This is a genomic window from Streptomyces sp. NPDC020192 (genome assembly GCF_044388685.1).
GTDB lineage: Bacteria > Actinomycetota > Actinomycetes > Streptomycetales > Streptomycetaceae > Streptomyces.
The window spans coordinates 1-115,343 of record NZ_JBIRXG010000003.1 but is presented as its reverse complement, the minus strand read 5'-3'; the positions used below and the strand labels follow the sequence as shown (position 1 = coordinate 115,343).

Annotated in this window: 91 protein-coding genes, 1 tRNA gene, 1 rRNA gene, 1 other RNA gene and 2 pseudogenes; 43 read left to right on the top strand and 53 right to left on the bottom strand. The window is 71.2% G+C overall.

The genetic code is table 11. The features are described from left to right. The first annotated feature begins 20 nt into the window (after positions 1-20). A complete protein-coding gene (locus tag ACH47Z_RS07540) occupies positions 21-434 on the top strand; it encodes an SsgA family sporulation/cell division regulator (RefSeq protein WP_399071577.1) in 414 nt (137 codons plus the stop codon). Positions 435-476: 42 nt separating this feature from the next. Here ACH47Z_RS07540 and ACH47Z_RS07535 read toward each other — a convergent pair whose 3' ends face one another. Then, positions 477-1,892, bottom strand: a complete 1,416-nt coding sequence (locus ACH47Z_RS07535; RefSeq protein WP_399071575.1) for an FAD-binding oxidoreductase — start codon at positions 1,890-1,892, stop codon at positions 477-479. Between the two features lie 92 nt (positions 1,893-1,984). Here ACH47Z_RS07535 and ACH47Z_RS07530 point away from each other — a divergent pair, with 92 nt between their 5' ends. Beyond that, on the top strand, positions 1,985-3,436 hold the full coding sequence (locus ACH47Z_RS07530; protein WP_399071573.1) for a tetratricopeptide repeat protein: 1,452 nt from the start codon (positions 1,985-1,987) through the stop codon (positions 3,434-3,436). Between the two features lie 3 nt (positions 3,437-3,439). Here ACH47Z_RS07530 and hppD read toward each other — a convergent pair whose 3' ends face one another. Then, a complete protein-coding gene (gene hppD, locus ACH47Z_RS07525; protein ID WP_399071571.1) occupies positions 3,440-4,585 on the bottom strand; it encodes a 4-hydroxyphenylpyruvate dioxygenase in 1,146 nt (381 codons plus the stop codon). Positions 4,586-4,707: 122 nt separating this feature from the next. On the opposite strand from hppD, the gene ACH47Z_RS07520 reads away from it, so the two are divergent. Beyond that, positions 4,708-5,187: an Lrp/AsnC family transcriptional regulator gene (locus tag ACH47Z_RS07520; RefSeq protein WP_399071569.1), complete on the top strand. Its 480-nt coding sequence runs from the start codon at positions 4,708-4,710 to the stop codon at positions 5,185-5,187. Positions 5,188-5,241: 54 nt separating this feature from the next. Here ACH47Z_RS07520 and ACH47Z_RS07515 read toward each other — a convergent pair whose 3' ends face one another. The 6 genes from ACH47Z_RS07515 to ACH47Z_RS07490 form a co-directional block, all read right to left on the bottom strand. Then, positions 5,242-6,033 carry a S16 family serine protease gene (locus ACH47Z_RS07515; protein WP_399071567.1) on the bottom strand — a complete coding sequence of 264 codons (792 nt, stop codon included), beginning with the start codon at positions 6,031-6,033 and terminating at the stop codon, positions 5,242-5,244. Positions 6,034-6,100: 67 nt separating this feature from the next. Next, on the bottom strand, positions 6,101-6,742 hold the full coding sequence (locus tag ACH47Z_RS07510; RefSeq protein WP_399071565.1) for an IclR family transcriptional regulator: 642 nt from the start codon (positions 6,740-6,742) through the stop codon (positions 6,101-6,103). Positions 6,743-7,099: 357 nt separating this feature from the next. Continuing rightward, positions 7,100-8,899, bottom strand: coding sequence for a DEAD/DEAH box helicase (locus ACH47Z_RS07505; RefSeq protein WP_399071563.1), 1,800 nt, complete (start codon positions 8,897-8,899; stop codon positions 7,100-7,102). 117 nt (positions 8,900-9,016) lie between these two features. Further along, complete coding sequence (locus ACH47Z_RS07500; RefSeq protein ID WP_399071561.1) at positions 9,017-9,385, bottom strand: type II toxin-antitoxin system death-on-curing family toxin; 369 nt, start codon at positions 9,383-9,385, stop codon at positions 9,017-9,019. Next, entirely contained in the window at positions 9,385-9,582 is a 198-nt protein-coding gene (locus ACH47Z_RS07495; RefSeq protein ID WP_399071559.1) for a hypothetical protein, read from the bottom strand. The genes ACH47Z_RS07500 and ACH47Z_RS07495 overlap by 1 nt, the downstream gene beginning before the upstream one ends. 12 nt (positions 9,583-9,594) lie before the next feature. Beyond that, complete coding sequence (locus ACH47Z_RS07490) at positions 9,595-11,067, bottom strand: MFS transporter (protein WP_399071557.1); 1,473 nt, start codon at positions 11,065-11,067, stop codon at positions 9,595-9,597. 175 nt (positions 11,068-11,242) lie between these two features. Here ACH47Z_RS07490 and ACH47Z_RS07485 point away from each other — a divergent pair. Beyond that, positions 11,243-11,314 (top strand) — tRNA-Cys (locus tag ACH47Z_RS07485). A 218-nt stretch (positions 11,315-11,532) separates the two neighbouring features. Here the strand turns inward: ACH47Z_RS07485 and ACH47Z_RS07480 are convergent. The 8 genes and pseudogenes from ACH47Z_RS07480 to ACH47Z_RS07445 form a co-directional block, all read right to left on the bottom strand. Then, positions 11,533-12,693 (bottom strand): SUKH-4 family immunity protein, encoded by a 1,161-nt coding sequence (locus tag ACH47Z_RS07480; protein WP_399071554.1) that lies wholly within the window; start codon positions 12,691-12,693, stop codon positions 11,533-11,535. Between the two features lie 150 nt (positions 12,694-12,843). Further along, positions 12,844-13,202, bottom strand: a pseudogene (locus ACH47Z_RS07475) (phosphotransferase); the annotation flags it as partial. A 46-nt stretch (positions 13,203-13,248) separates the two neighbouring features. After that, the gene (locus tag ACH47Z_RS07470; protein WP_399071552.1) at positions 13,249-15,558 is read right to left on the bottom strand and encodes a xanthine dehydrogenase family protein molybdopterin-binding subunit; all 2,310 of its coding nucleotides are present in this window, start codon (positions 15,556-15,558) and stop codon (positions 13,249-13,251) included. Next, on the bottom strand, positions 15,555-17,351 hold the full coding sequence (locus tag ACH47Z_RS07465) for a 2Fe-2S iron-sulfur cluster-binding protein (RefSeq protein WP_399071549.1): 1,797 nt from the start codon (positions 17,349-17,351) through the stop codon (positions 15,555-15,557). Before ACH47Z_RS07465 ends, ACH47Z_RS07470 begins: the two co-directional genes overlap by 4 nt. Next, entirely contained in the window at positions 17,348-18,241 is an 894-nt protein-coding gene (locus ACH47Z_RS07460) for an FAD binding domain-containing protein (RefSeq protein WP_399071547.1), read from the bottom strand. Before ACH47Z_RS07460 ends, ACH47Z_RS07465 begins: the two co-directional genes overlap by 4 nt. Before the next feature lie 277 nt (positions 18,242-18,518). Further along, positions 18,519-20,222 (bottom strand): beta-N-acetylhexosaminidase, encoded by a 1,704-nt coding sequence (locus ACH47Z_RS07455; protein ID WP_399071545.1) that lies wholly within the window; start codon positions 20,220-20,222, stop codon positions 18,519-18,521. 189 nt (positions 20,223-20,411) lie between these two features. Further along, a complete protein-coding gene (locus tag ACH47Z_RS07450; protein WP_399071543.1) occupies positions 20,412-20,711 on the bottom strand; it encodes a DUF3039 domain-containing protein in 300 nt (99 codons plus the stop codon). 29 nt (positions 20,712-20,740) lie between these two features. Beyond that, positions 20,741-21,313: a YqgE/AlgH family protein gene (locus ACH47Z_RS07445; protein ID WP_399071541.1), complete on the bottom strand. Its 573-nt coding sequence runs from the start codon at positions 21,311-21,313 to the stop codon at positions 20,741-20,743. Between the two features lie 279 nt (positions 21,314-21,592). Here ACH47Z_RS07445 and murA point away from each other — a divergent pair, with 279 nt between their 5' ends. Then, positions 21,593-22,933: a UDP-N-acetylglucosamine 1-carboxyvinyltransferase gene (gene murA / locus ACH47Z_RS07440; RefSeq protein WP_399071539.1), complete on the top strand. Its 1,341-nt coding sequence runs from the start codon at positions 21,593-21,595 to the stop codon at positions 22,931-22,933. A gap of 112 nt (positions 22,934-23,045) precedes the next feature. Here the strand turns inward: murA and ACH47Z_RS07435 are convergent, their stop codons facing one another. From ACH47Z_RS07435 to ACH47Z_RS07405, 7 genes are all read right to left on the bottom strand, one after another. Then, positions 23,046-23,327: an HU family DNA-binding protein gene (locus ACH47Z_RS07435; protein WP_225096192.1), complete on the bottom strand. Its 282-nt coding sequence runs from the start codon at positions 23,325-23,327 to the stop codon at positions 23,046-23,048. Between the two features lie 360 nt (positions 23,328-23,687). Beyond that, positions 23,688-25,103: an NAD-dependent malic enzyme gene (locus ACH47Z_RS07430; protein ID WP_399071537.1), complete on the bottom strand. Its 1,416-nt coding sequence runs from the start codon at positions 25,101-25,103 to the stop codon at positions 23,688-23,690. 375 nt (positions 25,104-25,478) lie between these two features. Next, the gene (locus ACH47Z_RS07425; protein ID WP_399071535.1) at positions 25,479-27,827 is read right to left on the bottom strand and encodes a HelD family protein; all 2,349 of its coding nucleotides are present in this window, start codon (positions 27,825-27,827) and stop codon (positions 25,479-25,481) included. Positions 27,828-27,971: 144 nt separating this feature from the next. After that, the gene (locus tag ACH47Z_RS07420) at positions 27,972-28,754 is read right to left on the bottom strand and encodes an anti-sigma factor family protein (protein ID WP_399071532.1); all 783 of its coding nucleotides are present in this window, start codon (positions 28,752-28,754) and stop codon (positions 27,972-27,974) included. A 50-nt stretch (positions 28,755-28,804) separates the two neighbouring features. Next, entirely contained in the window at positions 28,805-29,392 is a 588-nt protein-coding gene (locus ACH47Z_RS07415) for a sigma-70 family RNA polymerase sigma factor (RefSeq protein WP_079173430.1), read from the bottom strand. 228 nt (positions 29,393-29,620) lie between these two features. After that, the gene (locus ACH47Z_RS07410; protein WP_399071530.1) at positions 29,621-30,184 is read right to left on the bottom strand and encodes a CGNR zinc finger domain-containing protein; all 564 of its coding nucleotides are present in this window, start codon (positions 30,182-30,184) and stop codon (positions 29,621-29,623) included. 89 nt (positions 30,185-30,273) lie between these two features. Continuing rightward, positions 30,274-31,017, bottom strand: a complete 744-nt coding sequence (locus tag ACH47Z_RS07405; protein WP_399071528.1) for an SAM-dependent methyltransferase — start codon at positions 31,015-31,017, stop codon at positions 30,274-30,276. An 89-nt stretch (positions 31,018-31,106) separates the two neighbouring features. Here ACH47Z_RS07405 and ACH47Z_RS07400 point away from each other — a divergent pair, with 89 nt between their 5' ends. The 7 genes from ACH47Z_RS07400 (at position 31,107) to ACH47Z_RS07370 (ending at position 37,023) form a co-directional block, all read left to right on the top strand. Then, on the top strand, positions 31,107-32,495 hold the full coding sequence (locus tag ACH47Z_RS07400) for a S1 family peptidase (RefSeq protein WP_399071526.1): 1,389 nt from the start codon (positions 31,107-31,109) through the stop codon (positions 32,493-32,495). 72 nt (positions 32,496-32,567) lie between these two features. Beyond that, complete coding sequence (locus tag ACH47Z_RS07395) at positions 32,568-33,308, top strand: hypothetical protein (protein WP_399071524.1); 741 nt, start codon at positions 32,568-32,570, stop codon at positions 33,306-33,308. Positions 33,309-33,401: 93 nt separating this feature from the next. Continuing rightward, on the top strand, positions 33,402-33,905 hold the full coding sequence (locus ACH47Z_RS07390) for a hypothetical protein (RefSeq protein ID WP_399071522.1): 504 nt from the start codon (positions 33,402-33,404) through the stop codon (positions 33,903-33,905). Positions 33,906-34,972: 1,067 nt separating this feature from the next. Then, positions 34,973-35,407: an SRPBCC domain-containing protein gene (locus ACH47Z_RS07385; RefSeq protein WP_399071520.1), complete on the top strand. Its 435-nt coding sequence runs from the start codon at positions 34,973-34,975 to the stop codon at positions 35,405-35,407. After that, positions 35,394-35,744: an ArsR/SmtB family transcription factor gene (locus ACH47Z_RS07380; protein WP_399071518.1), complete on the top strand. Its 351-nt coding sequence runs from the start codon at positions 35,394-35,396 to the stop codon at positions 35,742-35,744. Before ACH47Z_RS07385 ends, ACH47Z_RS07380 begins: the two co-directional genes overlap by 14 nt. Positions 35,745-35,788: 44 nt before the next feature. After that, positions 35,789-36,334: a DUF2182 domain-containing protein gene (locus ACH47Z_RS07375; RefSeq protein WP_399071516.1), complete on the top strand. Its 546-nt coding sequence runs from the start codon at positions 35,789-35,791 to the stop codon at positions 36,332-36,334. Continuing rightward, positions 36,247-37,023 (top strand): DUF899 domain-containing protein, encoded by a 777-nt coding sequence (locus tag ACH47Z_RS07370; protein ID WP_399072306.1) that lies wholly within the window; start codon positions 36,247-36,249, stop codon positions 37,021-37,023. Before ACH47Z_RS07375 ends, ACH47Z_RS07370 begins: the two co-directional genes overlap by 88 nt. Positions 37,024-37,050: 27 nt before the next feature. On the opposite strand, the gene ACH47Z_RS07365 is transcribed toward ACH47Z_RS07370, so the two are convergent. The 4 genes from ACH47Z_RS07365 to ACH47Z_RS07350 all read right to left on the bottom strand — a co-directional run bounded on the left by ACH47Z_RS07365 (position 37,051) and on the right by ACH47Z_RS07350 (position 42,186). Next, the gene (locus ACH47Z_RS07365; protein ID WP_399071513.1) at positions 37,051-38,202 is read right to left on the bottom strand and encodes a uroporphyrinogen-III synthase; all 1,152 of its coding nucleotides are present in this window, start codon (positions 38,200-38,202) and stop codon (positions 37,051-37,053) included. 108 nt (positions 38,203-38,310) lie between these two features. Then, on the bottom strand, positions 38,311-39,681 hold the full coding sequence (locus ACH47Z_RS07360) for a nitrate/nitrite transporter (RefSeq protein WP_399071511.1): 1,371 nt from the start codon (positions 39,679-39,681) through the stop codon (positions 38,311-38,313). 169 nt (positions 39,682-39,850) lie between these two features. Beyond that, positions 39,851-40,540: a response regulator gene (locus ACH47Z_RS07355; protein WP_399071508.1), complete on the bottom strand. Its 690-nt coding sequence runs from the start codon at positions 40,538-40,540 to the stop codon at positions 39,851-39,853. After that, on the bottom strand, positions 40,537-42,186 hold the full coding sequence (locus tag ACH47Z_RS07350) for an ATP-binding protein (protein ID WP_399071506.1): 1,650 nt from the start codon (positions 42,184-42,186) through the stop codon (positions 40,537-40,539). The genes ACH47Z_RS07355 and ACH47Z_RS07350 overlap by 4 nt, the downstream gene beginning before the upstream one ends. Before the next feature lie 280 nt (positions 42,187-42,466). Here ACH47Z_RS07350 and ACH47Z_RS07345 point away from each other — a divergent pair, with 280 nt between their 5' ends. From ACH47Z_RS07345 to ACH47Z_RS07335, 3 genes are all read left to right on the top strand, one after another. Next, positions 42,467-43,342, top strand: a complete 876-nt coding sequence (locus ACH47Z_RS07345; protein ID WP_399071504.1) for an ABC transporter ATP-binding protein — start codon at positions 42,467-42,469, stop codon at positions 43,340-43,342. Further along, positions 43,339-44,217: an ABC transporter permease gene (locus ACH47Z_RS07340; protein ID WP_399071502.1), complete on the top strand. Its 879-nt coding sequence runs from the start codon at positions 43,339-43,341 to the stop codon at positions 44,215-44,217. The genes ACH47Z_RS07345 and ACH47Z_RS07340 overlap by 4 nt, the downstream gene beginning before the upstream one ends. 72 nt (positions 44,218-44,289) lie before the next feature. Then, complete coding sequence (locus tag ACH47Z_RS07335) at positions 44,290-45,366, top strand: ABC transporter substrate-binding protein (RefSeq protein ID WP_399071499.1); 1,077 nt, start codon at positions 44,290-44,292, stop codon at positions 45,364-45,366. A gap of 70 nt (positions 45,367-45,436) precedes the next feature. Here ACH47Z_RS07335 and ACH47Z_RS07330 read toward each other — a convergent pair whose 3' ends face one another. Next, positions 45,437-45,868, bottom strand: a complete 432-nt coding sequence (locus ACH47Z_RS07330; protein ID WP_399071497.1) for a hypothetical protein — start codon at positions 45,866-45,868, stop codon at positions 45,437-45,439. Positions 45,869-45,972: 104 nt separating this feature from the next. Continuing rightward, positions 45,973-46,938, bottom strand: coding sequence for a LysR family transcriptional regulator (locus ACH47Z_RS07325; RefSeq protein ID WP_399071495.1), 966 nt, complete (start codon positions 46,936-46,938; stop codon positions 45,973-45,975). A gap of 84 nt (positions 46,939-47,022) precedes the next feature. Here ACH47Z_RS07325 and ACH47Z_RS07320 point away from each other — a divergent pair, with 84 nt between their 5' ends. The 4 genes from ACH47Z_RS07320 to ACH47Z_RS07305 all read left to right on the top strand — a co-directional run bounded on the left by ACH47Z_RS07320 (position 47,023) and on the right by ACH47Z_RS07305 (position 51,319). Continuing rightward, positions 47,023-48,240, top strand: coding sequence for an MFS transporter (locus tag ACH47Z_RS07320; protein ID WP_399071493.1), 1,218 nt, complete (start codon positions 47,023-47,025; stop codon positions 48,238-48,240). Positions 48,241-48,321: 81 nt separating this feature from the next. Then, entirely contained in the window at positions 48,322-49,617 is a 1,296-nt protein-coding gene (locus tag ACH47Z_RS07315) for an ABC transporter substrate-binding protein (protein WP_399071491.1), read from the top strand. Further along, positions 49,614-50,501: a carbohydrate ABC transporter permease gene (locus ACH47Z_RS07310; protein WP_399071489.1), complete on the top strand. Its 888-nt coding sequence runs from the start codon at positions 49,614-49,616 to the stop codon at positions 50,499-50,501. The genes ACH47Z_RS07315 and ACH47Z_RS07310 overlap by 4 nt, the downstream gene beginning before the upstream one ends. Then, complete coding sequence (locus tag ACH47Z_RS07305) at positions 50,498-51,319, top strand: carbohydrate ABC transporter permease (RefSeq protein ID WP_399071486.1); 822 nt, start codon at positions 50,498-50,500, stop codon at positions 51,317-51,319. The genes ACH47Z_RS07310 and ACH47Z_RS07305 overlap by 4 nt, the downstream gene beginning before the upstream one ends. Before the next feature lie 97 nt (positions 51,320-51,416). Here the strand turns inward: ACH47Z_RS07305 and ssrA are convergent. The 5 genes from ssrA to ftsE form a co-directional block, all read right to left on the bottom strand. Further along, positions 51,417-51,785, bottom strand: a transfer-messenger RNA (tmRNA) gene (gene ssrA, locus ACH47Z_RS07300). A 109-nt stretch (positions 51,786-51,894) separates the two neighbouring features. Further along, the gene (gene smpB, locus ACH47Z_RS07295) at positions 51,895-52,374 is read right to left on the bottom strand and encodes an SsrA-binding protein SmpB (RefSeq protein WP_399071484.1); all 480 of its coding nucleotides are present in this window, start codon (positions 52,372-52,374) and stop codon (positions 51,895-51,897) included. Between the two features lie 57 nt (positions 52,375-52,431). Continuing rightward, positions 52,432-53,619 carry a S41 family peptidase gene (locus tag ACH47Z_RS07290; protein WP_399071482.1) on the bottom strand — a complete coding sequence of 396 codons (1,188 nt, stop codon included), beginning with the start codon at positions 53,617-53,619 and terminating at the stop codon, positions 52,432-52,434. Positions 53,620-53,686: 67 nt separating this feature from the next. Then, the gene (gene ftsX / locus ACH47Z_RS07285; protein WP_399071480.1) at positions 53,687-54,604 is read right to left on the bottom strand and encodes a permease-like cell division protein FtsX; all 918 of its coding nucleotides are present in this window, start codon (positions 54,602-54,604) and stop codon (positions 53,687-53,689) included. A gap of 34 nt (positions 54,605-54,638) precedes the next feature. After that, positions 54,639-55,328 carry a cell division ATP-binding protein FtsE gene (gene ftsE / locus ACH47Z_RS07280; RefSeq protein ID WP_399071478.1) on the bottom strand — a complete coding sequence of 230 codons (690 nt, stop codon included), beginning with the start codon at positions 55,326-55,328 and terminating at the stop codon, positions 54,639-54,641. 257 nt (positions 55,329-55,585) lie between these two features. Between ftsE and ACH47Z_RS07275 the strand changes: the two genes are divergently transcribed. Beyond that, on the top strand, positions 55,586-55,777 hold the full coding sequence (locus ACH47Z_RS07275; protein ID WP_399071476.1) for a hypothetical protein: 192 nt from the start codon (positions 55,586-55,588) through the stop codon (positions 55,775-55,777). Between the two features lie 103 nt (positions 55,778-55,880). On the opposite strand, the gene ACH47Z_RS07270 is transcribed toward ACH47Z_RS07275, so the two are convergent. The 4 genes from ACH47Z_RS07270 to ACH47Z_RS07255 form a co-directional block, all read right to left on the bottom strand. After that, a complete protein-coding gene (locus tag ACH47Z_RS07270) occupies positions 55,881-56,834 on the bottom strand; it encodes a hypothetical protein (protein ID WP_399071474.1) in 954 nt (317 codons plus the stop codon). Positions 56,835-57,133: 299 nt separating this feature from the next. Beyond that, positions 57,134-58,240: a peptide chain release factor 2 gene (prfB, locus tag ACH47Z_RS07265; RefSeq protein WP_399071471.1), complete on the bottom strand. Its 1,107-nt coding sequence runs from the start codon at positions 58,238-58,240 to the stop codon at positions 57,134-57,136. A gap of 876 nt (positions 58,241-59,116) precedes the next feature. Beyond that, positions 59,117-60,340: a serine/threonine-protein kinase gene (locus tag ACH47Z_RS07260; protein WP_399071469.1), complete on the bottom strand. Its 1,224-nt coding sequence runs from the start codon at positions 60,338-60,340 to the stop codon at positions 59,117-59,119. Between the two features lie 145 nt (positions 60,341-60,485). Then, positions 60,486-62,174 carry a serine/threonine-protein kinase gene (locus tag ACH47Z_RS07255; RefSeq protein ID WP_399071467.1) on the bottom strand — a complete coding sequence of 563 codons (1,689 nt, stop codon included), beginning with the start codon at positions 62,172-62,174 and terminating at the stop codon, positions 60,486-60,488. A gap of 348 nt (positions 62,175-62,522) precedes the next feature. On the opposite strand from ACH47Z_RS07255, the gene ACH47Z_RS07250 reads away from it, so the two are divergent. The 5 genes and pseudogenes from ACH47Z_RS07250 to ACH47Z_RS07230 all read left to right on the top strand — a co-directional run. Then, a complete protein-coding gene (locus ACH47Z_RS07250) occupies positions 62,523-66,266 on the top strand; it encodes an FHA domain-containing protein (RefSeq protein WP_399071465.1) in 3,744 nt (1,247 codons plus the stop codon). Positions 66,267-66,464: 198 nt separating this feature from the next. Beyond that, positions 66,465-67,850 carry an ABC transporter substrate-binding protein gene (locus ACH47Z_RS07245; RefSeq protein ID WP_399071463.1) on the top strand — a complete coding sequence of 462 codons (1,386 nt, stop codon included), beginning with the start codon at positions 66,465-66,467 and terminating at the stop codon, positions 67,848-67,850. Positions 67,851-67,929: 79 nt separating this feature from the next. Then, positions 67,930-69,216 (top strand): carbohydrate ABC transporter permease, encoded by a 1,287-nt coding sequence (locus ACH47Z_RS07240; protein ID WP_399071461.1) that lies wholly within the window; start codon positions 67,930-67,932, stop codon positions 69,214-69,216. Beyond that, complete coding sequence (locus tag ACH47Z_RS07235) at positions 69,213-70,121, top strand: carbohydrate ABC transporter permease (protein WP_399071459.1); 909 nt, start codon at positions 69,213-69,215, stop codon at positions 70,119-70,121. The genes ACH47Z_RS07240 and ACH47Z_RS07235 overlap by 4 nt, the downstream gene beginning before the upstream one ends. 145 nt (positions 70,122-70,266) lie before the next feature. Continuing rightward, positions 70,267-72,465 (top strand): annotated as a pseudogene (locus ACH47Z_RS07230) (CDP-glycerol glycerophosphotransferase family protein); the annotation flags it as partial. A gap of 24 nt (positions 72,466-72,489) precedes the next feature. On the opposite strand, the gene ACH47Z_RS07225 reads toward ACH47Z_RS07230, so the two are convergent. Then, entirely contained in the window at positions 72,490-72,903 is a 414-nt protein-coding gene (locus ACH47Z_RS07225; RefSeq protein ID WP_351025311.1) for an organic hydroperoxide resistance protein, read from the bottom strand. 98 nt (positions 72,904-73,001) lie between these two features. Here ACH47Z_RS07225 and ACH47Z_RS07220 point away from each other — a divergent pair, with 98 nt between their 5' ends. From ACH47Z_RS07220 to ACH47Z_RS07200, 5 genes are all read left to right on the top strand, one after another. Beyond that, complete coding sequence (locus ACH47Z_RS07220) at positions 73,002-73,517, top strand: MarR family winged helix-turn-helix transcriptional regulator (RefSeq protein ID WP_399072304.1); 516 nt, start codon at positions 73,002-73,004, stop codon at positions 73,515-73,517. A gap of 93 nt (positions 73,518-73,610) precedes the next feature. Beyond that, the gene (locus ACH47Z_RS07215; RefSeq protein WP_399071457.1) at positions 73,611-74,888 is read left to right on the top strand and encodes a glycosyltransferase 87 family protein; all 1,278 of its coding nucleotides are present in this window, start codon (positions 73,611-73,613) and stop codon (positions 74,886-74,888) included. Positions 74,889-74,935: 47 nt separating this feature from the next. Beyond that, complete coding sequence (locus ACH47Z_RS07210; protein WP_399071455.1) at positions 74,936-76,633, top strand: glycosyltransferase family 2 protein; 1,698 nt, start codon at positions 74,936-74,938, stop codon at positions 76,631-76,633. 101 nt (positions 76,634-76,734) lie between these two features. Next, positions 76,735-77,715 (top strand): UDP-glucose 4-epimerase GalE, encoded by a 981-nt coding sequence (galE, locus tag ACH47Z_RS07205; protein ID WP_399071453.1) that lies wholly within the window; start codon positions 76,735-76,737, stop codon positions 77,713-77,715. 10 nt (positions 77,716-77,725) lie between these two features. Further along, positions 77,726-78,676, top strand: a complete 951-nt coding sequence (locus tag ACH47Z_RS07200; protein ID WP_399071451.1) for an ADP-ribosylglycohydrolase family protein — start codon at positions 77,726-77,728, stop codon at positions 78,674-78,676. Here ACH47Z_RS07200 and ACH47Z_RS07195 read toward each other — a convergent pair. After that, a complete protein-coding gene (locus tag ACH47Z_RS07195; protein WP_399071449.1) occupies positions 78,648-79,274 on the bottom strand; it encodes a TetR/AcrR family transcriptional regulator in 627 nt (208 codons plus the stop codon). The two genes, ACH47Z_RS07200 and ACH47Z_RS07195, sit on opposite strands and share 29 nt — an antisense overlap. 214 nt (positions 79,275-79,488) lie before the next feature. Between ACH47Z_RS07195 and ACH47Z_RS07190 the strand changes: the two genes are divergently transcribed. From ACH47Z_RS07190 to ACH47Z_RS07175, 4 genes are all read left to right on the top strand, one after another. Continuing rightward, a complete protein-coding gene (locus ACH47Z_RS07190) occupies positions 79,489-80,400 on the top strand; it encodes an ABC transporter permease (RefSeq protein ID WP_399071447.1) in 912 nt (303 codons plus the stop codon). A 61-nt stretch (positions 80,401-80,461) separates the two neighbouring features. Continuing rightward, on the top strand, positions 80,462-81,286 hold the full coding sequence (locus ACH47Z_RS07185) for an ABC transporter ATP-binding protein (protein ID WP_399072302.1): 825 nt from the start codon (positions 80,462-80,464) through the stop codon (positions 81,284-81,286). Between the two features lie 226 nt (positions 81,287-81,512). Beyond that, on the top strand, positions 81,513-83,729 hold the full coding sequence (locus ACH47Z_RS07180) for a CDP-glycerol glycerophosphotransferase family protein (RefSeq protein WP_399071445.1): 2,217 nt from the start codon (positions 81,513-81,515) through the stop codon (positions 83,727-83,729). After that, positions 83,726-85,414 (top strand): glycosyltransferase family 2 protein, encoded by a 1,689-nt coding sequence (locus ACH47Z_RS07175; protein ID WP_399071443.1) that lies wholly within the window; start codon positions 83,726-83,728, stop codon positions 85,412-85,414. Before ACH47Z_RS07180 ends, ACH47Z_RS07175 begins: the two co-directional genes overlap by 4 nt. A gap of 76 nt (positions 85,415-85,490) precedes the next feature. Here the strand turns inward: ACH47Z_RS07175 and ACH47Z_RS07170 are convergent, their stop codons facing one another. Further along, positions 85,491-87,017 carry a hypothetical protein gene (locus tag ACH47Z_RS07170; RefSeq protein WP_399071441.1) on the bottom strand — a complete coding sequence of 509 codons (1,527 nt, stop codon included), beginning with the start codon at positions 87,015-87,017 and terminating at the stop codon, positions 85,491-85,493. A 116-nt stretch (positions 87,018-87,133) separates the two neighbouring features. Further along, complete coding sequence (locus ACH47Z_RS07165; protein ID WP_399071439.1) at positions 87,134-92,068, bottom strand: NAD-glutamate dehydrogenase; 4,935 nt, start codon at positions 92,066-92,068, stop codon at positions 87,134-87,136. Positions 92,069-92,655: 587 nt separating this feature from the next. Between ACH47Z_RS07165 and ACH47Z_RS07160 the strand changes: the two genes are divergently transcribed. Continuing rightward, positions 92,656-93,222: a DJ-1/PfpI family protein gene (locus tag ACH47Z_RS07160; protein ID WP_399071437.1), complete on the top strand. Its 567-nt coding sequence runs from the start codon at positions 92,656-92,658 to the stop codon at positions 93,220-93,222. A 99-nt stretch (positions 93,223-93,321) separates the two neighbouring features. Here ACH47Z_RS07160 and ACH47Z_RS07155 read toward each other — a convergent pair whose 3' ends face one another. After that, positions 93,322-93,990, bottom strand: a complete 669-nt coding sequence (locus tag ACH47Z_RS07155) for an HAD family hydrolase (protein ID WP_399071435.1) — start codon at positions 93,988-93,990, stop codon at positions 93,322-93,324. A gap of 59 nt (positions 93,991-94,049) precedes the next feature. Beyond that, positions 94,050-94,565 (bottom strand): DUF6912 family protein, encoded by a 516-nt coding sequence (locus ACH47Z_RS07150; protein WP_399071433.1) that lies wholly within the window; start codon positions 94,563-94,565, stop codon positions 94,050-94,052. Positions 94,566-94,855: 290 nt separating this feature from the next. Here ACH47Z_RS07150 and ACH47Z_RS07145 point away from each other — a divergent pair, with 290 nt between their 5' ends. Beyond that, positions 94,856-95,371, top strand: a complete 516-nt coding sequence (locus tag ACH47Z_RS07145; protein ID WP_399071432.1) for an Rv3235 family protein — start codon at positions 94,856-94,858, stop codon at positions 95,369-95,371. A gap of 76 nt (positions 95,372-95,447) precedes the next feature. Here the strand turns inward: ACH47Z_RS07145 and secA are convergent, their stop codons facing one another. Beyond that, positions 95,448-98,261, bottom strand: a complete 2,814-nt coding sequence (gene secA, locus ACH47Z_RS07140; protein WP_399071430.1) for a preprotein translocase subunit SecA — start codon at positions 98,259-98,261, stop codon at positions 95,448-95,450. A 252-nt stretch (positions 98,262-98,513) separates the two neighbouring features. On the opposite strand from secA, the gene ACH47Z_RS07135 reads away from it, so the two are divergent. Both ACH47Z_RS07135 and ACH47Z_RS07130 read left to right on the top strand, forming a co-directional pair. Next, positions 98,514-99,083, top strand: coding sequence for a GNAT family N-acetyltransferase (locus tag ACH47Z_RS07135; protein WP_399071428.1), 570 nt, complete (start codon positions 98,514-98,516; stop codon positions 99,081-99,083). Between the two features lie 63 nt (positions 99,084-99,146). Then, positions 99,147-100,322, top strand: a complete 1,176-nt coding sequence (locus tag ACH47Z_RS07130) for a winged helix-turn-helix domain-containing protein (protein ID WP_399071426.1) — start codon at positions 99,147-99,149, stop codon at positions 100,320-100,322. Positions 100,323-100,347: 25 nt separating this feature from the next. Here ACH47Z_RS07130 and ACH47Z_RS07125 read toward each other — a convergent pair whose 3' ends face one another. From ACH47Z_RS07125 to mtnA, 7 genes are all read right to left on the bottom strand, one after another. Continuing rightward, complete coding sequence (locus ACH47Z_RS07125; RefSeq protein ID WP_399071424.1) at positions 100,348-101,094, bottom strand: response regulator; 747 nt, start codon at positions 101,092-101,094, stop codon at positions 100,348-100,350. 204 nt (positions 101,095-101,298) lie between these two features. Continuing rightward, a complete protein-coding gene (hpf, locus tag ACH47Z_RS07120) occupies positions 101,299-101,988 on the bottom strand; it encodes a ribosome hibernation-promoting factor, HPF/YfiA family (protein ID WP_399071422.1) in 690 nt (229 codons plus the stop codon). A gap of 309 nt (positions 101,989-102,297) precedes the next feature. Next, positions 102,298-103,221: a ComF family protein gene (locus ACH47Z_RS07115; RefSeq protein ID WP_399071421.1), complete on the bottom strand. Its 924-nt coding sequence runs from the start codon at positions 103,219-103,221 to the stop codon at positions 102,298-102,300. A 148-nt stretch (positions 103,222-103,369) separates the two neighbouring features. Then, positions 103,370-105,208 (bottom strand): LpqB family beta-propeller domain-containing protein, encoded by a 1,839-nt coding sequence (locus tag ACH47Z_RS07110; protein WP_399071419.1) that lies wholly within the window; start codon positions 105,206-105,208, stop codon positions 103,370-103,372. After that, complete coding sequence (mtrB, locus tag ACH47Z_RS07105) at positions 105,198-107,306, bottom strand: MtrAB system histidine kinase MtrB (RefSeq protein ID WP_399071417.1); 2,109 nt, start codon at positions 107,304-107,306, stop codon at positions 105,198-105,200. The genes ACH47Z_RS07110 and mtrB overlap by 11 nt, the downstream gene beginning before the upstream one ends. A 1-nt stretch (position 107,307) precedes the next feature. Further along, positions 107,308-107,997, bottom strand: a complete 690-nt coding sequence (gene mtrA, locus ACH47Z_RS07100) for a two-component system response regulator MtrA (RefSeq protein ID WP_191870552.1) — start codon at positions 107,995-107,997, stop codon at positions 107,308-107,310. Between the two features lie 4 nt (positions 107,998-108,001). Then, positions 108,002-109,144, bottom strand: coding sequence for an S-methyl-5-thioribose-1-phosphate isomerase (gene mtnA / locus ACH47Z_RS07095; protein ID WP_399071415.1), 1,143 nt, complete (start codon positions 109,142-109,144; stop codon positions 108,002-108,004). Positions 109,145-109,284: 140 nt separating this feature from the next. On the opposite strand from mtnA, the gene ACH47Z_RS07090 reads away from it, so the two are divergent. Genes ACH47Z_RS07090 through ACH47Z_RS07070 form a run of 5 tightly spaced genes read left to right on the top strand, consistent with a single transcriptional unit; the run spans position 109,285 to position 114,967 of the window. Further along, positions 109,285-110,691, top strand: coding sequence for a glycerophosphoryl diester phosphodiesterase membrane domain-containing protein (locus ACH47Z_RS07090; protein WP_399071413.1), 1,407 nt, complete (start codon positions 109,285-109,287; stop codon positions 110,689-110,691). Positions 110,692-110,695: 4 nt separating this feature from the next. Further along, a complete protein-coding gene (locus ACH47Z_RS07085; RefSeq protein WP_399071412.1) occupies positions 110,696-111,475 on the top strand; it encodes a DUF4129 domain-containing protein in 780 nt (259 codons plus the stop codon). Further along, positions 111,472-112,668 (top strand): DUF4350 domain-containing protein, encoded by a 1,197-nt coding sequence (locus ACH47Z_RS07080; RefSeq protein WP_399071410.1) that lies wholly within the window; start codon positions 111,472-111,474, stop codon positions 112,666-112,668. The genes ACH47Z_RS07085 and ACH47Z_RS07080 overlap by 4 nt, the downstream gene beginning before the upstream one ends. Then, positions 112,668-113,657: an AAA family ATPase gene (locus ACH47Z_RS07075; protein WP_399072300.1), complete on the top strand. Its 990-nt coding sequence runs from the start codon at positions 112,668-112,670 to the stop codon at positions 113,655-113,657. The genes ACH47Z_RS07080 and ACH47Z_RS07075 overlap by 1 nt, the downstream gene beginning before the upstream one ends. Further along, positions 113,657-114,967, top strand: coding sequence for a DUF58 domain-containing protein (locus ACH47Z_RS07070; RefSeq protein ID WP_399071407.1), 1,311 nt, complete (start codon positions 113,657-113,659; stop codon positions 114,965-114,967). Before ACH47Z_RS07075 ends, ACH47Z_RS07070 begins: the two co-directional genes overlap by 1 nt. Positions 114,968-115,069: 102 nt before the next feature. Here the strand turns inward: ACH47Z_RS07070 and rrf are convergent. Next, positions 115,070-115,186: ribosomal RNA gene (gene rrf, locus ACH47Z_RS07065) — 5S ribosomal RNA — on the bottom strand. Positions 115,187-115,343: the final 157 nt, after the last annotated feature.

Below are 115,343 nucleotides of genomic sequence, written 5' to 3'. Positions count from 1 at the left end.
GGAGAGAGAAGGGCAACGTCATGCATCACACCGTGGTGGAGCGGGAGCTGGAACTGAGGCTCATCCTGTCGCCGGAGCGCAGCATCCCGGTCCCCGCCCGGCTGGGCTACCGCTCCGACGACCCCTACGCCGTCCACGTCGCCTTCCACATCAACTCCGACTCCCCCGTCCACTGGACGTTCGCCCGTGACCTGCTGGTCGAGGGCGTGTTCCGGCCGTGCGGGCAGGGGGACGTACGGGTGTGGCCGACGAAGGCCGACGGGCGCAGCGTCGTACTGATCGCCCTCAGCTCGCCGGACGGCGACGCGCTGCTGGAGGCGCCCGTCCCGCAGGTGTCGGCCTGGCTGGAACGGACGCTGCTGGCGGTGCCGCCGGGCACGGAGGGCGCCCAGCTGGGCATCGACGACGCCCTCGACCAGCTGCTCGCCCAGTGAGCCCAGTGAGCCCGGTGAGCCCGGAGCCGCGGTACGAAAGGGTCAGAACAGCTTGCCCGGGTTGAGAATCCCCAGCGGGTCGAAGGCGTGCTTCACCGCGCGCTGCATCTCCACCCCGACCGGGCCGATCTCCCGGGCCAGCCACTCCTTCTTCAGTACGCCGACGCCGTGTTCCCCGGTGATGGTGCCGCCCAGTTCCAGGCCGAGCGCCATGATCTCGTCGAAGGACTCGCGGGCCCGCCGGGACTCCTCCGCGTCCTGCGCGTCGAAGCAGACCGTTGGGTGGGTGTTGCCGTCGCCGGCGTGGGCGCAGACGCCGATGGTCAGCCGGTACTTCTCGGCGATCCGCTCGACGCCCTCCAGCATCTCGCCGAGCCGGGACCGGGGCACGCACACGTCGTCGATCATCGTCGTGCCCTTGACCGCCTCCAGCGCGGTCAGCGAGAGCCGCCGGGCCTTCAGCAGCAGCTCGGACTCGGCCGCGTCCTCCGCCGGGACGACCTGGGTGGCGCCGGCGGCCTCGCACAGCGCGCCGACGGCGGCGAGGTCGGAGGCGGGGTCCGGGGTGTCGAACGCGGCCAGCAGCAGCGCCTCGGTGGACTCCGGCAGACCCATGTGGGCGAGGTCGTTGACCGCCTTGACGGTCGTACGGTCCATCAGTTCGAGGAGGGACGGCACGTGCCCTCCCTCCATGATCCGGCAGACGGCGTCGCAGGCGGCCGCCGCCGAGGGGAACTCGGCGGCCAGCACCAGCTGCTGCGGCGGCTTGGGCCGGAGCGCGAGGACGGCCCGTACGACGATGCCGAGCGAGCCCTCGGAGCCGACGAAGAGCCGGGTGAGGTCGTAGCCCGCGACCCCCTTCGCCGTACGGCGGCCGGTGGACATCAGACGGCCGTCGGCCAGCACCACGTCCAGGCCGAGCACGTACTCGGCGGTGACCCCGTACTTGACGCAGCACAGGCCGCCCGAGCCCGTGCCGATGTTGCCGCCGATGGTGCACATCTCCCAGCTGGAGGGGTCCGGCGGGTAGTACAGGCCGTGTTCCTCGACCGCGCGGGACAGGGCCGCGTTGATCACGCCGGGTTCGACGACCGCGATCCGGTCCACCGGGCTGATCTCCAGGATCCGGTCCATCTTGGTCAGGGACAGTACGACGCAGCCGTCGCTGGCGTTGGCGCCGCCGGACAGGCCGGAGCGGGCGCCCTGCGGGACGACGGGGACACGCAGCTCGGTGGCGACGCGCATGACGTGCTGGACCTGCTCGACCGTGCGCGGGAGTACGACGACGGCGGGGGCGCCGGCCGGGCAGAAGCTCGCCATGTCGTTGGCGTAGGACGCGGTGACGTCGGGGTCGGTCAGGACGGCCTCGGCGGGCAGGCCGGCCAGGAGCCGGTCGGTGAGATTGCTCGTCTCTTCAGTGTCCTCGGAGCGCGGCGCTTCGATACGGCTCATGATCACAGGTTCCCACTCACGCCCACCCGTGTGAACCCCGTCCGCCCCGCCCTGCGGCCGCCCGGGTGTGCTCGTCGTACTGACGCACAGTGAGCGGCATGGACCACCGACTGAGCGTGCCGGGTACGTCCCTGCCGGCCCAGCCGCGCCGCGGACGGCGCCGGCGCCGGCGCCGCCGGGTGCTGCTCGCCGTACTGGCGGGTGGCCTCGTCGCGGGCGCGGTACCGATGCTGACGCCGCCGGACGAGCCGCCGCGCAAGGCGGTCCGGCCGCCGGCCGCCGGTCCGCAGGCGCTGACCGCGCTGACCTCGGGGATGCCGGCCGCGCTGCCGCAGCTCGCGGCGCTCATCGGGCAGGAGGAGCGGCGGGTGCGGGCTCAGCCCCGGGACGCGTGGGCGTGGGCGGTGCTGGGCAGCGCGTATGTGGAGCGGGGGCGGCGGACGGCCGAACCGGCGGACTATCCGCGGGCCGACCAGGCGCTCCGGACCTCTCTGAAGGTGCGAGCGGCGAAGAACACCGAGGCGTACGACGGGCTGACCGCCCTCGCCCTCGCCCGCCGGGACTTTCCGGCGGCGAAACGGTACGGCGAGCAGGCGCTGAAGGAGGCGCCGAAGCGGTGGACGGCGTATCCGCCGCTGATCGACGCCTACACCGGGCTCGGCGACTACAAGGCGGTCCAGTCGTCCCTGGACAGGCTGCTGGCGCTGCGCCCCGGGGCGGCGGCACGGCCGGCGGTGATGGCGCGGGCCTCGGCGGTGTACCGGGACCGGGGCTGGCGCGAGGACGCGGTGGCCCAGCTGACCGACGCGGCGGCCGCGGCCGGCACCCCGGCCGCGCGGGCCGTCTGGCTGGCCGGGCTCGGGCAGCTGGCCTGGGAGCGCGGGGATCTGCCGGACGCGCTGCGGCACTTCGAGGCGGCGCTGCGTCTCGACCCCGGGCAGCGGGAGGCGCTGACCGGGCGGGCGCGGACGCTGGCCGTGCGGGGCCGCATGGCGGAGGCGTTCGCCGGGTACCGGGCGGCGCTCGCCGGGCGGCCGGATCCGCGGGACGCCTATGAGCTGGGCGAGCTGTACGAGGCGGGGGGCATGACCCGTGCGGCGCGGACGGCGTACGGGCAGGTGAAGGCGCTGGTACGACAGCGGATCGCGGCCGGGGTCGACGAGGATCTGCTGATCGGGCGGTTCGAGGCGGACCACGGGGACGCCGGGAACGCCGTACGGGAGTTGCGGGCGGAGTGGCGGCGCCAGCCGGGCATCGAGGTGGCCGACGCGCTCGGCTGGGCGCTGCACCGGGCCGGTGCGGACCGGCAGGCGCTGGCGTACGCGGCCGCCGCGACGGACACGGCGAGGGGCGGGGTGCACAGCGCGCCGTACGTGTTCCACCGGGGGATGATCGAGAAGGGGCTGGAGCGGTACGCGACCGCCCGCCGGCACCTCCAGGAGGCGCTGCGGGTCAACCCGTACTTCTCCCCGCTCGACGTCCCGGCGGCGCGGGCGGCGCTGCGGGCACTGGGCGGCGTCCCCGACGAGCCGCCGCCCGATGACCTGTAGGCCCTACAGGTTGCCCCGCTTGTCCTGCTCGCGCTCGATCGCCTCGAACAGGGCCTTGAAGTTGCCCTTGCCGAAGCCCATCGAGCCGTGCCGCTCGATGATCTCGAAGAAGACGGTCGGACGGTCCTGGACCGGCTTGGTGAAGATCTGCAGCAGATAGCCGTCCTCGTCGCGGTCGGCGAGGATCTTCAGCTCGCGCAGGGTCTCGATGGGTACCCGGGTGTCACCGACCCACTCGCCGAGGGTGTCGTAGTAGGAGTCGGGGGTGTCGAGGAACTCGACGCCGGCCGCGCGCATGGTGCGGACGGTCTGGACGATGTCGTTGGTGTTCAGCGCGATGTGCTGGACGCCGGCGCCGCCGTAGAACTCCAGGTACTCGTCGATCTGGGACTTCTTCTTGGCGATCGCGGGCTCGTTGATCGGGAACTTGACCTTCAGGGTGCCGTCCGCGACGACCTTCGACATCAGCGCGCTGTACTCGGTGGCGATGTCGTCGCCCACGAACTCCTTCATGTTCGTGAAGCCCATGACCTTGTTGTAGAAGGCCACCCACTCGTTCATCCTGCCGAGTTCGACGTTGCCGACGCAGTGGTCGATGGCCTGGAAGGTGCGCTGGGCGGGCGGCTCGACCATCGGCCTGGCGGCGGTGTAGCCGGGCAGGTAGGGGCCGTCGTAGCCGGAGCGGTCGACGAGGGTGTGGCGGGTCTCGCCGTAGGTGGCGATCGCGGCGAGGACGACGGTGCCGTGCTCGTCCTTCACCTCGTACGGCTCGGCGAGGCCCTTTGCGCCGTGCTCGACGGCGTAGGCGTACGCGGCGCGGGCGTCCGGGACCTCGATGGCCAGGTCGATGACGCCGTCGCCGTGCTCGGCCACGTGCCGGCCGAGGAAGCGGCCCCAGTCGGTGCTCGGCTTGATGACCGAGGTGAACACGAAGCGGGCGGAGCCGTTCTCGAGCACGTAACTGGCGGTCTCGCGGCTGCCGTTCTCCGGTCCGGAGTAGGCGACCAGCTTCATGCCGAAGGCGGTGGAGTAGTAGTGCGCCGCCTGCTTGGCGTTGCCCACGGCGAAGACGACCGCGTCCATTCCCTTGACCGGGAAGGGGTCGGCCTGCCGGGCGGTGTCGGGAGTGTGGTGTGTGGTCTGCGTCATAGCCGAAGGGTGGCCCGGCTCTGCAAGGTGCGCAATAGTTTCCGTGTTCACAGGGCAATCTGCTCAGTGGTACGGCGGTTTCGGCAGACTTTCTGTACAGGATGACCACCCCGGGAGGGGCCGTGGCGATCGATCATCTGGACGGGCGGATCATCGTGCTCCTGGCCCGGGAGCCGCGCATCGGGGTGCTGGAGATGTCCCGGCGGCTGGGCGTGGCGCGCGGGACCGTGCAGGCGCGCCTCGACCGGCTTCAGTCGAACGGAGTCATCCGCGGATTCGGTCCGCAGGTCGATCCGGCGGCCCTCGGATACCCGGTGACGGCCTTCGCCACGCTGCAGATCCGGCAGGGCCAAGGGCCGGACGTCCGGGCGTACTTGGCGACCGTGCCGGAGGTGCTGGAGCTGCTGACCACGACCGGCAGCGGGGACATGCTGTGCCGGCTGGTGGCCCGCTCGAACGCCGATCTTCAACGGGTGATCGACCTGGTCGTCGGTTTTGATGGCATCGTCCGGGCCTCCACGGCGATCGTCATGGAGAACCCCGTTCCGCTGCGGATCATCCCGCTGGTGGAACAGGCCGCCCGGGACAGCGAAGGAACGTGACCTGTCTGGGGTGAGGCGCCGCAGGGGTTCGTGAGGTCGCCGGGGCCGTGGGGCTCAGCAGCTCGGGACCGAGCCCTTCCCCTTCTCCAGGACCGTCAGCGAGTTCACGGCACCCTTGAGCGTGGTGACCGGGACCAGCTTGAGGCCCTTCGGGAGTTCCGCCTTGGCGTCGGCGCACTCGGCCTTCGGCACCAGGAAGACGGTGGCCCCGTCCCGGCGGGCGGCCTGCGTCTTCAGGGCCACCCCGCCGACCGCGCCGACCGTGCCGTCGGCGTCGATCGTGCCCGTACCGGCGATGGTGCGCCCGCCCGTCAGATCACCCCCGCTGCCGTCGCCGTCCAGCTTGTCGATGATCCCCAGCGTGAACAGCAGGCCCGCGCTCGGCCCGCCCACGTCGGCGAGCTTCAGCGAGACCTTGACCTTGTCGGCGCTCAGCCCGAGGTACTTCAGCGCCGCCTGCGTCGCCGCGTCCTGGGACTGCTGCATCTGCGCCGCGTTGTGCTGCTCGATCTCCTTGACGGTGTCCCCGCTCGGGTAGACGGCGTCGCGCGGCATCACGGCCCGGTCGGTGCGGAACCAGTTGCCGAGCACGTCCAGGAGCGACACCCGGGCGTCCGGTCCGGTCGCCTCGATGGTGACCATCCGCAGCTGCCCGCTGGTCCGCCGGGCCGACGCCCCGGAGACCGTGATCACCTGGGTGCCCTTGTTCTCACCGAGCACGTTCGCCGTCATCCCGGGCTGGGCCACCGAGAACGGCAGCGGCGCGAACGCCGCCGTGGCGAGCAGCGCCACGACGGGCAGAGCGCAGACGGCTACGGCCTGGGGACGTGTGAGACGTGAGAGCACGGGATCAATCTAACGTGACCCTCGCGTATCGCCTCATGCCCTGTGTCTCGCAGCCGCAGGGGTCTGCTCAGCGCAGCGCCTCGGCCACCTCCCGGGCGGCCTCGACCACCCTGGGCCCGACCCGTTCCGGTACGGAGTCCGCCAGCATGACGACGCCCACGCTGCCCTCGACCCCGGTGACCCCGACCAGCGGCGCGGCCGCCCCGCTCGCACCGGCCTCGAGTTCGCCGTGCGTGAGCGTGTACCCGGGATCGGTGGAGGGCGACTGCCGGGCCGACAAAATGGCCTTGCCCGCCGCCCCCCGGTCCAGGGGGTGCCGGAAACCGGCCCGGTACGCCACGTGGTAGTCGGTCCACGTCGGCTCGACCACGGCGACCGCCAGCGCCTCCGTCCCGTCGACCAGGGTCAGGTGCGCCGTCGCTCCTATGTCCTCGGCGAGCGAGCGCAGCGCGGGCAGCGCGGCCTCCCGGACCAGCGGGTGCACCTGCCGGCCGAGGCGCAGCACCCCGAGGCCGACCCGGGCTCGCCCGCCCAGGTCACGCCGTACCAGCGCATGCTGTTCCAGGGTGGCGAGCAACCGGTACACGACGGTACGGTTCACGCCCAGTTTCGTGGACAACTCGGTGACGGTCAGCCCGTGGTCGGTGTCGGCCAGCAGCTTCAGGACACGCAGTCCCCGGTCGAGCGTCTGAGAGGTCTCCGCGGTCACGACGCCCACTCCTTTGGTGGTGAGGCCGGCGGGCCCCTGAGCGGCGGATGCGTGACCGAGTCCCGTCGGCGACGCGTTCAGAGGCCGCCGATCGGCAGGACGGCTCCGGCGGCTCCGGGCCAGGTCGCTTCACGGCCGCGCTCCGCGGCGACGCTGCCACGGGGCGTGTGTGTAGCCGGACAGTAGCGAAGCCAGTTCGCTGAGCGGAAGTCTCCGTCCAGAATCCGGGCAAGGCCTGATCCGGCCTGCCTGCATTCGTCCGGATACGCACACGCACACACGCCTCACCGGCGTCCGGGGCAGCAACCGACGCCGACGACTCCCCGGCCGACCGAGTCGGGTGGGCGGGTGGGCGGGTCAGCGCATGCGCGTCGCCCACTCCTGCACCTTGGCGATGCGCTGCCGCAGCTGTCCCGCCGTGGCCTCCGCGCTGGGCGGGCCTCCGCACACGCGCCGTAGCTCGGTGTGGATCACTCCGTGCGGCTTGCCGCTCTGGTGGACGTACGCGCTGACCAGGGTGTTGAGCTGCTTGCGCAGCTCCATCATCTCCTTGTGGGAGACGACGGGCCGCCGTTCCGCGGGCAGCTCCAGCAGATCGGCCTCGGTGTCCGGCTTCTTGCGGCTGTGCGCGATCTGCCGGGCCTGCCGCTTCTGCAACAGCAACTGCACCTGGTCGGGTTCGAGCAGCCCGGGGATGCCGAGATAGTCCTGCTCCTCCTCGCTCCCCGGGTGCGCCTGCATACCGAACTCGGCACCGTCGTAGAGGACCCGGTCGAAGACGGCCTCGGACTCCAGCGCCTCGAACGAGAACTGCTCCTGCTCACCGGTGTCCTCGTCCTGCTGCTTGTTCGCCTCCTCCATCTCCTTCTCGGATTCGGCGTACGGGTCCTCCTCGCCCTCCTTCTTCGGCTTGTCGAGGGCGTGGTCCCGCTCCTTCTCCATCTCGTTGGCGAAGGTCAGCAGGTCGGGCACGGTCGGCAGGAACACGGACGCGGTCTCGCCACGCCGCCGGGACCGTACGAAACGCCCGACGGCCTGCGCGAAGAAGAGTGGGGTCGAGATCGTCGTCGCGTACACCCCGACCGCGAGCCGCGGCACGTCGACGCCCTCGGACACCATCCGCACAGCAACCATCCACCGATCGTTGCTGTCACTGAACTCGTCGATCTTCTTCGAGGCGCCCGCGTCGTCCGACAGCACGAGCGTGGCCTTCGTACCGGTGATCTCGCGGATCAGCTTGGCGTACGCACGCGCCGAATCCTGGTCGGAGGCGATGACCAGCGCACCCGCGTCCGGGATGGCCTTCCTGACCTCGGTCAGCCGCTGGTCGGCGGCGCGCAGCACACTCGGCATCCAGTCGCCACGCGGGTCGAGCGCGGTCCGCCAGGCCTGGCTGATCGCGTCCTTGGTCATCGGCTCGCCGAGCCGGGCGGCGATCTCGTCACCGGCCTTCGTACGCCAGCGCATGTTGCCGCTGTAACTGAGGAAAATGACGGGCCGCACGACATGGTCGGCAAGGGCGTTGCCGTAGCCGTAGGTGTAGTCGGCGGCGGACCGCCGGATCCCGTCCTGCCCCTCCTCGTACGTCACGAAGGGGATGGGGTTGGTGTCGGACCGGAACGGCGTACCGGTCAGCGCGAGCCGCCGGGTCGCGGGCTCGAACGCCTCCAGGCACGCCTCGCCCCACGACTTGGAGTCACCGGCGTGGTGGATCTCGTCGAGGATCACGAGGGTCTTGCGCTGCTCGACGCGGTTGCGGTGCAGCATGGGCCGTACGCCGACACCGGCGTAGGTGACGGCGACCCCGTCGTACTCCCTGCCGAGCGGTCCGGCGCTGTACTCGGGATCGAGCTTGATGCCTATCCGGGCCGCGGCCTCGGCCCACTGCTTCTTCAGGTGCTCGGTCGGCGCGACCACGGTCACCTGCTGCACGACGTGGTGGTGCAGCAGCCAGGACGCGAGCGTCAGCGCGAAGGTCGTCTTGCCGGCGCCGGGCGTGGCGACGGCGAGGAAGTCACGTGGCTGCTCCTGGACGTACTTCTCCATCGCCCCCTGCTGCCAGGCACGCAGCTTGCTGGCGGTACCCCAGGGGGCCCGGCCGGGGAAGGCGGGCGAGAGGTGGTGGGAGGAGGCGGAGGTGGCGGCGGTGGTAGTCACGGTCTCCGTGGCGGGGTCGGGCGGCTACGTATGACAACCGGGCCACCCTACCGGCGCCGCCCCACCGTCAACGCCCGGACGAGGCCGGGTCGCCCGCGGGTGGGATCCACGTCACAGTCAGCGCGCGAAGCGCGGCAGTTGTGCCGCGATCTTGGGCACGTCCAGCGCTCCTTGACAGACGTCCAGCACGAAGCGCTCGGCCTCGTCGACGTCGAAGTCCGGGTCCAGCGGATGCCCGTTCATGTGCAGGAAGACCCAGGTCGCATACCAGGAGAGACGCTTGTTGCCGTCCACGAGTGCGTGATTGCGGGCGAGGGACTCCATGAGGGCTGCGGCCTTCTGCCACACGTCCGGGTAGGCGTCCTGCCCGAACACGCTCGACTGGGGACGTGCAAGCGCCGAGTCCAGGAGCCCGTAGTCGCGCACGTCGTCCGCCCCGAGCCGCTGGACCAGGTTCAGCAACTCGGAGAGCGTGAGGTAGTGCATCAGGCGAGCCTTCGGTTCAGCTCGGCGCTGGCCTTCAGCACGTGCTCGGCCGCCTCGTTGAACAGGCGTGAGTGCTCGTTTATGGCTGCGATCACCGCGTCGTGCGCGAAAGCCTGCATGCTACGACCCTCGGCCGCGGCGCGCGCCCGCAGGGCATCCAGCTCTTCGTCCGTAAACCGCAGGTTCAGTCCAGCCATGACCCAACGGTACTACGTGGTACCACCCGGTGCCACCGGATGACGCTCCCGCAGCCGCGTCGTCACCCACGCCCCCACCAGCGCCACCCCTGCCATCGGCAGGAAGACGGCCGCGAAGGCGCCGGGATGGCCGGCGTCGGCCGTGGTGGCCGTGGCGGTCGCCGTGTTGCCGCCGCCCAGGGCCGCGAAGGCGGCGCCGGTGGTGGCGAGCAGGACGACGTTGGAGAGGGCGTCGGAGATCTGGAGCGCGGCGGAGTTGGTGCCGGCCTCCTCCGGGGCGGACAGCCGGAGCAGGAGCACGCTGGTGGAGGAGATCACCAGGCCCATGCCGAGGCTGCCGAAGGCCCAGGCGACGGCGACGATCCAGACGGGCACGGAGTGCACGAGCACACTGGGCGCGGTGGCGATCGCGGCGGCCACCAGCACCATCCCGACGGTCATCAGCCGCTCCCGGTACGGCGCCAGACGCGGCCGGGACTGGATGAACGAGCCCAGCGCCCAGGTCAGCCCACCCGCCGCGAGCGAGAACCCGGCGAGCATCGGCGACAGCCCGCGCTGGGTGACGAGCATCAGCGGGACGAAGGACTCGGCGGCGATGAAGGAACCGGCGGACAGTCCGCGCAGCAGCACGACGGAGGGCAGCCCGCGGGCCGCGCGGTAGGTGCCGTGCGGGAGGAGGCCGTGGATGGCGGGCACGAGCAGCGCGGCACCGGCCAGTGCGGGGAGTACGGCGAGGGGCCGCAGGTCCTGGGCGGCGTACTGGAGGAGTCCGGCGCCCAGGGAGATGCCGAGGGCGAGCCGGATGCGCCGCCGGTCGAAGGAGCCGGCGCCCTTTTCGGCCTGGACCGGCCCGGACGCCCGGCGGCGTATCTGCGGCAGGGCGAGGGCGAGTGGGAGGACGACGAGGGCGGGGATGCCGAGGAAGACCCAGCGCCAGCCGAGGTGTTCGGTGACGGCGCCGGAGGCGAGGGGGCCGACGATGGAGGGGACCACCCAGCCCGCCGCGAAGGCCGCCATGATCGCGGGCCGCAGCCGCTCGGGGTAGGCGCGGCCGACGACGACGTACAACGCCACGATGACCAGCCCGCCGCCGAGCCCCTGCACAGCCCGGCCCAGGATGAACACCCACATCACCTGGGCGGTGCCGGCGATGACGAGCCCGGCGGCGAACCCCGCGATGCCGGTGCTCAGCGGGCCGAGGGGGCCGCGCCGGTCGGACCACTGCCCGGACAGCACCATCCCGAACAGGCTGGTGGTGAAGTACCCGGAGAACGCGAACGCGTACAACGCCACTCCGTCCAGCTCCCGCGCGGCAACCGGCATCGCGGTCCCGACAGCGGTCGCCTCGAAGGCGATGAGCAGCACGACGGAGACGATCCCGACGCTGAGCGCCCGATACGACCGACCCAGCACACCTTCTCTTTCGGTGGCGGTCTCGGCGTCTTCGGTCACGACATCGGCGTCGCGGGGCTCCAGGGCGGTCATGCCCGCCAGAGTAAGGCCCACAAGCCCCCTTCACCCCTGTCGGGAGTCGGGTCCGACCTGCGACCTTGGTCGTACGTCCCCCGTTTCATGAACGTGGTGTGGCAGTCACATTGCAGCCCCGCCGTTCCCCTTGAGCCCCCTCCCCGACCCCTCGTAAGTTCATTCCCACGAACACGGCCGTGTGCCCGAGTGGTTTAGGGGCTCGCCTGCAAAGCGAGTTACGTGGGTTCGATTCCCGCCACGGCCTCTGGTGGCTTGACCAGGCAAAAGGAAAGGGCGGCACCCCGGAAGGGGGCCCGCCCTTTTGGTCCTCCGTCTCAGTTGCCGTCTCAGTTGGGGCGTGGGACGGCATCACTGCCCTGTAACGACTCGCTCACAGCATCAATCAGGTCGCTGTGTGCACGTCCAAGATCGCGTCGGACCGATCCGGTCAGCCACTCGGTGTCGGGCGCATTCCGGGTGCTGTCAGAGCACCCCGCCCGCCTCGTCCTGGAAGACCGCCGTCCAGTAGTGCCAGTCGGTGTCGGGGGACGTGCCCGTGGGGTCGACCGTCGACAGGGTGTGGATCATGGCGGCGGCCAGGTCCTCGTAGGACAGGGTCGTCGGCTCGCGGTACAGGTGGCTGGCGATGGACCGCTCGTGGTGCAGCAGCCAGAGGGTGAAGGCGAGGGTGGAGACGTCGGTGTTCAGGGGATGGAGTGTCGCGTCCGGCTCGCTGAACGTCAGTACCGCGCCCGTTCTGCCGTCGACCACCAGGCTGGTGTCCTCCAGCAGACGGCCGAGGCGGATCAAGTGGTCCGCGTGGGCCGGGAGTTCGTCGGGCGTGATGTGGCCCGGGTGCTCCTCCGTGACGTACTCCCGCAGGGTCGGGAGGGGGACGTCCGTGTCGGTGAAGAAGAGGACCGCCTGTTCCGGCAGGCCCGTCTCGCGCAGGAAGCGCCGGGTCGGCTCGTGGGTGAGTGTCGGCGGGAAGTCGACCTCCTCGAAGCGGGTCACCCGGCCGTGCCCGAACTCCTGGTCCAGGACACGTGCGGGGACGTCCAGGGTGAGGCCGGACGCCGTGCCGGGGCCGGCGACGAGGGTGAGCGGGCGGATCAGGGCCGCCGCCTTCCAGTACGGCGGGACCTCGCCGTGCGCGCCCTCCTCGAAGAGGGAGAGCAGGCGGCGGGTCGCCTCGGCGGCCGTCTGGGGGCCGTACCGCCCCGCGAGGGACGCGAAACGGCCGCGCAGGCCCGTCAGTTCCTCGGTGACCGCCGCGAAGCGCAGCAGCGTGGCGAGGGACGGCGCGAAGGGGCGGGGCTCGGACGGGTCGAAGAGGTAGGCCGTCGTCAGCTCGCCCGACGCGCCGTCGAGCAGGATCGACTCGCGCTCCATGCCGGCCGGGGTCAGCAGTTCGCCTATCACCAGGCGGGTTCTCAACTCCTCCGCCAGCCGGAAGGGGGCCTCCGCGGCGTCGGCGAGCGTGCGCAGGCCGTGGGTGCGCAGCGGGGAGAAGGTCAGCAGGTCGGTGGCCGCGGGCAGTCCGGCGCCGCCGAGCAGGCCGCGCGTCGGCGCGTGCGTGACGTAGCGGTCCAGCTCCGCCTCGGTCAGCGTGATCGCCGTACTCCCGGTGTCGGTCGTGCTCATCGCTCCCCCGCGATCTTCCCCGTCGATGGGTCCATGCCCGCCCTGCGTCCGTGAGCGCTGCCGCCCCCACTGCTTCGCAGACTACGCCGCCCCACTGACAACGGCCCTCACCAGGAAGGACGTCAGGCGACCCGCGCACGTTGCGCGCCGGCGCAGTTCCTCGTCCAGTTCGGGTACCGTCCACGCCGTCCCGTACCCGGTCTTCGCCCGCGCCGCTTCCCGGGCCGCCACCGTGTCCGCGTCCGGTGCCAGGACGACGACGTACAGCGGGCGGGTGCGGATCAGGCCGGTGTACGCCCGCAGGTCCTCGCCCAGCAGCACGTCCTGTACGACCGCCGTGAAGCCGGCCTCCGCGTACGTGTCCGCCGCGGCCGCCGACAGGACGATCATCCGGCGGAACACGTCGCCCCGGATGTGCGCCGCGCGCGGCAGGCTCCCCCACCTGCCCTAAAGGCGTGGGGGGACCCCCCGGCCAGGAGCTGCGCCACCGTCGACTTGCCGGCGGCCATCACCCCGGTGATGACCACCACCCCGTCGATCACGCGCGACCGCGGCTCACGGGTCCGTCACCACCGCCGCCTGCGGGCGGATCGGGAGACGGTTGACCGGGCGGCCCGTCGCCGCGCGCACGGCCGAGGCGATCGCCGCCGGGGCCGTCACCACCGGGACCGCGCTGGCCGACTTGGCGCCGAAGGGCGCCACCACGTCGCGTTCCTCCACCAGCTTGACGATCTGGATGTCCGGCGCGTCCAGGGCGGTGGGGAGGGCGTAACCCGTCAGGTCGGGGTGGCGGACCAGGCCGCGAGGCGTACGGAGGTTCTCCGTCAGGGCGATGCCGATGCCCTGGGTCACGCCCGCCTCGATCCGGGCCGCCAGCTGGGCCGGGTTCAGGATCCGGCCGACGTCCTGCGCCACCGCCAGCTCCACCACCCGCACCGAGCCCAGCTCGATGTCGACGTCGACCACCGCGCGGATCGCGCAGAAGGCCATCCCGACGAACGCGTCACCCTGCCCGGAGGCGTTCAGGGGCTCGGTGGGATGCGGGCGGCACTGCGCCGTGGCCCACAGCTCCTTGCCCTCCATCGCCTCGGTGACGGTGGTCGACAGGACGCCGTCGTACGACGTGATCTTGCCGTCGGTGATCTGGAGCAGTTCCGTGGACATGCCGAACTTGTGGGCGAGCGGCTGGAGGAGCTGGGTGCGGACCATCTTGGCCGCGCGCTCCACCGCGCCGCCCGAGACCCAGGTGTGGCGGCCCCGGCAGCTCGCGCCGGCCGGTGGCTGGTCGGTGTCGACCGGGGCCACGTGGACTTCCTCGATGCCGAGGGTCTCCTGGACGATCTGGCGGGCCAGCGTGGTGAAGCCCTGGCCGGTCTCCACGGCGGCGCAGAGCACCGTGGCGACGCCGTCGTGGACCTTCACCGTCGCCGTGGACACCTCGTCGGCGCCCTCCGCGCCGAGCATGTGCACCATGCCCAGGCCGTAGCCGACGCCCCGGCGCACCGCGCCCGGCTCGCCCGCGCCCTCCGGGCCGCCGGGCAGCAGCCAGTCCTCCTCGGGCTCGTCCTTGGGCAGCGCGGGGAGCGGGAAGTCGCGTACGGACTGCAGGAGTTCGGCCACCGGGGCCGGGCAGGTCACCGTCTGGCCGATGGGGAGGACGTCTCCCGTGGCGAGCGCGTTGCGCAGGCGCAGCTCGGCCGGGTCCAGGCCGAGCTTCTTCGCCAGCTTGTCCATCTGCGCCTCGTAGGCCGCGCAGACCTGCATCGCGCCCTCGCCGCGTACATGGCCGGAGGGCGGGTTGTTGGTGCGTACGGCCCAGCCCTCGATGAAGGCGTTCGGGACGACGTACGGGCCGCACGCGAAGGAGACGGCGGCGGCGAGCGCGTCGGCGGAGGTGTCGGCGTACGCGCCCGCGTCCAGCAGGATCTGCGCCTCCACCTTGACCAACGTGCCGTCGGCGTCGGCGTGGTGGCGGTAGCGGAGCAGGGTGGGGTGGCGGTGGGCGTGGCCGAGGAAGGACTCCTCGCGCGTGGCCGTGAGTTTCACCGGGCAGCCGGTCTTGAGCGCGAGCAGGCCGAGCGGCAGCTGGAAGCCCTGGTCCTCACGGTCGGCGGTGGCGCCGGGCACCCCGGTGACGACGATCTTCACCCGATCGGGGGACAGCCCGTAGCAGGCCGCAGCGGTGTTGCGGTCGGCGTGCGGGTCGGTGGAGCCCAGGTACAGCTCCACGCCGCCGTCGGGGCGGGGCACGGCGAGGCCGGCCTCGGCGCCGATGGGGGCCGGGTCCTGGCGGCCGATGCGGTACTGGCCCTCCACGACGACCTCGCCGACCGCCGACGGGTCGCCGTGGTGCAGCGGGATGTGCCGGATCAGGTTGCCGTCGGGGTGCAGGGGTTCGGCCTCGAAGGCGTGCTCCGGGTCGGTGACGGGATCGAGTACCTCGTACTCGACGATGACGGCGGCGGCGGCCATCCGCGCGGTGTCCGGGTGGTCGGCGGCGACGGCGGCGATGGGCTCGCCGTGGTGGCGTACGACCTCGGAGGCGAACACCGGGCGGTCGGGGGTGCCCCGGCCGTACCGGGGGGTGCCGGGCACGTCCTCGTGGGTGATGACCGCGCGGACGCCGGGCATCTCACGCGCGTGCGTGGTGTCGATGTTCACGATGCGCGCGTGCGCGTGCGGGGAGCGCAGGACGGCCGCCCACAGCAGGCCCTCGGCCCACAGGTCGGCGGCGTACGGGAAGGTGCCCTCGGTCTTGGCGCGCGCGTCGGCGTGCGGCAGGGACACGCCGAGGCCGTGCGGGAACGGCTCGGCTTCGGGGGCGACGTCCGCGGCGGTGGTCGCCGTGGCGGCTTCGTTGCTCACACCTGGCCTCCGTCCTGGCCGTAGTGCTGGTCGTGCGTGCCGTACAGGTCGGGCGTGGCGTACGGGTCGGGCGAGCCGTAGGGCTCCGGCGTGTCGAACGCGCCGGGCGCCTCGAACGCCGACGGGTTGACGCCGCCGGAGCCGGGGCCCGCCTGGTGCGGGATACGTGCCTCGTCCGCGCCCGTCTCAACGCCGGTGGCGTGCGCGGCCTCGCGCTCGGCGACGACCTCCTGGACGGCCCGCAGGACGCCCTGGTAGCCGGAGCAGCGGCACAGGTTGCCGCACAGCGCCTGCCGGGTCTCCAGCTCGGTCGGCGCGGGGTTGCCCTCCAGCAGGTCGTGCACGGTCATCGCCATGCCCGGCACGCAGAAACCGCACTGCACCGCGCCGCACCGGGCGAGCGCGCGCTGCACGTCGGAGGGCTGCCCGTCGGCGGCGAGGCCCTCGACGGTGCGCACCTCGCTGCCGGCCGCGGTGACCGCCGGGACCAGGCAGGAGGCGACCAGACGGCCGTCGACCTGGACGTTGCAGGCCCCGCACTCGCCCTGCGAGCAGCCGTCCTTGGCGCCCGCGAGGCCGAGCCGTTCGCGCAGCACGTACAGCAGCGACTCGCCGATCCAGGCATCGGTGACGGGCCGGTCGGCGCCGTTGACGCGCAGCACGTAGGAGGCGAGGGGGTGGTCGTCGTTCGGCGGGAGGGGTGCGGCGGATTCCTCGGCGCTCTCGCCTTCGGCCGCCTGCCGCGGGGCCGGGTCCGCCGGGTCCGCGGCGGGCTCGGGGGTACCGGCGAGTCCCTCCGCAGGGGGTGCGGTGGCTCCTTCGGCGGGGTCCGCAGGCGTGTCGTGCGGCGCGTCGGTGTCGGCGTCGGCCGCGGCAGAAGTGGCGGCCCTGTCCGCCGTTGTGGCGGCCTGCGGGGCGGACCCGGGAGGCGCGGGCACCTCGTGGGCCGCCGGGCCGTCGAGGGGGCCTTCAGGGGCCTGTGCGGGGGCCTGGACGTCCACGGACTCGCCCTGGTGCTCCGCGAGTTCGCCGGGCTCCCCGGAATCGTCCGCCGGAGCGGCTCCACCGGGCGTGTCTCCCTGCCCGTGCCCGAACTCGTCGTGCCCACCCTCCGGGTGACCGAACTCGGGGTGCCTCTCCGTACGGCCCGGCTCCGGGTACCCCGCCGGGGCGTGCCCGTACTGCTCCCCGCGCCCGTACCGCTCCTCGCGCGCGTACGCGTCCGGTGCCGGAGCGTCGCCCGCCGGGCTCTGGTCCCAGGCGGTGCCCGCGCCGTCCGTCGCCCAGGGCGCGGGCGCGCCGCCGGGCAGGGTGGGCGGCGGGGTGCCGCCCCACTGCTCGACCAGGGACGATGTGGTGAACTCGCCCGATTCGTCCGGAAGGTCACCGCCAGCCACGGGGATGGACCACTGCCCGGTGACGTCGTGTCCGGGAGCGGCCGGGGCGGCGGGCTCGTCGAAGGTCCACTGCTGGGTCGCGCCGGGCTGGTAGGTGAACCGGTCGTCCGCGCCCTGGGGCACGGCGTTCGGGTCGGGCCACTCGGTGCCGCCCGCGGGCGTGCCCCAGGTGCCGGTCGTGGCGGGGTCGCCGGTGCCGGGGGCGGCCGTTATCCGCGGCGGCACATAGCCGTGACCCGGCGCGGCCAGCGGGCTGTCGCCGGACAGCAGGGCGTCGATGCCGCCCTCGGGGAGCTTGACGAAGGCGGTGGCGCCGTCGTCGTAGTCGCCCTGGGGCAGCGGGTCCCAGCGGCCGCCGCCCTGGGGCGTGCTCTCTCCGTGCTGGTCGTCGGTCACGACAGCGCCCTCCCCAGTGCTCGTCGGGCCAGCGCGGCGACGGTACGCCGCAGGTGCAGTACGGCGGGCGGAAGCGCGGGCACCGAGCCGTCGGACTCCGGTGCCGGGTCCGGGATGCAGGCCGCGGCGACGTACTCGCCGAAGGCGGTCAGGGCTTCGGGCACGAGCGCGCGGTCGTTGTCCCAGTCGATGAGCTGCGCGACCCACTGCTCGGCCTCCAGCGGCCTGAGCGGCATCGGCGCTATGGCACCGACGGCGCACCGCACTCCGCGCCGGGCGGGGTCGAGGACGAGGGCCACGGAGGCCAGCGCGCGGCCGGGGCCGGTGCGTCCAGTCGCCTTCAGGAAGACCTGCGGGGCGTGCAGCAGCGGTACGCGCACGTAGCCGATGAGTTCGCCGCCGCGCAGCATCTCCATGCCGGCCAGCAGGTGCGACACCGGGATCTCCCGGCGGGCTCCGCCCTGGCCCGCGATGACCAGCGTCGCCTCCAGGGCGGCCAGCACCGGCAGCGCGTCCCCGGTGGGGGCGGCCGAGGCGATGTTGCCGCCCAGGGTGCCGGCGTTGCGGATGTGCGGCGGGCCCGCGGCGCGAGCGGCGGCGGCGAGCGCCGGGATCAGGGCCGCGAAGTCGGGGCGGCCCATGCGCGCGTGCGTGAGTCCCGCGCCGAGCAGCGCGTGGCCGTCCTGGTACTGCCAGCCTCGGATCTCGCTGATCCGCCCGAGGCCCACCAGGGCGGCGGGCCTGAGCTGGCCGGAGTTGACGGCGGCCATCAGGTCGGTGCCGCCCGCGACGGGCACGGCGGTGGGCAGGGCGCCGAGGGCCGCCACCGCCTCGTCCAGCGTCGTGGGCAGCGTGACGGCCTGCGCCGCCTGCGGTGCGTGCGTGGTCAAACCGGCTGCCCCTTCCCGCTGCCCCACCTGGTCCCACCTGTGTGGCCGTACGGTACGTGCTCACAGGGCGGACGTGGCAACTCTGGCACATCTTCGCAAGAGTCGAACGCGGGGGTCCGCTAGCAGGCACTAAGAGGCACTGGGGAGCATTCGCCCACCTCATCACGGAGATGGTCCGATTTCGCACGGCATCACCGGTGCGCGCCGATTGACACTCTTCGGTGACACTTGGCGCGTTCTTCACCACGTGTTCGGGGCGGTCACGCGTGCGAGGCGGTCACTTGTGCGGCGGCGGCCCCTCGATCGGGCGGCCGGGCACCCCGGGGCGCTTCTGCCACGGCCGGGGCCCGGCGGGTGGCCGGTAAGCGACCCCGAGGGCGTCAAGTCGCGCGTAGTGCGCGGCCATACGGCGCTCGAAGCCCGCGAAGTCCCGTTCCTCCGGGGCGGGCAGCCGGCTCCAGGCCACCTCGGCGAAGGCGGCGAGCCGGGGGAAGGTCTGGTAGTCCACGCGCGCGGTGTCCTCGATCACCTCGGTCCACACGTTGGCCTGGGTGCCCAGCACATGCCGGGCCTCGGCCTCGGTGAGCCCGTCCGGGACGGGTTCGAACCGGTAGACGTCCTCCAGGGTGCGCACGAAGCCGATGGGCACCGGCTCGTCCTCGCCCGGGGCCTGACGGTGGTCCAGGTACACGTACTGCTCCGGGCACATGACGACGTCGTGCCCGGCCCGCGCGGCCGCGATCCCACCGCCGTAACCGCGCCACGAGGACACCGCGGCGCCCTCGGCGAGCCCGCCCTCCAGGATCTCGTCCCAGCCGATCAGCCGCCGCCCGCGCGCGGAGAGCCATGCGTCGAAGTGCCCGATGAACCACGACTGCAGGCCGTCCTCGTCGGCCAGCCCGAGATCCGCGATCCGGTTCTTCGCGGTCACCGACCCGGTCCACTGCTCCTTGCGGCATTCGTCGCCGCCGATGTGCACAAAGGACGAAAACCCCGTGGAGCCTGTGGCGTCCGCCGGGAACAACTCCAGGACTTCTTCGAACACCCCCTCGTAGAAGCGCAGGGTGGTGTCGGTGGGGGCGAGTACGTTGGCGGAGATCCCCCAGTTGTCCCAGACGGTGAGGGCGGTGGTGTCGATGACGTCGGTGTTGCCGAGTTCCGGGTACGCGGCGATGGCGGCCTGCGAGTGGCCCGGTACGTCGATTTCCGGGACGACGGCGATATGCCGCTCGGCGGCGTAGGCGACGATCTCCCGGATGTCGTCCTGGGTGTAGTAACCGCCGTGCGGCTTCTCCTCCCACAGCGGGGAAGCCCGGTGACCGAATTTCGACCTGGTCCGCCAGGACGCGGTCTCGGTCAGCTTCGGGTAGCGCTTGATCTCGATCCGCCAGCCCTGGTCGTCGGTCAGATGGAAGTGGAAGACGTTGAGTTTGTGCGCCGCCATCAGATCGAGGTAGCGCAGCACGCCTTCCTTGGGCATGAAGTGCCGGGCCACGTCGAGGAGAAGACCGCGCCAGCGGAATCGGGGGGCGTCGTGGAGGGTGACCGCCGGGAACTCCCACGCCTCGCGGCGGGTGATCGGGGCGCGCCGGAAGGCGTCCGGGCCGAGCAGCTGCCGGAAGGTCTGCGCACCCCAGAACAGGCCGGCCTCGCTCGCGCCGTCGATCGCGATCAGGTAACCGTCGGCACACAGCCGGTAGGCCTCGGGGCTGCCGAGTTCGTCCGCGAGCGAGGGGATGATCCGCAGCAGAACGCGGTTCGCGTGGTCGCGGTGGGGCCGCAGCGGGAATCCGGTGGCCGCGCCGACGGTCGCGCGCAGCCATTGCGCGACCCGCTCGGTGCCCTCGGTGGCCTCGATCTCGGTGTCCGCGTCGATGACGTATCCGGTGCCGCCGCCGGGCAGCGAGGCCGAGAGTCGGCTCGGTGCCGGAATCAGCGCCACGTCGGGTTCCGGAAAGCGGAGTTGCCTGTCGTCGCTCATGTCATCAGTCCTTTACCGCGCCGCCCGGCCGGAATCGGAATAGCGTCACGAAGGCTAAGCAGTACATGAACATGCCGACAAGAGGTCTGGACCACTTTGTGACCGGACAACACGAAGGCCCCCGGCACGCGCGTTTTCCACACATGCCGGGGCCCTGGAAACCTCAGGCTGAACCTCGAACGAGGGGGACTACTTGTCGCCGCCCTTGTCGCCGCCCTTGTCGCCGCCCTTGTCGCCGCCGCTGCCCATGGACTCGTAGATCTCCTTGCACATGGGGCACACGGGGTACTTCTTCGGGTCGCGGCCCGGCACCCAGACCTTGCCGCACAGCGCCACGACGGGGGTCCCGTCGAGGGCGCTCGCCATGATCTTGTCCTTCTGGACGTAGTGGGCGAAGCGCTCGTGGTCGCCGTCGCCGTGGGACACCTGTGGCGTCGGCTCTACGAGGGTCCCCGTACCAGTCCCGCGCTCGGGCTCAAGAGTGCTCATACCGCCCAGGGTACTGAAGCGCCCACGTATCAGTTGAGCGAAGGGTCGTCCGGATACGTGGCCACCATCGCCAGCTCGTTGCGCTGGCGGCGCAGCACCTCGCGCCACAGCCGCTCCGGGGCCGGCGAGGAGACGTCCCCGGGCTCGGACTCGACCACGTACCAGGCGCCCTCGACCAGCTCGTCCTCCAGCTGGCCGGGGCCCCAGCCGGCGTACCCGGCGAAGATCCGCAGGGAGCCGAGGGCCGAGGCGAGCAGCTCCGGCGGCGCCTCCAGGTCGACCAGACCGATCGCGCCGTGCACCCGCCGCCAGCCCAGCGGGGCCCGGTCGCCGCCCGCGCCACCCGGGATGACCGCGACGCCGAGCGCCGAGTCCAGCGAGACGGGGCCGCCCTGGAAGACCACCCCGGGCTCACCGGCGAGGTCGGCCCAGCCCTCCAGGATGTCGCCCACGTCCACGGGGGTGGGACGGTTGAGGACGACACCCAGGGAGCCCTCCTCGTCGTGGTCGAGAAGGAGCACCACCGCACGGTCGAAGTTCGGGTCCGCCAGGGCCGGTGTTGCCACGAGCAGCCGCCCTGTGAGCGAGGACACCTCGGTCATGCCAGACATGATCCCGCATCTTGCCCGGGTGTGGGGAGCCAATGCGGGGCAATCGGGGGGACGCAGGTCAGGGCGTAGGGAAGCGGGCCCGGCGCACAGCGGCCTGCGGTGACCCCATGTGCCCGATAGCGCACGGTTCGTGTTGTGACACAGCTATGACGATGCTTGGCGGTCCTTGGGCTTACGAACGGGGGGTGATCGGCGACTACGCTGTCTCTCCCGGCCCGCGCGCAACAGTGATCGGCCGCCCCCTGCCCAACTCATCGGAACGCGAGATTCATGACCGTCAACGACGATGTCCTGCTTGTCCACGGCGGAACCCCGCTCGAGGGCGAGATCCGTGTCCGCGGTGCGAAGAACCTCGTGCCGAAGGCCATGGTCGCCGCCCTGCTGGGCAGCGGCCCGAGTCGACTGCGCAATGTTCCGGACATCCGTGACGTGCGCGTCGTACGCGGCCTGCTCCAGCTGCACGGGGTGACGGTCCGTCCGGGCGACGAGCCCGGCGAGCTGGTCATGGACCCGACGTACGTCGAGAGCGCCAACGTCGCCGACATCGATGCCCACGCCGGTTCCAGCCGTATCCCGATCCTCTTCTGCGGCCCCCTGCTGCACCGTCTCGGCCACGCGTTCATCCCGGGCCTCGGCGGCTGCGACATCGGCGGCCGGCCGATCGACTTCCACTTCGACGTGCTGCGGCAGTTCGGCGCGACGATCGAGAAGCGGGCCGACGGCCAGTACCTGGAGGCGCCGAAGGGCCTGCGCGGCACGAAGATCCGGCTGCCGTACCCGTCCGTGGGCGCGACCGAGCAGGTGCTGCTGACGGCCGTACTGGCCGAGGGCGTCACCGAGTTGTCCAACGCGGCCGTCGAGCCGGAGATCGAGGACCTCATCTGCGTGCTGCAGAAGATGGGCGCGATCATCGCGATGGACACCGACCGCACGATCCGCATCACCGGTGTGGACAAGCTCGGCGGCTACACCCACCGCGCCCTCTCGGACCGCCTGGAGGCCGCCTCCTGGGCTTCCGCGGCGCTCGCGACCAACGGCAACATCTACGTCCGCGGCGCCCAGCAGCGCTCGATGATGACGTTCCTGAACACCTACCGGAAGGTGGGCGGCGCCTTCGAGATCGACGACGAGGGCATCCGCTTCTGGCACCCGGGCGGCCAGCTGAAGTCCATCGCGCTCGAGACCGACGTACACCCCGGTTTCCAGACCGACTGGCAGCAGCCGCTGGTGGTGGCCCTGACCCAGGCGACCGGGCTGTCCATCATCCACGAGACGGTCTACGAGTCCCGGCTGGGCTTCACGTCGGCCCTGAACCAGATGGGCGCCCACATCCAGCTCTACCGCGAGTGCCTGGGCGGCTCCGACTGCCGCTTCGGCCAGCGCAACTTCCTGCACTCCGCGGTCGTCTCCGGCCCCACCAAGCTCCAGGGCGCCGACCTGGTCATCCCCGACCTGCGCGGCGGCTTCTCGTACCTCATCGCGGCCCTGGCGGCCGAGGGCACGTCCCGCGTCCACGGCATCGACCTCATCAACCGCGGCTACGAGAACTTCATGGAGAAGCTCGTGGAGCTGGGGGCCAAGGTCGAGCTGCCGGGCAAGGCGCTCGGCTGACCCCGTTTCCGACAGCGACGACGAAGGGGCGGCACCCGGAGAACCTGGGTGCCGCCCCTTCGTCGTGTTCACAAGGCCCCTACACCGTCCCGTTGGCACAGAGGCGGCAGGGTCACTTGCCCTTGGCCGCTTCCTTGAGCTTGGAGCCCGCGGTGACCTTCACGCTGTAGCCGGCGGGGATGTTGATGGGCTCGCCGGTCTGCGGGTTGCGCGCGGTACGAGCGGCACGGTGGGTGCGCTCGAAGGTCAGGAAGCCGGGGATGGTGACCTTCTCGTCGCCCTTGGAGACGATCTCGCCGACGGTCTCGGCGAACGCGGCCAGCACGGCGTCGGCGTCCTTGCGGGTCACCTCGGCGCGGTCGGCCAGCGCGGCCACCAGCTCACTGCGGTTCATGTTGTTACTCCCGTGTTTTTCTTGCCGTTGGGGTGTGCCACGCGGCGGAGCCGCCCGAGGCACTGCGATGCCGATGCGCTCGCGCCCAGGGACGCATCCTGCCCCTACCTGCGGCGCGAAAGCCAATCCGGCACCCGTAGGAGTCGTGAGAACACCCTGGGGAGTCACACGAAAAGCGCCTGCTCGGCGCCACCCTAGAGGGCGCCCGGCATCCGGTGGTTCCGCGACGCGCCGATGCAGGGGCCGCCGTGGTGATCCTCACAGCCCCTGCACAGTACGACACGGTGTCACCGGCCCGACGCCCGGGCGCCTTTCAGCCGTCACCCGGCGGGTGCCGGCGGCCGCCCGGAGCCGGGACGGTCAGACCGTCGCGCCGGCGGCCTTCGCGGCCTCGCGGACCGCACCGGCCACCGCGCCCGCGACCTTGTCGTTGAAGACGCTCGGGATGATGTAGTTCGGGTTCAGCTCGTCCTCGGTGACCACGTCGGCGAGGGCATGCGCGGCGGCGAGCATCATCTCGGTGTTGACGGTGCGGGACTGGGCGTCCAGCAGGCCGCGGAAGACGCCCGGGAAGACCAGCACGTTGTTGATCTGGTTCGGGAAGTCGGAGCGGCCGGTGGCCACGACGGCCGCCGTCTGGCGGGCGACCGCCGGGTCCACCTCGGGGTCCGGGTTCGCGAGCGCGAACACGATGGCGCCGTCGGCCATGGCGGCCACGTCGTCGCCGTCCAGGACGTTCGGGGCCGAGACGCCGATGAAGACGTCCGCGCCGCGCACGGCCTCCTTCAGGGTGCCGGTCAGACCCTCGGGGTTGGTGTTGTCGGCGATCCAGCGCAGCGCCGAGTCGGCCGGGGCGTCCACCAGGTCGGCGCGGCCGGCGTGCACGACACCGTGGATGTCGGCGACGACGGCGTTCTTCACGCCCGCGGCGATCAGCAGCTTGAGGATGGCCGTACCGGCCGCGCCCGCGCCGGACATGACGACCCGGATGTTCTCGATGGCCTTGTCCGCGACGCGCAGCGCGTTGGTCAGGGCGGCGAGAACGACGATGGCGGTGCCGTGCTGGTCGTCGTGGAAGACGGGGATGTCGAGGGCCTCGCGCAGGCGGGCCTCGATCTCGAAGCAGCGCGGGGCGGAGATGTCCTCGAGGTTGATGCCGGCGAAGCCGGGGGCGATCGCCTTGACGATCTCCACGATCGCGTCGGTGTCCTGGGTGTCCAGGCAGATCGGCCAGGCGTCGATGCCGGCGAAGCGCTTGAAGAGGGCCGCCTTGCCCTCCATGACGGGCAGCGCGGCCTTGGGGCCGATGTTGCCGAGGCCGAGCACGGCGGAACCGTCCGTCACGACCGCAACGGAGTTGCGCTTGATGGTGAGGCGGCGGGCGTCCTCGGGGTTCTCGGCGATCGCCATGCACACGCGGGCCACACCCGGCGTGTAGATCATCGAGAGGTCGTCACGGTTGCGGATCGGGTGCTTCGACGCCATCTCGATCTTGCCGCCGAGGTGCATCAGGAACGTACGGTCGGAGACCTTGCCGAGCGTGACGCCCTCGATCTGGCGGAGCTGCTCGACGATCTCGTCGGCGTGCGCGGTCGAGGTGGCCGCGATGGTGACGTCGATCCGGAGCTTCTCGTGACCGGACGCGGTGACGTCGAGGCCGGTGACCGAGCCTCCGTGGGACTCGACGGCCGTGGTGAGCTGGGAGACCGCGGTTCCGCTGGCGGGCACCTCCAGCCGGACCGTCATCGAGTAGGAGACGCTGGGCGCCGTTGCCATGGCCGACTTCCTCTGCTTTCACCGTGTCGCGAGTTGTGCCGTCCGATCGTCGCACCTACCGCGGAGTACGTGGTAGTCGCCTCGGATTGCGGACGTTTTGTTCATGAGCGGTGCCTGTTTTCGGAAAACCACTTCCACCATACGAGAATCGATCAGGCAAGAAAAGGGGCCGTCCGGGCAAAGGAAGAGACCCACGCCACATCGGACGTGGGTCTCTCACGCTTGACGACACCGACCCGCCATGCTCGCCTCGCGGCAAGTGGTCCCTCGCAGGGACAAAGGTTGGGCCCGGGGGCTTGGATCGGGCCGGTGCCGTACCCAGGCTAACAAACGGATGCCCGGGGCCATTCCCCTCGCGGGGAGTTCACAGGAAACTCAGTCCCGCAGCAGGTCCGGCACCCCGGCCGCGTCGGGCTCGTCCCGCTCCCCCGACACCACCGTCAGCTGCTGGGTCGCCCTGGTCAGCGCCACGTAGAGCACGCGCAGCCCGGCCGGCGACTCGTCGGCGATCTCCGCCGGAGAGACGACCACGGTCGCGTCGTACTCCAGGCCCTTGGCCTCCAGGCTGCCGAGCGCCACCACCCGGTCGCCGAGCCCGGCCAGCCAGCGCCGGGCCTCCTCGCGCCGGTTCATCGCGACGACCACGCCGACGGTGCCGTCGACGAGGTCCAGCAGCCGCTCGGCCTCCGCGCGCACGGCCGCCGCCAGGGAGTCCTGCACAACGGTGAAGCGCGGCTCGACCCCGGTGGACCGAACGGCGGACGGCGACTTGGAGCCGGGCATGGCGAGGGCGAGCACCTTGGCGGCCAGCTCGGCGATCTCGGCCGGGTTGCGGTAGTTCACGGTGAGCTGGAAGCGGCGCCGGGGGCGGGTGCCGAGGGCCTCGTCGCGGGCCTCGGCCGCCTCGTCCGGGTCGGACCAGGAGGACTGGGCCGGGTCCCCGACGACCGTCCAGGTGGCGTGCCGGCCACGACGGCCGACCATCCGCCACTGCATCGGCGTGAGGTCCTGCGCCTCGTCCACGATGACGTGCGCGTACTCGGTGCGCTCCTGGGCGAGCCGCTCGGCCCGCTCCCGCTGCGTCTCCTCACGCACCGGCATCAGCTCCTCCAGCCCGGTGAGCTGGTCCAGCGGGTCCAGCTCCCGCTTCTTCCTGGGGTGGGCCGGGGCGCCGAGGATCGCCTGGAGCTCGTCCAGCATGGCGATGTCGTGCACGGAGAGGCCGTCCCGTTTCAGCGAGCGGGCGACCTTGCGGACCTCCCCGGGGTTGAGGACCCGCCGGGCCCAGCGGCCGAGCCGCCGCTCGTCGGCCATGGCCGCGAGGACCTGCTTCGGGGTGAGCTCGGGCCACCAGGCGTTGAGGAACGCGATGAAGGAGTCCTCGGACGTCACGTCCTCGTCGAAGGAGGAGCGCAGCTCGGCGGCCAGCTCGGGGTCGCTGTGCCGGGAGGCCGCGCCGGACTGGGCCCACAGGGCGTCCAGCAGCAGCTTGCGGGCGCGCGGGCGCAGCAGGTTGACGGGGGCGGTGCCGCCGAGGGCGGTACGGCGGACACGGTCCAGCTCGGCCGACTCCAGCTCGAGGCGGCGGCCGAAGGCGACGACGCGCAGCCGGGTGGGCGTCCCGGTGACCGTCTGCGGCTCTTCGTCGAGGGCGGGCTGAGTGGTGGGCCCCAGCTCCAGGGCGCCCCGGGCCGCCTTCCGCAGCACCTTCAGCATCCGGTACGAGCCCTTGGCGCGGGCCACGGACGGGGAGTCGTACAGGGTCGCCTCCGTCCCGTCGACCAGCGAGCCGATGGCACGGATGGCGACCTGGCCCTCCTCGCCGAGGGAGGGCAGCACGCCCTCGGTGTAGGCGACGAGCAGCGGGGTCGGGGAGACGATGAGGATGCCGCCGGCGTACCGCCGCCGGTCCTGGTAGAGCAGATAGGCGGCGCGGTGGAGCGCGACGGCGGTCTTTCCGGTGCCGGGCCCGCCCTCGACGTACGTGATCGAGGCGGCGGGCGCCCGGATGACGAGGTCCTGCTCGGCCTGGATGGAGGAGACGATGTCCCGCATGGTGTGGCCGCGGGCCTGGCCGAGGGCGGCCATGAGGGCGCCGTCGCCGATGACGGGCAGCTCATCGCCGTCGAGGTAGGCGGTCAGCTCGGGCCGCATCAGGTCGTCCTCGACGCCGAGCACGCGGCGCCCCTTGGACCGGATGACCCGGCGCCGTACGACCCGTCCGGGGTCGACCGGGGTGGACCGGTAGAACGGCGCGGCGGCGGGGGCGCGCCAGTCGATGACCAGCGGCGCGTAGTCCTCGTCGAGGACGCCGATGCGCCCGATGTGCAGGGTCTCGGCGATGTCGGCGGTGTTGTCGTCCCGTACGGCGCCCTCGGCCGGCTCCACCGCCGTGTACGCCCCGTCGGGACCCTTCTTCCCGTCCTTGCCGAGAAGGAGATCGATCCGGCCGAAGAGGAAGTCCTCGAACTCGTTGTTCAGCCGGTTCAGGTGAATGCCGGCGCGGAAGACCTGCGCGTCGCGCTCGGCCAGCGCGCCCGGGGTGCCGACCTGGCCGCGCTTGGCAGCGTCCTCCAGCAGGAACTCGGCGTCGTGGATCTTCTCCTCCAGCCGCCGGTACACCCGGTCCAGGTGTTCCTGTTCGACGCTGATCTCCCGGTCACGGACGGAATCGTGTACGCCGTGTACCGAGCCGACCGCGGACTGCTGAACCTGAGCGGCCACCGGGCCCCCTTCTGACGTGCTGGGCAGCCGTCAACCGTACGCGAAGGGGGGCCGTCAAAGCTACGGGACCGCGGTTCCGGCCAGGCGCGCGAGGCAGACGAGTGTCGGCCGGAACCGGAGCCCCGGCCGAGCCCGCCGCAGGCGCTACGCGCCGACCTGCACCAGCTTCTTGCCCTCGAAGGTCACGACCTCGAAGTGGTCGATCTCGTTCGGCTTGAAGGCCGTGGCGCCGCCGATGTAGAGCGGCTTCTTGGACTCCTCCGTCTGCGCGTTCGCAATGCCGTAGCCCCAGTTCGGGACGGACCACGAGGACATGGTCACGCGCTGCCCGTTCTTGGCGACGGCCACCAGGGAGCACTTGAGCGGCCCCTTGACGTTCTTCAGCTCCAGGACGGCCTGGGTGCCCCAGTCCTTCTGCTCCATGCCGATGGTCGCGCTGGTCTGGGACGCCGGGTCGGTGGCCGACCTCTTGTCCGCCATGGCGGAGAAGGTGGTCTGCGCGGAGGACGCGGTGACCTGACCGTTCGAACCGCTGGAGCCGCTGTTGACGGCGATGGCGGCCAGCGGCCCGGCGATGATCAGCGCGGCGGCCGCGGCGATCATGTAGAAGGAGCGGCGCCGCTTCTGGGCGCGCTTCTCCGCCACCTCGTCGACGAGCCTCTCCACGATCCGCGGGCTGGGCCTGGCCGACAGCGAGTCGCCGATCGCGGGCGTACTGCCGGAGCCCGGCAGATCCGCGAGCGCGGCGAGCATCGGCTCCATCCCGGCCAGCTCGTCCAACTGCTGGGCACACCACTCGCAGCCGGCGAGGTGCGCCTCGAAGGCGGTCGCCTCGGCGTCGTCGAGAATCCCGAGGGCGTAGGCGCCGACGGTCTCGTGCTCACTGGGCACCGCAGATCCTGAACCGGGACTCATGGGCCCAGACATACCCGGACCACCAGGGCCATACCCCTGCATTCCCCCGTAACCATTGCTCATCACGCCGTCACCCCCCGCTCCTCCAGTGCCAGCTTCATCGACCGCAGGGCGTAGAACACCCGAGAGCGCACCGTGCCACTGGGAATGCCCAGCGTCTCGGCCGCCTCATTGACCGTACGCCCCTTGAAGTACGTCTCGACGAGGACCTCCCGGTGGGCCGGGGTCAGGTCGTCGAGCGCGTCCGACAGCGTCATCAGCCACAGCGCCTTGTCGATCTCGTCCTCCGCGGGGATGACCTCCAGCGGCGACGGATCGACCTCCTGCGGCCGGGCCTGCCGGCTGCGGTGGCCGTCGATGACGATGCGGCGCGCGACCGTCACCAGCCAGGGGCGTACCGAACCGGTCGCCCGATTGAGCTGACCGGCGTTCTTCCAGGCACGGATGAGCGTTTCCTGTACGACGTCCTCGGCGCGCTGCCGGTCACCGGCGACCAGCCGGAGGACGTACGCGAGCAGAGGTCCGGCGTGCTCTCGATACAGCGCACGCATCAGCTCCTCATCTGGTTCCGAGGGCTGTGATGAGGACATGCGATGTCGGGCCCTCGATCCACGTTCATTGGCCACGGCCGCATCCTTGCGCACGCCCACCTCCGGTGTCCGGGGGTTCCCCCAGTCGGTCGCTCGCCCACCCGTACGGAAGTGAGTGCCGCGGTGTTCAAACGGAAGCGACAGTTTTCTTGGGGGTGACGTGACGAGCGGGACATGCGCGCACATTTCCGCCGCGTGATCTTTACATTTCCGACACATCGATCGAGGGGTGGGCGGGGCGGCGGGGTTGCCCGTGCGGGGCGGCCGGAAAACCCGGTGTTACGCACATCACACCCGCGCCAGGGCGGCCCGCCGCCGATGCCGGGCCACCCGCTCCCGATTCCCGCAGACCTCACTGGAACACCACCGCCGACGCCGCCCCCGCGAGGTGTCGAGGTACACGAGCGGGCAGTTGTCCCCTTCACACTCCCGTACGGCGGCCCGCGCCACGGGGTCGGTGAGCAGCTCGACGGTGTCCCGGGCGACGAGGGCGAGCAGCGCGGAGCAGGAGGGCGGGTCGGCCAACTCCCTGGCGAGCCGGCCGCCCTCATGGCGTACGGCACAGGGAGCCGGGGGCGCGGAACGGGCGAGGTCGTTGACGCGGGCGAGGGCGTGGCCGTACGAGCCGGTGTCCGGGGTTGTGCCGCCGGTCAGCACCAACTGCCGGACGTGCCCCCGCAGTTCCCGGAACCGGACCACCCAGTGACTCTCGGCGTGAGCGAGCGACGTACCGCCCGGCACCAGGCCCACGCCCCCGATCCACACGCACAACGCCCCGACGCCGTCCAGCCGTTCGTCCGGATGCGAGGTCGCGAGGAGATCGAGACAGATCCGTCCGGCGTCGAATGCCATGTGCCTGTCACCGCCTAGGCAGGAACCGTGGGGTCTCCGTGAGGGCTCTCCCGTTCACAGTGCCTGCCCGGACGCCGAGCCGGAACCCCTCAGTCGGAACCGGGTGTCCGGCGCAGGACCAGGGAGACGAAGCCCCAGGTGTCCCGGTAGACGCGCAGCCATTCGGTACGGCGGGCGTGGGCGGTCTCCAGCACCTCCGCGCCGTCCGGGTCGTCGGGGTGGTCCAGGGCCCAGGCGGCGAGCGAGCCCCAGCAGGCCCACTCGTAGTCGTCCAGCTCCCGGCGCGTGCTGACGTGCCCGTCGACCGGGATCCATCCGTCGGCGACGACCCGGTCCACGGTGTCCGCCAGGTCGGTGAAGTCCCCGAGCATCTCGACGGCCTCCGGTGACGGCGGACGTTCCCAGAAGCCGTCCCCGACGAGGACGCGGCCACCCGGAGCGAGGTGCTTGCGGGCCGCGGCGAGGGTGGGGAGCAGTCCGCCGAAGGCATGCGCGGCCCCGAAGCTGAGGACCACGTCGAACGGCTCCTCGGACGCGAACTCCTCGGCCTTCTGGTGGTGCAGGACGAGGCGGTCCTGGACGCCGAGGCCGCGTGCCGCGGTGGCCGCCTGGGCCAGGGCGTCCTCGGAGAGGTCCACGCCCTCGGCGTGCACGCCCGGCCGTGTGACCAGCGCACGCAGAAGCCATTCCCCTTGACCGCAGCCGAGGTCGAGCACCCGCTCGTCGCCCCTCGGCAGGCCGCGTTCCAGGAGCCGGCGCACCGAGTCGTCGTCGAGCGGCGACTTGACCGGGTGTTCGGCATGAGCGATGCGGGAGATCCGTTCACGATTCACCGGGGCAGCGTGCCAACGGCAGTGCCCTCACGCACGTCATTTACGACGAACCCCCGCTTCGGGGGAGACAACTGAGGAAATGAGGCCCTGTGAAGAAATCCGGCAGCGGCCGCAGACGCGCGGTCATAGCCCTCCCCGTCGCGGCGCTGGCCCTCTCCCTTCCCTTCGTCGCGTCCCCTTCCGCGGGTGCGGCGGCGCAATCGGCAGTCACCGCCCCGGCAGCGGCCGCGGGTTCGGGCGGTCAGACGATCGAGAAGAAGCAGGAAACTCTCGACAAGATCGCCGGCCGGATCACCGAGGGACTCTCCGAATCGGACCGCGCCAGGATTCCCGGCTTCACCGACATCGAAGTCGATCCACTCCACAACAGCCTGCGTCTGCACTGGAAGGGCAACCCGCCGCAGCGGGTACGGCGCATCCTTGCCCACCTGCCCAGGGGCGTGCGCGCCTCGGTGCTTCCGGCCCGTTACTCCAAGGCCGATCTGCATGCGGCCCGGAACAGGCTTCTTCGCGGCGGAAAGCCCGCGGATCTGCGCATCTCCGGCACGTCGACCCCCCTCCGCATCACCAGCATCGGCCCCGCGGTCGACGGAAGCGGACTGCAGATCGGCTACGACGAAGACCGGGGCGTGGGCAGGAGCGACCGGATGGACCCGCTGGCGTCGACTGCCCGCCAGAGCACGTCGAGCGAGGTCAAGGCGGCCACCGACCGCCTGACCGGAGTTCACACCACCGTGGTCTACAAGCCGTTGAGCGTGGACCTCTCCTCCCGGCAGGAGGACAACACCCCGTGGCACGGAGGGGCGGCCCTGCGCAACCCGAGCGGGGGCATCTGTTCCAGCGCGTTCAGCGTCAAGACCTCCGACGGGCGGTACGAGCTCAGCGCGGCCTACCACTGCAATGGTGGCAACGGTGTGTGGCACACCTACTGGGGCGGGAGACTCATCGGCACCACCGACAACGCCCAGCGGCTCGCGTCGGACGACGCCCTGGGCATCAGCTTGCCGTCCGGACAGTCCGCCGGGCGTCTGTACGACGGTCCGGCGAACGAGACCGACGGGTACTCCAAGCCCGTCACCGGCTGGGGCCACAACAACGTGGGCGACTACGTCTGCACCGACGGCGCCAACTCCGGTGTGCACTGCGGCGTGCAGATCTCCGCGACGGACATCGGGGTCACGGGAGCGAACGGCGTCTACCGACCGGACACCGACCTCGCCTATTCCACGTCACGCACGAAGGACCACATCGCGGCGGCGAACGGCGACAGTGGCGGACCGGTCTTCGCCGGCGTGAACAACTACACCGCCGACGAGGCGCGTGGCATGATCACAGCCCTCGACCGGACCGTCACCTGCCCGTCGTCGGAGTACGTCCTCGACAGCGGCGTGCGCACTCCCTGGTGCGTGCAGGGTGTGTACTTCGTGCCGATCTTCCAGACGCTGCAGGACATGCACTGGACCCTGGTCACCCAGTGACCATCGGCTGAGCGACCGGTGGGCCGCCGGGCCGGACCAGCGGCCCACCGCACACACAAAAGGAGCGTGACCGTGTCCCACAACGGCCGACGGCGCCTGCGCCCCCGCACGACATGGGCCGCGGTGGCATCGGCCTGCCTGATCGCGGTCGTGGCCGGCTGGACACTCCGGGATCGCTCGCACACCTACGACGCGTCCGTGCCGGGCGATGTGCTGGTCAGCGGCGACGGACGCACTCTGACCACCCCGGTGATCTGGACCGGCTGCGAGGACCAGCCTCACCTGGTGGCCCACGAGTCCGCCCGGACGGTGTCACTGGAACTGGAGCGCGGGCGGCACGCCGGGCTGCCCGAGAACGCCGTATGCGTCGGCAGCGGAGGAGAAGGCGGCCAGCGGCTGCTCACCACGACCCTGGCCCGGCCACTCGGCGCGAGGACGCTCTCCGACGCCGTCTCCCACGACACCATCAGCCCCTTCGAGGCCGCCCGCCTCGCCCGTCCCCGCTACCTGCCCAAGGGCTACGCGCCGTCCGACAGACCCCTCGGACCGGGCGACGTCACAACGCCCCCGTACCGACGCGCTCGGACGCCCTCGTGGACGGCCACCTACCTCCGGAACCCCGGTCAGGGCGGAGACAGGGGCTCCCTGAGCATCACCCAGACCACCGGGCGGCTCACCGACAGACCGGGAACCCCACCGGGTGCGTGGTCTCTGACCTGGTACGCCGCCGGATACACCATCAACGTCCAGGCAGCGGACCGGCGCCTGCCGAAAGAGGAATTCCTCGAAGTGGCCGATCACGTCAGTCCGTGACCATCACGAATTCATCACCTCTTCCACACATTCCTCACAGGTCCAGCGTCACGGGGCTACCGTCTTCGCTCCCGAAACCTCCCAGGGGGACGAATGACCAGCCCATACATGCCGCCACCGCCCACCCCGCCGACCCGCCCGGCTCCGAAGTGGGCCCGGAAACGCTACGTACTGCCCGCGATCGGCTTCGCCTTTCTCCTGGGAACAGGCGCGGGCGCCAGCGGGCAACACAGCGACGGCAACAGCGTGAAAACAGCGGCCGGTCAGCCCCGGCCGACCGCGACCGTCACCGCCACCACCACCGCCATGGCGACAGCCACCGCGAAGCCCGCACCTGGACCGACCGTGACGAAGACGGTCGAGGCGACGGTGACGGTCACCGCCCAGGCGGCCACCGACAACAGCGGCAGCAGCTCAGGTGATACCGGCGGCCAGAGCGCGTCGGGCACCTGCTCCATCGTCTCCAACGCGGGGAACTGCTACTCCGCCGGCGAGTTCTGCCGCAACAGCGACCACGGAGCGACGACGACGGACGCCTCCGGCACGAGCATCACGTGCGCCCCCAGCGGGAGCAGATGGCGCTGGACCTACTCGTGAGCGGTGGGGTCGGTCCAGGTGCCACAGCGCATACGCCGCGACGAGCAGGAGAAGTCCCGCACCTGCCATGACAGCGCCCAGGAACCGCAGATACCCGACGGACGCGAAAAGGTTCGGAGACCCGCCGAGACGGCCCATCGCCCACGCTCCTGACCCTGGGGGAGGCGAGCCTGGCAACGCCATGCCCTCCACCAACGTGGCTCAGGTCAGCCGGTAGTCCGGGTGCGGTGCTGCCAGGGAAGGTGATGATGCGGTTCCCGTCCGCCGGGTCGGCAATGAGCCGATGCCCTGTGGGTCGACGATCCCGGTTGACTCCTCAGCGCGCGTCCCCCCAAGCGGCTTGCAGGTCCTCGCAGCGGACGGTGATCGACGCGTCGGTGAGCGCGATCTCGTGCAGGCAACCGCCGTCCTCGTCGGGAAGGATCCTTGTTGGGCGCGAACTCCAGGATCAGGCCGCCGCTCTTGTCGGTGGCCAGGTGGACCCCAGCCAGCTCCAGATCCTTCACACAGCGGGTGGCGGCCGCGATGTCGTAGTGGCCGGGGTCGGAGGCGAACATCCAGGCGCCCGGGGGCAGGTCGGCGCGCAGACGCGGCAGCTCGGCCAGGTAGGCCCTCGGATCCACGTAGAACCCACCATCTTCCCAGACGGCTGGGACGTACTTCATGTGCAACTTTCCGCGGCGAGAGGCGGTCGCCTCCATTTGTCTCCGGTGATGTCCTCGGTCCCCTTGGGGGCGATGCGGCCGACTTTCCGCAGTTCGTAGATCATCCGTCCCTTGATGGCGTTCTCTACGCCAGGCGGTACTTCGACTTCCGAAGCTTTGATGCCACCGGGAAGACGTCTCGCCGACCCGTGTACCCCTGCCCGAAGTCCAGCGGGTTCTGCGGCCCCGTCGGATCCGCGCTGGTGTACCGCGCCGTCTCCGGGTCGTAGTACCGGTGCCGCCGCCTTGATGTCGGCGGTCTTGATGTCCAGCACCTTGCCGGGCCGAGCGGCGACTTGACGCAACCAGCCAGTTGCCATACTGTCGCAATCAGATGGTTGCTATAAATCCATGGAGGCAGTCATGGCATTCCCTGATCGCATCGAGCGGACCGTCGAGATCGCGCACCCCCCGGCCGCGGTGTGGGCGGCACTCACCACGGCCGAGGGACTGAGCGCCTGGTTCGGCAACCAGGCCGAGATCGATCTGCGCCCGGGCGGCTCGGCCTGGATGAAGTGGGACGGCGGGCACTTCGCCGACATGCGGGTGGAGCGGGTGGAGGAGCCGACGGTGTTCGGCTACACGTGGCGCGTGCCCGGGCTGCCCGAGGACGATCCGCGCCGCACCTACGTGGAGTTCACCCTCGAACCGGTGGCCTCCGGCACCCGGCTGACGGTGGTCGAGACCGGCTTCGCCCAGCTGCCGGACGAGACCCGCCGCAGTGAGTACGACGACCACACCGAGGGCTGGGCGCGCGAGCTGGGCGAGCTGGTCGACCACCTCGATGCAGCAGCCTGACATCGAGGCGATCGCCGAACAGGTCTTCGCCGCCCTGGCCGACCCGAGCCGGCGCGCCATCCTGGCCGCGCTGGCTTCGGGCGGCCCGGCGACGGCCACGGACCTGGCCGGCCGGCTGCCGATCACCCGGCAGGCGATCGCCAAACACCTGGCCCTGCTGGCAGAGGCCGGTCTGGTCACGGCCGAACCGGGTGAACGGCGCCGGGTGCGGTACCGGCTGAGGTCCGCGCCGATGCAGGTGGCACAGCAGTTCCTGGCCGCGCTGGCGCGCGACTGGGACAGCCCGCTCGACGCACTGAAAGACCACCTCGACGGGCAGGCACGCGGATCCACGTGACGGGATCCGGCGCGCCCGCGCCCACCGCGGAGGGAGAACCGACAGTGAACGCGAACGCGGACTTCCGCCGGTCGGCCGGGCCAGAGATCGCACTGGGGGTGACGCTCGGGCTCGCCGCGGCATGCTGGGCGGCCGCGGCCGGGCTGATGCACGGCATGGACATGGGGGCGGCGACCAGCCCCGGTCCGTCGGGGTTCTTCGCCGCGACGTGGACGACGATGATGGCGGCGATGATGCTGCCGGGCGCGGCTCCGGCCGTAGCCCGGCACGTCCGCGCGACCGGCGGGTTGCACACCGCGCTGCCCTTCGCCGGAGGCTACCTGGCCGTGTGGGCGCTCGCGGGCGTCGTGGCGTACGCACTGGACCGGCCGCACGGATCTCCGGTCGCCGGCGCGGTGGTGATCGCGGCGGGGGCCTACGAACTCACGCCGGTCAAACGGTACTTCCGCTCGCGCTGCCGCGACGATTCCAGCTCCGGTTCCGGGCTGAGGTTCGGGCTGTACTGCACCGGCTCGACCGTCGGCTCGACCGTCGGGTTGATGGCGGTGCTGGTGGCGCTGGGCGTGATGAGCCTGCGGAGAAGGAGCTGACCCGGCGCGGCGACGAGCTGGCCCGGCGCCGGCAGGAGCTGCCCTGGGTCCGGGTCGACAAGGACTACCGCTTCGAGACCGAGGAGGGTACGGCGTCACTCGCCGACCTGTTCCAGGGCCGCTCGCAACTCCTCGTCTACCACTTCATGTTCGGGCCCGACTACACCGCCGGATGCCCGACCTGCTCGGCGATCGCCGACGGCTTCAACGACTCCGTGACCCATCTCGCCCACCACGACGTCATGTTCTGGGCGGTGTCCCGGGCCCCGCTCGCCAAGCTCCACGCGTACCGGGAGCGGATGGGCTGGACCTTCCCCTGGGCGTCGTCCCACGGCAGCGACTTCAACTTCGACTTCGGGGTGGCGCACACCAAGGAGGAGTGGGAAGCGGGAGTCGTCGCGCACAACTTCGGCGAGGAGGACCTTCGTCCGGCGACGCCCGACGAGAAGGCCTCCCGCGACACCTTCACCGAATCGATCGTCGGCACGGACTGGGAGACGTACCGCCGAGAAGGCCCCGGCATGAGCGCGTTCGCCCTGCAGGACGGCACGGTCCACCACACCTACTCGTCCTACGCCCGCGGCCTGGACTCCCTGTGGGGCATGTACCAGTGGCTCGACCGCGCCCCCCTCGGCCGCAACGAGACGGGCGTCTGGTGGCGCCGGCACGACGAGTACGACAACGAGTGAGCGAGAAGCGGCAGCCCAAGCCCCGCCTCACACGTCCGCGTACTTCGCATCCGCCGCCGGATCCAGCGCCAGCCGATAGCCCCGCTTGACCACCGTCTGGATCAGCTTCGGCGCCCCCAGAGCCGTACGGAGGCGGGCCATCGCCGTCTCCACCGCGTGTTCGTCCCGTCCCGCGCCCGGCAACGCCCGCAGCAGGTCCGCCCTCGGGACCACCCACCCGGGGCGGCGGGCGAGAGCCCTCAGCAGGGACATGCCCGCCGGAGGGACCGGCTTGAGGTCGCCGTCGACCAGGACCGCGTGGCCGCGGATCTCCACCCGGTGACCGGCGATCGGCAATGCCCTGGCCCTGCCCGGGAGTTCCTGGCACAGCAGCTGGACCAGGGGGCCCAGACGGAAGCGTTCCGGCTGGACCGTGTCCACGCCGTGCGCCTGGAGCGGGAGCGCTGTCACCGGGCCCACGCAGGCCGGCAGGACGTCGTGGGAGAGGGCCGAGAGCAGCTCCGGCAGCAGGCCCCTGTACTCCGCCCTCGACAGAAGCGATGCCGCCGCCGGGGCGCTCGTGAACGTCAGGGCGTCCAGCGAGCGCGCGACCGTCGCGTCCAGCAGGCGGTCCAGCGGGGTCGTGTCCTCCGGGGGCATCCAGCGGTACACCGGGACCGGGAGCACCTCCGCGCCACCGGCACGCAGGGACTCCACGAAGCCCGGCAACGGCTCACCGTGCAGCTGTACCGCGATACGGCGGCCCTCCACGCCCTCCTCCAGGAGGCGGTCCAGGACCTCCGCCATCGACTCCGAGGACGGGGACCACTCCTCCGTCAGGCCTGCCGCACGGATCGCCCCCTTCACCTTCGGGCCCCGCGCCAGCAGCTCCGCCTCCCGTAGGCGGCCCAGCAGCGGATCGCCCAGGCCCCAGCCCTCCGCCGCCTCCACCCAGCCGCGGAAGCCGATGGCCGTCGTGGCCACGACCACGTCCGGGACCTGGTCGATGATCTCCTTCGTCGCGGCGAGGAGTTCCCCGTCGTCGGCGAGCGGCACGATCCGCAGGGCGGGCGCGTGCAGGACGACGGCGCCGCGCCGCTGGAGCAGGGCGCCCAGCTCCTCGGCCCGGCGCGCGGCGGTGACGCCCACGGTGAATCCCGCGAGCGGACCGTGCTCTGGGTGCTGCTCTTCGTCGTACATGGCTCGGCTCTCCTAGCTGACCGGCACGCCCCGTCTGACCGGTATGCCGATCGAGCCTGTCAACGGCGCGTGACAGGCTCGGTTCGGCTCCATTGCACCGGTGTTACGTCACACTTCCGCGTAACTGAGCTGTGGCTTTGTCTCCGCAGTCGCCTCCGTTACAGCCTGCCCCGCCGGGCGGCGAAGGTATACGGCCCACGTCAGCGCGAAGCAGGCACCGTAGAAGGCGAGGAAGGCGACGAACGCGCCCGTTCCGGAGCCGTACGACAGGAACGACTGGCGGAAGGCCAGGTTGATGCCGACTCCGCCCAGCGCTCCCACCGCGCCGATCAGGCCCATCGAGGCTCCGGACAGGCGGCGGCCGTAGGACACCGCCTCCTCCCCCGTCAGCCCCTTGGCCAGCGCCTTCGCCTGGAAGATGCCGGGGATCATCTTGTACGTCGAGCCGTTGCCCAGGCCGCTCAGGACGAAGAGGACCACGAAGACCGACACGAAGAGCGGCAACGACTTCTGCATGCTCGCGACCACCAGGACCGCCGTCGCCGCCGCCATGCCCACGTAGTTCCACAGCGTGATGCGCGCGCCGCCGTAGCGGTCGGCCAGCCAGCCGCCGAGCGGGCGGATGAGCGAACCGAGCAGCGGGCCGATGAAGGTGAGGTAGGCCGCCTGGAGCGGGGTGCGGCCGAACTGGTTCGTCAGGACCTGGCCGAAGGCGAAGCTGTAGCCGATGAAGGAGCCGAACGTGCCGATGTAGAGGAAGGACATGATCCAGGTGTGGGCGTCCTTCGCCGCGTCCTTCGCCGCGCCCGTGTCGTTCTTCACCGACGCCAGGTTGTCCATGAAGACCGACGCCAGCACCGCCGCCACGACGATCAGCGGGATGTAGATGCCCAGCAGCAGCCTCGGGCCGCCGTTCGCGCCGATGATCGCCAGCGCGACCAGCTGGATCACCGGCACGCCGATGTTGCCGCCGCCCGCGTTCAGCCCCAGCGCCCAGCCCTTCTTCTTCAGCGGGAAGAAGGCGTTGATGTTGGTCATGGAGGACGCGAAGTTGCCGCCGCCGATGCCGGCCAGCAGGCCGACCAGCAGGAACGTGGTGAAGGACGTGCCCGGCTTCATCACCGTGTACGCGGCCACCGTCGGCACCAGCAGCAGGCTCGCCGAGATGATCGTCCAGTTACGGCCGCCGAAGACCGCCACCGCGAAGGTGTACGGGACCCGGACCACGGCGCCGACCAGCGTGACCATCGAGGTCAGCAGGAACTTGTCGGCGGGCGTGAGGCCGTACTTCGGGCCCATGAAGAGGACCAGCACGGACCACAGGGTCCAGACGGAGAAGCCGATGTGCTCCGACAGCACCGAGAACCACAGGTTCCGGCGGGCGATCTTCTCGCCGGTCGCCTTCCAGAATCCCTCGTCCTCCGGATCCCACTGCTCGATCCAGCGGCCACTGCGACGGGGTACGGCTGGGGCTGTCATCACGCCTCCACGGGGCTCCGGCTGCTCGGTCTGCCTTAGGTCATACGGCGCTCTGCTACACGCACGACCGAGCCTGAAGGTAGGGAGCACGCGTTTCCGCGCTGTGGCTGTGGGTGACCGCGAAGGAACTTTGCTCTCACTCACGGGGAGGCGGACCCGTGAGGGCGCCTCAGGACGCGATCCGGTAGCGGTGCTCCGGCCGGCCCGTCGCCCCGTAGCGGAGGATCAGGCGGACCGTGCCCTCCTTGACGAGGTAGGAGAGGTAGCGCTGGGCCGTGGCCCGGGAAACGCCGGTCAGTTCCGCGGCCTCCGCCGCCGACAGATCGCGGTGGGCGGTGCGCAGCGTCTGCTGGACGAGGGCGAGCGTCGGCGCCGAGTGGCCCTTGGCCGGCAACCGGGGCACGGCGGGCGGCCGTACCGCGCTGAACAGGGCGTCCACATCGGCCTGTTCGGTCTCCGTGGTCTCCCCGAGGGTGTCCACGCGGTGCTGGAGTTCGCGGTACGCGGTGAGCCGTTCAGCCAGGTCGGCGGCGCCGAAGGGCTTGACGAGGTAGCCGACCGCGCCGAGTTTCATGGCGGTGCGGACGGACGCGATGTCCCGGTCCGCGGTGATCACGAAGGCGTCCGGGCGGGCACCTCCCGCGTCCCCGGTCAGCCGCCGCAGCACGTCCAGTCCGCTGCCGTCGGGCAGGAAGATGTCCAGCAGCAGCAGGTCGGGGCGGAGGGCCGACGTCGCCTGGAGGGCGTCGGCCACCGTGGCCGCCTCGCCCACCACCTCGAAGCCCCGGACCCGGGACACGTAGTCGCAGTGGATGTGGCTGACCCGGAAGTCGTCGTCCACGACCAGGGTGCGGATCACCGGCGGTCACCTCCCACGGGCAGTGCCTTCGTTCCCCCGGTCGTCACAGGGGCCGGCAGTCGTACGGTGAAGACCGCTCCCGGGCCCTCGCTGACGGTGATCGTGCCGCCGTGCCGCGACACCAGGCGGTGGACCAGGGCCAGGCCGAGGCCGCGCCGGGCGGTGCCCCGGTCGGGGCGGGTCGACCAGCCGTCCTCGAAGATCGAGTCGCGGGCGCCGGGCGGGACGCCGGGGCCGCTGTCCGCCACCCGTACGGTCGTCCCCCGCCCGTCCTCGGTGAGCGTGAGCCGTACCGCGCGTCCGCCCGAGGAAGGCGGTCCGTCGCCCGCCGCGTCGATCGCGTTGTCCAGCAGATTGCCGACGATCGTCAGCAGCCGGGGCAGATGCGGCGGGTCCTCGCCCAGCGCGGAGCCGTCGTCGAGCTCGACGTGCACCCCGCGTTCGGCGGCGACCGTGGTCTTGGCCACGACCAGGCCGACCATCAGCGGGTTGCCGATCCGCTTGCGCACGGACTCGGTGAGCGCCTGTCCGGCACCGGCCGACTCGACGGCCACCTCGTACGCATCGTCGTACGCCCCGATGTCCAGCAGCCCGGCGAGCAGGTGCATCCGGTTGGTGAACTCGTGCTGCTGGGCTCGAAGGGCGTCGGTCAGACCGCGTACGGAGTCCAACTCCCGCAGAAGTCCGACCAGTTCGGTGCGGTCGCGGACGGTCACCACGGCGCCCAGTTCGCGCCCGTGCAGGGTCACCGGCATCCGGTTGACGACCAGACAGTGCTCGTCGGTCAGCACGCTGATGTCGGTGCCGGTCAGAGTGCCGTCCAGGGCGCGGCGCAGCCGGCCGTCGGGCAGCACCTCGTCCAGGGTGCTGCCGAGCGCGGTGCCGAGTCCGAGGAGGCGGCGGGCCTCGTCGTTCACCACGGTGATCCTGCCGTCCGGCGCGAAGGCCAGCACGCCCTCGCGGATGCCGTGCAGCATCGCCTCGCGGTCCTGCAGCAGCCCGGCGATCTCCTCCAGCTCCAGCCCGAACGTCGTCCGCTTCAGCCGCCCGGCCAGCAGGAACGCGGCCACCGAACCGAGTGCGGTGGCGATCGCGGCGTACACGGCGAAGGTGGGCAGCTCGCGCCACAGCTCGCCGAGCACCGTGTGTTCCGGGATGCCCACCGACACCTCGCCGACCAGCTCGCCCGTCGTCCCGTACAGCGGCACCTTGCCGTTGGCGGAGCGCCCGGTCGCGCCCTGGTCGGTGCCGACGTGCGGGCGGCCGTCGCGCGCCGCGATCGGCTCGGTCACCGGCGAGCCGACCAGCCGCGACATGGGGTGCGAGTGGCGGATGCCGCGCAGGTCGATGACGACGACGTACGACGCTCCCGACGACTGCCGGATGCGTTCGGCGACGGCCTGTACGACGCCACCGTCGTCTCCCTCCTGCATGGCGCGGCGGATCTGCGGGTCGGCGGCCGTCGTCTTGGCGATGGCGACGGCCCGCTCCTCGTAGGTGCGGTCGAGCGTGGAGCGCTGCGCGAAGGCGAACAGGACGAAGCCGATGAGGCCCGTGAGCGCCAGGATGGCGAGCTGACTGACGAGGATCCGCGCGGACAGTCTCCCCTTCCCGCCGCGCCCGACCCGTATGCGAATGGGTGTCACAGGTGCCCCTTCGCGCCTGTTCGGGGTGGTGCCGGGCCGGCCCTGCGCCGGACCCGTGGTGGCGTGATTGTGCCTGATGGCCGGAATTCTGCCCAGCCCCGTATCACTGAGCAGAACGAGCAGAACCCGGGTTTACGCGGCTATCGCGGGATACCTCGGAAACAGCGACGTAACGCCGGGTGGCTTCTAGCGTCTGCCTTCACCCGCCTCGACGAGGTGCGGAACTCGACCCGACGAGGTGTGGAACTCGCCCCTCGAGGCGTGGAAGGAGACGGCCCCCATGGCTTCGCGAAACGATGTCGCGAAGAGCCCGATCAGCGGTGCGGCGACCGCCGGCACAGCGGCGCGTGAGGACGCGCGCATCGAGATCTCCGGGCTCACCAAGCGATTCCTGACCCCTTCCGGTGAGGTGTTCACGGCGCTGCAGGACGTGTCGTTCACCGTCGAGCCGGGCCAGTTCTGCGCGGTGGTCGGCCCCACCGGCTGCGGCAAGTCGACCACGCTCGGCATGGTGTCCGGGCTCGACCGGCCCAGCGAGGGCTCGGTGAAGGTCGGCGGCCGCGAGGTGGACGGCATCACCGACGGCGTCAGCTTCATGTTCCAGGCGGACGCCCTGCTGCCCTGGAAGACCGTCCTCGGCAACGTGCTGATGGGGCCGATCTTCCGGGGCGTGCCCAAGCAGCAGGCGCAGGCCTCCGCCCGGGACTGGCTGCGCCGGGTGGGCCTGTCGGGGTTCGAGGACCGCTATCCGCACCAGCTCTCCGGCGGTATGCGCAAGCGCGTGGCGATGGCCGCCGCGCTGATCAACGAACCCAAGATCCTGATCATGGACGAGCCGTTCGGTGCCCTGGACGTGCAGACCAAGGCGATCATGTCGACCGAGCTGCTCGGCCTGTGGGAGCAGATCCGGCCGTCCGTCATCTTCATCACCCACGACCTCGACGAGGCCGTGGCGCTCGCCGACCGGGTCGTCGTGATGACCTCCAGCCCCGGCTCGGTCAAGGCGGTCTTCGACATCGACCTGCCCCGCCCGCGCGGTTCCGTCCAGGAGATCCGTTTCCAGCCCCGCTTCATCGAACTCCAGCAACAGATCTGGGAAACGCTGCGCGAAGAGGTCGAGCGCGCCTACGCACGCACCGCAGGAGGCACCGCATGAGCACGACGTCCACCGCTTCCGCCGCCCCGGTCGCCGACGGCAAGCAGACCTCGGTGGCGGCCGCCGCCAGGCGGGCCGCCCGGCGGCGGGTCGCCTCGGTGTGGGCGGGCCGCTTCGGTCTCGCGGTCTTCGTCATCGGTGGCTGGCAGTTGTTCACCGACCTGGGCATCGTCGACAAGTTCTTCTTCGGGCAGCCGTCGGGCATCTGGAGCCGGCTGATCGACCTCTTCCAGAACGGCACCGAGTTCGGCTCGTTCTACGCGAACATCTGGACCACCATCGAGGAAGCCCTCGTCGGTTTCGGCGTCGGTACCGTCGCGGGCGTCATCCTCGGTGTCGCGCTCGGCCAGAGCCGCTTCCTGTCCGATGTGCTCGGGCCCTACATCAAGATCGTCAACGCGATCCCGCGTATCGTCCTCGGCTCGATCTTCATCGTCGCCTTCGGCATCGGCGTGATGCCGAAGATCCTGCTCGCCGCGGTGCTGGTGTTCTTCATCGTCTTCTTCAACGCCTTCCAGGGCGTGCGCGAGGTCGACCGCAACGTCCTCGCCAACGCCCGGGTGCTCGGCGCCTCCCGGCTGCAGATCACCCAGCACGTCATCGTGCCCTCCGCGCTGACCTGGATCATCGCCAGCCTGCACAGCGCGTTCGGCTTCGCCATCGTCGGCGCGCTCGTCGGCGAGGTGCTCGGCGCGCAGAGCGGCCTGGGTCTGGTCATCAAGACCGCGCAGGACAAGTTCGACCCCGACGGTGTGTTCGCGACGATGCTCGTCATCGCGGTCCTGGTGCTCGGCGCGGAGTGGCTGATCGGCAAGCTCGAACACCGGCTGCTGTCCTGGCGCCCGCCGGCCCCGTCCGAGGCCAACTCCCTCTGAGCCCCCACTTTTCACCCCCGTCCCCTCTCCCCTCCCCGCGTCCTCATGCATGTCCGAAAGGAAAGAGCCGCCATGCTGAAAAGAGCCCTCACCGCCTCGATCGTCACCGCCCTCACCCTCGGCGCGGCCACCGCGTGTTCCAGCAGCTCCGGGTCGAGCGCTTCCGGCGGCACCCCGACCGTCAAGATCATGGTCGGCGGCATCGACAAGCAGATCTACCTGCCCTACCAGCTGGCCCAGAACCTGGGCTTCTACAAGAAGTACGGCGTCAACGTCGAGCTGAGCACCGAGACGGACGGCGGTGTCGGCGCCGAGGAGGCCATGGCCTCGGGTCAGGTGGACATGGCCGGCGCCTGGTACAACCACACGATCGAGTTCCAGACGAAGGGCAAGGCCGTCGAGGACGTCGTCCAGCTGTCCGGCGCGCCGGGCGAGCGGGAGATGTGTTCCACGAGCAGCGGTGTGAAGTCGGCCGCCGACTTCAAGGGCAAGTCGCTCGGCATCACCGACCCGGGCTCGGGCACCGACATCCTCACCCAGTACATGGCGTCCCAGAAGGGCATCAAGCCCAGCGACTTCCACCGAGTCGGCGTCGGTGCGGGTGCCACCGCGATCGCCGCGCTGCAGAACGGCAAGATCAGCTGCGTCATGACGACGCAGCCGACGGTCGCCGCGATCGAGAAGAAGAACCTCGGTTCCTCCGCGATCGACCTGGCCACCACCAGCGGTGCCACGGCGGCGCTGGGCAGCGCCTGGCCGGCCGCGGGCGTGATCGCCCGCACCGACTGGGTGAACTCGCACAAGGACGCCGTGCAGAAGGTCGTCAACGCCCTCGTGGCCACCATGCACTGGATCAACACCCACAGCGCGGCCGACATCGCGAACAAGCTTCCGGCGTCGTTCGTGGAGAACAAGCTGGTGACCAAGGCCGACTACATCACGGCCCTGACCCAGGACAAGGGCCAGTTCCTGCCGGACGGGATCATGCCGGCGGGCGGTCCGAAGACCGTGCTGGCGTCCCTGGAACAGGTCGGCGACGCGACCTCGAAGGTGGACCTGAGCACGACGTTCACCAACGACTTCGCCATCAAGGCCAACAAGACGGAAGGCCTCACCACGACCACGACCCCGGCCGGGGCGAACGGCTGACGGATCGGCACATGCGAAGGGGCTGCTGGTCCACCAGCAGCCCTTTCGCATCGGAATGTCCGCAGCGCCGTCAGAAGTACAGATAAACCCCGCCGGAGCTGTTGCCGCTCCAGTCCCGGCTGGAGCCGATGACCTCCAGCACCTTCTTGTACTGGCTCGGGTAGAGGAAGACGTGCGTGCTCGGGCCGTCGGTGAGGCTCCCCTTGGCCGAGGCCCGCTTCACCTGCTCGTTGCCGCTCTTGTCGACGTAGACGACTTCCACGTACGAGTACTCGCAGCCGGGAGCCGACCCGAACGAGTCGGCGACGAAGACGTAGCCGCTGTAGGTGGAGCTGTAGCGGCTGCCCCCGCTCGTGGTGTCGATGCACTTCTTGTAGGTGGACTGCTGCGTCTGGGTCGGGTAGTGGACGCCGCCCGACGCGAAGGCGGTGGTCGCCGCCAGCGTGACCGCGGCACCGGCCACGCCGACGACCGTGAGCGCACGCCTGATGTTCTTCAGCATGGAAGTGCTTCCCCTCGTTTTCGGCCTTTCTGGCGAGATCATGACAGTCCGGCGAGAGCGGCAGGAAGCCCTTTCCTTGAAGGTTGAGCAACATCTGAGGTGGCTCAGGCGCCCGCTCTCATCACCTCGTCGTCGACCCCCGGAAGCCACGCTTCCACCGGCCGTCGCAGCCATCCCTCCACCTGGGAGATCTCCGTCGCCGCCCGTCGCAGCGCCGCGAGACCGGGGTGGGCCAGCCCCTTGCGCCACACCAGCGACACCGGCGACACCGGGACGGGATCGACGAGGGGCCGTAGCACCATGCGGGGCAGCGGCGGGAAGTCCACCACCGCCAGCACCGGATGGCCGTTCTTGCCCATGATCCGCTCGAACTCCTCGTCCCCGACGGCCAGGGGCAGCGGCGGGGCGAGCCGGATGCCGTGCTCCGCGAAGAGGCGGGAGGCCAGGTCGGTCCACTCCGGGGTGCGCGGGTTCCCGGCACCGGCGTACACCGCCTCCCCGGCCAGCGCGGACACGGGCACCTCGGGCAGCGCGGCCAGCCGGTGATCCTCGGGCAGGACGACGGCCATCGGCTCGTAGCGCACCGGCTGATGCGAGAGCCCCGACCGCAGCGCCGGGTCCAGACCGGCGAACCGGCCGAAGGAGACGTCCAGCCTGCCGGACAGCATGAGTTCGGCCGCCCCGGTCAGACCACTCTCGTAGCGGGCCATCAGCTCGCAGTCGGGGGCGAGCTCCCGGGCCCGGTGCAGCACCCGGCGGCCGGTGACCAGGCCCGGCGAGTTGAGGTCCACCAGCAGCGGGCGGGCCTGCGCGAAGGCCGCGACCAGCTCGTCCTGCGCCGCGAGGACCCGGCGGGCGTACGGCAGCAGGCGCTCGCCGTCGGCCGTCAGCGTCACCTGCCGGGTGGTCCGCACGAACAGCTCGGCACCCAACTCCCGCTCCAGCCGCCGTACATCACGGCTGAGGGCCTGCTGGGCGACGTACAGTCGAGTGGCCGCGCGGGTGAAGTGCAGTTCCTCGGCCACGACGACGAAGGCGCGCAGGAGTCTGGGCTCCAGGTGAGCGGGCATACGCGTGAACTTACAACACAGGTGCGTGAATCGGTGCCGATCAGGTGTTGGACCCCTTGATCCGAGCCGGGTGAGGGTGGGGCCATGCCCTCCGTCATATCCACGCCGGCGCACCAGAGCGCCTACCGCCGTCTCTTCTCCCTCCCCGGTACCCGTGCCTTCACCACCGGCAATCTGCTCGCCCGGCTGCCCATGGGCATGTTCAGTGTGAGCGCCGTCGTGATGATCGCCGGGTCCCGGGGGTCGTACGCCCTCGCCGGTGCCGTCACCGCGAGCGGGCTCGCGGCGACCGCGCTGGCCGGGCCGTGGGTCGCCCGGCTGGTCGACCGGTACGGGCAGGCCCGTATCGCCGTACCGGCCACGCTCACCGCCGTGCTCGGCAGCCTCGCGCTGCTGCTGTGCGTGCGCTACGACGCCCCCGACTGGACCCTGTTCGCCGCGTACGTCGCGACCGCCACCACCCCCAACATCGGCGGCCTGTCCCGCGCCCGCTGGGCCCATCTGCTGCGCGACGACCCCGGCGCCCTGCACACCGCGAACTCCTTCGAGCAGGCCGCCGACGAGCTGTGCTTCATGCTCGGCCCGGTGCTCGCGTCCTTCCTGACCGGCACCTTCTTCCCGGAGGCGGGCACGCTCACCGGGGCGGTGCTGCTGCTCGCCGGGATGCTGCTGTTCACCGCGCAGCGCGCCACCGAGCCGCCGGTCAAGGCCACCCGCTCCGCACGATCCCCCTTGCGCAGCCCCGGTATCCCGCCCCTGCTGGCCTGCTTCGTCGCGACCGGCGCGGTGTTCGGCTCGATGGAGGTCGGCACGATCGCCTACGCCGACGCGCACGGGCATCGCGCGGTCGCCGGTGCCGTACTCGCGCTCCAGGCGGCGGGCTCGTGCGTCGCGGGCCTGGTGTTCGGGGCACGGAAGCCGGCCGGGGTGCGGCTGGGGCACTGCATGGCCGGGATGGCCGTCCTGATGACCCTGCCGTGGGCGGCCGCCGGTGTCGCCGGTTCGCTGCCGGCGCTCGCGGGCGCGCTGCTGGTCGCGGGCATGGCGACCGCGCCGACGATGGTGCTGGCGATGACCCTGGTGCAGAAACTCACCCCGGCCGACCGGCTCAACGAGGGCATGAGCCTGGTGGTGACCGGGCTGCTCACCGGCATCGCCTGCGGCTCGGCCACGGGCGGCTGGGCGGCCGAGCACCTCTCCCTCGCCACCGCCCTCGCCGTCCCGGCGGCAGCGGCCACGCTAGCGCTGCTCATCCACACCACGTCACGGGGACTCAGTCGAAACGCTTGCACCGATTTCTGACAGATCTGTTGACGCCCACGATCACCCCACCTACCGTCCTTCGTCGAAGCGCTTCAACACCAACTCCCGTGGAGGAAATGGATGTTGATGGCACGACGGCACAGGTATCTGGCGGCGACCGCAGTCGTCGCCGCGTCCCTTCTCCTGGCCTCCTGCGGCGGCTCGGACAGCGGCTCCGGCGACGGCAGGACCCTCCGGCTCTGGCACTACGAGGGCCCCGACAGCGCGATGGGCGTGGCCTGGAACGAGGCCATCAAGGAGTTCGAGGCCCAGCACCCCGGCGTGAAGGTGAAGTTCGAGGAGAAGGGCTTCGAGCAGATCCAGAAGACCGCGCCCATGATCCTCAACTCCTCCGACGCGCCGGACGTCATGGAGTACAACAAGGGCAACGCGACCGCCGGCCTGCTCTCCAAGCAGGGCCTGCTGACCGACCTCACCACCGAGGCGACCCAGCGCGGCTGGGACAAGAAGATCCCCGCCAGCGTCCGTACGACCAGCATGTACGACACGAACGGCGTGATGGGCTCCGGCAACTGGTACGGCGTGCCCGACTACGGCGAGTACACGATGGTCTTCTACAACAAGGACCTCTTCAAGAAGTACGGCATCGCCGAACCGAAGAGCTTCGACCAACTCACCGCCGCCATGGACCAGTTCGTGGCCAAGGGCGTCACCCCGCTCGCCAACGCGGGCGCCGAGTACATGGCCCAGCAGTACCTCTACCAGCTCGCCCTGTCCAAGGCCGACCGCTCGTGGGTCGACTCCTACGAGCTGTACAAGGGCAGGACCGACTTCCACGACGCAGCCTGGACCTACGCGGCGAACACCTTCGCCGACTGGGTCGAGAAGGGCTACATCGGCAAGAACTCCACCAGCGTCAAGGCCGAGGACGCGGGCGTGTCCTGGATCCAGGGCAAGGCGCCGATCCTGTTCTCCGGCAGCTGGTGGTACGGCCGCTTCCAGACGGAGGCGAAGTTCGCGTGGGACACCACCCTGTGGCCCGGCTCGAACCTCACCCTCGGCTCCAGCGGCAACCTCTGGGTCGTCCCCAAGGGCGCGAAGAACAAGCAACTCGCCTACGACTTCATCGACATCACCCTGTCGAAGAAGATCCAGAACCTGCTCGGCAACAAGGGCGGGATCCCGGTCGCGGCGGACGCGGCGGCCATCACCGACCCCAAGTCCAAGCAGCTGATCGCCCAGTTCAACACCCTCACCGGGCGTGACGGCCTCGCCTTCTACCCCGACTGGCCGGTGGCCGGGTTCTACGACACCCTGGTCTCCGAGACCCAGAAGCTGATGACCGGCAGCGAGAAACCGGACGACTGGCTGGACCATCTCCAGAAGGCGTACGACCAGGGCGCACCCACACGATGAAGGCCCCCCGGGACTCCTACGCCCTGTTCCTCCTCCCGGGCGCGCTCGCCTTCCTGGCCGTCGTGGTCGTGCCGTTCCTGATGAACACCGGGGTCGGCTTCACCGACTGGCAGGGCGTGGGCAGCCCGCACTGGTCCGGGCTCGCCAACTACCGGCGGCTCGCGCACGACTCGGAGTTCTGGGCGTCGTTCCGGCACAGCCTGTTCATGGTCGTCGCGATGGCCGCCGTACCGACCGCCCTCGGACTCGTGCTGGCCGCCGCCCTGTCCGACTACGTCGGCAAGCACTTCGGCACCCGCATGGCGTCGGTCCTGCGCGCCTGCTTCTACCTTCCGCAGGTGCTGCCGGTCGCGGTCGCCGGCATCGTCTGGAGCTGGATCCTCGCCCCCGACGACGGCGCCCTGAACGCGCTGCTGAGGGCCGTCGGGCTCGGCTCCTGGCAGCAGGACTGGCTCGGCGACCCGGACCTCGCGCTGTACACCGTCATGGGTGTGCTGGTCTGGGTGCAGCTCGGCTTTCCGCTGGTGGTGTTCATGGCGGGCCTCGGCCGGGTCGACCCGCAGCTGTACGAGGCGGCGGAGCTGGACGGCGCCGGCTGGTGGCGGCGGTTCCTGCACATCACGCTGCCGGGAATCCGGCCGGAGATCTACGTCGTGCTGACCTGGTGCACGATCGCCGCGCTGAAGGTGTTCGGCGCGGTGTACGTGCTCACCAAGGGCGGTCCGGGCGGCGCGACGGACGTCCCGTCGTACTTCTCCTTCACCACGTTCTTCGAGAAGACCCAGGTCGGCTACGGCGCCGCGATCTCCACCGTGCTGACCGTGATCATCCTGGCCCTGGCCCTCATCGGCCTGAAGCTGCAAAGCCGTGCGGAGGAGACATGACCGCCCTGCGCCGCTACCCGGTGCTGATCGCCCTGTGCCTCGCCGCCCTGTTCATGATCGTGCCGTTCGTCATCGTCGTGATCAACGCGGTCAAGTCCCCGGCCGAGTACGCCCGGCACGGGCCGCTCAGCCTCCCCCACGGCCTCTACACCCACGGGCTCACGGACTTCTGGCAGCGCGTCGACTACGGGCGCAAGCTGCTCAACTCCGTGCTGATCAGCGGCTCGGTGGCGGTCCTGGCCGCCGCGCTGTCGGTGCTGAACGCGTACGCGATCGGCATCGGCCGGATCCGGGGCCGCACCTGGGTGCTGGCCTTCTTCGTCCTCGCGAACACGCTGCCGCAGGAGGCGCTGGTTTACCCGCTCTACTACCTGAGCAAGCAGGCCGGGCTCTACGACACCCGGCTCAGCGTGATCATCGTGTTCACGGTGATCCAGTCCGCGTTCGGGACGTATCTGCTCGCCTCCGTGCTCGGGCAGTTCCCGCGGGAGATCATCGAGGCCGCCCGGATCGACGGGGCCGGCACGTGGCAGGTGCTGTGGCGGATCGTCGTCCCGGTCAGCCGCCCGACCCTCGGGGTGCTCCTCGTCTTCTTCTTCATCTGGACCTGGAACGAGTTCCTGCTGCCGCTGGTCATGCTCGTCTCCAACGACAACCAGACCGTCTCCGTCGCCCTCGGCGTCCTCCAGGGCCAGCGCCTGATGGACGCCACCATGACCAACGCGGCCGCCCTGCTCGGCGTGCTCCCCGCGGTCGTCTTCTTCCTCGTCTTCCAGCGGACGCTCACCCGGGGGATCGCGGTGGGGGCCGTGAAGTAAGCGGGCACAGGCATGACGAAGGCCCCGCCGCTCGAAGCGACGGGGCCTTCGCCCACATGGGGTACCCCCGGAGGGGTCTGGGGGTCATGCCCCCAGATCGTGGAGATGGCGGGAATCGAACCCGCGTCCAACGGTGCGGAATCAGGGCTTCTCCGTGTGCAGTTCGCTGCGCTTTTCTCAGCCCCGGCGATCACGCGAACAAGTCGCCGACGGGCTCAGTCACTGTTTGGTTTCCCTCTTCACCCCGTGACCGGGATCAAGGTTTAGTTCCCTAGCTGATGCCAGGATCCGGGTCGGGAACAGCCCCGGGCTGACACTTCGCAAGTCGCTACTTAGGCAGCGAGGGCGAAGGAATCGCGCTTGGTGTTGGCGATTATTTTTTTCGGCCTGTGGTTTACGAGATCATGGCCGCTTCCTCGACACGCTTCCCCTGCTTCGACAGCCGCTGTCGAAACCGATCATCCCCATGTTGATATTTCAATCCCTCCGGAGAGGGTGCGTGCACTCTCTGTGGAGTGCGATGCCATCGTACGGGAACAACGCAGGTCGGTGCCAGCGTATTCCCGCGCCGAGGCTCAGCCCCGCTGCTTGCGCCGGACCGCCGACATGGCCCGGTCCGCCTCGCGCCGGTCCTGCTTCTCCCGCAGGGTCTGCCGCTTGTCGTACTCCTTCTTGCCCTTCGCCAGCGCGATCTCGATCTTGGCGCGGCCGTCCTTGAAGTACAGGGCGAGGGGCACGATCGTGTGACCCGTCTCCTGGGACTTGGACTCCAGCTTCTCGATCTCCGCGCGGTGCAGCAGCAGCTTGCGCTTGCGCCGGGCGCTGTGGTTGGTCCAGGTGCCCTGGCTGTACTCGGGGACGTGCACGTTGTGCAGCCACGCCTCGTGACCGTCCAGTTGCACGAAGCCGTCGACCAGCGAGGCCCGCCCCTGGCGCAGCGACTTCACCTCGGTGCCCATGAGGACCAGACCGGCCTCGTAGGTGTCGAGGATGTGGTAGTCGTGCCGCGCCTTCTTGTTCTGCGCGATCAGCTTGCGCCCTTTTTCCTTAGCCATAGTGCCGTCCATTTTCGCACTACGGAGGGGGTGTGCGTACAGCCGATTAACACGAGGCTACGACGGGTCGCCCAGGCCGGTGAGGACCGTCTCGGCCCGCTGGAGCGCGTCCTCCGGGCCCGCCTCCAGGTCCGGGGTGATGCCCTGGCCGTCGACGGCGTGGCCGGAGGGGGTGCGGTAGTGGCCCACGGTCAGCTCGGCCACCGAGCCGTCGGGCAGCTTCGTCGGCATCTGGATGGAGCCCTTGCCGAAGGTGCGGGAGCCGACGACCACCGCGCGGCCCCGGTCCTGGAGGGCGCCGGTGAGCATCTCGGCCGCGCTCATCGTGCCGCCGTCGACCAGCGCGACCAGGGGCCGGACGGTGTCGCCGCCGGGGGCGGCGTGCAGGGAGCGCTGGGCGCCGTCGACGTCGTAGGTGGCGACCAGGCCGCCGTCGAGGAAGCCGGAGGAGGTCTCCACGGCCTCGCTGACCAGGCCGCCGGAGTTGCCCCGCAGGTCGAGGATGATCCCGCCGTCGGCCGGGGCCTGCCGTACGGCGTCGCGGACGGCGTCGCCAGAGCCCTTGGTGAACGCGGCGATCTTGATGACGGTGACCCCGCCGGGCAGTTTGCGTACGGTCACCGAGTCGGTGGACAGGCTGGCCCGGCGCAGTTTCTCGGTCCACGCGCGCGTGCCGCGCTCGAGGCCCAGCGTGACGGTCGTACCGGCGGCCGCGTCGTCGGCGTCGCCGCGCAGTAAGGAGACCACGTCGGTGACCGGGCGGCCGTCGACCTTGCTGCCGTCGACACTGGTCAGCCGGTCGCCCGCGCGGATGCCGGCCTCGGCGGCGGGCGAGCCGGGCCGGACCCTGGTCACGTCGATCCGGCCGTCCTGTTCGCGTCTCGCCCACAGGCCGACGCCGGTGTACCTGCCGTCGAGGGCGTCCTGGAACTCCTGGTACTCGCCCTCGGAGTACACCGCGCCCCAGCGGTCGCCGCTGCGGCTGACCGCCCGCTCGGCGGCCTCCATCGGGGACTTGCCGTCGGCCATCGCGTCGGCGGCGGCCTTGCGGACGTCCTCGTGCGGGGTGGTGGCCTCGGCCGCCGGACGGAACGCGGGCTTCCGGACGGGCTGGCCGGTCTCCGGGAACGAGCCGGTGGCGGCGCCCGCGACCAGGACGCCGGCGAAGACCAATGTCAGGGCGGCCCCGCGACGGATACGGCGGGGCGGACACAGAAGGTCTCGGCACAGCTCTCGGCCTGACATGGCCGTGAGTCTAGGACAACGCAAAGGGCCGCACGGGCGGATGCCCGTACGGCCCTCTTGGCATGCGTCACACCTTCAGGTACTTGCGCAACGCGAAGAACGCGGCCAACGACGGCATCAGCACGCTCGTCGCGAGGATCAGCGGCAGCTTGGTCAACACCGCGTCCCAGCCCACGAAGTTGATGAGCGTGAGCTTGTGGGAGAGGTCCATGCCGTGGTCGATGGTGAAGTACCGGCCGACCAGCAGCGCGACACAGGCGAGGCCGCCGCCGATGAGTCCGGCGACCGCGGCCTCCGCGATGAACGGCGCCTGGATGTAGAAGCCCGAGGCACCGACCAGGCGCATGATCCCGGTCTCGCGCCGGCGGCTGAACGCCGAGACGCGCACCGTGTTGACGATCAGCAGCAGCGCGACGATCAGCATCATCGCCATCACGCCGAGCGCGCCGCGGTTCATCAGGTTCAGCAGCTGGAACAGGTTGTCCAGGATGCCCTTCTGGTCCTGCACCGACTGCACACCGTCACGCCCGTTGAAGGCGCTCGCGATGACCTGGTACTTCTGCGGGTCCTTCAGCTTGATGCGGTACGACTCCTGCATCTGGTCCGGCGTCAGCGAGCTGGCCAGCGGGGAGTTGCCGAACTGCTCCTTGTAGTGCTTGTAGGCCTCGTCCTGCGACTCGTAGGTCACCTTCTCGACGACCGGCATCTTCTGCAGGTCCGCCTGGATCTGCTTCTTCTGGTCGTCGGTGACCGCGCCCTTGGCGCAGTTGACGTCCGACTCGGCGTCGTGCTTGTTGCACAGGAAGATCGAGACGTTGACCTTGTCGTACCAGTAGCCCTTCATGGTGGACACCTGATCGCTCATCAGCAGGGAGCCGCCGAAGAGGGCCAGGGACAGGGCGACGGAGACGATGACGGCGAAGGTCATCGTCAGATTGCGGCGGAGACCGACACCGATCTCCGACAGGACGAACTGGGCGCGCATGGCGTCTGGTCAAGCCTTTCCGTCGTGGACGTGGTCAGTGCTGGTAGCCGTAGACGCCACGGGCCTGGTCACGGACGAGGCGGCCCTTCTCCAGCTCGATGACGCGCTTGCGCATCTGGTCCACGATGTTCTGGTCGTGCGTCGCCATGATGACGGTGGTGCCCGTCCGGTTGATGCGGTCGAGCAGCTTCATGATGCCGACGGAGGTCTGCGGGTCGAGGTTACCGGTGGGCTCGTCGGCGATGAGCAGCTTGGGCCGGTTGACGAAGGCCCGCGCGATGGCCACGCGCTGCTGCTCACCACCCGACAGCTCGCCGGGCATACGGTCCTCCTTGCCGCCGAGCCCGACGAGGTCGAGCACCTGCGGCACGGACTTGCGGATCTCGCCGCGGGACTTGCCGATGACCTCCTGGGCGAAGGCCACGTTCTCCGCGACGGTCTTGTTCGGCAGGAGCCGGAAGTCCTGGAAGACGGTCCCCAGCTGGCGGCGCATCTGCGGCACCTTCCAGTTGGAGAGGCGGGCGAGGTCCTTGCCCAGCACGTGCACCTGTCCGTGGGTGCACCGCTCCTCGCGGAGGATGAGCCGCAGGAAGGTGGACTTTCCGGAGCCGGAGGACCCCACGAGGAAGACGAACTCGCCCTTCTCCAGCTCCAGGGAGACATCCCTGAGTGCGGGGCGGGTCTGCTTGGGGTAGACCTTGGAGACGTTGTCGAATCGGATCACGGATGCACCACGGGTCGCCGGGGGTAGATGAGCGTGACCATACGCGAACCGGGTGTGCAAGTGCAGTCGCAGGGAGAGCTTGGGCAAGACTTGTACGTTTTTGTACCGCCCCCTGTTTCTGTTCCGCTCCCGTACGGCTCTCCCGGGGGCCCGCGCACGGCTTGCGGGAACCTGGCACAGTGGAGTGGGGAGCCGGGGAACGTTCTCGGTCCCCTGAGCGTTCTACAGGTGAAAGCCGGTGCAAGGAGGGCGAGCGCATGACGTACGACCGGTTGGTGTGCGCGAACTGTGCGGCGCCCGTGAGCGAGGGCCGGTGTCCGGTGTGCCGTGCCAACCGCGAGCGACTGCAGCAGGAGGGTTTCCTCGGTGGGGTGAACCCGATGGCGTTGGTCGCGCTGCTGGCGGTGCTGATCACCGCGGTGGCGCTGCTGGCGCACCAGACCGCGTAGCGCAGCACCGAGAGTGCCGTAGAGACGACTGTGGGCCCGGAGCGCCAAGCTCCGGGCCCTTACGCATGCGGGGTGCGTGCGCTGCGTGACCGTGGTATCACGGTCAGGCGGCGGTGCCGCCCCGGCCGTTCGCCAGACGCGGCAGCACGCGGAAGCCGATGCCACCGGCGATCATCGTCGCGGCGCCGATGACCAGGAACGCGGTCTGACCGGCACCGGTCTCGGCGAGCTGCTTGTCGCCGCCCTGGGCCTTGCTGTCGGAGCCCGTGTCGGTCAGGGCCGAGGAGCCCTCGTCCTGGGTGGCCTTGCCGCTGCCGCCCTGCGGGTTGTCGTTGTTGCCGCCGGTGGTGGAGCCACCCGTGCTGCTGCCGCCCGTGCTGCCGGAGCCGCCGGTGGAGCTGCCGCCGGTGCTGGAACCGCCCGTGCTGCCGGAACCGCCGGTGGAGCTGCCACCGGTGCTCGAACCGCCGGAGGTGCTGGAGCCGCCGGACGTCGAGGAACCGCCGGTGGTGGAGGAACCGCCGGTGGTGGAGGAACCGCCGGTGGTGGAGGAACCGCCGGAGCTGTTGCCGCCGTTGCCGTTCCCGCCGCTGTTGCCGTTGCCGCCGGTGGAGGTGGTGCCACCGCCGATGGTGACGTCGCCGCTGGTCGAGGAGTTACCGCCGGTGGAGGCGTCGCCGCCCGTGCTGGCGTCACCGCCGGTGGTGGTGGAACCGCCGGTAGTGGTGGAACCGCCAGTAGTGGTGGAACCGCCAGTAGTGGTGGAACCGCCGGTGGTGGTGGAACCGCCGGTCGAGGCGTCGCCGCCGGTCGTCGTGGTGCCACCCGTGCTGGTGTCCCCGCCGGTCGTGGTGCCGCCATCGGTGCAGACGGCGACCGGGCAGCCGCCGTCGGTGCCGCCGTCGTCGGTGTTCGTGTGGGCGCCGAGGCTGATCGGGCCCGCCTGGACGTTGAGGTCCAGGGCGGAGGCCGCGCCGGCGGCGGTCAGGGACGCACCGGCCGCGATCACGGCGCCCGCGGCTATCCGCGCGACCCGGATCCGCGTCTTCTTCGTCATATGGTTGCTACCCCCAGTAGCTGTTCGTCAATGAGGCGGCGCGTGGGGCGTTGCCGTGATCGACGGGAGGCAGCCGGTGACGAAGTCCGCGTCAACTCATTCCCCCGGTTCACATGCGCCCCGCAAGTACGCATGCCGCGTGCAACCCTTCCCATTTTTCAAAGCAACGTCAAGGCCGTTGCGGGCGCAATGTCCTATGGGGGCGTTTTTGCGGTGAGTCGAAGCCTGTAATTGTGATGTAAAACCCAGACATAACAACAACTGCCGCCTCGAGGGCGGCAGTTGTCATGTCGACAAAGTTACTTCTCCTGCTGCTTGCGCCAGCGAATTCCGGCCTCCAGGAACCCGTCGATCTCACCGTTGAACACGGCCTCCGGGTTGCCGACCTCGAACTCGGTGCGCAGGTCCTTGACCATCTGGTACGGGTGCAGGACGTACGAACGCATCTGGTTGCCCCAGGAGTTGCCACCGTCGCCCTTGAGGGCGTCCATCTTGGCCTGCTCCTCCTGGCGGCGCCGCTCGAGCAGCTTGGCCTGGAGGACGTTCATCGCGGTGGCCTTGTTCTGGATCTGCGAGCGCTCGTTCTGGCAGGAGACCACGATGCCGGTGGGGAGGTGGGTGAGCCGCACCGCGGAGTCGGTGGTGTTCACGCCCTGGCCGCCGGGGCCCGAGGACCGGTACACGTCCACGCGCAGCTCGGACTCGTCGATCTCGATGTGGTCGGTCTGCTCGACCACGGGGAGCACCTCGACACCGGCGAAGGAGGTCTGGCGCCGCCCCTGGTTGTCGTAGGGCGAGATCCGGACGAGCCGGTGGGTGCCCTGCTCGACGGAGAGGGTGCCGTAGGCGTACGGCGCCTGGACGGCGAAGGTGGTCGACTTGATGCCGGCCTCTTCGGCGTACGACGTCTCGATCAGCTCCGTCTTGAAGCCGCGCTGCTCGGCCCAGCGCAGGTACATGCGCTGAAGCTTCTCGGCGAAGTCGGCGGCGTCGACACCGCCGGCCTCGGCGCGGATGTTGACGAGCGCCTCACGGGAGTCGTACTCGCCGGACAGGAGGGTGCGGACCTCCATCTCGTCCAGCGACTTCTTCACCGCGGCCAGCTCGGACTCGGCCTCGGCACGGGTGTCCGGGTCGTCCTCCTCCTCGGCCATCTCGAAGAGGACGGCGAGATCGTCGATCCGGCCGCGCAGCGCCTCCGCCTTCCTGACCTCGGCCTGGAGGTGGGAGAGCTTGCTGGTGATCTTCTGCGCCTCGTCCGGGTTGTCCCACAGGGACGGCGCGGCTGCCTGCTCCTCGAGCACGGCGATATCTGCCCTCAGCTTGTCGAGGTCCAGGACGGCCTCGATCGACTCCATGGTCGAGGAGAGGGACTTCAGCTCTTCGGATACATCGACGACTGCCACGCATCCAGCGTAACGGCTATGGCAACCGACCTCGGCCGTGCGCCACCGGCGCTGCGGCGACCGTCACCCTCGCCCACCCACCCGCCCGTCTCACTCGGCCGAGAGGGCACCGCCCGGGCTGACCGACCCGGACGGGGTCGAGCGACCGAGCCTTCTCCCCCTCGGCCGGCGAGCCGGACCCCGGTTGAGGGAAGAGGGGCAGGGCGGGCCAGGGAGGTGGCACGGCAAGCCGGGGAGGGCGCAGCGGGGCCAGGGCAGGGCACAGCCGAGGCCCGGCCCGAACGGCATCGAGCGACCGAGCCTTCCCCCCACTTCCCTCGGCCGACGGACCGGACCCCGGTTGAGGAAAGAGGGGAAACGCGAGCTGGGGAGGGGCGCGGCGGATCGAGCGAGGTGCAGCCGGGCCCGCTCGTCGGCTGACCGAGCACAGACGGGCTGGAGGCACGTCGCAGCGGACCGGGACACGACGGGCCGGGGCGGACCCGGCACCCTTCAGCCGACCGAGAGGCAACGCCTGCTGGGGCAACCTCTCCTCCGACCCGAATGCCACGCGGCCAGGGCGGACCGGACGCACCCTTCAGCCGACCCGGGCACCACCGGCCAGGGGCGAACGAGCCGGCACCCATCAGTCGACCCAGACACCACGGCCAGACCGAGCCGGGCACCACTACCGCCCCAGACACCACAGGCCAAGGCGGACCCGGCACCTAACAACCGCCCCAGACACCACAGGCCGCGGCGGACCCGGCACCCAACAACCGCCCCAGACACCACAGGCCAAGACGGACTCGGCGCCCAACAACCGACCCGGAGGCAACGCCTGTGGGGCAACCTTTCAGTTGGCCGAGTCGGGTGGGTGGGTGGGCGGAGTGGGTGTCAGGGGGTCGAGGTGCTGTGGGTGGGTGGGGGCTGGTGGTCGTCGCTGCCGGAGGAAGAGGCCAGCCAGGCGCCGACGCCGACCGCCGCCGCAACGACCACTCCGGCCACTCCCAAAGTCACCCTGCGCCGCCGTACCACCGCCCGGTGCCGGGCCGAGCCCGGCCTGGGTGCACCGGTGGCCCGGGGGGCGCGGGCGGTGCCGTGTGCACCGCCGGCCAGTTCGTCCGGACCCGGCACCCGCATCGAGGTGTGCGTGTCCCGGTTGGAGTCCGGCTTGGCGCCCGGCACCAGCGACACCGCGCCCCGGCGCCGTAGCGGCTCGGCGGGCGCGGCCGCCGGCTCCTGCGCCGTCTGCTCCTCGGCCGGGTCCGGCTCGTCCACGTCCAGCGGCGGCATCCCGGTCAGCGACGGCAGTTGCTCGCGCAGTCGCGCCGCCAGCTCCGAGGCCCGCAGCCGGGAGGCGGGCGCCTTGGCGAGGCACTGCACGATCAGCTGCCACAACTCCTCGGGAATACCGGGGAGCGGGACGACCGTCTCCGTGACGTGCCGTCGTAGCACCGCGCCCGGGTGGCCGCCGCCGAACGGGGTGAAGCCCGCCAGCAGCTCGTACAGGACGGTCGCGAGGGCGTAGATGTCGACGGACGCGCGCGGGGGCAGGCCCTCGACGATCTCCGGGGCCAGATAGTCCGGCGTGCCGATGATCTTCGTGGCCCGGGTCCGCTTCGGTGAATCGATCAGCTTGGCGACACCGAAGTCCGTCAGCAGGGCAGGATGCGCCCCTCCCGGCCCCAGGGGTCCCTGCATGTCGAGGAGCACGTTCTCGGGCTTGACGTCCCGGTGGACGACCCCGGCCGCGTGGGCCGCCGCCAGCGCGTCGGCGACGTCGGCGACGATCGCCACGGCCGCCTCGGGGGCCAGCCGCCGTTCCCGCTCCAGCCGGGTGCGCAGATCGGTGCCGCGGACGAGGTCCATGACCAGGGCCAGGTCGTTGCCGTCGACCACCAGATCGCGCACGGTGACGATGTGCGGGTGCTCCAGGCCGAGCAGCGCGGTGCGCTCCTGGACGAAGCGTCCGACGAGCTCCTGGTCGGAGGCGAGGTCCTCGCGCAGCATCTTGATGGCGACGGGCCCGTCCGGCCCCTCGCCCAGCCACACCGTGCCGGCGCTGCCCCGCCCCAGGATCTGGTTCGCGGTGTACCGGCTGCCGATCTTCCGTGCCAAGACTGCTCCTACAGACGCGCGTTGTCGCGTGGTGCCGACTAAAACTACGCGCCTGACGAGCCAACCTTCACCGCGGAGACGGAAATCACCCGTCAGATGTCGACAAATCCGCAAACTCGCGGTCGGGTTACGGGGCTTTCCCGGATCAGTTGCCGCTGCCGGAGGAACCGCCCAGGTCCTTCATCCACTTGCCGACCTGGCCGACCCAGTGGGTCACCTCGTGCCAGTAACCGCGGCCCTGGCCGATCCAGGTGTGGAGCGGGGTCAGCTCGTAGATCAGCCAGCTCGCCACGACCAGGATGACGATCGTGAACAGGCAGCCCTTCAGGCAGCCGAGCCCGGGGATCTTCATCGGGTTGGCGCTGCGCTGCCGGGGCGCACGCGGCTCGCGCGCGGGGCGCTGCGGTTCCGGGGCGGGCGCGGGCGGCGCGTAACGCTGCGGCTGCTGGGGCTGCTGCTGCGGGGCATAGCCGTACCCCTGCTGGTACCCCTGCTGCTGCCGGCCGCGCGGCTGCGGCTGCTGCGGGCGCGGCTGCGGGGCCGGACGCGGCTGCTGCTGGGGGCGGGCGACCTGGCGCTGCGGGCGGTGCCGCAACGGGTCCTCCTCGGGCGCCAGGTACTGGACCTGCGTCTGCTCGTTGCGGTCGCGGGCCGCGCGCAGCTGGGTCTGCCAGGGATGCGGCTGCTCGGGCTGCTGGCCCGGCTGGCCCTGCGGCATCGGCGGCATGACGGCCGTGGGGTCCGCCGCGCCCGTGTTCGGCAGTACGGCGGTGGGGTCGGCGGCGCCGGCGGGACCGCCGGTGTGCGGCAGGACGCTGGTCGCCCCGTTCGGGTCGTACTGGCCGTACGACTGCTGCGGCGCGTTCGTCGGCAGCACCTGGGTGGGGTCGGCGGCGCCGGGCACGCCCGGTACGGCCGTCGGGGCCGGGTCGGGGGCGAGCAGCGCGCCCACGCCCTCGGCGGCGGCGATCTGCGCGGCGTTCGCGTGCACGCCGATGCCCTCGGCGACGACACGCAGCCCGCGCGCGAGGTTCTCGGCACTCGGCCGCTCGTCGGGGTTCTTGCGCAGGCAGCGCTCTATGACCGTCCACAGCGGGTCCGGGACGGTGGAGGGGCGGCGCGGCTCGGCGCTCAGATGCTGGTGCAGGACCTCGAGGGCGGTGCTGCCGGAGAACGGCGGGCGGCCGGTGACCAGCTCGTACAGCAGGATGCCGGCGCCGTAGATGTCGACCGCGGAGGTCTGCGGGCGGCCCTCGGCGGACTCCGGCGCCACGTACGCGGGCGTGCCGACGAACTCGCTGGTGCGGGTCAGGCCCGGGGAGTCGGCGAGGCGGGCGATGCCGAAGTCGGTCAGCATCGGGTGCATCTGGCCGTTGTACTGCGCGAGCAGCACGTTGGCGGGCTTCAGGTCGCGGTGTACGACGCCGTCGGCGTGACTCGCGGCGAGCGCGTCGGCGATCTGGGCCGTCATCAGCGCGGCGGCGACCGGGGTGAGCGGGCCGCTCTCACGCAGATAGCGGTGCAGGTCGGGGCCGTCGACGAGGTCCATGACCAGCGCCAGCAGATCGCCCTCGACGACCAGGTCGCGGACCCGGACGATGTTGGGGTGGGTGAGCCGGAGCAGTACGGAGCGCTCGCGCAGGAAGCGCATCACGATGTCCGGGTCGCTCGCCAGCTCCTCCTTGAGGACCTTGATCGCGAGCGTCTCCCCGGGCTGGCCGGCCACGGCCGCCTCGGCGCCCGCGGTCTCACGCTGGCGGGCACGCCAGACGGTGCCTGTGGCGCCGCGTCCGAGCGGCTCCTCAAGCAGGTACTTGCTGCCGACTGGCCGCACGTCACGCGCTCCCTGCTGCTTGCTTGGCTGCTTGCTTGCCTTCACTGCCGGTGTTCCGACCCACTGTAGTGCCGCCCTCCTGGGCACTACGTATGCGTTCCCGACCGTGTTCGACGGGTTCCGGATGTGTTCGATGCGTTCTACGGAAAGACGCTCGTGCCGGTTCGCCGGTTGCCAGGGGACGGACGTGACCGATCTCAAGTGATCGTCGGCGGACCACTGGTCAGGCACTTTTGGGGGCAGAGCCGACCAATCAAGATCACTTGTTACCGGGTGCCGGGCGCGCTGTCAGTGGCAGGTGCGAGGATGCCTTCCAGTACTGGCCGACGTGCTCGTGTTGGGGTGGGGATGCAGATCCGGCTGACCGTCGTCGACCCGCTGGGACCCTCCTCGCAGCGGGGCCGCGCCGCGAGCCGCGACGTGCTGGTCACGGCGCCCACGGGCACGGACCTGGCCGCGGTCGCGTCCGCACTGGCCGGGGCGGTCACCGGAGAGGGCCGCGACACCGGTGGTGCGGCCGTGGTCCTCTACGCCGGCACCGACCGCCTGGACCCGCGCCGCTGCACCCTCGGCGAGCCTCCGCTGGTCGACGGCGCCGTGCTGTCCCTGGGCGCTCCCGCGGCCCCCGAGCCGCATCCCGAGCTGGACGACGCGCCGACCCAGCTGCACGTCGTCGCGGGGCCGGACGCGGGCGGGGTCCATCTGCTGCACGGCGGCCGGATCAGCGTGGGCCGCTCCGCCGACGCGGACGTCCCGCTGGACGACCCCGACGTCTCCCGGCTGCACTGCGCGGTCACGGTCGGCACCGACGGCCGCGTCTCGGTCGCCGACCTCGGCTCCACGAACGGCACGTCGCTCGACGGGGTACGGGTCGGTGAGCGGCCGGTGCGGGTCCCTGCCGGGGGCCTGCTGCGGATCGGCGAGTCGGCGTTGCGGGTGACTCCGTCCGGGGGGCCGGGGGCACGCGTGCGGACCGTCTCCGACGGGGAGGGGGCCGTTCGGGTCGTCCGGGGGGCGTCGTCGGGTGCGGGAGGCCTCGGTGGGGGGCATGCGTCGTTGGGGGGCGGAAGCGGACCTGGTGGGGGGCAAGCGCGACCGGCGGGTGCTGGTTCGTCGGGGGGCGCTGCCGGGGCTTCGGGCGGGGCCGGGTTCCGGCGCGCGTCGGCTGAGCGGGCGTCGTCGGCGGGTGTGAGTGGCCCCGGTGAGGACGGTTCGGCGTCCGTGGATCCTGTGCATGGCTCCCGTGGTGAGGCGGTGGAGCACCAGCGTGCCGGGACCGGCGTGGTCCCCGGGCAGGGCGGGGCGCCTCGGATCGAGAGCGCGCCCGGTACCGGTGCTGCTTCCAGCGGGGACACGCACGCGGGGCGCTTCGGGGTCGGCGGGCCGAGCGGGGAACCGCCGGTCGGCGGCCGTAAGGACACGCCCGTCCGGGGCACCGACGCCCCACAGGGCACGCGGCGGCGCGGGCTCGGCAAGTGGGCGCGTCGGCTGGCCGGCGGGCGGGCCGAGCAGCCGGTCGGCGAGGAGTCGTACGACGGTACGGTGGCCCACTCCCCCGGCGCCGCCCCCACGGCCGGTGCCCCGCGGCAGCCGGAGACCTGGCCGGATCCCGCCGCCCTGCTGCTGACGGCACTGGGCCCCGGGCCCCGGCTGTGGGAGCGCGGGCCGGGACACCCGGAGGCGCTGACCGTGCGGCTCGGCACGGCCGACCGGAGCGCGCCGGACGGCTCGGGGCCGATTCCGGCCGTACCGGTGACGGCGGCGCTGCGCGAGGCGGGTTCGCTGGGCCTGGCCGGTCCGCGCCCCCGGCTGTCCGGGCTGGCCCGCGCGGTGCTGGCCCAGTTCGCCGCGCTGCACTCCCCCGATCTGCTGGAGATCGTGCTGATCAGCGCCGACCGCTCCCGCCCGGTGGAGGAACGCACGGCCGAGTGGTCCTGGCTGGGCTGGCTCCCGCATGTCCGGCCCGGCCACGGCCAGGACTGCCGCCTGCTGCTGGCCTACGACCGCGAGCAGGCGGCGGCCCGCGCCGAGGAACTGCTCCGCCGGCTGGACGACCACGCGGCGACCGGCAGAAGCGCGGCCCACCCCGCCGGCACGGGCACCCCAGCGCCCGGCACCAGGGCCACTGGCCCGGCACCTGGCACCTCTGCGGCCGCGCACGGCTCTCTCCAGGGCGCCCCCAGACAGTCCAGCACCGCAGCCGGTCCCGGTAGCTCCCCCACTCCCGGCACCACGAGCCACCCGGCCGCCCCTGCCTGGAACACCGCACCGGACGCGCCAAGCCGGGCCGCCCACGACCCGGCCGACCACCGTATGCCCGGGAACCCCGCACACGGCCCGCTGTCCGCCTTCCCCGGCCTGCCCGCGCAGCCCACAGCCTCCGGACACCCCGGCGCCCCCGCGCCCGGACACGCCCCCGATGCCGCCACCGCCTCCACCCACGGCACATACGCCCCCGGCGCCCCTGCCCACGGCACGTACCCCACCCCCACCCGCCGCCCCTCCTGGGCCAAAGACTCCGCCGCAGCCCCCGGCGGGGGCGGTTTTCCCGGTCCTTACACGGTCGTCGTCGTGGACGGTGACCCCGGCGGAGCCGCGTTGCAGGACGCCCTCACGCGGCTCGCCGTGGCCGGGCCGCGGGTCGGGATACATGTGGTGTGTCTCGCCGAGACCGGGGCCGTGCCTGCCCCACCGCCCCGGACCGGGACGTACGAGGCCGCCTGCGCGGTGACACCGACGTTCCGGCACTGCGGTGCCGTCGCGCTGCTCGGCGGGGACGTCGCGACCGGGCTGCATGTGATGCGCGTCGGGCCCGGCGGGCCGGTCGGATCAGGGGTGCCCGCCGCTGTCGATGCCGTGTCCGGCGCCTGGGCGGAGCGGTTCGCGCGGGCGTTGGCGCCGTTGCGGCCGGACGGCCCGGGCGCCGGGCCGCACGCGCGCGTGGCCGCGCCGTTGCCCCAGTCCGCGCGGCTGCTCGACGAGTTGGGGCTGGCCCGGGCCACCCCGGCGTCGCTGATGGCGCGCTGGGCGGACGCCGCCGACGACACCGAGGCGCTCGGTGGCCGGGCGCGAGCCGTGCTCGGTGCCGGACCGCGCGGGCCACTCACCGCCGACCTGGTGGCCGACGGACCGCATCTGCTGATCGAGGGGCCGGCCGGCAGCGGGCGTACGGAGTTGCTGCGGGCCGTGGTGGCCTCGCTGGCCGCCGCCGAGCGGCCCGACCGGCTGGGCATCGTGCTGGTCGACGGGCGGGACGGGGTCGGGACGGGTGCCGGGCGCGGTGAGGGGCTGCGCGTGTGTACCGACATACCGCACGTCACCACCCACCTCATCGCCAACGATCCCGTACGCATGCGGGAGTTCGCCCAGTCGCTGACCGCCGAACTGAAGCGGCGCGCGGAGCTGCTGGGCCGTACGGACTTCGCCCAGTGGCACGCGGGGCGTGCGGTGTCCGGCCGTATCGTCGCCCAGCGCACGGCCTCCCCCACCTCCGCCTCCGGGGACATAGAGACGCCGCCCAGCTCCACCCTGCGGCTGCGGCCCGGCGCCGCCGCCCGTCAACGGGCCGAGGCGGCACCGCCGTTGCCCCGGCTCGTGGTGGTCGTCGACGACCTGGACGCGCTGGTCTCGCCCGCGCTCGGCGCGCCCGGCCGGCCCGCCGCGGGCTCGGTGATGCGGGCGCTGGAGGCGGTGGCCCGGGAGGGCGAACGGCTCGGCGTGCACCTGGTGGCGGCGGCCGGGACGGGGGGTCGTACGGCGGAGACGGAGCCCGCGCGCCGGGCCACCCTGCGCGTCGTACTCGACGCCGCCCACCCGGGTCCGGACGAACCGGCGCCGGGGCGTGGGCAGTTGGCGTACACCGACGGACGGGTCGCCGGTTTCCAGGCCGGCCGGGTGACGGGCCGTATCCCGCGGACCGCGACCCAGCGGCCCACGGTCGTACTGCTGGACTGGGCCCGCATGGGCGACCCGCCGGCCCGTCGGCCGGTGCGGGAGCTGGGCAACGGCCCGACCGACCTGGCCCTGCTGGCGAGCGCGGTGGAGCGGGCGGCCCGGGAGGTGTCCGCGGCCCAGGTGCCCTCCCTGCTCTGACCCGAAGTCAGCCCGCATCGGCATGCATACACCCCCGGTCACCATCCGGTCACGATGGGCCCACTGACACCGTAGGCGGTCTTGCCCGCCCTGAGTGGCCCGTCGTACACCGGACCGCATGGGACAGTCATCTTGACGTTCGGCGATGTCCGAACGATGTCCGACGACGTTCAACGAAGAGCGACGAACGGGGAAGTGATGCGCAGCAAGAGCAGCGGCACCATCCGGACACACAGGACCGTCACCACACTCGCCGCCCTGCTCACGGGAGCCCTCGCGCTCTCCGCGTGCTCCAGCAGCGACAAGAAGAGCGGCAACAGCGACAGCGGCGGCAGTCAGGCCCCGACCCGCTCCACCGTCAGCCTGCCGAAACTCGACGGCGCCACCCTGGAGATCGCCGCCGTCTGGACCGGCCAGGAGCAGGCGAACTTCAAGCAGGTGCTCGCCGAGTTCGAGAAGCGCACCGGTGCGAAGGTCACCTTCGTGCCGGCCCAGGACCCGATCATCAACTTCCTCGGTTCGAAGATCGCGGGCGGCCAGCCGCCGGACGTGGCGATGCTGCCGCAGCCCGGCGCCATCAAGCAGGCCGTGCAGCACCAGTGGGCCAAGCCGCTCGGCCCGGAGGCCCTGAAGGAGCTCCAGCAGAACTACTCACAGGGCTGGCAGGACATCGGCAAGGTCGACGGCAAGCAGTACGGCGCCTACTACAAGGCCGCCAACAAGTCGCTGATCTGGTACAACGCCAAGGTCTTCGAGAACGCGAACGCCAAGGAGCCGAAGACCTGGAAGGACCTGCTGGCCGCCGCGCAGGCCGTCTACGACTCCGGGGTCACCCCGTTCTCGGTGCCGGGCGCGGACGGCTGGCCGCTGACGGACTGGTTCGAGAACGTCTATCTGTCCCAGGCCGGTCCGGAGAAGTACGACCAGCTGACCCAGCACAAGATCAAGTGGACGGATCCCTCGGTCAAGCAGGCCCTGCAGACGCTCGCGCAGATCTGGGGCAGGAAGGGCTATCTCGCGGGCGGCCCGAACGGCGCGCTGCAGACGGAGTTCCCCGCCTCGGTCACCCAGACCTTCACCGGCGGCGACCAGCCGAAGGCCGCGATGGTCTACGAGGGCGACTTCGTGCAGGTCAACATCGGTGAGACCAAGGCGAAGGTGGGCACGGACGCGAAGGTGTTCCCGTTCCCGGCCGTCGGCTCCACCGCGCCGGTGGTCTCCGGCGGCGACGCGGCCGTCGTCCTGAAGGACTCCAAGGCGGCCCAGGCCCTGGTCACCTTCCTCGCCTCCCCGGACGCGGCGACGATCCAGGCGAAGCTCGGCGGCTATCTCTCGCCGAACAAGAACGTGCCGATCTCGGCGTATCCGAACGAGGTGCAGCAGAAGATCGCCAAGGCGCTGATCGCGTCCGGCGACGACTTCCGCTTCGACATGTCCGACCAGGCCCCGCAGGCCTTCGGCGGCACCCCGGGCAAGGGCGAGTGGAAGGACCTCCAGGACTTCCTGCGGAACCCGGCGGACGTCGCGGGCACCCAGGCGAAGCTGGAGAAGGACGCGGCGGCGGCGTACGGAAGCGGGAGCTGACCCGGCGATGGCGTCGGCAGCGGCGGCCGGGGCCCCACCGGGTCCCGCCGCACCCCACTCCCACAGGAGTCGCAAGAGCGTGACCGGCACCCGCCGGGCGGTGGCAGCGCTGTTCCTGCTGCCCGCCCTGGTGCTGCTCGGCGCGCTCGTGGTCTACCCGATCGGGTACTCGCTGGTCCGCAGCTTCTACAACGCCTCGGGCAGCGGTTTCGCCGGAGTCGACAACTACCGGACCCTCTTCACGGACGACAGCATCCGCACCGCCTTCAAGAACAACGTCATCTGGGTGGTGTTCGCGCCCACGGTCGCCACCGCGCTCGGTCTCGTCTTCGCGGTACTGACCGAGAAGGTGCGCTGGGGAACGGCGTTCAAGCTGGTCGTCTTCATGCCGATGGCGATCTCGATGCTGGCGGCCGGGATCATCTTCCGGCTGGTGTACGACCAGGATCCGCACAAGGGCGTCGCGAACGCGGTGTGGGTGGGCGTGCACGACACCTTCGCCCAGTCCTCGGCGTTCCCGAACGCCCACCCGGGCCGCGAGTCGCCGCTCGAACCCGACCACGGCGGGTTCATCACGTCGGCCACCGTGCACACCGGCCAGGCCGTCACCCTCCCCCTCGTCGGTGTCGCGCCCGACCAGATGCCGGACGGCGCGAAGAAGGCCGTGGCCGCCCAGCCGGAACCGGGCAAGGTCACCGGCACCACCTGGCAGGACTTCACCCGCGGCAAGGGCGTCGGACGGCTCGGGAAGCCCGACCCGTCCGAGCAGGGGTACGCCGGGATGCGGATCGAGGCGGTGAAGGACGGCACGGTGGTCGCCTCCGCCAAGGCGTCCGGCGACGGCACCTTCACCCTGCCCGCGTCCGCCGACGGGGCCCGGCTCCGGCTTCCGGCGAGCAACTTCAGGGAGCCGTACAACGGGGTCTCCTGGCTCGGCCCGACCCTGGTCACCCCGTCGATCATCGGGGCGTACGTCTGGATGTGGGCGGGCTTCGCGATGGTGCTGATCGCGGCCGGGCTCGCGGGCGTGCCTCGGGAGCTGCTGGAGGCCGCGCGGGTGGACGGCGCCACCGAGTGGCAGGTGTTCCGCAAGATCACCGTGCCGCTGCTGGCGCCGGTCCTCGCGGTCGTCACCGTCACGCTGATGATCAACGTGCTGAAGGTGTTCGACCTCGTCTACATCATCGCCCCGGGCTCCTCCCAGGCCGACGCGAACGTGCTCGCCCTGGAGCTGTACCGCAAGGGCTTCGCGGAGGACCAGCCGGGCGTCGCGAGCGCGATCGCGGTGCTGCTGCTGGTGCTGGTGATCCCGGTCATGGCGTTCAACATCCGGCGGCTCAGGCGCGAGCGGGAGGTGCGGCGATGACGGCGACCGCCGGGAGTATCGGAAAGGCCGGCCCGGTGCGGACGGTGAAGACGAAGCGGTCCGTCGGCTCGGCCGTCGCCGAGAGGCTGAGCGGCGGCCTGGTCCGCGTCGTCCTCCTCCTCGTCGGCCTGTTCTGGCTGGTGCCGACCATCGGTCTGCTGCTGGCCTCGCTGCGCTCCCCGCAGGACATGAGCGCGAGCGGCTGGTGGACGGTGTTCACCAAGCCGTCCCAGCTCACCTTCGGCAGCTATCAGAAGCTGCTGGAGAACAGTGACATCACCAACTCCCTCTGGAACACGGTTCTGATCACGGTCCCGGCGACGGTCCTGGTCGTCGTGGTCGGCTCGCTCGCGGGCTACGCGTTCGCGTGGATGGAGTTCCCGGGCCGGGACTGGTGGTTCCTGGGCGTGGTGAGTCTGCTGGTGGTGCCGGTGCAGGTGGCGCTGATCCCGATCGCCGAACTGTTCGGCAAGATCGGGCTGTTCGGCACCATCTTCGGGGTGATCCTGTTCCACACCGGCTTCGGGCTGCCGTTCGCGGTTTTCCTGTTGCGGAACTTCTTCGCGGAGATCCCCCGGGAGCTGCTGGAGGCGGCCCGGCTCGACGGCGCCGGTGAACTGCGGCTGTTCGTCCGGGTGGTGATGCCGCTCGGCGGGCCGGCGATCGCGAGCCTCGGCATCTTCCAGTTCCTGTGGGTGTGGAACGACATGCTGGTGGCGCTGGTGTTCACCAAGTCGGGCACGCAGCCGATCACGGTCGCGCTGCAGACGCAGGTACGGCAGTTCGGCAACAACGTCGACGTGCTGGCGCCCGGCGCGTTCATCTCCATGGTGATCCCGCTGGCCGTGTTCTTCGCTTTCCAGCGGCAGTTCGTGTCCGGGGTGATGGCGGGCGCGGTGAAGTAACACCCTTTCGAGGGGCGGGCCTTACGGGGCTCGCCCCTTTGCCGTCCCGAGCGTCCCCCACATGCCGTACGCACCGTAACCAATTCACTCCATCGGCCGTTCCCGGTCAGACCCCTCGCGCCGACCGACGACCCATGGATGTCCCTTGCCCAGGTTCAGTGTCATCGTCCCCGCGTACCAGGCCCAGGCGTATCTCTCCCCGTGCCTGGACTCGGTGCTCGAGCAGTCGTATCCCGATCTGGAACTGATCGCCGTGGACGACTGCTCACCGGATGCCTGCGGCGCGATCATCGACGAGTACGCGGCCCGGGACGCGCGCGTGAAGGCCGTGCACCTGACGGAGAGCCGGGGGCTCGGCGGCGCCCGCAACGCGGGGATGGCCGAGGCGGGCGGCGACTATCTGGTCTTCCTGGACGGCGACGACACGCTCGCCCCGGACGCGCTGTGGGCGATCGCCGACCGGATCAAGGAGGCCGGGGATCCGGACGTCCTGGTCCACGACCACGCGCGCGTGCACTGGGACGGCCGGACCGAGCGCGACGAGCTCTCCGCGCAACTCACCGAGCAGGGCCCGGCGCCGTTCCGGCTGGAGGACCGGCCGGGGCTGCTGCGGGTGCCGACGGCGGCCTGGAACAAGGTCTGCCGGCGGGAGTTCGTCACGGCGCACGGCCTCACGTTCCCGCCGGGCTCCTACGCGGACACCCCCTGGACCTTCCCGGTGCTGATGGCGGCGGAGTCGATCGCGACCCTGGACCGGGTGTGCGTGCACCACCGGCAGCACCGGCCGGGCAGCATCCTCGGCGGCAGCGGCGAGCAGCACTTCGATCTCTTCGAGCAGTACGACCGGGTCTTCGCCTACGTCGCCGGGCGGCCCGAACTGGCGCGGTGGCGGCCGGAGTTGTTCCGCCGCATGGTCGACCAGTTCGCGGTGGTGTTCGCCCTGCGGGGCCGGCTGCCGCGCGGCAGCCGGGGCGAGTTCCTGCGCCGGGCCCGCGTCCAGTACCGGCGCCACCGGGCCCCCGGCGCCCGGGTGCGGCCGCGTCACGCCCTGGTCCGCTTCGGTCTGCACCGCACGTTCCGCGCGCTCCAGCTGGCCTCGGCCGCGCTCCGGCGCACGCTGAAGGCGGCGGTGAAGCTGGCCCGCGCCGTGCGCGCCGGTGCGCTGCGCCTGCACTACCGCCTCCAGCTGCGGCTGCCGGTGCGCGCCGACCGCGCGGTGTTCACCGCCGAGGCGGGCGGTGGCGACCCCGGCGCGCTGGAGGAGGCGTTCCGTACCCACGCCCCGCACATCCGCACCGCGTGGATCAACCGCCCCGGGCACGAGCACACGGTGCCGCCCGGCCCGCGCCGCGTCCGGCCCGGCAGCGCCGCCTACTGGACGGCGCTGGCCCGCGCGAAGTACCTGGTCGGCGACGAGGTGCTGGACGCGCGGCTGCGCAGGCGGCGCGGGCAGGTGGTGATCCGGACCGGGCGGGGCACCCCGCTGGGGCACATGGGCCTGGACCTGCTGGAGCGTCCGGCGGCGGCCCGGGACACCGACTTCGCGGCGCTGCTGCGGGGCGTCGACCAGTGGGACCACGTCCTGTCCGGCAACCGGCACTCCACGCTCGTCTGGGAGCGCGTCCTGCCGGGCCGGTACCGCACGCTGGAGTACGGCGCCCCGCGCAACGACGTCTTCCAGCGGGCGACCTCGGCGGACGTGACCCGGCTGCGCGAGTCGCTGGGCATCCCGCGCGGCACGGTCGCGATCCTGTACGCGCCGGCCCACCGCGACCACCGGCGCACCCAGCTCCCGCTGCTGGACCTGGAGCGGATCGTGCGCCGCCTCGGCCCGCGCTTCGTGATCCTGGCCCGTACCCCGTACGACCCGGGCGCCGGGGGCGGCCGGGTCGTCGACGTCCGCGACCACCCGAGCGCGCAGTCCCTCTGTCTGGCCTCGGACGTGCTGCTCACCGACTACTCGTCGCTGATGTTCGACTACGCGGGCCTGGACCGGCCGATCGTCGTGCACACCGAGGACTGGGCCGCGTACGAGGCGGCCCGGGGCGCCTACGTCGACCTGCGCGCCTTCCCGCCGGGCGCGGTCGCGCGCAACGAGGACGAGCTGATCGACATCTTCGCGACCGGCCACTGGCGCGGCTCGCGCTCGGCCCAGCTGCGGGCGGCGTTCCGGGAGCGGTTCTGCCCGTACGACGACGGGCGCGCCGCCGAACGGGTCGTACGGCATGTGGTGCTGGGCGAGCCCGTGGAGGCGCTGCCGCCGGTGGTGCCGCTCGCGGAGCGCCGTCCGGTGCCGGCGGAGGGGGCGCACTCCCCGTCGGCCGGCGTGCCGCAGCCGTCCGGCAGGCGGCGGGGCGGGGCGGGGCGGTTACTCGATGACGAGGTCGACGTCGATGTTGCCGCGGGTGGCGTTGGAGTAGGGGCAGACCTGGTGGGCGGTCTCCACCAGCTTGCGGCCGGTCTCCTGGTCCACGGTGTCGGGCAGCTCTACGCGCAGCGTCACCTTCAGCCCGAAGCCCTCGCCCTGCTTGCCGATGCCGACCTCGGCGGTCACGGCGGCGTCGCTGACGTCGACCTTCGCCTGCCGGCCGACGAGGCCGAGGGCGCTGCCGAAGCAGGCGGCGTAACCGGCGGCGAAGAGCTGCTCGGGGTTGGTGCCCTCGCCGTTGCCGCCCAGCTCCACCGGCGGGGCCAGCTTGAGGTCGATCTTGCCGTCGGAGGAGACGGCACGACCGTCACGGCCGTGGGTGGCGGTGGCTACGGCGGTGTAGAGCGCGTCCATGAAGACCATCCCTTTACGAAGTCGGGTGTTCCGGCGGCCCCTGTCCCGGCCGCCTTACGACCACAAGTAGAGCACACAATTAAATTGTGCACAACCAAATGGCCCGCAAGAGCTACCCTGGACCCATGACCGCCACGACCCGCACCGCCGCCGACACGGACTGGCTCCGCCTGGACCGCCAGATCTGCTTCTCCCTGCATGCCGCGTCCCGCGCCTTCAACGGCGTCTACCGCGTCGTCCTCAAGGACCTCGGGCTCACCTATCCGCAGTACCTGGTGATGCTGGTGCTGTGGGAACAGGGCGACCTGCCCGTCAAGAGGCTCGGCGAACACCTGCGGCTCGACTCCGGCACACTGTCCCCGCTGGTCAAGCGGCTGGAGGCGGCCGGCCTGGTGCGCCGGGAGCGCAGCGCCGAGGACGAGCGCTCGGTACGGGTCCGGCTCACCGAGGAGGGCGTCGCGCTGCGCGAGCGAGCCCTGGAGGTACCGCGCCGCATCGTCGAGGCGACCGGCTTCGACCCGGCGGAGATCGCCGACCTGCGCGACCGTCTGGACCAGCTCACGGGCGCCCTGGACGCGGCGGTGGTGGTGGCGGCCGCGCGGGACGCGGGTTAGCGGGCGGCACCACCGTCAACAGCGGGACCTTTTTGCATTCATGACGGCATATCAGCCGGATTACACCTTGTGCGCCGTTTACAGTCCCATGCGATGAACCGTCTCCGTGTCAACACCGGCCCGGTCCTCGGGGTCAGCGCCTTGTGGCTGACCACCCGCGCCCTGATGCTGTGGCTCCTCACCCACAGCGACTCCCCGCTGCTGGGCGCCGGCACGCTGGCGCTCGAGGTGTGGCAGCTGTACGGCCGCTGGTACGGCGTCCTCGCGCACGGCGCCTTCCCGGCGCACGACACGCTCTGGCAGTACCCGCCGGGCGCCAGCGCGGTACTGCTGACGCCGGCTCTGCTGCCCTGGCTGACGTACTTCCAGGCGTTCGTGCTGCTCACACTGGCCGTGGACGCGCTGGTCACAGCGGCGCTGGTCCGCGCGGGCACGCGGCCCGGGCGCAGCCTGCTCGGCGCGGCCCTGTGGACGGGCGGTCTGCCGCTGCTGCTCCAGCTCCCGCTCGTCCGGTACGACGTGCAGGTCACCGCCCTGGCCGTGCTCGCCCTGCTGGCGACGGCGCGTTCCCCGCGCGCGGGCGGGGCGCTCGCGGCGCTCGGCGCGCTGGTGAAGGCGTGGCCGGCGCTCGTGCTGCTGGGCACACCCCGGGGACCGGTGACGCGCGGGGCGTGGCGGTGGGCGGCGGCCGCCGGGGCCGTCACGCTGGGGCTGCTGGCCGTGTTGTTCCGCAACCCCCTGTCCTTCCTGCGGCAGCAGCGCGGGCGCGGGGTGCAGATCGAGTCGCTGGGCGGTACGGCGCTGAACCTGGCGCGGCACGCCGGCTGGCCCGGCCGGGCACGCATGCAGTACGGCTCCGCCGAGCTGGTCGGCCCGCACGTGCACGCCGTCGCCCTGGGCTGCCTGGTGCTGACGGCGGCCTGCTGCGCGCTGCTGGTGGTGTGGCGGGTGCGGGCGCGGCGCTGGACCGAGGCGACGCCGTTCGACGCGGCGCTGAGCGCGGTGCTGCTGTTCACGGTGACCAGCCGGGTCATCAGCCCGCAGTACATGATCTGGCTGATCGGTCTCGCCGCCGTGTGCCTGACCTCGCGGCACACCAGCCAGCGTCCGGTCGCGGCGCTGATCGTGGCGGCGAGCGCGCTGAGCACCCTGGTGTTCCCGATGAACTACGGCGAGGTGATGGACGGCACCTGGACCGGCTGTCTGCTGATGCTGGCCCGCAACGGGGTCCTGGCGGCGGCTGCGGTACTGTCGTTCATCCGCTTGTGGCGGGCGGCACGGGCGGTGGAGCCGGTGGGAAAGAGCCTGCGGACGCGGGAACCCCGGTCCGGTTCCGAGCGTTTTCCGGACCGAGCCGTAAGCCTTTCCTAGCCAGGTATTATCAAGAAATTTGTCTCCGCTCCCGGCCCGTGGATCCCATGCGACCTGACCCGCACAACACGCCTGACCGACCCGACGCGCCCGAGGCACCAGCCCCGGGTGACACAACCGATGCCGCCGGTGGTGACGCGCCGGCCGGCCCGGCGCGGGTCGCCGTCGTCGTCATCGGCTACAACGACGCCGCCCATGTGGGCGAGGCCGTGCGCTCGGCGCTCGCCCAGGGGCCCGCGGTCGCCGAGGTCGTCGCCGTGGACGACTGCTCCGGCGACGGCAGCGCCGAGCTGCTCGACCGGCTGGCCGCTGATGAACCCCGGCTGCGGGTGCTGCGCCGGACGGAGAACAGCGGCGGCTGCGGCAGCCCGCGCAACGACGGCATCGACGCGGTGACGGCCCCGTACGTGATGTTCCTGGACAGCGACGACGTGCTGCCGCCCGGTGCGGTGGACGCGCTGCTGGCGGCGGCCACGGGGGCGCGCGCCGAGGTCGCGGCCGGGCTGTGCGTGCGCCGGGAGCTGCCCTCGGGGCGCGAGACACCCTGGCAGGCGCCCCTTTACACGGCGCACACGGTCCTCGCGCGCCCCACCGAGCGCCCCCGGCTGGTCCACGACACGCTGTGCGTCAACAAGCTGTACCGCACCGACTTCCTGCGTGAGCACGGCATCCGCTTCCCCGAGGGCCGTTTCCACTACGAGGACATCGTCTTCACCTCGCGCGTGCTGGCCGCCGGCCCGCGCATGGCGCTCGTCCCGGACCGCGTGTACGTGTGGCACGTGCGCCGGTCCGCCGAACGGCTGTCGATCTCGCTGGACCGGGAGCGCATCGGGAACTGGCAGGCGCGTACGCAGGCGTGCGCGATGGCGTACGACATCCTGCTGAGCGCCGGGCAGAAGGAGCTGGCGCGGGCGGCGCGGGCGAAGTTCCTCGACCACGACGTGCGGATGTACGTGCGCGAGCTGGGCTTGCGCAACGCGGACTACCGGCGCGCGTGGTGGACGCACACCCAGGAGTACCTCGCGCGCTACGACGCCGCCGACTGGGAGCTGGACCCGGGCGCGCCGGGCCGTGTGCTCGCGCGGGTGATCCTGGAGTCGCCCGAGCCGCGCGATCTGCCCCGGCTGCGGGAGCTGGCCGCGCGCCCGGCGCGTCTGCTGCCGCCGTACGCCCGGGACGCCGACGGAGTCCCCGTCTGGTCCGCCGACCTCCCCGAGGTCACCCTGGCGCCGTTCCTGACCCGCCCCACCGGGGACCTCCCGATCGCGGTGGACGCGGAACTGGACGTACGCGCGCGTGGCTCGCGTCTGCGCCTGCGGCTGCACGAGCTGTACGGCCGGGTGGCCGAGGCGGGGCCGCGCGAGGTGGACGTGGTGTGGACGGCCCGCGAGGACGAGGAGCACGCGCGGGGGCGTACGACGGTCCCGCTCACGCCCTCCGGCGCGGACACGGACGCGGCCGGCTGGACGGCCGAGGTGCCCGTCGACCTGGCCGCGCTCGGCGCGGGCACCTGGGATCTGCGGCTGACCGTGCACTTCGCGGACGGCGCGCAGCGGGAGATCACGGCGCACGCCCTGACGGGCGCCGGCCGGCTGGGCCGGCGCGCCGTCCCGAGCCTCGGGCACGGCGTGCTGCTGATCCAGCCGTACGCGACGCACTCCGGCGCGCTGGCGCTGCGGGTGGCGAGCGGCGTGAGCGGGGCGGTGCGGGTGGTCCGCGGGCGCCTGAATCGTCTGCGGCGCTAGTACCGCTTCGCGGCTGCCGCGCACCTGCTGCTTCACTGAAAGACGCCCGCTGCTCCACCGAGCTGTTCCGCGGGCCAGCTGACAAAGAGGACGGCCTTTCCATGACCTGGCTGATCACCGGCGGTGCCGGATACATCGGGGCACACGTCGTACGAGCGATGACCGAGGCGGGCGAACGCACGGTCGTCTACGACGACCTGTCCACGGGCATCGCCGCGCGTGTGCCGGCGGAGGTCCCGCTGGTGGAGGGCTCCACGCTGGACGCGGACCTGCTGGCCCGCACCCTCGCCGAGCACGAGATCACCGGGGTCGTGCACCTCGCGGCGAAGAAGCAGGTCGGCGAGTCGGTGGACCTCCCGCTGCACTACTACCGGGAGAACGTGGAGGGCCTGCGGGTCCTGCTGGAGGCGGTGACGGCGGCACAGGTCCCGTCCTTCCTCTTCTCCTCCTCGGCGGCGGTCTACGGCATGCCGGACGTCGACCTGGTGACGGAGGAGACCCCCTGCGTCCCGATGTCCCCGTACGGCGAGACGAAGCTGGCCGGCGAGTGGCTGGTCCGCGCGACGGGCAAGGCGACGGGCCTGTCCACGGCCTCCCTGCGCTACTTCAACGTGGCGGGCGCGGCCACCCCGGAACTCGCCGACACCGGCGTGTTCAACCTGATCCCGATGGTCTTCGAGAAGCTCACCGAGGGCGCGCCGCCGCGCATCTTCGGCGACGACTACCCCACGCCCGACGGCACCTGCGTCCGTGACTACATCCACGTGGTCGACCTGGCCGAGGCGCACGTCGCCGTCGCCCGCGCCCTGCGCGAGGCCCCCGGCACGGACCTGACCGTGAACATCGGCCGCGGCGAGGGCGTGTCCGTGCGCGAGATGATCGACCGCATCAACGCGGTCACCGGCTACGACCGCGCCCCGACGGTCACCCCGCGCCGCCCCGGTGACCCCGCCCGCGTCGTCGCGTCGGCGGAGCGCATCGCCAAGGAACTGGGCTGGCAGGCGAAGTACGACGTCCAGGACATGATCACCTCGGCCTGGGAGGGCTGGGTCCACCACCACCCCGAGGCGGCGAGGTCATAGCCTCCCGGGCATGACCGGTCCCGCTGAACGCGCCCTGGGCGCCGTACTCGGCTCCGCCGTGGGCGACGCCCTCGGAGCCCCCTTCGAGTTCGGCCCCGAGGGCGCCTTCTCCGCCCGCTTCCCGCACCCCGGCCACGGAGCCGAGATGTGCGGGGGCGGCGGCTGGGACCCGGGCGAGGCGACGGACGACACCCAGATGGCCGTCCTGACCGCCGAGTCCCTGGTGGAGTGCGGCGGCCTGGACCTCCCGGACGTCTTCCACCGCTTCCAGCGCTGGGCGGCCGCCGATCCCAAGGACATCGGCCTCCAGACGGAGGCGGTCCTGACCGGCGGCGACCCGTGGGACACGGCCGCCGCGCTGCACTTCCAGGTGAACCAACGGGCGGCCGGAAACGGCGCGTTGATGAGGGCGGCCCCTTCGGCGGTCCACTTCGCCCGCCACGGCCGTGCGGCCACGATGGACGCCGCCCGCCGTCTCTCCGCCCTCACCCACGGCGACGGCGCGGCGTGGGAGGGCACGGCGGCCCTGCACGAGCTGATCCGCGTCGCCCTGACCGGCGCGGACCCCCTCACCGCCGTACCGGAGACCCTGACCGCACTCCAGCCCGACCACCGGCAGCGGTACGCCGTGGTCCTCTCGCCCGACTGGCATCCGGACCGAGCGACGGAGTTCAACGGTGCGGTGTGGCCGTGCCTGGGCTCGGCGGTCTGGGCGCTACGGACCACGGGCTCGTACGAGGAAGCGGTCCGCGCGGCGATCGACCTCGGCGGCGACACGGACACGGTGGCGGCGGTCACGGGGGCGCTGGCGGGCGCGGTGTACGGCCTGAGCGCGATACCGACCCGCTGGACCGAGCCGCTCCACGTGCCGCTGCCGGGGTTCGGCGGACGCGTGCTGCGGGCGCGGGACCTGGCCGAACTGACAAAGAGGCTTACAACGCCTTCAACGCCCCCGCCGTAGCCCGAGCCAGATTCTCCAGGTACCCCTTCGGCAGCTTGGGGGACCGGATCACCACCGCGCGCCAGTACAGCGGGCCGGAGATCAGGTCCAGGGCGAGGTCGGGGTCGACCTCCTGCCGTACCTCGCCCCTCGCCTCCGCCGCCGCCACGATCTTGCTGGCCACGCCCTCCTGGCCGTCCCGCAGGGCCTTCTGGAAGGCCTCGGCGATGTCGGGGTTGCGGGCTGCCTCGGCCTGGAGGTCGGGGATGATCTGGGACGCGACCGGGTGGCGCAGGGCGCGGGACGTGACCTCGTACAACAGGCGCAGGTCGCCCTCCAGGGAGCCCGTGTCGGGGACCGGGAGGCCGAGGACCGCCATCGCCGAGACCACGTCCAGGACCAGGTGCAGCTTGGAGCGCCACCGGCGGTACACCGCGGTCTTGCCGACGCCCGCCCGGCGCGCGATGCCCTCGATGGACATACGCGCGTAGCCCACCGCCGCGAGCTCCTCGAAGACCGCCGCCCGGATGGCCTCGGTCACGTCCTCCCGGAGCACGGCGGCTCCCGCGGGAGTCCTGCGGCGGTCACGCTTCGGGATCTCGTCGGCGTTCGTCGTCATGACTCACAGCATAGGTCCGTCACGACGATACGGTTGCGTTCCGACGTCGATTGGTTCTACGCTCGCGAGGCGACGATACGGTTCCGTCCCGACGTAAGAGAACGTGAAGAGAAGCGTAAGGAAACACTCAAGCGTCGGACAGCGGACCCCATCGGCGCGCCCCGGCGGCCAGCCGGACGCGGCATCCCCCCTCCCCCGAGCGAAAGCAGCGGATGTGAGCCAGGTCCTCCACACACCGCCCCCCACCCAGGCCCCGGACGACGATCTCTCGGCCCTGGCCGCCCGGCACGGCCTGTCGGTCAGCGGTGCCCGCCCGACCCTGCCCCAGTACGTCCGCCAGCTGTGGGCCCGGCGCCACTTCATCACCGCCTTCGCGACCGCCAAGCTCACCGCGCAGTACAGCGAGGCGAAGCTCGGCCAGGTCTGGCAGGTCATGACCCCGCTGCTGAACGCGGCGGTCTACTACTTCATCTTCGGTGTGCTGCTCGGCACCAAGAAGGGCGTCCCGGACTACATCCCGTTCCTGGTCACGGGCGTGTTCGTGTGGACGTTCACGCAGAGCTCGATCCAGGTCGGCACCCGGGCGATCTCCGGCAACCTCGGCCTGGTGCGCGCCCTGCACTTCCCGCGCGCCGCCCTGCCGATCTCCTTCTGCATCCAGCAGCTCCAGCAGCTGCTGTTCTCGATGGCCGCGCTGGTCGTCATCCTGCTCAGCCTGGGCGTGCCGATCTCCTTCTCCTGGCTGCTGGTGATCCCGGCGCTGGTCCTGCAGTTCGTGTTCAACGCGGGCATGTCGCTGATCATGGCGCGGATGGGCGCCAAGACCCCGGACATCGCCCAGCTGATGCCGTTCATCCTGCGCACCTGGATGTACGTGTCCGGCGTGATGTGGAGCATCCACTCGCTCACCAAGAAGGACCACCTGCCGCACATCGTCACGGTCCTGCTGGAGACCAACCCGGCCGCCGTCTACATCGACCTCATGCGGTACGCCCTGATCGACAGCTTCCACGCCAAGCAGCTGCCCCCGCACGTGTGGCCGACGGCGATCGGCTGGGCCCTGGTCGTCGGCATCGGCGGCTTCATCTACTTCTGGAAGGCAGAGGAGAAGTACGGCCGTGGCTGAGCAGACTCCCGAGAACCGCGAGAACCCCCGGGTCGACGCAGAGACCCCCGACGAGCGCATGATGCGCGAGAGGCTCGAGCGCCTCGCCGTCACCGAGAAGATCCCCACCGTCGTCTGCGACGGCGTCGACATCGTCTACCGGGTCAACGGCACCGGCTCCGGCCGCGGCTCCGCCACCGCCGCCCTCAACCGCATCCTGCGCCGCAAGCAGGCCGAGAAGGCGGCGGGCGTACGCCGGGTGCACGCGGTGAAGAACGTGTCGTTCGTCGCCTACAAGGGCGAGGCGATCGGCCTGATCGGCACCAACGGCTCCGGCAAGTCCACGCTGCTCAAGGCCGTCGCCGGCCTGCTGCCGGTGGAGAACGGCCACATCTACACCCACGGTCAGCCCTCCCTGCTCGGCGTCAACGCGGCCCTGATGAACGACCTCACCGGCGAGCGCAACGTCTACCTCGGCGGTCTCGCCATGGGCATGTCCCGCGAGCAGGTCAGGGAGCGGTATCAGGACATCGTCGACTTCTCCGGTATCAACGAGAAGGGTGACTTCATCACCCTGCCGATGCGCACCTACTCCTCCGGTATGGCCGCCCGGCTGCGCTTCTCCATCGCCGCCGCCAAGGACCACGACGTGCTGCTGATCGACGAGGCCCTGGCCACCGGCGACCGCAGGTTCCAGATGCGCTCGGAGGAGCGCATCCGCGAGCTGCGTGAGACGGCGGGCACGGTCTTCCTGGTCAGCCACAACAACAAGTCGATCCGCGACACCTGCGAGCGGACCCTGTGGCTGGAGCGCGGCGAGCTGCGCATGGACGGGCCGACCGAGGACGTCATGAAGGAGTACGAGGCCTTCACCGGCGACAAGGGCACCAAGAAGAAGGCGGCCTGACCGCCCCAGTAAGCGGCCGGACCGGCCACGTGAGAAAATCACAAGAACGATAGTAAGAAGGCGGCCGGAAAGTTACGGGGGACGGAACCCCAGACCACGGAAGCTAGGCTTCCCTTCTGAGCCCCGTGCGGGCCGCCCCTTACCACACCCTGGTTATCCTTTTCATACGCTTAGTGACAGTATGTTAGAAGGTGGCCAAACCAACGATCCAAAGGAGTCCCCCGCGATGCCCCAACTCAGCGTCATCGTCTACGGACCGAACGCACAGGGGCACCTGACAGAGCTGCTGGACTCCGTGGAAGCCCATCCCCTCACCGACGCCGAGATCATCGTCGCCGCCGTCGGCGACTGGGCGCGGGAGACGGCCGAGGGCCACGCCCCCGAGACGATCGTCGTCCCCCTGCCGGAGGGCACCGGTGACGCGGCGGCCCGCGCGGCCGGCGCCGCCCGCGCCTCCGGCCGCTGGCTGCACTTCGTCCACGCCAAGGACGGCCTGCCGGCCGGCGCCCCGCGCCAGCTCGCCGAGCGCACCGCCGAACTCGATGCCGAGACCGGCGCCTCGGACACCCCTGTCGACGTGCTCCTCTTCGACCATGTCGTCACCACCTGGCAGACCGCCGCCCGCGCCTCCCGCGACGGCCGTCTCCTCGCCGCCGTCGGCCGCGAAGCCCTCGCCCTGAACGAGTCGGCGGACCTGCTGCGCCTCACCCCCGTCCTCGGCAACCGCGCGCTGCGCGCCGACTTCTGGCGGGCGCACGAGGAGCAGCTCACCACCGACGACGAGCCGCGCGCCGCGCACATGATCCTGCTGCACGCCGGCCGGGTCGCCTGCCTGAACCAGGCGGCGTACGAGAGCCGCGAGCTGCGCCCCGAGAGCCTGCCGCCGCTCGACCCCGAGGACCGCTTCGCGCTCATCGAGCGCTACGAGTCGCTGCTCGCGCTCACCAAGGACCACCGCGCCACCCGCACGGTGCTGTACGACCTGATGATGCGCGACCTGGTGCGCACCTTCGCCGGTGAGAACCTGCCCGACGCGGTCGCGCGCGAGTTCTTCCGCCGCGCCTCCCTCGCCGCGGTCCGCTGGCGCCCCGAGCACCACGAGCGCCCGGCGGGCGTGGAGGGCGTACGGCACGCCCTGCTGGAGGAGGGCGCGTACACCAAGTACCGCGCGTTCCAGGCCGCCAACCGCACCCGCCGCGCCGCCAAGAAGGCCGTGAAGGAGCGGAAGAAGGAGCTCGGCGCCAAGCTGCGCGACCAGCAGTACCAGCGCGCCCTGAGCCGCCCGGTCAACCCGAACCTGGCCGTGTTCGCCGCCTACTGGGAGCGCGGCGTGGCCTGCAACCCGGCCGCGATCGCCGCCAAGATGGCCGAGCTGGCCCCGCACATCCACCCGGTGTGGGTGGTGGCGAAGAACAACACGGCCCTGCTGCCGCCCGGCACGGACTACGTGGTCCCCGGCACCCGCCGCTACTGGGAGACCCTGGCGACCGCCAAGTACCTGGTCAACAACGTCAACTACCCCAACGCGGTGGTCAAGCGCCCCGACGCGGTCCACCTGCAGACCCACCACGGCACCCCGCTCAAGCGCATGGGCCTGGACCAGATGGAGCACCCGGCCGCCGCCAAGGGCCTGGACTTCAACGCCCTGCTGGGCCGCATCGACAAGTGGGACTACAGCGTCAGCGCCAACAGCCACTCGACCCGCATGTGGGAGCGCGCCTACCCGGCCCGCTTCACCTCGCTGGACTACGGCTACCCGCGCAACGACGTCTTCTACACGGCCACGGCCGACGACGTCCGCGCCGCCCGCGCGCGTCTCGGCATCGCCCCCGGCAAGACGGCCGTGCTGTACGCCCCCACCCACCGCGACTACGAGGCCGGCTTCACCCCGCGCCTGGACCTCGCCGAACTCGCCGACCGGCTCGGCGAGGACACGGTCCTGCTGGTGCGCGCCCACTACTTCTACGGCGGCGCCGCCTCCCCGCTGACCGGCCTGCGCCGCTCCGGCCGGATCATCGACGTCTCCTCCTACGACCCCGTCGAGGAGCTGTGCCTGGCCGCCGACGCGCTGGTCACGGACTACTCGTCGATCATGTTCGACTACGCCAACCTGAACCGCCCGATCGTCATCTACGCCGACGACTGGGAGACGTACCGGACCACCCGGGGCGTCTACTTCGACCTGATGGAAGAACACCCCGGCCAGGTCGCGCGCACCCAGGAGGAGCTGACGGAGATCTTCGTCTCCGGCGCCTGGCGCGACGAGAGCGCGGCGAAGGCACGGGCCGCGTTCCGCCGCCGGTTCTGCGAGTACGACGACGGCCGCGCCGCCGAACGGGTCGTACGCCGGGTGTTCCTCGGCGAGCCGGAGGAGTCCCTGCCCCCGGTGCTCCCGCTCGAGGACCGCACCCCCGCCCCGACCCCCGAGGAGGCCTCCGCATGACGACCACGACCACGACATCGAGCTCGACCCCTGACGTCACGGTCACGGTCATCGTCTTCAACGACGCGGAGCGCCTGCCCCGGGCGGTGGAGTCGCTGCGTGCGCAGACGCACGCGAACATCGAGATCATCATCAGCGACGACCACTCCACCGACGACACGCCCACGGTGGCGCGCCGGCTGGAGGCGCAGGACGAGCGCGTCCGCTACCTGCGCCTGCCGGAGAACAGCGGCGGCTGCAGCGCCCCCCGCAACCGGGCCATCGAGATCGCCCGGGCGCCGTATCTGATGTTCCTCGACAGCGACGACGAACTGCCGCCCCGCGCAGTGGAGTTGCTGCTCGCCGCGCACCGCGAGCGCGAGGTGGACTTCACCATGGGCGCGGTCCGCCGGGTCCGGGTGGACAACGGCAAGCGCTCGACGTGGATGCCGCACGTGGTGAGCGAGAAGCGCACGGTCGAGGGCATCGAGAAGGACCCGCGCCTGCTGTTCGAGCACCTGTCGACGAGCAAGATGTACGCGCGGACCTTCCTGGACCGGCACGACCTCCGCTTCCCGGAGGGCATCCACTACGAGGACCAGCTGTTCTCGGCCCAGGCATACTGCCTGGCGAAGGCGTTCACGATCATCCCGGACCCGGTGTACGTCTGGTACATCGACCCGTACGCGGCGGCCGCCTCGGCGTCCATCTCCAACCAGCGGCACAAGGTCCAGAACGTCCGTGACCGCGTCTACGTCCAGACGCTGATCGACGAGTTCCTGGTGGTGAGCGGGCACGCGGGGCTGCGCGAGGACAAGGACTTCAAGTTCCTCAAGCACGACTTCCGGATGTACGCGGGCGACCTGCCCTACCGCGACGAGGAGTGGATGAGCTCCTTCGCCGAGATCATGAACCCGTACCTGGACACGCTGGCCGACGGCGCGTACGTCCGGCTGCCGCGCCCGGAGCGGGTCGTGCTGGAGCTGCTGCGGGACGGCCGCCTGGCCGACGCCCAGCTCGCGGCGCGCGGCCTCGGCAACGGGGTGGCGCCGCGCCAGGTGACCGCCGACGCGTCGGGGGTCCCGTACTGGGGTGACGCGGTCCCCTCCTCGGACCGCTCCCGCCGCGAACTGGACCTGTCCGACCTGGAGCTGGACACGCGTCCGTTCCCGAGCGCGCAGTTCCGCCACGAGATCACCGGAATGGAGCGGGGCCGGGGCGCGACCCTGACCCTGTCGATCCGCACGTACGACCCGGGCCTGCGCCTCCCGGTGGGCCCGCAGCGGGCGAGCCTCCTGCTGTCCCCCGGCAACAAGAGGATGACGGTGCCGTTCCGCCTGGACCCGGTCAGCCCGGGCCTCTTCGAGGGCACGGTCCACCTGGACCTGGCGACCGCCCCGCTCCCCTTCCAGGGCTTCGAGGGCCTCCGCCACCCCCAGATCCGCCTCCAGCAGCAGGGCCTGGCGCACTCGGGCATCCTGCTGGCCCCCCTGGACTTCCCGACGATCACGGCCCGCGTCGACTACCGCTCCGGCGCGACCCCGCACGACGTGACGATAGAGCCGGAGGGCCGCAACCCCGGCCGCCTGCAGATCCGCTGGCGCCCGGTGGGCGTGACGGCCAAGGTGATCCGCCCGGTGATCCGGAAGGTCGCACGCCCGAAGGTCCGCAAGGCGGCGAAGCTGCTGTCGAGCGTGCTGCGGTGACGTCGTAGCGCCGAATGTGCCGGAAGGGGCGCGGGGAACTTCCCCGCGCCCCTTCCGGCATTGAGACGTGTGTGGCTCAGCGCACCACGCGGAACAGGACCTGGTGGGCCGGGCCCGTGGTCACCTTCCGCAGACCCGGGCCGGCCAGTCGCTTCGGTCCCACGACCCACCGCACCCCGTACTCCCGCGCAATCCCCTGCCGCTCGGCAGCGGACGTCCCGGCGGCGAAGTACCGGTCCACCGCCGCGTTCCGGCTCTTCTCGTCCTTCAGGAAGAAGTCCGGATACCCGGGGGCCACGGTGTACGGCCCGTAGGCCGGGATCTGCCGCGCCGGGGTCGTCCTGGCCATCACCACGTCGCCGTACTTCACCCAGGGCGTGATCCAGTGGTAGCCCACCCACGGCGTGTGGTACTTGTCCGCGACGACCGACGGCAACGCGCTCTTCGGGATCACGTACCCGAGCGTCCCCACCTGCGTCCACGCCCCCGCGGCCAGCGCGACGCCGAGCACGCACGCCCACCCGGTCTGCACCGCCCGCCGCCCCGCCGCCACGGCCTCCAGCGCGGCCGCCAGCTGGGCCGGGATCAGCGCGGCGGGCATGGCGCGGCCCCATGAGTAGTGGCCGCTCAGGCCGCCCGCGGCGAACATCAGCGCGCCCAGGACGAAGAACAGCACCAGCGGGTCCCAGCGGTCCCGGCGGAAGCGCAGCACCAGTGCGGCGACGCCCAGCAGGACGAATCCGAAGCGCTCGGCCAGGTTCTCGTACAGCGGCTTGTGTATGGCCTCCAGGTTCCCGCCCGCGGAGAACAGCGAGAAGAAGTCGTAGTACGGCCACAGGCCCAGCAGCAGCATGCCGAGGGCCAGCGCGGCACCCAGCCGCAGCAGCACCGCACGGCCCGGCCGCGCCGCGATCACCATCGCCAGCGCTCCGAGAGACGCCACGACGCCCGTGAACTGGTGGCAGAGGAGGATCAGGCCCCACATCAGGCCCAGCGCCGGCCAACGCCTCCACGCGGCCGGCTCCGGCTCGCGCACCGTGCGCGTGAGCCACGCCCAGAAGTGGAAAGTCAGGCCGAGCGCGAGCACGCTCGGGTACGCCACCGTCAGCGCGAGGGAGTTCAGGCCCAGGAAGCCGGACCAGTTGAACAGCACCGGGCCCCAGAGGAAGACCAAGGCGAGCAGCGCGAGGGCGGGCGCCGCACGATGAGCGCTGAGGGTACGGACGTACCGCCACACCCCCGTGACCAGCAGCCCCAGTCCGACGATCGCACCGAGGCGCAGCACGACGAACACCGACAGACCGGTCAGCTTGGCCACCACGCCCAGCACCAGCATCCACGGCGAGTAGTACGGGCTCGGCGTGTCCGCGTCGACCAGCGGGTTGCCGGGGTGCATCAGGTTGTGACGCAGGCGCTCGATGGTGGCCGCGTGCATGCCGAGGTCGCCCGCCCAGGGCAGACGGACGATCACGAGGAGCAGCAGGACCACGACGAGCGCGGCGACAGCCTGCGGCAGTGCCCGGCCGGCCCGCGCGGTGGTGGTGGGCTGCGGCGGCACCGTGCGGCTCACCCCCGGCTCGGTGTCAGACGGTGCGGTGTGCATCCTGCGACCTTAGCCCAAACATCGCACTGATTTTCCTGAGGGGCGGCAGCAACGAGACGCCCCGGGCCGTTGTGTGCCCGGGGCGTCTCGTTGCTTCCATGGCTACCGTGCGGGTCCTACGAATGCGTGCGCAGCAGCGTCCGCATCGTCCGCATCGCCACCGACAGGTTGGCGAGGTCGAAGGTCTCCGAACCGCGGATCTCCTCCAGGGTGGTGCGCGCCCGGCTCAGGATGGGCGCGTTCTTCTGCTCCCACGCCGTGAAGCGCTGCTCGGGCGTCGACGTGCCGTTGCCGGCCGCGAGGACGTCCGCGGTGAGCGCCGAGTGCGCCGCGTACAGGTCCTCGCGGATGGAGGCGCGGGCCATGGACTGCCAGCGGTCGGCGCGGGGCAGCTCGATGATGCGGTCCATCAGCTGGGTGATGTTCAGCCGGTCGGCGAGGTCGTAGTAGACCTCGGCGACGTCGAGCGGCTCCTTGCCCGTGCGGTCGGCCACCGAGACGATGTCGAGCGCCGGGAAGGCGGAGGAGAATCCGGCCACGCGCGTGGCGAGCTCGTCCGGGACACCGGCCGCGGACAGCTCGTCGTACACGTGCTGGTACCACTCCAGGTCAGCGCCGCGCAGCAGCTTCGGCAGCTCCTGCCAGACCCGCTCGACCCGCTCGGCGAAGAACTCGACCGTCTCGGCGAGCTCGAGCGGCTGCGGCCGGTTGTTGAGCAGCCAGCGCGTGCCGCGCTCGACCAGCCGGCGCGAGTGCAGCCGGATCCGGGTCTGGACGTCCGCGTCGACCTTGTTGTCCAGGTCCTCCACCGCGTCCCACACCGGTGCCGAGCAGAAGATCGTGCGGGCCGCGGTCTGCGCCCGGACGATCTCCTCCAGGGAGGCGCCGGTCTCCTCGCGCAGCCGGTGCAGATACGTCGTACCGCCCGTGTTGACCGTGTCGTTGACCAGCACGGTCGTGGTGATCTCGCGGCGCAGCGGGTGGTTGTCGATCGCCTCGGCGAAACGCTCCCGCAGCGCCGTCGGGAAGTAGGCGTGCAGCAGGCTGCGCAGGTACGGGTCGTCCGGCAGCGAGGTCGCCAGCAGCTCCTCGGCGACCGTGATCTTCGTGTACGCCAGGACGACGGCCGTTTCCGGACCGGTCAGGCCCTGGCCCTGGCCGAGGCGCTCGCGGATCTGGCGGTCGGCCGGCAGGAACTCCAGCGCCCGGTCCAGGTGGCCCTCGCGCACCAGGTGGCGCATGAAGCGCTGCTGGGCGTGGAGCATGTCCTTGGCCTGGAACAGCGCGTTGGCCAGGGCGGTGTTCTGCGCGTAGTTGTTGCGCAGCACCAGCGCGCCGACCTCGTCGGTCATCTCGGCGAGGACCTTGTTGCGCTGCTTGACGGTCATGTCGCCGTCGGCGACCAGGCCGTTCAGCAGGATCTTGATGTTCACCTCGTGGTCGGAGGTGTCCACACCGGCGCTGTTGTCGATCGCGTCGGTGTTGATCTTGCCGCCGTGCATGGCGAACTCGATCCGGCCGAGCTGGGTCAGACCGAGGTTGCCGCCCTCGCCGACGACCTTGACCCTGAGGGCCCTGCCGTCGACACGGATGGCGTCGTTGGCCTTGTCGCCGACATCGGCGTTGGACTCCGCCGACGACTTTACGTACGTGCCGATACCGCCGTTCCACAGCAGGTCGACCGGCGCGTGCAGGATCGTCTTCATCAGGTCGGCCGGGGTCATCTTGATGACCTTGTCCTCGATGCCGAGGGCCTCGCGGATGTGGGCGTTGACCGGGATCGACTTGGCGCTGCGCGGGAAGATCCCGCCGCCCGCCGACAGCAGCTCGGTGTTGTAGTCCGCCCAGGAGGAGCGGGGCAGCTCGAACAGGCGGCGGCGCTCGGCGTACGAGGTGGCCGCGTCCGGGGTGGGGTCGATGAAGATGTGCCGGTGGTCGAAGGCGGCGACCAGGCGGATGTGCTCGGAGAGCAGCATGCCGTTGCCGAACACGTCACCGGACATGTCACCGATGCCGACGACCGTGAAGTCCTCGCTCTGCGTGTCCACGCCCAGCTCACGGAAGTGCCGCTTCACGGACTCCCAGGCGCCGCGCGCGGTGATGCCCATGCCCTTGTGGTCGTAACCGGCCGAGCCACCGGAGGCGAAGGCGTCACCGAGCCAGAAGTTGTACTTGTTCGCGACCTCGTTGGCGATGTCCGAGAAGGTCGCGGTGCCCTTGTCGGCGGCGACCACCAGGTAGGTGTCGTCGCCGTCGTGCCGGACCACGTCCTGCGGGGGCACGACCTCGCCGGCGACCATGTTGTCGGTGATGTCGAGCAGCGCCGAGATGAAGGTCTTGTAGCTGGCGATGCCCTCGGCCAGCCACGCGTCACGGTCCACGCTCGGGTCCGGCAGCTGCTTGGCGACGAAGCCGCCCTTGGCGCCGACCGGCACGATGACGGTGTTCTTCACCATCTGCGCCTTGACCAGGCCGAGGATCTCGGTGCGGAAGTCCTCACGCCGGTCGGACCAGCGCAGGCCGCCGCGCGCGACCTTGCCGAAGCGCAGGTGCACACCCTCGACCCGCGGCGAGTACACCCAGATCTCGAACGCCGGGCGCGGCGCGGGCAGGTCGGGGATGGCCTGCGGGTCGAACTTCATGGACACGTAGTCGTGCGGCGAGCCGTCGATCGTCTCCTGGAAGAAGTTCGTCCGCAGGGTCGCCTTGATGACGGTCAGGAAGGACCTGAGGATCCGGTCCTCGTCCAGGCTGGCCACCTGGTCCAGGGCCGCGTCCAGCTCCTCCAGCAGCGCGTCCGTGATCTCCAGCCCGGCCTTCTGCCGGTCCGGGGACATCCGCGCCTCGAAGAGGGAGATGAGCAGGCGGGTGGTGTGGACGTTGTTGCGGAGGGTGTCCTCCATGTAGTCCTGCGAGAAGGTCGAACCGGCCTGCCGCAGGTACTTGGCGTAGGCGCGCAGCACCATCGCCTCCCGCCAGGACAGCCCGGCGCTCAGCACGAGCGCGTTGAAGCCGTCGTTCTCGGCCTTGCCGGTCCAGGTCGCGGCGAACGCCTCCTGGAAGCGCTCGCGGGCGTCGTCACCGAGGTGCTCCCCGGCGCCCGCCTTGGGCATGCGCAGACCGAAGTCGTAGATCCAGGCGGTCGTACGGTCCGAGCAGCGCAGCTCGTACGGCCGCTCGTCGGTGACCTCGACGCCGAGGCGGCTGAGGACCGGCAGCACGTGCGAGAGGGAGACCGTGCCGCCCTTCTGGTAGATCTTGAACCGGCGCTCCTCGGGACCCGCGCCCACCGGCTCGTACAGGCTCAGGCTGAAGGTCTTGTCCTCGCCGAGCTGCTCCAGGTGGACCAGGTCGGCGACCGCGGCGCGCGGGGTGTGGTCGGCCTTGTAGCCCTCGGGGAAGGCGTTGCCGTAGCGGCGCAGCACCTCGGCCGCGCGCTCCTCGCCGCACTCGGCGGTCAGTGCCTCGGCGAACGCGTCGGCCCAGGAACGGGCGGCCTCGACCAGGCGGACCTCGATGCGCTCCTTGTCGCTGTCCGACAGCTCGGGCAGCACGGTGCCCGGCGGGACGCGGACGACGAAATGCAGCCGGGACAGGATCGACTCGGTGTTCCAGGCGGTGAAGTCGACGCTGACGCCGCCGAGCTCCTCCTTCAGGATGTCGATGATCCGCAGCCGGACGCCGGTGGTGTAGCGGTCGCGCGGGAGGTAGACGAGGGCCGAGTAGTAGCGCCCGTACTCGTCCTGGCGCAGGTACAGCCGCAGCCGGCGGCGCTCCTGCAGGTAGAGAACGCTCGTGACGATGGACTGCAGTTCGGCGACGGGCGTCTGGAACAGCTCGTCGCGCGGGTAGGTCTCGAGGATCTGCAGCAGGTCACGGCCGTCGTGGCTGTTCGGCGAGAACCCGGCGCGGTGCAGCACCTCGTCGACCTTGCGGCGGATGACGGGGACACGGCGGACGGACTCGGTGTAGGCGGCGGAGGAGAACAGCCCGAGGAACCGCCGCTCCCCGACGACATTGCCGTCCGCGTCGAACTTCTTGACGCCGACGTAGTCCAGGTACGACGGCCGGTGCACGGTGGCCCGGCTGTTCGCCTTGGTCAGCACGAGCAGCTTGTGCTCGCGGGCCTTGGCGCGGGCGTCGGCCGTCAGCCGCTCGAAGGAGGGGCTGACCGGGTGCTGGTCGTCCTCGGCGTGCTGCGGGTCGGAACGCAGGATGCCGAGACCGGTGCCGGGGACGGCGGCGAGCGTGTCGTCCTCGCGCAGCTGGTACTCGCGGTAGCCGAGGAAGGTGAAGTGGTCGTCGGACAGCCAGCGCAGCAGCTCGCGGGCCTCTTCGATCTCGCCCCTGGCCAGGTCGCTCGGGGCGGCCTCCTCGGGCAGACCGTCGGCGATCCGGGTAGCCGTGCTGCGCATCTTCTCCCAGTCCTCGACGGCCTCGCGGACGTCGGACAGCACGCGCAGCAGATCGGCGGTGATCTGCTTCAGGTCGGCTCGGTCGGTCTCGCGGTCGATCTCGACGTGGATCCAGGACTCGATGTGCGCGTCGTGCGGAAGATCGCCGGACGGCGGAGTGGGGAGAACCTCGATCAGCTTGCCGGTCAGATCCCGCCGGACGACGAACTGCGGGTGGATGACGACATGGATGCCCCGCCCCTGCCGGGTCAGCTCATTGGTGACGGAGTCGACGAGGAAGGGCATGTCGTCGGTGACGACCTCCACCACGGTGTGGCTGCAGGTCCACCCGTTCTCCTCCACGGTCGGGGTGTGGACCCGGACGTTCGCCGTGCCCTGAGGGCGGTTCTCGGCGAGACGGTAGTGCGAGACCGCGGCACCGAAGGCGTCGACCGGGTCGCGGTCGGCGAGGTCTTCCGGGGCGGTGTGCAGGTAGTAGCGCTGGAGGAACGCGCGCACGGACTCGCTGTCCGGGGTGTCCGGGGAGCCCTTGCCCGCGGTCCCGGTCGGTAGGTGCCCCCCGACCGGGCTGTTCTCAGCTACCCGGGCGGCCCTCTCGAGCAGCTCGGCCTTGGCTTCGTCCAGCTTGGTCTGCATTGTCCTCTGGCTCCTGTCGCGCGCCGTTGCGTGACGTAGAAGGAAGTACGGTCTCTTTCCCTCCGGCTCGACGCCACAGCCCGGGGTGTCCGGACTGCTCAGACGCTATGCCGCGAGGTGAGATGAGCGGGGGGATTTGGGCCATTGTCGACGCGCCCGCCAGCTGTGACGCTGCTCTCAGCGCGTCCGTGCCCAGGGGTGTCCTCGGCGTCCCGGGAGCCCCTGCGGCCCCGCCCCGCCCGCGAAGACCAGCGACCGCCGCCCGGCCACGGAGGTGTTCCGTGCAACCCGGGCGCAGGGCAGGGACACGATCGCCCCCGCGAGATATCGCGCTGATCACGCCACAAGGCTATCGCTCCTCACCCGGGGCCCGTCATGAGCCGTATGTGTACAAAACAGGGGGTGGAAGTTTGACGTTCTGCACAGGGGTGGGGTGGGGGTGGGTGACGTATTCGGAGCCGGGTCCTGGTCCCCGGTGAGGCGCGGGGCGGGTCCGGGTAGGTGTCAGTGTCAGGTCTGTCGGGGTGCGGCCGTGAGACTCCCGGCCGCACTCTGAGAGCACACCCTGCCTGCCCGGAGGAGCCGACATGCCCGCGAAGATCCTGATCGTCACCGGCGACGCAGCGGAGTCCCTGGAAGTCCTCTACCCGTATCAGCGCCTGCTCGAGGAAGGCTACGAGGTCCACATCGCGGCCCCCTCCCGCAAGACCCTGCGCTTCGTCGTGCACGACTTCGAGCCCGGCTACGACACCTACACCGAGAAGCCCGGCTACACCTGGCCCGCCGACCTGGCCTTCGCCGACGTCGACCCCGGCGCGTACGCGGCCCTCGTCATCCCCGGCGGCCGGGCCCCGGAGTATCTGCGCAACGACCCGGAACTCCGCAAAATCCTCAAGGCCTTCTTCGACGCCGACAAGCCGGTCGCCCAGATCTGCCACGGTCCCCTGCTCACCGCGGCGATCGACACCCTGCGCGGCCGCCGCGTCACGGCGTACCCCGCCCTCGAACCGGACATGCAGGCGTCCGGCGCGGACTTCCAGGACACCGAAGCGGTGGTGGACGGCACCCTGGTCTCTTCCCGGGCCTGGCCGGACCACCCGGCATGGATGCGCGAATTCCTGAAGGTACTGAGGGCTACGGCACCGGCGGTGTGAGGACTCAGCTGCGAGAAGCGCGGTCGGCCTGCCGTAACCGCGGGGACGGCGGGCCACCGTGACTGCGGCCCAACCCCGCCCAGCCCCCACCAGCGTCGGCTACGCCGCTATTCGCTGGGCCTCCCGCACCGCATCCGCCAACGTGTCCACCACCGGCACCCCGACTTCCTCGAGACTGGCCCGGCTGTGCGACCCCCCGGTGTACAGCACAGCCCGCGCCCCCACCTTCCGCGCCGCGACCGCGTCGTCCGCCGCGTCCCCGATCACCACGGTCCGCGCGGCCTCCACGCCCTCCCCCAGCGCCTCCAGATGCCGCACCATGTGCTCGGCCTTGCTCCCCCCGGACGGCCCCGTACGCCCGTCGACCCGCAGGAAATGCGCCTCGATGCCGAACCCCCGCACGAGCGGAACCAGTTCCTCATGCCCGTACATGCTCAGCAGCGACTGACTGTGCCCCGCGGTCCGCCACCCGGCGAGCAGCTCCGCCGCCCCCTCGGTCAGCCCGCACAGCCCCCGCTGCGCGGCATAGTGCCGATGGAACACCCCGTCCATCAGCTCCCACTCGGCCTCGGTCGGCAACCGCCCGAGCAGCCGCTCATAGAACTTCGGCACCGGCACGCAGTACAGCTCCCGGTACTCCTCCAGCGTGATCGGCGCGAGCCCCAGCTCGGCGAAGGCCGCGTTCGTCGCCCCGATGATCGCGTCATTGTCGTGGAACAGCGTCCCGTTCCAGTCCCAGACGATGTGCGCGCTTCCGTGCATCCCCATGCCGAAAACCGTACCCGCCCCCACTGACAACCAGCCCGGCCGCACACCCCGGTCAGAGGTCAGACGGCCGGCCCGACCAGGTGGGGAATCTCCTGCGTGGCGTACCACAGCAGCTCGTGGTCGTCCGCCCCGTCCACGACGAACTGCGCGTCCTCGTCGCCACCGTCGGCCGCCTCCAACGCCTCCGCCGCCGCGGCCACATCCTGCTCGGCGTCATCGGCGTCGACATGCACCGCGGCCGCCTTCGCGAGCGGCACGCTCGACGTCACGGTCACCTCGCCCAGCGCCGCCGGATCGAGCCCGCGGTCCGGATCGACACGCGCGGCACCGTCCGGCACGTCCACGGCGACCACGACCCGGCGCCGTACCGCACCCGGATCGGCCGCGATCCGCCGCAGCGAGGCCAGCGCGGCCCGGCTGAGCGCGGCGTACTCCAGCTCCTCGACGTCCTCGGAGACGTACCACTCGCGCAGCGCGGGCGTGACGGCGTACGCGACGAAGGGGCCGCTCCCCAGCTCACCCGTCTTGTGCGCCTCGGCGAGCGCGGGGAGGGTCAGGGGGACGTACACGCGCATGCTGGCCGCTCTTTCCTGATCAAAGCATCGAGGGCCTTCAGGATACGTGTGGGGTCCCCTTTCGAGTCCCCACCCACGCCCCTGAAGCCGTGGACACCAGGCCGGGAATTCACCCGGTGCACCCGCGGAATCCCGGGGTTCCGGGCACCCCGGGTCCCCCGGATAGGTGAACCTTTCCGTCTCTCCCCGGCCGGTGCCGCCGTCCTTGCCACCCGGCTCGCCGCCCCGTACAAGATCCCCACCAGCGAGTTACCGCCCGGTATCAACCGGGCCAGCCGAACGGGGACCCCATGAACAAGGTCATGAGCCGTACCGCCCAGCCCCGCCCGCGCCACCGCCCGCCGACCCGCCACGACACCCGCCGCCCGGGCGGCGCCCCGCCCCGCAAGCCACCGACGAGGAGCAGCCGCGACACCCCGCCCACCTCCAGGACGGCCGCCAAGCCCCGCACCGCCCCGGATGCCACTCAGCCCCCGGTCCGGCCCACCGACGTCTTCACGGACCGTCTCCTGGCCGTCCTGAGCGGTCAGCGCCCCGTCCACTGGATGCTCCGCCACACCGCCGGCCGCGCCTACGACGACCTCACCCGCCTCGCCGAACGCCGGCCCCTGCGCACCCGAGGCTCCCGCCCCGTCATCCACGACATCGGCTACTACGTCCCCTGCGACGGCGCCCTGGAGGTCTTCGCCCGCATCGCCGCGGGCGACCAGCTCCGAGCCCTGGCGTTCCGCCTGGAACTGGGCCAGGACCTCCGCTGGCGCTGCACAGCGGTAGAAGCCACAGCCCGCCCCCAACCGACCGCATAAGGGCAACGCAAAGGGCCGGGCCCCAAAAGGAACCCGGCCCCGCTCGGTTCAGCAGCCGAACGACCGCGAACGCCCGTTACTTCTTCCGGCGCCGTCCGCCGCCCTTGGCCTGACGCCGCCGCTCGGCCCGCGTCAGCCCGTCGGCCTCCGACCGCACCGGCTCGTCGTCCTCCAGGTCACGCTCGACGATGCCACCCTCACCGTCCACCGTCGGCGCGGAGAAGTGCAGATCCCGCCGCTGCGGAACATCCAGCCCCTTGGCACGGATCTCGGGACGAGCGCCCGCCTGCGCCGGCACCGTCTCCTGGACACCCTCGGCGGCCGCCTCGGCGGCCTCGACCGGGACCTCCTCGACCTGCTGCTCGACCTGGACCTCCAGGTTGAACAGATAGCCGACGGACTCCTCCTTGATGCCCTCCATCATCGCGGTGAACATGTCGAAGCCCTCGCGCTGGTACTCGACCAGCGGGTCCTTCTGCGCCATCGCGCGCAGGCCGATGCCCTCCTGGAGGTAGTCCATCTCGTAGAGGTGCTCGCGCCACTTGCGGTCGAGGACCGACAGCACGACCCGGCGCTCCAGCTCCCGCATGATCTCGGAGCCGAGCTGTGTCTCACGGCTCTCGTACTGCTCGTAGATGTCTTCCTTGATGGACTCGGAGATGAACTCGGCGGTCAGACCGGCCCGGTCACCGGCGGCCTCCTCCAGCTCCTCGATGTCCACCTTCACCGGGTAGAGCTGCTTGAAGGCGCCCCACAGCCGGTCCAGGTCCCAGTCCTCGGGGAAGCCCTCGGCGGTCTCCGCGGCGACGTACGCGTCGATCGTGTCGTTCATGAAGTGCTGGACCTGCTCGTGCAGATCCTCGCCCTCCAGCACGCGACGGCGCTCGCCGTAGATGACCTCGCGCTGCCGGTTGAGCACCTCGTCGTACTTCAGAACGTTCTTACGGGTCTCGAAGTTCTGCTGCTCGACCTGCGACTGCGCGGACGCGATCGCGCGCGTGACCATCTTGTTCTCGATCGGCACGTCGTCCGGCACGTTGGCCATGGACATCACACGCTCGACCATCTGGGCCTTGAACAGACGCATCAGGTCGTCGCCGAGGGAGAGGTAGAAGCGGGACTCGCCCGGGTCGCCCTGACGGCCGGAACGACCGCGCAGCTGGTTGTCGATACGGCGCGACTCGTGCCGCTCGGTGCCCAGCACGTACAGCCCGCCGAGCTCCTCGACCTCGTCCTTCTCGGCCTTGACCGCCTGCTCGGCCCGCTCCAGGGCGGCGGGCAGGAACTGGGCCCACTCCTCGATGTGCTCCTCGGGGTCGAGGCCGCGCTGGCGCAGCTCCGCCTCGGCGAGGTCCTCGGGGTTGCCGCCGAGCTTGATGTCCGTACCACGGCCGGCCATGTTGGTGGCCACCGTGACCGCACCCTTGCGACCCGCCTGCGCGACGATCGTGGCCTCGCGCTCGTGGTGCTTGGCGTTGAGCACCTCGTGCTGGATGCCGCGCTTGGAGAGCTGCTGCGAGAGGTACTCCGACTTCTCGACGGAGGTCGTGCCGACGAGGATCGGCTGGCCCTTCTCGTGCTTCTCGGCGATGTCGTCGACGACCGCCTCGAACTTGGCGACCTCGGTGCGGTAGATCAGGTCCGACTGGTCCTTGCGGATCATCGGCTTGTTGGTCGGGATCGGGACGACGCCGAGCTTGTAGATCTGGTGGAACTCGGCGGCCTCGGTCATCGCCGTACCGGTCATGCCGGAGAGCTTGGTGTAGAGGCGGAAGAAGTTCTGCAGGGTGATCGTGGCGAGCGTCTGGTTCTCGTCCTTGATGTCCACCCCTTCCTTCGCCTCGATCGCCTGGTGCATGCCCTCGTTGTAGCGGCGGCCGGCGAGGATACGGCCCGTGTGCTCGTCGACGATCATGACCTCGCCGTCGATGACGACGTAGTCCTTGTCGCGCTTGAACAGTTCCTTGGCCTTGATGGCGTTGTTGAGGTAGCCGACCAGCGGGGTGTTCACCGACTCGTAGAGGTTGTCGATGCCCAGCCAGTCCTCGACCTTGCTGACGCCTGACTCGTGGATGGCGACCGTGCGCTTCTTCTCGTCGACGTCGTAGTCGCCGGTCTCCTCGACGCCCTTGAGCGGGTTGCCGGCCTCGCCCCTCTTCAGGCGCAGGACCAGCTTGGCGAAGTCGCCGTACCACTTGGTGGCCTGGTCGGCCGGGCCGGAGATGATCAGCGGCGTACGGGCCTCGTCGACCAGGATGGAGTCGACCTCGTCGACGATGGCGAAGTTGTGGCCGCGCTGGACCAGCTCGTCCTTCGACCACGCCATGTTGTCACGCAGGTAGTCGAAGCCGAACTCGTTGTTCGTGCCGTAGGTGATGTCGCACGCGTACTGCTCGCGGCGCTGGGCCGGCGTCATGTTGGCGAGGATGCAGCCGACGCTCAGGCCCAGGAACTTGTGGACGCGGCCCATCATCTCGGAGTCGCGCTCGGCCAGGTAGTCGTTGACCGTGATGAGGTGCACGCCGTCACCGGACAGCGCGTTCAGATACGCGGGCAGCGTGCCCACGAGGGTCTTGCCCTCACCGGTCTTCATCTCGGCCACGTAGCCGAGGTGCAGGGCGGCGCCGCCCATCATCTGCACGTCGTAGTGGCGCTGGCCGAGCACGCGCTTGGCCGCCTCGCGGACGGTGGCGAACGCCTCGGGGAGCAGGTCGTCCAGGCTCTCACCGTCGGCGTACCGCTGCTTGTACTCCTCGGTGAGGGCCCGCAGCTCGGCGTCGGAGAGGTCGACGAAGTCCTCTTCGATGGAGTTGACCTGGTCCGCGATGCGGTGCAGCTTGCGCAGGATCTTGCCTTCGCCTGCACGCATGATCTTCGAGAGGACGGACACGGGGGTTTGTCTCCTTGCCGGTCGGGCCTGGGACGGTCGGTTTCCATTTGACTTACTGAGCAACGGCCATCGTATGCGAGGACCCGGCTGGGCCGGGAGGCCTGGCGGCCCGACGGCTGCTTCATCCAGGACAACGGACGTGGCACAGGGATAGTGCCGCATCCGCGCAAGGATTTGCGCGAAATGTGATCACGCGCTCACGCACGGCGAAAACCGATGGCCCGCGCGCGTGCCGCCGAGCACAATCGGCCGATGGAACCCGTCACACTCACCACGGACCGCCTGATCCTGCGCACGGTCGGCGCGCCCGACACGCAGGCGGTGTACGAGGCCGCCCAGGATCCCGGCATCCAGCGCTGGACCACCATCCCGTCCCCTTATCTGCCCGAGCACGCGAGCGGCTTCACGGAGCAGCTGGTCCCGGACGGCTGGGCGCAGGGTTCGATGTTCACCTTCGGCGTCTTCCTGCCGGGCGGGGAGCTCGCCGGCATGCTCGGTCTCACCATGCGCTCGCTCGGCGTGGCAGAGGTCGGTTTCTGGGCGACGGCGGAGCACCGCGGGCGTGGCTACGTCACCGAGGCCACGCTCACCGCCTGCCGGTGGATCTTCACCGAGGTGGGCGTCGACCGGGTCGAATGGCGTGCCGAGGTCGGCAACCACCCCTCCCGCGCGGTGGCCGAACGCGCGGGTTTCACCATCGAGGGCACCCTGCGCTCCGCGATCAACAACAAGGGGGTGCGCCGGGACTGCTGGGTCGGCTCCCTGCTCCCCTCGGACCTGAGCCTCCCGTCCACGGCGCCGTACCTGCCCGCCCGCAGCTGACCCACGCCGGGCAAAAGACCAGGTCAGCGCGGATTGTCAGTGGCGGCCTCTAGGGTCCGGGGCATGACGACCCTTCCGCGCCCGACCACCACCCTCACCGCGGACGACGCCCGCCGTATCGCCCTGCGGGCCCAGGGCTTCCTCGGCGCGCCCGACCGGCGGGCGGGTGTCCGCGGGGTGCTGCGCCACCTCGGCGCGGTCCAGCTCGACACGATCTCGGTCCTCGCCCGCTCCCACGAACTCGTGCCCTACGCCCGGCTCGGCGCGGTCGGCCGCAAGACGGTCGAAGCCGCTTACTGGAACGACACTCATTCGTTCGAGTACTGGTCGCACGCGGCGTGCATCCTGCCGATCGAGGAGTGGCCGCACTTCGCGTTCCGCCGCCGCGCCTACCGCCACCGCCCGCACTGGAACCACGAGCTGCCCGACGGCACCTACGACCAGGTCATCAAGCAGCTGCGCGCGGAGGGCCCGCTGACCTCCACGGAACTGGGCGGCGCGAAGAAGACGAGCGACTGGTGGGACTGGTCGGGCACCAAGGTCGCCGTGGAGCGCGCGCTGATGTACGGCGAGGTGGTGTGCGTCCAGCGACGCGGCTGGAAGCGCGTGTACGACCTCGCCGAGCGCGCTGTCCCGGACGCGCTGCTGCACGACGAGCTGGACGACACCGAGTGCCTGCGCCGCCTGGTCCGGCTGGCCGGCGAGTCCCTGGGCGTGGGCACGCGCGCGGACATCGCCGACTACCACCGCCTCAAGGGCGAGCAGGTCGACGCGGTGATCGCCGACTCGGGGCTGGTACCCGTCGAGGTCGAGGGCTGGGGCAGACCCGCCTGGGCCGACCCGGCGGCCCTGGCGACGCCACCGCGCGGCCGGCACCGTACGACACTGCTGTCGCCGTTCGACTCACTGATCTGGGAGCGGGCGCGCACGGAACGGATCTTCGGCTTCACCCACCGCCTGGAGGCGTACGTCCCCAAGCCGAAGCGTGTGTACGGCTATTTCGCCATGCCTGTGCTGGCGGGCGGCCGGCTGGTCGGACGGGTGGACCCGGCCCGCGAGGGCCGCACGCTGGTGGCCAGGCAGGTCACCCTGGACGATGCGAAGGCGGTCCCGGCGGTCGCCCAGGCCCTGATCGAGGCGGCCGGCTGGGTGAACTGCGCGGACGTCCGCGTCGAGCGCGTCGACGCGCCCGAACTGCGCGAGCCCCTGGCGCGGGAGCTCGCCCGCACCCTCGCCTAGCCCACCCGATCCGCTGCGGGATCCGCTACCGGATCTCGAGGATCTTCTCCCGCATCGCGTAGACCACGGCTTCCATCCTGGAGTGCAGCTGGAGCTTCTCCAGGATGTTGCGGACGTGGTTCTTCACGGTGTTCTCGGAGATGAACAGCTCCTTGGCGATGTCCCGGTTGTTCATCCCCGTGGCGACGAGTTTGAGGACTTCCAGCTCCCGGTCGGTCAGCCGCGGCGCGGGCACCAGCCGGCGTTCGTCGGTGCGCTGGATCATCGACTTGAACTCGGTGAGGAGCTTGGAGGCCATGGACGGGCTGATCTGCGACTGCCCGTCGGCCACCGCGCGAATGGCGGTCGCCACCTCGTCCGTGGAGATCTCCTTGAGGAGGTATCCGGTCGCCCCCGCCTTGATCGCGTCGTAGAGGTCGGCCTCCTCGTCGCTGATCGTCAGCATGATGATCTTCGCGCTGGGGGCCACCTCCTTGATCGAGGTGCAGGCCTCGATCCCGCCCCGCTTGGGCATGCGGACGTCCATCAGCACGATGTCGGGCAGCAGGTCGGCGGCCTTCTCGACGGCCTCGGCGCCGTCGCCCGCCTCGCCGACGACCTGGATGTCCTCCTCGGCCGCGAGCACGATCTCCAGGCCGCGCCGGAAGAGGGCGTGGTCGTCCACGACCAGGACTCTGATCGGCTCCTCACGTGACGAGCCCGCACCGGGTCCTGCGCCGATGACACCGTCGTCGGCGTCTTCGTCCCGCATCGGTCCGAAGGTGTCCGCCATCGTTCCTCCCCCTGAAGGCTGTGGCCTGTTGTCCCGCGCCATCGCCAACCCAAGGCAACGGCCCACCGGTTGGGCCGGTCCGGCCATGATTTCATGCCCGGGCGACGCCGAGGTGACGTGCGGGGCGTGAAGTGGTCGCACACCGGTGCCCCTGGGGGCGCACACGCGCTGCCAGGGGCACCGGTTCCGCTTCTTCCGGGTGGATCAGCCGCCCAGCGTGCCCCCCGCCGCCGGGGGCGCCTCAGCGACCATCTGGTCCTGGTCGAGATGGATCACGCCGTAGTCGTAGGCGTGACGCCGGTAGACGACGCTCGGCTGCTTCGTCTCCGCGTCGACGAACAGGTAGAAGTCGTGCCCGACCAGTTCCATCTCGTAGAGGGCCTGGTCGAGGCTCATCGGTGCGGCTACGTGTGTCTTCTCGCGGACGACCAGGGGGCCCTCCCCCTTGATCTCCAGCGAGCCGATCTTCTTCGTCGGTACTCCGTCCGCCTCTTCCTCATGGACGGGCAGGCCGTTGCCGTTCAGCGTCGCCACGCCCGGGACGTGGTCGGGGACCTCGGCCGCCGAGATCCGGCGCGTACCGCGCCGTGAGAAACGCTTGTCGTGCTGCTTGCGCAGCCGGGCGTCCAGCTTCTCCGCCGCCAGGTCGAGTGCCGCGTACGGGTCGCTGGCCGCCGCTTCCGCCCGGATCACCGGACCGCGGGAGCGGAGGGTGATCTCCACTCGGTCACAGCGGTCGGCCTGTCGGGGGTTGGGCTCCTTGGACACCTCGACGTCGAGGCTGATCACCTTGCCATCGAGCTTCTGGATCTTCTCCAGGTTCAGCTTCTCGGCCACGTGCTTGCGGAACCGCTCGGGCACCTCGGTCTTGCGGCCTTTGACGACGATGTCCACGCAGAACTCCGTTCCCGGATCGCTCCGCTCGGTCGGCGGAGCATCTCCCTTTTGCACCAGGTCCGGTGAACCCCGGACCTCGGACTCGGTGACTTCACCTCCTCCTCCCCCATGGGCAAGATCTTCACCCCCTGAGCGCGGGTGATTGCGGAAACCGCGCCGCGGCATTCGGATATGAGAGGTGTGGCCTGCGCCTTTCCTCACAACCGAACATATCTCGCCCGGACGGATGTCGTCACCCTCTACTGCGGCGTACCTCCGTTCAGGTGAATTTCCCCTGTCACTACCTGCAACGATGCAGGTTGGCGGTCAGTTCCTGTTTATTTCGAAAGAATCCCGAGGCGCGGCGACCACCGCCGCACGGAACGCGCACCCGGGGGCGTTCGACGCCGTCTTTTCCGGTGCACCATGCACCCACTTCCCGTCGTCCGGCCGCGTTCCGCTCCGTCGTTCTTCCCTTCCTTCCCGAGTTACGGTCGAGTACACGGAGGTTCTCACTCCGCGTCCCCTCTCTCGGCGCAACAGAGCCACCTCCCGTAAGGCCCGCGCCGCCTCCGCGAGGCTGGCGCCCGTCGTGATCAGGTCGTCGACGAGCACGACCTGCCCCGCGTCGAGCAGCCGGTCACCGCCCGCCATCACCTCCAGCGCGCCAGAGAGGTTCTCCAGGCGTCGCCGCGCGTCGAGTCCGGCCTGGTCCGCCACCGGCCGCCGCTGGCGCAGGACGGCCGCCACCCGGGCCGGCGTCCCGGCGCGCCGCAGCTCCCCGGCCGCCGCGAGCGCCATCCGCCGTACCGGATCGTGCCCCCGTGCCCGCACGGCCCACCGGGCGGAGGGCACGGGGACGAGCACCACGGTCCCGCCACTCCAGGACCCAACTGCCCCGCCGTCGGCTCCCGACCCCGGACCGGCACCGATACCGATCCCGGCACCCGCGCCACTCCCGGTGAGCCCCGCCTGCACGGCCCTCGCCAAGGCCGCGCCCAGCACTCCCGCGAGGGACAGGGCGCCCCGCTCCTTGTGGGCGAGCAGCAGCTCCCTCACCTCCTGTGCGTACGGAGCCGCCGCATGCACCACCGGCAGCCCGGCCGGCTCCGGCACCGGCCGCACCCGCCTCGGCACCCGCCCGTCCAACGCGACCCGGCATCGCGGGCAGAGCGCCGTACGAGGCGCTCCACAGCCCGCGCAGTCGGCCGGAAGCACCAGGTCGGTGAGGTCCCGCCACCACCCCCGCATGCCCACCACTGTGCCAAGCCCGAAGGCACCCGGCCACCCCTGTGGACAACGCCCTGTGGACAACTCGGGGGACCGCACAACGCCCGTCACTCACACGGAGGAACGCGGCCCCACGAGGGAAGGGGCAGACGGGCAGGCATGGCCCCGCTCAGCCCGGATAGACCGGTGCCGTTCCGTCCTTGTCCACCTTCTGCCACTGCGCCCCGGACGGCAGCCGTACGACCCCGTCGTCCTCCGAGTAGGCCACCAGCGGGACCCGCTCGTCCTCGGACGCGGCGATCGCCTTGACGCCGGTGAGAGCGCCCGGCGCCGGACCGTCGAGCGTGGAGCCGTCGACCTGGACGTACCGCATCTGCAGCACGCCGCCCTGCTCCCTGCCGACCGCGAGCAGCCTGCTGTCACCGGCCCACGACAGGGCGCTGACCTGCTCCAGGTCCGGTGCGGCCGAGCGAAGTTCGACCACCGAGGTGCCCTCCCCGGTGCCGTCGTCACGCTGGATCCGGCCGATGAGCAGGGACTGCTTGCCGTCCTTCTCCACGACCAGCGCGATCCGTACCCCGTCGGCCGCCACCCGGGCGTCCTTGATCTGCCCGGACAGCTCCGGGACCGCGACCTCCTGCCGTTTGGCGGCGCCCTGTGCCACGACGTACAGCCGGGAACGGTGCGGGTCCCGGTCGGCCACCCACAGGTCGCCGCGGGCGTCCCAGCTCGGCGTCGTCAGCCGGTCGGCCGGGGTCGGGCCCGCGCTGGTCAGCAGCGCGTTCCCGAGCAGACTGCCCGAGGCCAGCGACGTCACGTACAGCGACTTGCCCGAGTCGCCGACCCCGGCCGCACTGTGCTCGTCCCGCGACACCGCCACCGACTCCAGGCCCTTGTCGCCCTCGCCGAACGCACCCGGCACCGGCAGGGCACTGGTACCCGTGCTCCCCGTCGGCATCCGCACCAACCGGTGCCTGCCGTCGAGGAAGTACAGGTACTCGGGGCTCTTGGCCGACCCGTGCCAGGCGACGGACTCGGCGCGCTCCTCACTCAGATCGCACAGCCGCCTGCCGCCGACGCCCTCCAGCGCGACGGACTCCAGCGTCGGTACGAGGTTCCTCAGGGTGAACAGCACCTGCGTCGCCATCTCGGTGCACTTGCCCGGCGCGACCTGGGATTCCTTGAGGTTCAACGGCACTGTCAGCTTGTTCTGATCGTCCGGAGCCAGCCCCGACACGTCCTTCTGCAGGGCCGTACCGGTCGGAAAACTGGACCTGACGACCGGGCCGAGCCAGCTGGTGGGGCCGTCCAGCAGCGAGCGGACCATCTGCGTCATCGGGTCCACCTTGCTGCGCACGAACACCGGATCGGCCACCGCCACCGGCTGTCCCGTCGCCCCGACCGTCGTGTCGGAGGCGAAGTAGTACTTGTCGACGGACGTGTAGTTGCGCTGGAAGTCCGACTTGCCCATGACGACGCCGTCGGGCAGCCCGTCGATGCGCCACTGCCCCGTCTTGGCGTTCCGCGCGAGGTGCACCTTCTTGCTGTAGGAGCCGTCGGCGGGCTGGTAGGCCTGATGCGCGTCCACGGTCGCGACCCGGGTGCCGGCCAGCACACAGGTGACGCTGCTGGCCGGATCGGGCTTGGCGCCCGCGCGGCAGTCGGGCTCGATGCTCGGCCCGTTCGCGAGGACCGTGGTCGACCGCTCCGGCCGCCACGCGCGCGCGGCGTCGTCCGTCAGGTACTTGCGAGCCGTGTCGTAGTCCGGGTCGTCGCTGGTCAGCGCCTCCAGGAAGCCCTGCATGATCTCGGCCGGCCCGGCGCCCTCGGCCGGCGGCATGGCGAACACCCGTACCCCGGTGTCCTGCCGCGGTGTGGACTCCACGTTCCGCAGGTCTCCGCTGTCGGGCATCGAGGCGCACCCCGCCAGGAGAACGGCCCCCAAGGCGGTGTACGCCACCGCGCGCCCGGGCCGCAGCCGGACGCCCCCCTTGCGGTCAGCGCCCACGAAATGCCTCCCCTGGCTCGGTCGAGTCCTGCGGTGCGCCGCCCGTGTCCGGCCGGGCCACGCCCGGGTCGGCCGCCGAGCCTGCGGCGGTCCCGTCGTCCAGGCGCCGCGGGCCGCCGGTGGACCGGGGCACCACGCGCGCGCCGTTGCCGTTGCCGGGCAGGGCGGCCGGGTCGGCGGCCGGAGTGACACCGGCCAGTCGCGGCGCACGCGGCGGCAGCGAGGGCGCGGCAGGGCCACCCTGCTGCACGGGAACGGTAGCCCGCTTCTCCCCACTCCCGCCGGGCAGGCCGGCCTCGTCGAGGCCGCGGTTACGGCGCGAGTCCTTGGGCTCCAGCGGTATCGGCGAGCCCCGCAGCGGTTCGTCGGCGGTCCTCGGCAACGTCAGCCGGAACTGCGAGCCGCCGCCCGGCTCGCCCCAGGCCTGCAGCCAGCCGCCGTGCAGCCGCGCGTCCTCCAGGGCGATGGACAGCCCGAGGCCCGTACCACCCGTGGTACGCGCGCGTGCCGGGTCCGCGCGCCAGAAGCGGCTGAACACGCGCGTGGCCTCGCCCGGCTTGAGCCCGACGCCGTAGTCGCGCACCGCGACGGCGACCGCGCCGCCCGCCGTGGCGAGCTTGACGACGACGTCCTTGCCCTCGCCGTGCTCGACGGCGTTGACCACGAGGTTGCGCAGCACGCGCTCCACGCGGCGGGCATCGGCCTCGGCGACGACGGGCTGCTGATCGCCGACCACGCGTATGTGCGTGCCCTTGCGCTCGGCGAGCGGCTCGGTGCCACTGACCACGCGCCGGACGACCTCCCTGAGGTCTATCGGCTCGGCCTCCAGCGCCGCCGCACCCGCGTCGAACCGGCTGATCTCCAGCAGATCCGCGAGCAGCGACTCGAACCGGTCCAGCTGGTCGGCGAGCAGTTCCGCCGAACGCGCGGTCACCGGGTCGAAGTCCTCGCGCGCCTCATGGATGACATCGGCGGCCATCCGGACGGTCGTCAGCGGGGTGCGCAGCTCGTGCGAGACGTCCGACACGAACCGGCGCTGCATCCGCGACAGGTCCTCCATCTGCTGGATCTTCACCTGGAGGTTCTGCGCCATCTTGTTGAAGGCCTCGCCGAGGCGCGCGATGTCGTCCTCGCCGGTGACCTTCATCCGCTCCTGCAGCCGCCCGGCGGAGAGCCGCTCGGCGATCCCGGCCGCCATCCGCACCGGCGTGACGACCTGGCGCACCACCAGCCAGGCGATGGCGCCGAGCAGGACGACGACGAACAGCCCGGCGGTCGCGAGGGTGCCCTTGACCAGGCTCAGGGACTTCTCCTCCTGCGTGAGCGGGAAGAGGTAGTACAGCTCGTACGGCCGCCCGTTGGGGTCGTTGACCTGCTTGCCGATGACCAGCGCGGGCTGCGCCTCCTTGCCGTTGGAGTAGACGATCCGGGTGTAGCTCTGCGCGGCCGTCGTACCGCTGTTGACCCGCTCCCGCAGGTCCGCGGGCACGCTGGAGGTCGGATTGACGTTCCCGGAGCCGCGCGGGCTGCGGCCGCCGCCGCTGTCGTCGCCGACGGGCAGCGTCACCACGTCGAAGGCGCCCGCGCCACCGCTGGACAGCGACTCCACGAGATCGCTCATCCACGGGATGATGTTCTGCGACTGCCGTCCGTCCGCGGTCGAGGTGCCGTCACCCGTGCCCGTGGCCGGGTTCGTCCCCGTGGCGGTCCCGCTCGCCGCCTCGTCCGCCTTCTGCTTGGCCACCGCGAACCCGCCGGTGGCCTGGCTCTGCGAGGCCTTCACCTTCGCGTCCAGCAGGCCGTTGCGCACCTGCCCGATCACGACGAAGCCCAGCAGCAGCACGACGCCCAGCGACATCAGCAGGGTCGTCGCGACGACCCTCAGCTGGATGTTGCGCCGCCACAGCCGCATCACCGGCAACAGCGGACGGCGCACCCAGCGCAGGAACAGCCTGAGGACCGGGCTGCCCTGGACCCCGCCCTGGAGCAGCCCGCCCTCGAAGAGACTCCTGAACCGCGCACCGGCACTCCGGCCGACAGGCCGCCCCGGACGGGCCCCGGACCGGCCGGGAGCCGAAGCGGCGCTGTCCCCGGACATGTCAGCTCGGTCCGGCCTTGTATCCGACGCCACGGACTGTCACCACGATCTCCGGCCGCTCCGGGTCCTTCTCGACCTTGGAACGCAGCCGCTGGACATGCACATTGACGAGCCGCGTGTCGGCGGCGTGCCGGTAGCCCCACACCTGCTCGAGCAGCACCTCACGGGTGAACACCTGCCACGGCTTGCGCGCGAGCGCGACCAGCAGATCGAACTCCAGCGGGGTCAGCGCGATCGACTGCCCGTCCCGCTTCACCGAGTGCCCGGCCACGTCGATGACCAGGTCACCGATGGTGAGCTGCTCCGGCGCGGGCTCTTCCGACCGCCGCAGCCGCGCCCGGATCCGGGCGACCAGCTCCTTCGGCTTGAACGGCTTCACGATGTAGTCGTCGGCGCCCGACTCCAGGCCCACAACGACATCCACGGTGTCGCTCTTGGCCGTGAGCATCACGATCGGCACCCCGGACTCCGCCCGGATCAGCCGGCACACCTCGATGCCGTCCCGCCCGGGCAGCATCAGGTCGAGCAGCACCAGGTCGGGCTTGGTCTCCCGGAAAGCGGCCAGCGCCTTGTCGCCGTCGGCTACGAAAGACGGCTCAAAACCTTCACCACGCAGCACAATGCCGAGCATCTCGGCCAGTGCGGTGTCGTCGTCGACGACAAGGACTCGTCCCTTCATAAACGACATCATCCCATTAGCTAATCGTTACCTGGCGTGACCTCGCACACAGCTCCCCCAGAGCCTCTGCGGTCACGGGTGAAACGGCTCCCTCCTCGGTGACGATCGCCGTCACCAGCTCGGGCGGCGTCACGTCGAACGCCGGGTTGTACGCCTGGGTCCCCAGGGGTGCCACCGGAATCCCACCTCCTGCTCCCGTCACCGGCACCTGGGGTGCTGTGACCTCGGTCACCTCAAAGCCGGGGCGCTGCTCGACCTCGATGGACGCCCCGTCGGGGGTGTCCGGATCGACCGTCGTCACCGGCGCCACCACGATGAACGGCACATGGTGGTACCGCGCCAGCACAGCGAGCGGATAGCTCCCCACCTTGTTCGCCACTGAACCGTCGGCCGCGATCCGGTCCGCCCCGATCAGCACCGCGTCCACCTCGCCCGCCGCGAACAGGGAACCCGCCGCGTTGTCCGTGAGCAAGGTGTACGCCATGCCGCTGCGAGCCGCTTCGTACGCCGTCAGGCGAGCACCTTGCAGCAACGGACGCGTTTCGTCCACCCACAGCCGCCGCAACCGCCCCTCCCGGTGCGCCGCGAGGGCCACCGCGAAGGCCGTACCTTCCCCGCCCGACACCAGCGAACCGCTGTTGCAGTGCGTCAGGATCCGGTGCCCACCGCCGGGCAGCAGCTCGTTCAGCAGCGCCAGCCCGTGCGCCGCCATCCGGGCGCTGGCCTCGGCGTCCTCGCGGTGCAGCGCCCGCGCGGCGGTCAGCGCCGCCGCGGCCGCCACGGCGGGATCGCCGGTCTTCGCCAGCGCCGCCTCGTACGCGGCCTGCGCCCGGCGCACACCGACGGACAGATTCACCGCGGTGGGCCGGGCACCCGCGAGCGCCCGCGCCGCCTCGGCCACGTCGAATCCCCGTACGGCGGCGAGCGCGACGCCGTACGCCCCGGCGATCCCCAGCAACGGCGCTCCCCGCACGGCGAGCGAACGGATCGCCTCCACCAGCGCCGATGCGTCCGTGCACACCAGCTCGGCCTCCTCGGCCGGGAGCCGTGTCTGATCGAGAAGGACCAGTACCGGGCCTTCGGGTGGTTCCTCCCATCGGATCGCGGGTATTCCGGTCGGCCGTTTGTCCCTGTCGGTTCGCTCCTGCTGATCAGCCATGCGGTCAGTCTGCCCCGGATCCCGCGGACAATTGAAGGCGTCCAGCGCCCACCGCGGCAGGTCCCTGGACGACCACCCCATGGCACGATGGCTGCCAACCTGCCGCCGCGACAGCGGACCGGCACCGAGAAGGAGTTTCGATGACAGACACTCCGGGCTGGGCCTCGCCCGGATCCGCCCCGTCGTCCGAGGGGCGGGAACCCGGCGCGTCCGGCCCCACCGAGCCCGCCGACCGCCCTGGCGGCACCGAGCCCGCGCCGCAGCCGGGCACCGATCCGCAGGGCCCAGGCACGAAGTGGTCCAAGGAGCAGCCGCCACCCGGCCAGTGGTCCGCGCCCACCGGTGCCCCCGGCCCGCACCAGGCCCCGCCGCCCCCACCGCCCGGCCCTGGCTGGGGCGGACAGCAGCCCGGCACTCCCGGCCCCGGCGGATACGGAAGCGGGTACGCAGGCCCTCCCGGCGGCTACGCAGGCCCGCCCGCCGGCTACAGCGGTTACGGCGCCCCCGGCGGCTACGGAGCCTGGGGCGGCGGCTGGGGCGGCCCCCCGCCCGCGGCCAAGCCCGGTGTCATCCCGCTCCGCCCGCTCGGCGTCGGTGAGATCCTCGACGGCGCCGTCTCCACCATGCGCACCTACTGGCGCACGGTGCTCGGCATCTCGCTGGCCGTCGCCCTGGTCATGAACGTCAGCATGGTCCTCCTGCAGGGCTTCATCCTGAACGACACCACCGTCCAGACCACGCTCAGCAACCCCAACACCACGCCCTCCGAGGCGCTCCACGCCCTGCGCGACACCATGATCGGCGCCGGCGCTCTCTCGATGATCCGCACGGCCGCCATCCTCATCGCGACCGCCCTGCTCACCACCATCACCAGCCGGGCCGTTCTCGGCCGACCGGTCACCACCCGGGAGAGCTGGCGCGACGCCCGGCCGCAGATCCTGAAGCTGCTCGGTCTGCTCATCCTGCTGGCCCTGATCTTCGTCGGCGTGATCGTCGCCGGAGCACTGCCCGGCCTGCTCGTCCTGATCGCCGGGGGCGGCGACAACGCCGGAACGGCGCTGCTCTCCCTGGGCTTCCTCGGCGGAACCATCGTCGGCGTGTGGCTGATGATCCGCTACTACCTGGCCGCTCCTGCCCTGATGCTGGAGCGGCAGGGCATCGTGAAGTCCCTGAAGCGCTCGGCCAAGCTCGTGCGCGGCTCCTGGTGGCGCATCTTCGGCATCATGCTGCTCACCCTCCTCATCACCGTCATCGTCTCGGCGGTCGTCACCATCCCCTTCACCCTCATCGGAGCCGCCGCGAGCGGTGACGGCATGAACGACCTGCTCGGCACCAGCGGTGGACACATCGGTTGGACGACCCTGATCATCCGCGGAATCGGCGCGCTGGTCGGCGCCACGCTCACCCTCCCCATCAGCGCCGGCGTCACCGTGCTCCTCTACATCGACCAGCGCATCCGCCGCGAGGCCCTCGACCTCGAACTGGCCCGCGCCGCCGGTGTCCAGGGCTACGGCACCGGCGCCCCCGGTCCCGTCCCGGGGAGCTGATGCGGTGAGCATCGCGGGGGGAGTTCTCACGGCGGCGGGCCCGTCCGGCGTCGGCGGCACGGTCGTACGCGGCCTGCTGCGCGCGTCGCACACTGGCGTCCTCGTGGCAGGCGGCTCGGGAGAAACGCCGCCTGTGACCATCCCGCGCGATCCTGCGCGGGAAGCAGCCCGGCGTGAACTGTCCAAGCGGATGTACCACCAGGACGACCCCGGCCTGTTCCAGCGCGCCCTGAACGCGTTCTGGGAGTGGCTCGACCGGCTGTTCAACTCGGCGGCCTCGGCGACACCCGGCGGCACGCTCGGCCTGGTCGTCGTGACCCTGTTCGTCGTCGCCGTCCTGGCCGCCCTGTGGTGGCGGCTGGGCACCCCGCGCCGCCAACCCGCCTCCGCCGCCGTCCTGTTCGACGACCGCCCCCGCAGCGCCGCCGAACACCGCGCGGCCAGCGAGGCGCACGCGGCCCAGGGCCACTGGAACCAGGCCGTCCAGGAACGCATGCGGGCCATCGTCCGCGCCCTGGAGGAACGGGCCCTGCTCGACCTCCGCCCCGGCCGCACCGCCGACGAAGCAGCCGCCGAAGCCGGCGGCACCCTCCCCGCGCACAGGGACCGGCTCGCTTCCTCGGCACGGGAGTTCGACGACGTGACGTACGGCGGGCGCAGCGCGAGCGAGCAGTCGTACCGGCGCATCGCCGAACTCGACCGCGACCTGGAACGCACCAGGCCGGCCCTCGCCGACAGCACCAGCAGCACGGCCCACAACACCCGCCAGGGGGCCGCCCAGTGACCATCGAGGCCGGCCTGCCTGCGACCTCCACCGCCCCCACCGCCCGCCAGCTGTGGACCCGCGCGCGAGGCATCACTCTCGCCGTCGTCCTGCTCCTCGCGGCGGCCGTCGCCACGGCCGCCGTACGCTCCACCGACCGACACGGCGAACTCGACCCGCGCTCCGCCGACCCCTACGGCAGCCGTGCCGTCGCCCAACTCCTCGCCGACCACGGTGTCTCCACGCGCGTGGCCACCACACTCGACGAGGCGCGCGCCGCCGCCGGCCCGGACACCACCCTCCTGGTCGCCGTCCCCGACCTGCTGACGACCCGTCAACAGGACCGACTGCACAAGGCCACCGCGGCCTCCGGCGGGCGCACCGTCCTGGTCGCGGCCGGGAGCTGGTCCGTCGAACGGCTCGTCCCCGGAGTCATCGCGGACCCCGCCACCAGCAGCCGCAGCACACTCGCCCCCGACTGCGCCCTCCCCGAGGCCCTGCGCGCGGGCAGCGCCGACACCGGCGGCATCCGCTACACCACCACCCACCTCGACGCCGACGCCTGCTACCCCAGCCACCGCCTCGCCACCCTGCTGCGCGTCCCCGCGGCATCCGGGGGCGGCGACACCGTCGTGCTCGGCGCGCCCGACATCCTCTTCAACAACCGTCTCGGCAAGCAGGGCAACGCCTCGCTCGCCCTCCAACTCCTCGGCTCCCGCCCCCATCTGGTCTGGTACCTCCCCTCGCTCGCGGACACCTCGGCCACCCATAACGGCGACCAGAAGAACTTCCTCGACCTGCTTCCCTCGGGCTGGCTCTGGGGCACACTCCAGCTGTTCATCGCAGCCGCCCTCGCCGCCTTCTGGCGAGCACGCCGCTTCGGGCCCCTCGTGCCCGAACGACTCCCCGTCGCGATTCGCGCCTCCGAGACCGACGAAGGCCGCGCCCGCCTCTACCGAAAGGCCAACGCCCGCGACCGCGCGGCCGCCGCTCTTCGCTCCGCCACCCGCACCCGGCTCGCCCCCCTCGTCGGCGTCCCCGTCACCCAGGCGCACACGCCCGAGGCCCTGCTCCCCGCCCTGTCCGCCCACCTCGCCGGCGAAGGACAGACCCTGCACTCCCTCCTCTTCGGACCGCCGCCCGGCGACGACGCGGCCCTCGTCGCACTGACCGATCAACTCGACGCCCTCGAAAGAGAGGTACGCCGTCCATGATGGACCCGACCACTGACAACGCCGGGAACACCGGGGAAGCGGGCACTGCCCGTGCCTCCCTGGAAGCCCTGCGCGCCGAGATCGCCAAAGCCGTGGTCGGCCAGGACCCCGCCGTGACCGGCCTCGTCGTCGCCCTTCTCTGCCGCGGACACGTCCTACTGGAAGGAGTCCCCGGAGTCGCCAAGACATTGCTCGTCCGCGCCCTCGCATCCGCACTCGAACTCGACACCAAGCGCGTCCAGTTCACCCCCGACCTGATGCCGAGCGACGTCACCGGCTCCCTCGTCTACGACACCCGCACCGCCGAGTTCTCCTTCCAGGAAGGCCCGGTCTTCACCAACCTCCTCCTCGCGGACGAGATCAACCGCACCCCGCCCAAGACCCAGTCCTCCCTCCTCGAGGCCATGGAGGAACGCCAGGTCACGGTCGACGGCACCCCCCGCCCTCTCCCCGAACCGTTCCTGGTCGCCGCGACACAGAACCCCGTCGAGTACGAGGGCACCTATCCCCTCCCGGAAGCCCAACTGGACCGCTTCCTGCTCAAACTGACGATCCCTCTGCCCTCGCGCCAGGACGAGATCGACGTCCTCACCCGTCACGCCTCCGGCTTCAACCCGCGCGACCTGCGCGCCGCCGGCGTACGCCCCGTCGCCGGCCCCGCCGACCTCGAAGCGGCCCGCGCCGCCGTCGCCAAGACGACCGTGTCCCCCGAGATCACCGCCTACGTCGTGGACCTCTGCCGCGCCACCCGCGAGTCGCCCTCCCTCACCCTCGGCGTCTCACCGCGCGGCGCCACCGCCCTCCTGGCCACCTCGCGCGCGTGGGCGTGGCTCACGGGCCGCGACTACGTCATCCCCGACGACGTCAAGGCACTCGCCCTGCCCACCCTGCGCCACCGCGTCCAACTGCGCCCGGAGGCCGAGATGGAGGGCGTGACGGCCGACTCCGTCATCAACGCCATCCTCGCCCACGTCCCGGTCCCCCGCTGATGGCACTCACCGGACGCGCTGCCCTCCTCGCGGCCCTCGGCTCGATCCCCGTCGGCATCCTGGAACCAGGCTGGACGGGCATCCTCGCGGTCAACGGCCCCCTCGCCCTGGCCTGCGCCTGCGACTTCGCACTCGCCGCCCCCGTACGTCGCCTGGTCCTCACCCGATCCGGCGACACCTCCACACGTCTTGGCGAAACCGCGGACGTCACGCTCACGATCACCAACCCGTCCCGCCGTCCCCTGCGGGCACAGCTGCGGGACGCGTGGCCGCCGAGCAGCTGGCAGCCCGGCACCGAGATCGCGGCTTCCCGCCACCGCCTGACCATTCCCCCGGGTGAACGCCGGCGCGTCACGACCAGACTGCGCCCCACCCGCCGTGGCGACCGCCAGGCCGACCGCGTCACGATCCGCTCCTACGGCCCCCTCGGCCTGTTCTCCCGCCAGGGCGCCCACAAAGTGCCCTGGACTGTACGAATTCTGCCCCCGTTCACCAGCCGAAAGCATCTGCCGTCGAAACTCGCCCGATTGCGTGAACTCGACGGCCGCACCAGCGTGCTGACACGTGGTGAGGGAACCGAGTTCGACAGCCTGCGCGAGTACGTCCCCGGCGACGACACCCGCTCGATCGACTGGCGCGCCACCGCCCGGCAGTCCAGCGTCGCTGTCCGCACCTGGCGCCCCGAACGCGACCGGCACATCCTGCTGGTCCTGGACACCGGCCGCACCTCCGCCGGCCGCGTGGGCGACGCCCCACGCCTCGACGCCTCGATGGACGCGGCTCTGCTCCTCGCGGCCCTCGCCTCCCGCGCCGGCGACCGCGTGGCCCTCCTGGCCTACGACCGCCGGGTACGCGCCCTGGTCCAGGGTGCCTCAGCGGGAGACGTGCTGCCGTCCCTGGTGAACGCGATGGCCCCACTCGAACCGGAACTCGTCGAAACCGACGCACGCGGTCTCACCGCCACAGCACTCCGTACGGCACCTCGCCGTTCCCTGATCGTCCTGCTCACCACACTCGACGCGGCCCCGGTGGAACAAGGTCTGCTCCCGGTGCTTCCGCAGCTCACCCAGCGGCACACCGTTCTCGTCGCCTCGGTGGCCGACCCGTACATCGCGCGCATGGCCAAGGCCCGGGGCAACACGGAGGCGGTGTATGAGGCCGCAGCAGCCGCCCAGGCACAGAGCGAGCGTCAGCACACCGCGGAACAGCTCCGTCGTCATGGAGTGACGGTGGTGGACGCGACTCCGGAAGATCTGGCGCCAGCACTGGCGGACGCGTATCTGGCCCTGAAGGCGGCGGGCCGGCTCTGATACGAGCCTGCTCCGCCGTTCTTCGGGAGGGTACGCGTGCGAAAAGGTTCCCTGAAACGCAGAAAGGCCCACGCCATCCGGCGTGGGCCTTTCTCAAAATTTGTTCGGCGGCGTCCTACTCTCCCACAGGGTCCCCCCTGCAGTACCATCGGCGCTGTGAGGCTTAGCTTCCGGGTTCGGAATGTAACCGGGCGTTTCCCTCACGCTATGACCACCGAAACACTATGAAACTGTCAGCCGCACCATGTGTGGCACATGGGGCTGTTCGTGGTTTCAGAACCAACACAGTGGACGCGAGCAACTGAGGACAAGCCCTCGGCCTATTAGTACCGGTCACCTCCACCAGTTACCTGGCTTCCAGATCCGGCCTATCAAC

What these genes read in the sequence shown, in the direction of transcription:
- ACH47Z_RS07325 (WP_399071495.1), bottom strand. Translation starts at nt 46,938, where the DNA reads ATGCCCGCTCACCTGGAGCCCAGACTCCTGCGCGCCTTCGTCGTCGTG.
- ACH47Z_RS07125 (WP_399071424.1), bottom strand. Translation starts at nt 101,094, where the DNA reads ATGGCGGACACCTTCGGACCGATGCGGGACGAAGACGCCGACGACGGT.
- ACH47Z_RS07220 (WP_399072304.1), top strand. Translation starts at nt 73,002, where the DNA reads ATGGCCCGCAAGAGCTACCCTGGACCCATGACCGCCACGACCCGCACC.
- ACH47Z_RS07165 (WP_399071439.1), bottom strand. Translation starts at nt 92,068, where the DNA reads ATGCAGACCAAGCTGGACGAAGCCAAGGCCGAGCTGCTCGAGAGGGCC.
- ACH47Z_RS07530 (WP_399071573.1), top strand. Translation starts at nt 1,985, where the DNA reads ATGGACCACCGACTGAGCGTGCCGGGTACGTCCCTGCCGGCCCAGCCG.
- ACH47Z_RS07195 (WP_399071449.1), bottom strand. Translation starts at nt 79,274, where the DNA reads ATGACGACGAACGCCGACGAGATCCCGAAGCGTGACCGCCGCAGGACT.
- ACH47Z_RS07250 (WP_399071465.1), top strand. Translation starts at nt 62,523, where the DNA reads ATGCAGATCCGGCTGACCGTCGTCGACCCGCTGGGACCCTCCTCGCAG.
- ACH47Z_RS07360 (WP_399071511.1), bottom strand. Translation starts at nt 39,681, where the DNA reads ATGACAGCCCCAGCCGTACCCCGTCGCAGTGGCCGCTGGATCGAGCAG.
- ACH47Z_RS07245 (WP_399071463.1), top strand. Translation starts at nt 66,465, where the DNA reads ATGCGCAGCAAGAGCAGCGGCACCATCCGGACACACAGGACCGTCACC.
- ACH47Z_RS07540 (WP_399071577.1), top strand. Translation starts at nt 21, where the DNA reads ATGCATCACACCGTGGTGGAGCGGGAGCTGGAACTGAGGCTCATCCTG.
- mtnA (WP_399071415.1), bottom strand. Translation starts at nt 109,144, where the DNA reads ATGGCTGATCAGCAGGAGCGAACCGACAGGGACAAACGGCCGACCGGA.
- ACH47Z_RS07455 (WP_399071545.1), bottom strand. Translation starts at nt 20,222, where the DNA reads ATGAGCGACGACAGGCAACTCCGCTTTCCGGAACCCGACGTGGCGCTG.
- ACH47Z_RS07145 (WP_399071432.1), top strand. Translation starts at nt 94,856, where the DNA reads ATGAACAAGGTCATGAGCCGTACCGCCCAGCCCCGCCCGCGCCACCGC.
- ACH47Z_RS07180 (WP_399071445.1), top strand. Translation starts at nt 81,513, where the DNA reads ATGCCCCAACTCAGCGTCATCGTCTACGGACCGAACGCACAGGGGCAC.
- ACH47Z_RS07340 (WP_399071502.1), top strand. Translation starts at nt 43,339, where the DNA reads ATGAGCACGACGTCCACCGCTTCCGCCGCCCCGGTCGCCGACGGCAAG.
- ACH47Z_RS07200 (WP_399071451.1), top strand. Translation starts at nt 77,726, where the DNA reads ATGACCGGTCCCGCTGAACGCGCCCTGGGCGCCGTACTCGGCTCCGCC.
- ACH47Z_RS07310 (WP_399071489.1), top strand. Translation starts at nt 49,614, where the DNA reads ATGAAGGCCCCCCGGGACTCCTACGCCCTGTTCCTCCTCCCGGGCGCG.
- ACH47Z_RS07175 (WP_399071443.1), top strand. Translation starts at nt 83,726, where the DNA reads ATGACGACCACGACCACGACATCGAGCTCGACCCCTGACGTCACGGTC.
- ACH47Z_RS07380 (WP_399071518.1), top strand. Translation starts at nt 35,394, where the DNA reads ATGCAGCAGCCTGACATCGAGGCGATCGCCGAACAGGTCTTCGCCGCC.
- hppD (WP_399071571.1), bottom strand. Translation starts at nt 4,585, where the DNA reads ATGACGCAGACCACACACCACACTCCCGACACCGCCCGGCAGGCCGAC.
- ACH47Z_RS07450 (WP_399071543.1), bottom strand. Translation starts at nt 20,711, where the DNA reads ATGAGCACTCTTGAGCCCGAGCGCGGGACTGGTACGGGGACCCTCGTA.
- ACH47Z_RS07160 (WP_399071437.1), top strand. Translation starts at nt 92,656, where the DNA reads ATGCCCGCGAAGATCCTGATCGTCACCGGCGACGCAGCGGAGTCCCTG.
- ACH47Z_RS07390 (WP_399071522.1), top strand. Translation starts at nt 33,402, where the DNA reads ATGACCAGCCCATACATGCCGCCACCGCCCACCCCGCCGACCCGCCCG.
- ACH47Z_RS07500 (WP_399071561.1), bottom strand. Translation starts at nt 9,385, where the DNA reads ATGCACTACCTCACGCTCTCCGAGTTGCTGAACCTGGTCCAGCGGCTC.
- ACH47Z_RS07345 (WP_399071504.1), top strand. Translation starts at nt 42,467, where the DNA reads ATGGCTTCGCGAAACGATGTCGCGAAGAGCCCGATCAGCGGTGCGGCG.
- ACH47Z_RS07215 (WP_399071457.1), top strand. Translation starts at nt 73,611, where the DNA reads ATGAACCGTCTCCGTGTCAACACCGGCCCGGTCCTCGGGGTCAGCGCC.
- ACH47Z_RS07235 (WP_399071459.1), top strand. Translation starts at nt 69,213, where the DNA reads ATGACGGCGACCGCCGGGAGTATCGGAAAGGCCGGCCCGGTGCGGACG.
- ACH47Z_RS07130 (WP_399071426.1), top strand. Translation starts at nt 99,147, where the DNA reads ATGACGACCCTTCCGCGCCCGACCACCACCCTCACCGCGGACGACGCC.
- ACH47Z_RS07320 (WP_399071493.1), top strand. Translation starts at nt 47,023, where the DNA reads ATGCCCTCCGTCATATCCACGCCGGCGCACCAGAGCGCCTACCGCCGT.
- ACH47Z_RS07495 (WP_399071559.1), bottom strand. Translation starts at nt 9,582, where the DNA reads ATGGCTGGACTGAACCTGCGGTTTACGGACGAAGAGCTGGATGCCCTG.
- ACH47Z_RS07210 (WP_399071455.1), top strand. Translation starts at nt 74,936, where the DNA reads ATGCGACCTGACCCGCACAACACGCCTGACCGACCCGACGCGCCCGAG.
- ACH47Z_RS07275 (WP_399071476.1), top strand. Translation starts at nt 55,586, where the DNA reads ATGACGTACGACCGGTTGGTGTGCGCGAACTGTGCGGCGCCCGTGAGC.
- ACH47Z_RS07115 (WP_399071421.1), bottom strand. Translation starts at nt 103,221, where the DNA reads ATGCGGGGGTGGTGGCGGGACCTCACCGACCTGGTGCTTCCGGCCGAC.
- ACH47Z_RS07490 (WP_399071557.1), bottom strand. Translation starts at nt 11,067, where the DNA reads ATGACCGCCCTGGAGCCCCGCGACGCCGATGTCGTGACCGAAGACGCC.
- ACH47Z_RS07290 (WP_399071482.1), bottom strand. Translation starts at nt 53,619, where the DNA reads ATGTCAGGCCGAGAGCTGTGCCGAGACCTTCTGTGTCCGCCCCGCCGT.
- mtrA (WP_191870552.1), bottom strand. Translation starts at nt 107,997, where the DNA reads ATGATGTCGTTTATGAAGGGACGAGTCCTTGTCGTCGACGACGACACC.
- smpB (WP_399071484.1), bottom strand. Translation starts at nt 52,374, where the DNA reads ATGGCTAAGGAAAAAGGGCGCAAGCTGATCGCGCAGAACAAGAAGGCG.
- ACH47Z_RS07075 (WP_399072300.1), top strand. Translation starts at nt 112,668, where the DNA reads ATGGACCCGACCACTGACAACGCCGGGAACACCGGGGAAGCGGGCACT.
- ACH47Z_RS07225 (WP_351025311.1), bottom strand. Translation starts at nt 72,903, where the DNA reads ATGGACGCGCTCTACACCGCCGTAGCCACCGCCACCCACGGCCGTGAC.
- ACH47Z_RS07430 (WP_399071537.1), bottom strand. Translation starts at nt 25,103, where the DNA reads ATGGCAACGGCGCCCAGCGTCTCCTACTCGATGACGGTCCGGCTGGAG.
- ACH47Z_RS07410 (WP_399071530.1), bottom strand. Translation starts at nt 30,184, where the DNA reads ATGGCATTCGACGCCGGACGGATCTGTCTCGATCTCCTCGCGACCTCG.
- ACH47Z_RS07135 (WP_399071428.1), top strand. Translation starts at nt 98,514, where the DNA reads ATGGAACCCGTCACACTCACCACGGACCGCCTGATCCTGCGCACGGTC.
- ACH47Z_RS07365 (WP_399071513.1), bottom strand. Translation starts at nt 38,202, where the DNA reads ATGTACGACGAAGAGCAGCACCCAGAGCACGGTCCGCTCGCGGGATTC.
- ACH47Z_RS07315 (WP_399071491.1), top strand. Translation starts at nt 48,322, where the DNA reads ATGTTGATGGCACGACGGCACAGGTATCTGGCGGCGACCGCAGTCGTC.
- ACH47Z_RS07445 (WP_399071541.1), bottom strand. Translation starts at nt 21,313, where the DNA reads ATGACCGAGGTGTCCTCGCTCACAGGGCGGCTGCTCGTGGCAACACCG.
- ACH47Z_RS07335 (WP_399071499.1), top strand. Translation starts at nt 44,290, where the DNA reads ATGCTGAAAAGAGCCCTCACCGCCTCGATCGTCACCGCCCTCACCCTC.
- ACH47Z_RS07090 (WP_399071413.1), top strand. Translation starts at nt 109,285, where the DNA reads ATGACAGACACTCCGGGCTGGGCCTCGCCCGGATCCGCCCCGTCGTCC.
- ACH47Z_RS07385 (WP_399071520.1), top strand. Translation starts at nt 34,973, where the DNA reads ATGGCATTCCCTGATCGCATCGAGCGGACCGTCGAGATCGCGCACCCC.
- ACH47Z_RS07435 (WP_225096192.1), bottom strand. Translation starts at nt 23,327, where the DNA reads ATGAACCGCAGTGAGCTGGTGGCCGCGCTGGCCGACCGCGCCGAGGTG.
- ACH47Z_RS07330 (WP_399071497.1), bottom strand. Translation starts at nt 45,868, where the DNA reads ATGCTGAAGAACATCAGGCGTGCGCTCACGGTCGTCGGCGTGGCCGGT.
- ACH47Z_RS07305 (WP_399071486.1), top strand. Translation starts at nt 50,498, where the DNA reads ATGACCGCCCTGCGCCGCTACCCGGTGCTGATCGCCCTGTGCCTCGCC.
- ACH47Z_RS07270 (WP_399071474.1), bottom strand. Translation starts at nt 56,834, where the DNA reads ATGACGAAGAAGACGCGGATCCGGGTCGCGCGGATAGCCGCGGGCGCC.
- ACH47Z_RS07150 (WP_399071433.1), bottom strand. Translation starts at nt 94,565, where the DNA reads ATGCGCGTGTACGTCCCCCTGACCCTCCCCGCGCTCGCCGAGGCGCAC.
- murA (WP_399071539.1), top strand. Translation starts at nt 21,593, where the DNA reads ATGACCGTCAACGACGATGTCCTGCTTGTCCACGGCGGAACCCCGCTC.
- ACH47Z_RS07185 (WP_399072302.1), top strand. Translation starts at nt 80,462, where the DNA reads ATGCGCGAGAGGCTCGAGCGCCTCGCCGTCACCGAGAAGATCCCCACC.
- ACH47Z_RS07070 (WP_399071407.1), top strand. Translation starts at nt 113,657, where the DNA reads ATGGCACTCACCGGACGCGCTGCCCTCCTCGCGGCCCTCGGCTCGATC.
- ftsX (WP_399071480.1), bottom strand. Translation starts at nt 54,604, where the DNA reads ATGCGCGCCCAGTTCGTCCTGTCGGAGATCGGTGTCGGTCTCCGCCGC.
- ACH47Z_RS07480 (WP_399071554.1), bottom strand. Translation starts at nt 12,693, where the DNA reads ATGAGCACGACCGACACCGGGAGTACGGCGATCACGCTGACCGAGGCG.
- ACH47Z_RS07420 (WP_399071532.1), bottom strand. Translation starts at nt 28,754, where the DNA reads ATGTCTGGGCCCATGAGTCCCGGTTCAGGATCTGCGGTGCCCAGTGAG.
- mtrB (WP_399071417.1), bottom strand. Translation starts at nt 107,306, where the DNA reads ATGTCCGGGGACAGCGCCGCTTCGGCTCCCGGCCGGTCCGGGGCCCGT.
- ACH47Z_RS07155 (WP_399071435.1), bottom strand. Translation starts at nt 93,990, where the DNA reads ATGGGGATGCACGGAAGCGCGCACATCGTCTGGGACTGGAACGGGACG.
- galE (WP_399071453.1), top strand. Translation starts at nt 76,735, where the DNA reads ATGACCTGGCTGATCACCGGCGGTGCCGGATACATCGGGGCACACGTC.
- ACH47Z_RS07170 (WP_399071441.1), bottom strand. Translation starts at nt 87,017, where the DNA reads ATGCACACCGCACCGTCTGACACCGAGCCGGGGGTGAGCCGCACGGTG.